This is a genomic window from Azospirillum melinis (assembly GCF_013340935.1).
GTDB lineage: Bacteria > Pseudomonadota > Alphaproteobacteria > Azospirillales > Azospirillaceae > Azospirillum > Azospirillum melinis.
The window spans coordinates 56,044-164,080 of the sequence record NZ_WHOS01000013.1; the positions used below are offsets into that span (position 1 = coordinate 56,044).

Consider the following 108,037-nt stretch of genomic DNA (forward strand, 5'->3'; position numbering starts at 1 on the left):
GGCCCGGTCATCGCCAGTCCTGTCATGGCCAATCCTCCCGCGTCCGGGTCAGCAGCCGCATGCCCTCGGCCAGCGGCGTGGAGCAGGCGCGGATGCGGGCACCCTGCTCTTGCCAGATCCAGCAATCCTGGCAGGCCCCCATCAGGCAGAAGCCGGCGCGCCGCTCCGGCCCGAACTCCGCCTGCCGCAGCGCCGGGGCGTTGGTGAGGATCGCCGTCAGCACCGTATCGCCGGCAAGCGCCACGCGCTCCATGCCATCCAGCAGGAAGCGGACCGGGGCGCGTCCCGTCTCGGCCAGCCTGACCAGCCTGCCCCCCGCCGTCCCGCTCATTCCGCCGCCTCGTGGACCAGGGACTTTGAGGGAGGCATTTCGGGGAAGCGGGCGTAGACCTCGGCCAGCGCGGCTTCAACCCCGGCGGCGCCATCACGGCCGGCCATGCGGCTGAAGATTTCCGTCTTGGCGAAGAAGCGCCAGTGGATCGGCAGGCCGGCGAGGGTGCGGGTCAGGAACTCGTAGGCGTCCGGCGTCCATTGCCGCTCGTAGCCCTCGCGCTCCGGTCCGAAATGGAAATGCCCGGTGGGGGCCGGCCGGTTCGCACGCAGCCGGTCGGTGGCTTGCGTGTCGAGCACGCCGTCGCGGATGACGACGCCATACTCCCGCTCCGCCGCCTCCACCGAGACATAGCCGCGCGCCACGTCCCGGGCCACCCGCCAGGATTCGCGCGTGAACGGGTCGCCCCGGCCGCCGCCGCCGGCCGAACGGATGTCCAGCACGTCGCCCGGTTGCAGCACCGCCGTGTCGATGTTGCCCAGCCGCCTTTCGCCCGGCGTGCCGGGATTGACCACCATGTCCGACAGCCCCGCCGCCCGGCCGCCCAGCACGCCCCAGGGGCGGAAGAATCCGCGGTCGCGGTTGCGCGCGGTGATTCGGGTGTCGGGGGAGAAGACGCGGAAGGCCATGTGGGTGGCCAGCCCGCCGCGCCAGCGCCCGGCCCCGCCGCTGTCGGTCGCCAGCCCGTAGCGGACGAACTCCACCGGGGTTTCCATCTCGGTGATCTCGATGGGCGTGTTCTTCAGATAGGCGGCGTCGGCCCCTGACCCGTTGGTGCCGTCGCGGTGCGGCATGCCGCCGCCGCCGCCGACCACCGGGTTCACCGCGGCGATGATGCGGCTGCCGGTCCGCTCGTCGGTGGTCATCACGTTGACGATGCAGTTGTTGCCGGCCGGGGCCGCCGGAAGCCGCTCCGGCACCGCCTGGGAGAAGGCGCCGAAGATCACCGAGCGCAGCCGCGCACAGGTCAGCGACCGCATTCCCACCGCCGCCGGGAAGGTCGGGTTCAGGACCGTCCCTTCCGGGGTGATGCAGGTGAAGGGCCGGGTCAGTCCGGTGTTCAGCAGGATTTTAGGATCGAGGGTGTAGAGAACGTAATAGACACCGACCAGCAGGATTGTGTGGCGGGGATCGCCGCCCGACGGCACGTTGAGCGAGGATGCCAGCTGCGGGTCAGAGCCGGTGAAGTCCAGCACCGCCTCGTCGCCCCTGATCGTCAGGGTCAGCTTCAGGCGGCAGGGGTTGGCGGTGACGGAATCCTCGTCGGCATAGTCGGCGAACTCCCACCGCCCGTCGGGCATCGCCCGCAGGATGTCGCGCGCCTGCGCCTCGGCATGGTCGAGCAGCGCATCGACGCCGTCGAGGAAGGCGGTCTTGCCGAACTTCTCCACCATGGCGAGGATCTTGCGCTCGCCCGTGTTGAGCGCGCCGACCAGCGCCTTGATGTCGCCGATGTTCAGGTCGGGCTTGCGGACGTTGGTGGTCATGATCCGCAGGATCTGCTCGTCGAACACCCCTTCGCGGACCAGCTTCATCGGCGGAAAGCGGATGCCCTCCTGATGGATTTCGGTCAGTGCCCGTGACAGCGAGGCCGGGACGGCGCCGCCCATGTCGGTGTTGTGGATGTGCCCGCCGGTCCAGGCGATGATCTCGCCGTCATGGAAGACCGGCTTCCACAAATGGGTGTCGGGGGCGTGGGTCGCCACGAAGCCGGAATAGGGATCGTTGGTGAAGGCGACATCGCCGGGCCGGTACTCCTCGATCATGTCCATGGCGCGGCCATAGGTCAGGCCGGGATACCAGGTCGCCCCCAGCTCCATCGGCACGCCGAAGGTCTCGCCCCGGCGGTTCAGCAGCATGACGGTGAAATCCTCCGTCTCCTTGACGAAGGCGGAGTGGGCGGTGCGCTGGAGCGTGTGGGCCATGTTCTCGGCCGCCGACCGCGCGTGGTTCGCCAGCACCTGAAGCTTCATACGGTCAAACACAGGCGTCACTCCGCAAAGGTCAGGTGGAGGTTGAGATGCGCATCGACGCGGGCCGCGGTTCCGGCCGGGATGGCGAAGGTGGTGTCCTCCTGGGCGACGATGGCCGGTCCCACGAACCGTGCCCCGGCCTGCAAGTCCGCACGGCGGTATAGCCCGACCGGGGTCACGGCGCCGCCGGTGAAGACCGGCACGCTGCGTTCCGCCGAGGCGGCATGCGGTTCCTCCGGCGCCGTCGGGAACTGTAGGGCCGGGCCGTTTCCGATGGCGGACAGGCGCAGGTTGACGATCTCGATCCGCCCGTCGGGGTCGTGGAAATCGTAAAGCCGGGCGTGGGCCGCGTGGAAGGCGTCGGCGATGGTGCCGGGATCGTTGCCGCTCAGCCATTCGGGATTCAGCGACGTCTCGATCTCGTAGCTCTGGCCGGCATAGCGCATGTCGGCGACGATCCTCAGCTCGGCGGCACCCGAATGGCCTTGCGCAGCCAGCCAGTCGCGCCCTTCCCCCCCCATCGCGGCGAAGGCTTCGCGCAGTGTTGGCATCAGGCCGGGGGTCAGCTCGGCGAACAGGGTGCGGACGAAATCGCCGCGCAGGTCGGCGACCAGACCGCCCAGCGCCGACACCACGCCCGGCCAGCGCGGAGCGACGACGCGCGGCATCCCCAGCTCGCGCGCCAGGAACACGCCCAGCATCGGACCGCCGCCGCCGAAGGGCATCAGCGCGAAGTCCCGCACATCGACGCCGGCCCGCGCGGCCATCTTCTCGACCTCCGCGAACATTTCCGACACCGCGACGTCGAGGATCGCCTGGGCGGTCGCCTCCACCGAGCGGTACAGCTCGTCGGCCAGCCGCTTGACGGCGGCACGGGCGAGGCCGGCATCCATCCGCAGCTGCCCGTAGGCCATCTGGCTGTGGCCGAGCCAGCCGCACACCACCATCGCGTCGGTCACCGTCGCCCGGTCGCCGCCGCGGCCATAGCAGGCCGGACCCGGCGTCGAGCCCGCGGAGTCCGGCCCGACGCGCAGCACGCCCTGCCCGTCGACGCTGGCGATCGATCCGCCGCCGATGCCGATGGAGCTGACCGAGACCGAGGGGATGTGCAGCGGAAACTCGCCGATCATCTCACCGACGCCGAACTGGGCCTGACCATCGACGATCAGGGCGAAATCGGCCGAAGTGCCGCCGATGTCGAGCGTCAGGATGCGCGGTTCCCCCGCCTGCCGGGCCAGCCACGCCGCCCCGTTCACCCCGGAGGCCGCACCGGACAGCAGCATGTGGACGCAGGCCCGCTTGCCCTCCGCCGCGTTCATCACGCCGCCGTTGGACTTGGTCAGCAGCGGACGGGCGGGCACCCCGCGCCCGGCCAGCCGTCCTTCCAGCGCCGAGAGGTAGCCGGAAATCCGGGGATGGACATAGGCGTTCAGGATCGCGGTCGTCGTCCGCTCATACTCGCGGATCACCGGCCAGACCTCGGCGGAGGTGAAGACGAACAGCTCCGGGGCCAGCCGGGCGACCTCCTCCTTCACCGCGGTTTCGTGGGCGTCGTCGCGCCAGGAATGGAGGAAGGAGACGACGACGCCCATCGCCCCCTTGGCCCTGACGGCGGCGACGGCATCGGCGACGGCCGCCATGTCGGGGGCATGCCGTTCCGTCCCGTCGGAGCGCAGCCGGGCGGGAATGCCGAAGACCATGTCGCGGGCGACCAGCTGGTCGGGGCGCGAGCAGAACAGCGAATAGGTGTCCGGCATGCGCAGCCGGGCGAGTTCGATGACATCCTCGAACCCGGCATTGGTCAGCAGCGCCAGCGGCGCGCCCTTGCGCTGGATCACCGTGTTCATGCCCACCGTCGTGCCATGCACGAAGCGGGTGACGGCGCGCGGGTCCAGCCCCTCGCGCTCGGCCAGCAGGGTCAGGCCGGTCATCAGCTCCGCGCCGGGGTCGTCCGGCGTCGTCAGCACCTTCAGCGACGCCACCCGCCCCGACCGCGTGTCCAGCGCGCAGAAATCGATGAATGTCCCGCCGATGTCGACGCCGACCTTCCAATCGGCCTCACCCAAGCCTCCGTCCATCTCCGCTCCTTCCGGCAAGTCAGTCTGTGTCCGATCCGGACGGAAAGCTGACATGGCGGGCCGGGGACGATCCAAGACCCATTGAACGCAAACACATAAGTCGGGCTTATGCACCGCGCCCCATGAGGCCGCGCTCCCATAGCCCGGCCTTATGGGATCCTGCCGAACCCGTCTTTGACCCGCCCCCGGATGCCCGGCAGCCTGACCGGTGGGGCGGAGCCATGTCCGCCCGCATGTGGGAGAGGTCGATGAGGGTTATCGTGCTGGGCGGCGGGTTGATCGGATCGGCCGCCGCCTTTTTCCTGGCCCGGCGCGGCCTGTCCGTCACGCTGCTGGAGCGCAACCGCGTCGGCACCGGCGCCACGGTGGCGTCCTTCGGCAACATCCGCCGCACCGGGCGCTATCTGCCGCAGCTGCCGCTCGCCCACCGCTCGCGGGCGCTGTGGGGGGAGGCGGAGCGGCTGCTGGGGCGGGATGTGGAGTTCCGCGCCACCGGCCATCTGCGGCTGGTGTTCGACGAGGACGGGTTGGCCGACATGCGCCGCTACATCGCCGACGCGCGGCCCTGGGGGCTGGATCTCGACGAACTGTCGCCGCCGGAGATCCGCCGCCGCTTCCCCGGCCTGGGGCCGGGCGCCATCGCTGCGTCCTTCTCGCCGCAGGACGGCAGCGGCAACCCGCGGCTGATCGCCCCCGCTTTCGCCGACGCCGCCCGCCGTCTGGGAGCGGAGATCGTCGAGGAGTGCGGGCCAGTGGAAGTCTCCGCCACCGCGTCGGGATTCGAAGCAACGACACATCGGGGCCGCTTCACCGCGGATTGCCTGCTGAACGCCGCCGGGGCCTGGGGAGCGACCATCGCCGCCCGCTTCGGCGAAAGCGTGCCGATGGCGGCCTACGGGCCGCAGATGGGCGTGACCGAACCCCTGCCGCACCGGATCCTGCCGGTGGTCGGCATGTGGTCGCGCGCCGGCGGGGACGGCTATCTTCGTCAGGTGGAACGCGGCAACATCGTCTTCGGCGGCGGGGCCGAGCGGGTGCCGGTGGCGCTCGATCCCGGCCATGCCAGGGCCGATCCGGCGCGGCTGCCCGGACAGTTGCGGGCCCTGGTCCGGCTGCTGCCGGCGCTGGCCGACGTCACGGTGATCCGCACCTGGTCGGGCTGCGAGGGCTATGTCGCCGACAAGCTGCCGGTCATGGGGGCGTCGACGACGACGCCCGGACTGTTCCACGCCTTCGGCTTCAGCGGCCACGGCTTCCAGATCGGCCCCGGCGTCGGCGACGTGATGGCGGAGATCATCGCCACCGGGCACAGCGAAACGCCGCTGCACGACTTCCGCATCGGCCGTTTCCAAGCCGCCGCGGCACACGCCACCCAAGCCTGACGGTGCCGGACCCGCCCGCTTCTCAGCGGGCGGGGTCGAGGGCAGCGGACCGGGCGTGGAACCGGCCAGCCAGGGGAATCACCAAGGCCGAGGCGGCGATGACGAAGGCGCCGGCAAGGCTGACCGGCGACGGCAGCACGCCGAAGATCGCCGCGTCGAGGATCAGCGCCCACAGCATGGCGGTGTAGTCGAAGGGCGCCTGGGTCGACACCGACGCGCGGGCCATCGCCTCGGTCATGGTGATGTGCGCCAGCCCGCCGGAGACGCCCGCCCCGATCAGGCAGGCCAGGGAGAACCCGCTGGGGGTGACCCAGCCGAACGGCCAGCTCGCCAGACCACCGAGCGCGCACAGGAGGGCGAAATAGAAGGCGATGGTTCCCGGTGCTTCGGTCGCGGTCAGCGTCTTGATCTGGACCCGCCCCGCCGCGGTGGCGAACGCCATCGCCAGCCCGGCCGCAACCCCGATGAGGGTGCCGTGGTCCGGCGTCGGACCTTCGAAGGCCGGCACCAGCATCAGCAGCACGCCGGCGAAGCCTATCAGCGCCGCGCCGATGGCCACCGCGCCCGGCCGTTCGCGCAGGAACAGCATGGCGGCCGGCACAGCGAGCAACGGAGCCAGGAAGCCCAGCGCGGTCGCCAGCGCCAGCGGCAGATAGGCCAGCGAGACGAAGGAGAGCACCATCGCCATGCCGCCATAGAAATTGCGCTTCAGGTGCCCGACCGGCTGCCGCGTCCGAAGGGCCGACGGAAACTGCCGGCGCCACATCAGGTAGGCGACGATGGGCGGAATCGCGAAGGCGCTGCGGAAGAAAACGATCTGCCCGACCGGCGCCTCGGCAGAGGCCAGCCGGACGAACAGCGACATCACGACGAACAGCCCGGCCGACACCAGCCGGAGCATGATCCCGGCGCTGTTGCCGGAGGAGGACGGAACGGGAGAAGGGTCGGGCACGGAGTCAGCGTGAGAGCCGGCGGAGGGGTCCGGCGTCTGTCCCGGCATGATCGGCGCATCCTTTTTTGGAAGCTGACGGCTTATAGAAGCCGGTGGCGGCTCAGCCCAGGGCCTGGGTGGCGAGCGCATAGGTGACGGGACGGTCCGGCGCCCGCGTCGACGGATCGGTCAGCGGCGCACCCAGCGACATGCTCAGCACCGTGTCATGAATCCTCAAACCCGACCGGGCGACGAACAGCGGGAAGGGCCCTTCGTCCAGATGGGTGTCCAGGCGCAGGAAACGTCCGTCATGCTCGTCCACATGGGGCTGGATCACGGCAATCGCATCCTCGTCCGTCCCGGCGACCGCCGGACCGACGACATGCCCGCGGCCGAAGGGACGGCAAAGCGCGAAGGCCACCAGAGCCCCGTCACGGTCCAGGCCATAGCCGACCGACTGTTCGAACAGCCGCGCCATCAGCCCGGCCCGCGAAATTCCGAAGGCACGTTCGTCCAGCGCCGTCACCGCCGCGAGATCCGCCGCCTCCAGCTGCCGCACCGCCGGCGCGGGCGCAGCGTGCCCGCTCCGGCGCGCCTCGCCCTGGCATTGGAACACGGTCCGGTGACCGATGAAGCCGAGCGAGCGGTACAGCGCCAGCGCCGCACGGGTGGCGTTGAGCCGGTAGGTTCGTCCCGCCGAAGCCGACAGCACCCGTTTCATCAGCCAGTCGCCAACACCCAGCGCCTGCAACCGGGGCGAGGTCATGACCATGCCGATGGTCGCGAAATCGTCGCCGTGGGGGAACCACATCGCCGATGCCAGGACGCGGTCAATCTCGTCCAGCGCGACGAAGCCGTGCCCGACCTCGCGCACGAACTGCCAGTCCTCCGCGCGATGCGGCCAGCCGACCGAGATCGACAGCGCATGCAGGCGCTCAAGGTCGATGTCGGCGATGTCGGCCACCCGCATGTCGAAGGCGTCGACGGTCAGGGAGCCCGGTAACGCACCGTCCCCCACCCCATCCCCAACTCCGTCTTCCATGCCGCTCTCGCTCAACGCTTTCTCCTCCCCGGATTTTCCATAACGTGAGGCAGTGCTCCTTTGGGTCAACCGGCACGCCTGTACCATCCAGCGCTCCCCGAGATTACCGGAGCAGCCGCCGCACAATTCACCGCAAAGCACCGGGTCGGCACAACAATCAACCAAATCGCCCATGCATTCGGCACGGAATCGAGCGGCAGCCGGATAAGATCGTGGCTGCCGCAGCCGTCAAGCCGGCGCCCCTCTCCTCGACACAGCAACGAATCCGCAACGACTCCCCGCGCCCCAAGGCGCGCAGCATGGGACAAGGTGAGGCCGTCATGACCGTGACCGACATCCTGAAGGATCTGATCGCCTTTCCCTCCGTCGTCGGAACCCCCAACGGCGCCATCGTCGACGGCATCCGCGGCATTCTGGAGGCCGCAGGCGTCCGCGTCCGGGTTCTGCCGGGACCGGAGGGCGACCGCTTCAACCTGTTCGCCACCATCGGCCCGGCGATGGTTCCGGGCTATGTCCTGTCCGGCCACATGGACGTGGTGCCCGCCACCGAACCCGAATGGACCGGCGACCCGTTCCGGCTGCGCACCGACGGAAACCGGCTTTACGGGCGCGGCACCTCGGACATGAAGGGCTTCATCGCGGCGGCGCTGGCGGCGCTGCCGGCCCTGACCGCCGCCCCGCTCACCCGGCCGATCCATCTGGCCTTCACCTACGACGAGGAGGCCGGCTGCCAGGGCGCGCCGCATCTTCTGCCGCACCTGCCCGACCTGTGCGCACCGCCGCTGGGCGTCATCGTCGGGGAACCGAGCGGCCTGCGCGCCGTCCGCGCCCACAAGGGCAAGGCGTCGGCGCGGCTGACCGTCCACGGGCGGTCCGGCCATTCCTCCCGCCCCGACCAGGGGCTGAACGCCATCCATGCCATGACCGACGCGCTGACCGCCGCCGTCGCCCAGGCCGGCCGCCTGAGCGAAGGCCCGCTGGATTCGGTCTTCGAGCCGCCCTATTCCTCGCTTCAGGCCGGCACCATCCAGGGCGGGCTGGCGGTGAACGTCATCCCCGACGCCTGCACCGCCGAATTCGAGGCCCGCGCCATCGCCGGGGTCGATCCCGCCTCCCTGCTGGAGCCGGTGCGCGAGGCGGCGCTGCGGCTGGAGGAGCGCGGCTTCGCCGTCGACTGGACGCAGACCAGCGCCTATCCCGCCCTGTTCCTCGCCGCCCGGTCGCCGCTGGCCCGCCTGCTGGAGGAGCTGACCGGCCGGGAACCGCAGGCCGCTGTCAGCTATGGCACGGAGGCCGGCCTATACCAGACCGCCGGGATCGACGCGATCATCTGCGGCCCCGGCGACATCGCGCGGGCCCACCGTCCCGACGAGCACATCCTCGTCGAGGAGCTGCACGCCTGCCAGTCGATGATCGAGGCGCTGGGCCAGCGCTGCCGCCTCTGACAATCGCCGGCATCGGCCACGCATCGCCCCCGCGCATCGTCAAAGAGAGTCCAATGACCTTTCTGTTCAATTCGGATGCCGTGCGCGGCGCGATCTTCGCGGATGCCTTCGCCCGCGCGCTGCCGGACCTGCCTTTTTCGATGGACCCGGCCAGCGTCGATCCCGATGCGGTGCGCTACCTGATCACCTGGACCATTCCGGCAAACCTCGCCCGCTACCGCAATCTGGAGATCGTCTTCTCCATCGGCGCCGGGGTCGACCAGTTCACCATGACCGCCCTGCCCGACCATGTGAAGGTCGTCCGCATGGTGGATGACGGCATCGTCCGCATGATGCAGGAATACGCCACGCTGGCCGTGCTGACCCTGCATCGCCAGATGCCGGCCTACCGCGCGCAGCAGAGGGACTGCCTCTGGCGCCCGCTGCCCCAGCCGCAGGCGGCACAGCGCCGGATCGGCGTGCTCGGGCTGGGCGTGCTGGCGCAGGCGGTGCTGGAGCGGTTGAAGCCCTTCGGGTTCCCGCTGTCGGGATGGAGCCGCTCGCCACGCCAGCTGGACGGGGTGACCTGCCGCCATGGCGCGGACGGCCTCGACGCGATGCTGGGCGAAACCGACATCCTGATCGTCCTGCTGCCGCTGACGCCCGACACCCGCGGCTTCCTCGACGCCCGCCTGCTGGCGAAGCTGCCCCGCGGTGCCGCGCTGATCCACACCGGGCGCGGGCCGCAGCTGGACCATGCCGCCCTGCTGGACGCGCTCGACACCGGCCGCCTGTCCGCCGCGATGGTCGATGTGACCGAGCCCGAGCCGCTGCCGGCCGACCATCCCTTCTGGACCCATCCGAACATCGTGCTCACCCCGCACATCGCCAGCATCACCCAGCCGGAAAGCGCCGCCCAGGCGGTCATCGCCAACCTGAACCGGCATTTCGCCGGGCAGGACCCGGTCGGTCTGGTCGACCGGCGGCGCGGCTACTGACGCGGCTGCCCGACACCCCTCCCGCGGCACGGCCGCTCATCGACCAAGGACTCTTCCATGTCGCTGCTGAAGACCATCGACACCGCCCCGGCCTTCGCCCCGCGTGAATCGACCCCGATGCCGGACCGGCTGATCGCCGGGTCGCCCGCCTTCAAGACCTGGGCGCAGGACGCCGACGCCGCCAAGGGCGACACCGTCCGGACCGGCGTCTGGGAAGCCACGCCGGGCGAAACCCGGTCGATCAAGGGCGAGACCTTCGAGTTCTGCCACATCCTGTCCGGGATCGTCGAAATCACCCCGGATGCCGGCGAGCCGGTGGTCTACCGGGCCGGCGACAGCTTCGTCATGAAGCCGGGCTTCACCGGCGTGTGGAAGACCATCGAGACGGTCCGCAAGATCTACGTCATCATCGACTGAGGGCGCATCATGAGCCTGTCCTTCGATCCGGACCGCCTGCCGCTGCCGAACGGTCACTTCATCGGTGACCGCCTGATCCCGGCGGAGGACGGGCAGCCCCGGCTGCCGATGCACCGCCCGTCGGACGGCCGGGCCTATGCCGACTGCCCGGTCGCCTCGGCCGACCTTGTCGATCAGGCGGTCGCGACCGCGCAGGCGGCGCTGAAATCCAGCAACTGGGGCGGCCTGCGCCCGCGGGACCGCACCGCCGTGCTCCAGCGCTGGGCCGCCCTGATCGAGGAGGAGGCGGAAACGCTGGCGAAGGTGGAGGCGCTGTCCTCCACCCGGCCGGTCGGCCAGCTGGTGGCCGGCGACGTGGCGGTCACCGCCGAGCAGATCCGCTTCTTCGCCGAATTTGCCGACAAGGAGGGCGGCGACCTCGTCCCCACCGACGATGGCAGCCTCGGCATGGTGATGACCGAGCCCTACGGCGTCGTCGGCGCCATCACGCCCTGGAACTTCCCGCTGTCGATGGCGGGGTGGAAGCTCGGCCCGGCGCTGGCCGCCGGCAACGCGGTGGTGCTGAAGCCGTCGGAGATGACGCCCTTCTCCACCGTCCTGCTGGCGCAGCTGGCGGTGAAGGCGGGGGTTCCCGCCGGGCTGATCAACATCGTCCAGGGTGATGGCCCGACCACGGGCGCCGCCATCACCCGCCATCCCGGCATCGCCAAGGTCAGCTTCACCGGATCGACGGCGGCGGGCTCGGCGATCATGGCCGACATCGCCCGCAGCGGCGTCAAACCGATGACGCTGGAGCTGGGCGGCAAGAGCCCGCAGATCGTCTTCGCCGACGCCGACCTCGACAAGGCGGCGGCGGCAATCGCCACCAGCGTCCTGTCCAACGCCGGACAGGCCTGCGTCGCCGGGTCTCGCCTGCTGGTCGAAGCCGGCGTGGCCGAACCGTTGGTCGAGCGGATCCTGGACCATATGCGCGCCGTCCGTCCCGGCCCGACCTGGGATGCGGGGACACGCTATTCCCCCATCATTTCCGAACGGCAGCGCGCCCGCATCCACGCCATCGTCTCGGCGTCGCTGACCGGGCCGGTGGAGTGCCTGACCGGCGGCGGCCCGATGGACGCCGAGGGGTATTTCTACGCGCCGACCCTGCTGGCCGGGGTCGATCAGGCCTCCCCCGCCGTGGTGGAGGAGATTTTCGGTCCGGTCCTGACCGTGCAGAGCTTCGACAGCGAGGAGGAGGCGATGGCCCTGGCCGACCATCCCACCTACGGGCTGGCCGCCGGCCTCTACACCCGCGACCTGTCGCGCGCCCTCCGCCTGACCCGGCGGCTCCAGGCCGGAACGGTGTGGGTCAACCGCTATGGCCGCTCCCGCGACCACATCCTGCCGACCGGCGGCTACAAGCGCTCCGGCATCGGCAAGGATCTGGGACGCGAGGCCTATCTCGCCAACCGCCGCAGCAAAAGCGTGCTGATCGGCCTGTAATCCAATCAAAAAGATAGGGAACGTTCGATGAAGACCCACACCATTGCGATCATCAAGGGCGACGGCATCGGGCATCCCGTGGTCGACGCGGCCTGGGAGGTGCTGCAGGCCGTGGCGACGCAGTCGGGCTTCGCGCTGACCGGCACCGAACTGCCCTGGTCCTGCGCCCATTACAAGGAAACCGGCGTGATGATGCCGGCCGACGGCATCGACAGCTTGCGCAAGTACGACGCCATCCTGCTGGGAGCCGTCGGCTGGCCGGCGGAGGTGCCGGACGCGGTGTCGCTGCATGGGCTGCTGCTGCCGATCCGCAAGGCGTTCGACCAGTATGCCAATGTCCGCCCGCACCGGCTGCTGCCGGGGGTGGAGGGTCCGCTGCGCCGCGGCGGCTTCGACATCCTGTGCATCCGCGAGAACACCGAAGGCGAATATGCCGGTGCCGGCGGGCGTATCCATCAGGGAACGCCGCAGGAGGTGGCGGTGGAGACCGGAATCTTCACCCGCATGGGGGTGGAGCGGATCCTGCGCTTCGCCTTCGCCCAGGCCCGCGCCCGGCGCGGCAAGCTGGCCTCCGTCACCAAGTCGAACGCGCAGAAATACTCGATGGTGTTCTGGGACGAGATCACCCGCCAGCTGGCCGCCGAACATCCGGACATCGAGGTGACGAGCTATCACGTCGACGCCATGGCGGCGCGCATGGTGACGGCGCCGGAGAGCCTGGACGTCGTCGTCGCCTCCAACCTGTTCGGCGACATCCTGACCGATCTGGGGGCGGCGATCCAGGGCGGGCTGGGCTTCGCCGCCTCGGCCAACCTGAACCCCGAGCGCAAGGCGCCGTCGATGTTCGAGCCGGTGCACGGCTCGGCCCCCGACATCGCCCATCTCGGCATCGCCAACCCCATCGCCGCCATCTGGTCGGGTGCCATGATGCTGGAGCATCTGGGGGAAAAGGCCGCCGCCGACCGCGTCATGGCCGCGCTGGGCGACACCACGGGCCGCGGCATCGGCACCGTTCCCGGCAAGGACAGGACGGACGCGATCACCGCCGCCGTGCTGTCGGCCCTGTCGTAACGCCGGCCCCCTCGCCACCCACACGCAGCGGAAAACACAAGACCATGATCCATCACCTGACGGACTCCTCCCTGTTCCGCGAACGGGGGCTGATCGGCGGCCGCTGGTGCGACGGAGTTGCCGGCCGGACCATCGGCGTCCAGAACCCGGCGACCGGCGGCACCCTCGGCAGCGTTCCCGACATGGACGGAACGGATGCCCGCGACGCCATCGCCGCCGCGGCCGAAGCCTACCCCGCCTGGAGGCGGCGCACCCACGCCGACCGTGCCGCGCTGCTGGAGCGCTGGCACGCGCTGATGATCGAGAATCTGGAGGATCTGGCCCGCATCCTGACGTTGGAGCAGGGCAAGCCGCTGGACGAGGCGCGGGGTGAAATCCGCTATGGCGCCTCCTTCGTCAAATGGTTCGCCGAGGAGGCGCGCCGGATCGGCGGGACCACCATCCCCTCCCCCACCCCCGACCGCCGCATCGTCGTGCTGAAGGAGCCGGTCGGCGTCTGCGGCATCATCACGCCGTGGAACTTCCCCAACGCCATGATCACCCGCAAGGTCGCGCCGGCGCTGGCCGCCGGCTGCACCGTGGTGATCAAGCCGTCGGACTTCACCCCCTATTCGGCGCTGGCGCTGGGCGTGCTTGCCGAGCGGGCGGGCATCCCGGCCGGCGTGGTCAACATCCTGACCGGCCGGCCGGAGGCCATCGGCGAGGAAATCCTGGCGAACGAGACCGTCCGCAAGATCTCCTTCACCGGCTCCACCCGCGTCGGCTCCCTGCTGATGCGCGGGGCCGCCGACGGCATCAAGCGGCTGAGCCTGGAGCTGGGCGGCAACGCGCCCTTCATCGTGTTCGACGATGCCGATCTGGATCAGGCGGTGGAGGGGGTCCTCCTCTCCAAGTTCCGCAACGGCGGGCAGACCTGCGTCTGCGCCAACCGCATCCTGGTGCAGTCGGGCGTCTATGAGGCGTTCCGCGACCGGCTGGTCGCCCGCGTCAACGCCATGCGGGTGGGATCGGGGCTGGAAGCGGGGGTCGCCATCGGCCCGATGATCAACGAAGCCGCCGTCGCCAAGATCGAGCGCCACGTCGCCGATGCGGTGTCCAAGGGGGCCGCCATCGCCTCTTCCGCGGTCGCGGCGGCGGGTGCGCAGTATGTCGCCCCGGTGGTGCTGACCGGCGCCACCACCGACATGCTGCTGGCGCATGAGGAGACCTTCGGCCCGGTGGCGCCGCTGTTCCGCTTCGAGACGGAGGAGGAGGCCATAGCCCTCGCCAACGCGACGCCGTTCGGGCTGGCGGCCTATTTCTACACGCAGAACCTCGCGCGGTCCTGGCGGGTCGGAGAGGCGCTGGAGGCCGGCATGATCGGGCTGAACACCGGCGCGATTTCCACCGAAGTCGCCCCGTTCGGCGGCGTCAAGCAGTCCGGCCTGGGTCGCGAAGGCGCACAGGTCGGCATCGAGGAATATCTGGAGCTGAAGACCTTCCACATCGGCGGGCTGGGGTGAGGGGTACGTAAGTTCTTATGAGTGCGGCTGAGACACGCTCGAAATTTAAGCCGCTTTGCATTGGCTCTCATTATGAGCGTCTCTCGGCCGTCATTCCCGCGAAGGCGGGAATCCAGCCGTCCCGAAGGCTTGGACGCGGATTTGCCTGGATCCCCGCCTTCGCGGGGATGACGGCCGACAAGAGCCTCTAAAAACCCACAGCCTCTAGCGCCCAAGCACAACAAACCGGCGAAAGCGCTTTAACGCTCCCGCCGGTTTTTTTGCCCCCAAACCCTCACTGGATGCGGTCGAGCGCCTTGTAATACAGCCCGACCAGCGGCAGGAACCAGGGCTTGCCGAAATGGCCGGGGACGGCGGGCCAGGACAGGCCCTTCAGCGGGTTCCGGTCCTCGCGCCCCAGGATCGCGTCGGCCATGGTCATGCCGAGATGGGTCGACAGCTGCGCCCCGTGGCCGGAATAGCCCATGGCGTACCACAGCCCGTCCTGGTAACCGGCGCGCGGATAGCGGTCGCTGGTCATGTCCACCAGACCGCCCCAGCAGTAATCGATGTCGATGCTGGCGATCTGCGGGAAAATCCTTGCGAGGCTCGCGCGCAGGATCGCCCCGCTCTTGGCGTCGGAGCGCTGGTCGGACGTTGCCGAGAAGCGGGCGCGGCCACCGAAGATCAGCCGCCGGTCGGGCGACAGGCGGAAGTAGTTGCCGATGTTCATCGACGTGACGTAGGTGCGGTTGCCCGGCACCACCGATGCGATCTCGCCGTCGCTGAGCGGGCGGGTGGCGATGATGAAGCTGCCGACCGAGATGATCCGGCGGCGGAAATGGCTGAAATTCGGCGTGGTGTAGGCCCCAGTGGCGACCAGCACCTCCCTGGCGGTGACCGTGCCGCGCGGCGTGGTCAGCGTGTGGCGGTCGCCCGTACGGGCGATGGTCCCGACCGGCGCGTGTTCGACCAGAACCGCGCCATGGCGCCTGGCGGCGTCGGCCAGCCCGACCACGAAGCGGCCCATATGCATCATGGCGCTCTTGCGCGACAGCATCGCACCAAAGAACGGCGAGCCGACCTCGTCCTTCAGTTCTTCGGCGGTCAGCAGGGCCGTGTCGGGATCGACCTCGTGGTGCACCACCTCGAAGTTGCGGGCGATGGCGTCGAAATGCGCCGGCTTGGAGGCCAGCTTCAGCTTGCCGGCGCGGCGGAAGCTGCAATCGATGCCCTCTTCGGCGATCAGCGCCTCCAGCGTGTCGATGGACTGGTCGAAGGCCCGGTAGAGTGCGATGGCGCGCTCCGTCCCCAGCGCGGTCTTGGCGGCGATGAAGCTGTGGGCCAGACCGTTGTTGAGGTGCCCGCCATTGCGCCCCGAAGCGCCGCCGCCGACGCGGTCCGCCTCCAGCACGATCACCCGCGCCCCGGCCTTGGCGAGCTGGCGGGCGGCACCCAGGCCGGTGAACCCTCCTCCGACGACGGCGACGTCGTAATGGCCCTCGACGGTTCCTTCGGCTCCGCCCGTGAAGGCCGGGGCGGTGTCGTGCCAGTAGGAGACGAATTTCATGACCTGGGTCCTTGTCGTTGCAGCCCGAACCTCGAAAGCTCCGCCCCTTACAGACCGACCACGCCGGGCAGGCCGGAAATGTCGGAAATCTCGACATAGCCGTAATAGGGGTTGGCCGGTTCGTGGCCGCGGTTGACCCACACCTTGTTGCGGATCCCCAGATCGTGCGCCGACATCAGGTCGTAGCGGAAGGAGGAGGAGCAGTGCAGGATGTCCTCCGGCCCGCAGCCGAGCATGTCGAACATGTATTCGAACGCCTGGAAGCGCGGCTTGTAGGCCTGGGCCTGTTCGGCGGTGTAGACGGCGTGGAAGGGCGCGCCCAGCTTCGCCACGTTCGACGGGATCTGGTCGTTCATCGCGTTCGACAGGATGACCAGCGGGATTTCCTTGGCGACCTTGGCCAGGCCGGCCGGCACGTCCGGGTGCGGCCCCCAGGTGGGAACCCGCTCGTAGACCATGCGCGCATCCTCGTCGCGGAAGACGACATTGTTGCGCTTGCAGCTGCGCTCCAGCGAATTGTGCACGACCTCGGCATAGGGCTTCCAGGCGCCCATGATCTCGTCGAGGCGGTAGGCGGCGAAGTTTTTGATGAACTCCGTCATCCGCGCTTCGTCGAGGATCGACCCGTACAGGTCGCGCGCCGCTTCGGCCATCTGAAAGTTGATCAGCGTGCCGTGGCAATCGAAGGTGACGTATTTCGGCCGGAACTGGCTCATGGCTGCTTCCTTGGGATGGAGCGACGTGGGAGGGGCGAATTGGGAATGGGGCAAGTTGCGAATGGGGCACTGCCGGCCCTGCCCCACGATCCTAGCGTCGCCGGGAAGCCGGGCCTGACCGAATTGCCGGGCGCGAAAGCACAAAGTTCCGTTTCCGTCTCGGCACTCAGCATTTGGTTGGGAGGGAAACGGCGCCGGGGCGCCTGGAACGGGGGGATGGAGGCCCCGCCCGCGGGTCCGCCCGCCATCGTCGCGGCATAAGATGCGGCAGGCTGCCGGAGCAAAGGTGAAAGATGTCGCGGCGGGTGTCGCCTTCAGACAAACGTCCGGGGCCGCTGCGCACACTCTTGGAGGCAGAGGGTGAAAGGACTGCCCATGAACAAGAATACGGTTCCCAAGAGAGCGATCGACTTTGCGGCCTTCGAGCCGAATCATCTGGACGATGCGCTCGCCCTGTCGCGGCAGGCACAATGGCCGCACCGGCTGGAAGACTGGTCGCTGCTCCTGTCGCTGAGCCGGGGGCTGGTCGCCGTCGATGCCGGATCGGGCCGGCTGGTCGGCACCGTTCTGACGACGCCCTATGGCGACGATGCCGCCACCATCAACATGGTCATCGTCGACGAGGGCTGGCGCGGGCAGGGCCTCGGCCGCCGCCTGATGGACGAGGCGATGGCGCTGGCGGAGGGCCGCCCCCTGCGCCTCGTCGCCACCAGCGAGGGGCTGCCGCTCTACGAAAAGCTGGGCTTCCGCGAGGTCGGCACCGTCCTGCAACACCAGGGAGAAGCCGGTGCGGTTCCGCCGGCGGCGGAGGAGGACGTCGCCCCGGCCGGCACCCAGGATCTTGCGGCCATCGCCGCGTTGGACCGTCAGGCCTTCGGCGCCGACCGCCGCCTGCTGCTGGAGCGCATCGCCGGGGTCGGGTCCTTCACGCTGCTGCGCCGGAACGGTGCTCCCGCCGGTTTCGCAGCGTTGCGCGACTTCGGCCGCGGGCAGGTCGTCGGCCCGGTGGTCGCCCCCGACGCGGAGGGCGCCAAGGCCCTGATCGGCCCGCTCGTCGCCGCGCATCCGGGAAAATTCCTGCGGGTGGACACCACCGCCGACACCGGCCTCGCCCCATGGCTGGCCGATTGCGGTCTGCGTCCTGTCGGCGGCGGCATCGCCATGCGCCGCCCCGCACCGGCGGCAGCAGCGACCTCACCCGCACCCGTATCGACTTTCGCGCTCGCCAGCCAGGCACTCGGCTGATCCGGAGAGGACCATGCTCAGCAATTCCCTGATCGAACTCGACCGTGCCCATCTGGTCCATCCCGTCGCGTCATATCGCGGCCATGAGAAGGCCGGGGTGCGGGTGATCGCCTCCGGCGCCGGGGCGACGGTCACCGACGCCGCCGGCCGCCGGCTGGTCGACGGCTTCGCCGGCCTGTGGTGCGTCAACGCCGGCTACGGGCAGCAGAGCCTCATCGACGCCGCCACCCGCCAGATGAAGGAACTGCCCTACGCCACCGGCTATTTCGGGCTGGGCAGCGAACCGGCGATCCGGCTGGCCGCGGCACTCGCCGAACGGGCGCCGGGCGACCTGAACCATGTCTATTTCACGCTCGGCGGGTCGGATGCGGTGGACAGCACCATCCGCTTCATCCGTTATTACTGGCTGGCCAAGGGGCAGCCGCAGCGCGACCAGTTCATCTCCATCGAGCAGGGCTATCACGGCTCCTCCACCGTCGGTTCCGGGCTGACCGCGCTGCCCGCCTTCCATGCCGGCTTCGGCGTGCCCTTCGACTGGCAGCACAAGATTCCGTCGCACTACGCCTACCGCAACCCGGTGGGCGGCGATGCCGACGCGATCATCGCCGCCTCGCTCGCCGCCCTCGACGCCAAGATCGCCGAGATCGGCGGACCGGAGCGGGTCGCCGCCTTCTATGCCGAGCCGATCCAGGGGTCGGGCGGCGTGCTGGTGCCGCCCGACGGCTGGATGAAGGCGATGTGCGACCGCTGCCGCAGCCTGGGCATCCTGTTCGTCGCCGACGAGGTCATCACCGGCTTCGGCCGCACCGGCCCGCTGTTCGCCTGCACCGACGACGGCGTCGTGCCGGACATGATGACCACGGCGAAGGGCCTGACCTCCGGCTATGTGCCGATGGGTGCCGTCTTCCTGTCGGACGCGGTGTACGATACCATCGCGGACGCCGCCGGCAGCAGCGCGGTCGGACATGGCTACACCTACTCCGCCCACCCCGTCAGTGCCGCCGTTGGGCTGGCGGCCTTGAGCCTGTACGAGGACAGCCTGCTCGCCAACGGCGCCAGGGCCGGTGCGCGGCTGATGGCCGGACTGCACGCTCTGCGCGACCACCCGCTGGTCGGCGACGTGCGCGGACGCGGCATGCTGGCCGCCATCGAACTGGTGGTCGACAAGGAACGCAAGACCCCCCTGCCCGCCGCCGCCGAACCGTCGCGGCGGATTTTCGACCGCGCCTGGAACAACGGTCTGGTGATCCGCGCCTTCGCCAACGGCGTGCTGGGCTATGCCCCGCCGCTCTGCTGCACCGACGACGACATCGACGCGATCCTGGAGCGGACGGCCCAAACGCTCGACCAGACCCTGGACGATCCCGACGTCCGCCGGGCGATGCGCTAGGCGAAAAAGGGGGTGTCCGCGGAAAAAACCGCGGATACCTCCGTATCCAGCATTTTCTGCTGTCCAGCACCGAAGATTCGGAGACCCCCACCCAACCCTTGGACCACACTGGAGGGGAAGAAGACCGAATCTCCAGGCCAGTTCAAGAGGGACCAGCTCCAAAGACATCCCGGCGGAGGTTGCCGCCGGACCTGAAACGCCCCGCAGAACCGGAACGGTTCCCCTGCGGTCCTTGATGAGGAGATGGTGCGTTGACCAAGAGTCTGCTGAGCTTCAAGTATCTGACCTTCGACGTCGTCGGCACCCTGATCGACTTCGAATCCGGCATCAAGGACTGCCTCGCCGCAATCGCGGCGGAGGCCGGCACCGATGTGGACGGCGAGGCGGCGCTGACCCTCTACCGCGAGGCGCGCTATGCCCCGGACGCCGACCTGTTCCCCGACGATCTGGCGCGCGTCTATTCGGTGATCGCGCCCAAGCTGGGGCTACCCGCCGGCACGCAGTACGGTGAACGCCTGCGTGATTCCGCGGCGGCCTGGGCCGGCTTCCCCGACAGCCGGGAGGCCATGGCGCGTCTGTCCAGGCACTACAAGCTGATCGCGATGACCAACGCGCGGCGCTGGGCCTTCACCCATTTCTCCCGCGAGCTGGGCGATCCGTTCTTTGCCGGCTTCACCGCCGACGACACCGGCGTCGAAAAGCCCAACCCCGCCTTCTTCCAGCAGGTGTTCGAGTTCGTCGAGCGCGACGGCGGCAGCAAGGACGACATCCTGCACGTCGCCCAGAGCCAGTATCACGACATCGGCGTTTCCCGCCGCCTCGGCATGACCAACTGCTGGATCCAGCGGCGGCATGCCCAGAAGGGCTATGGCGGCACCATCGAACCCGCCGAGTTCACCGAACCGGATTTCCATTTCCGCTCGATGGCGGAACTGGCAGACGCCGTCGAACAAGCGGCCGCAGAGCCGAAGACGGCGTCCGCGTAACCGGACCAAACCGGAACGCGCAAAAAAAGAAACGAACGAACAATCCTGAACAGAGTGAGGCAGACATGACCAAGACGCCTGAAACCCGGACTCCCAAAAACTGGACCGGGGCCGACGACAGCATGGTCGAAAGCGCCATCCGGCGCGGGGCCAGCCGCCGCGACCTGTTGAAGATGCTGCTGGCCGGCGGGGTGTCGCTGGCCGCTGCCGACCTCGTTCTGGGCCGCGCCGGCATGGCGCTGGCCGCGACGCCGGTGAAGGGCGGCGCGCTGAAGGCGGCCGGCTGGTCGTCCTCGACCGCCGACACGCTGGACCCGGCCAAGGCGTCGCTGTCCACCGATTATGTCCGCTGCTGCGCCTTCTACAACCGCCTGACCACCCTCGACCAGAACGGCATCCCGCAGATGGAGCTGGCCGAAAGCGTAGAATCGGGCGATGCAAAGACCTGGACGGTCAAGCTGCGCAAGGGCGTCACCTTCCACGACGGCAAGTCGCTGACCGCCGACGACGTGGTGTATTCGCTGAAGCGCCACCTCGATCCCGCCGTCGGTTCCAAGGTCGCGAAGATCGCCGCGCAGATGACGGAGTTCAAGGCGGTCGACAAGAACACCGTCGAGATCACGCTGGCCAGCCCCAACGCCGATCTGCCGACCATCCTGGCCACCCACCACTTCATGATCGTGGCCGACGGCACCACCGACTTCTCGAAGGGCAACGGCACCGGCGCCTTCACCTGCAAGAGCTTCGAGCCCGGCGTGCGCTCCATCGGCCTGCGCAACCAGAATTACTGGAAGGGCGGACCGAACGTCGACTCCTTCGAGTTCTTCGCGATCAGCGACGACAATGCCCGCGTCAACGCGCTGCTGTCCGGCGACATCCATCTCGCCGCGTCGATCAACCCGCGCTCCACCCGTCTGGTGGACGGACAGAAGGGCTTCGCCCTGTCGAAGACGACATCCGGCAACTACACCGACCTGAACATCCGCCTGGATATGGAGCCCGGCAGCCGCAAGGACTTCGTCGATGGGATGAAGTACATCGTCAACCGCGAGCAGATCGTCAAATCGGCCCTGCGCGGCTTCGGCGAGGTGGGCAACGACCAGCCGGTCTCGCCGGTCAACCCGTACCACAACGCCGCCCTGAAGCCGAAGGCCTACGACCCGGAAAAGGCGAAGGCGCTGTTCAAGAAGGCGGGCGTGCTGGGCCAGTCGATCCCGGTGATCACATCGGATGCCGCGTCGTCGGCCATCGACATGGCGATGGTGATCCAGGCTTCCGCCGCCGAGATCGGCATGAAGCTCGACGTCCAGCGCGTGCCGTCCGACGGCTATTGGAGCAACTACTGGCTGAAGTCGCCGATCCATTTCGGCAACATCAACCCGCGTCCGACGCCGGACATCCTGTTCTCCCTGCTCTACGCCTCCGAAGCCCCATGGAACGAGAGCAAGTACAAGTCCGAGAAGTTCGACAGGATGATGATCGAAGCGCGCGGCATGCTCGACCAGGCCAAGCGCAAGGAGATCTACAACGACATGCAGGTGATGATCGCCGAAGAAGCCGGCACCATCATCCCCGCCTACATCTCCAACGTCGACGCCATCAACGACAAGCTGAAGGGCCTCGCCCCCAGCCCGCTGGGCGGCATGATGGGCTACGCTTTCGCCGAGTATGTCTGGCTGGCTGCCTGATACAGTGGACGGGCGGAACGGGACGGCCGCAGGGCCGGCCGTTCCGGCCCGTCCTGGCCCATTCGGGCAACCCCTCCGGGGGCGCCTCACCTTGCGGAGGCCAAGCATGACATCACGCGTTCCGTCCCTCATTCTTGGTCGGCTGCTCATCGCACTGGTCACGCTGACGATCGTGTCCTTCGCCGTGTTCTTCGCCACCACCCTGCTGCCCGGCGACACGGCGACCATCCTGCTGGGGCAGGCGGCGACGCCGGAAGCCGTCGCCGGCCTGCGCACGGCCATGCATCTCGACGAGCCGGCCCTGCTGCGCTTCGTCTACTGGATCGGCGGCCTGTTCCAGGGCGATCTCGGCACCTCCTACGCCAACCATGTGCCGGTGGCCACGCTGGTCTCCGGCCGGCTTGCCAACACCCTGAAGCTGGCCGGGCTGACCACCCTGGTGTCGGTGCCGCTGGCGCTGACGCTGGGCATCACCGCCGCCATGTGGCGGCGCACGCTGTACGACCGCATCGTCACCATCGCCACCATCGGCGTCATCTCGGTGCCGGAATTCGTGCTGGCGACCCTGGCCGTGCTGGTGTTCGCCGTCTACCTGAAATGGCTGCCGGCCCTGTCCTTCACCTATAACATCGACAGTTTCTCCGGCCTGCTGCGGGCCTACGCCATGCCGGTCATCACCCTGACCTTCGGGGTGTCGGCGCAGATGATCCGCATGACCAGAGCCGCCGTGATCGAAACGCTGAACACGCCCTATGTCGAGATGGCGCTGCTGAAAGGGGCGTCACGGCCGCGGATGGTCCTGCGCCACGCCCTGCCCAACGCGCTGGGACCCATCTCCAACGCGGTGGCGCTGTCGCTCTCCTACCTGCTGGGCGGCGTGATCATCGTCGAGACGATCTTCAACTATCCGGGGATCGCCAAGCTGATGGTCGATGCGGTGTCCACCCGCGACCTGCCGCTGATCCAGTCCTGCGCGATGATCTTCTGCTTCGGGTATCTGATCCTGATCACCACCGCCGACATCGTCGCCATCCTGTCGAACCCGAGGCTCCGATGAAGACACATTCTTCCACTGAACCGAGGGCCTCCACCGGCTCGCTGACGGCATGGTCGGGCTACCGGATCAATCTGGTCGGCCTTGCCGCCTTTTCCGTCGTCCTGTTCTGGGCGCTGGTCGCCCTCTTCGCCCCCTACATCACGCCCCATTCGGTGGGCGAGATGATCGACCTCGACTATTTCGGCCCGATGCGGCCCGGCCTGTGGCTGGGGTCGGATTATCTCGGCCGCGACATGCTGTCCCGCATCATCTACGGCGCCCGCTACACCGTCGGCATCTCGCTGGCCGCGGTGTCCATCGCCTGCTTCACCGGCGTGGTGCTGGGCATGACCTCGGCGGTGCTGCGCGGGCCGGTGGACATGGTGGTCAGCCGCATCCTCGACGCCATGAACTCCATCCCCAGCAAGCTGTTCGGCCTGATGGTGGTCGCGGCGGTCGGCTCCTCCATCCCCGTGCTGATCCTGACCCTGTCGGTCATTTATGTCCCCGGCGCCTACCGCTTCAGCCGGGCGCTGGCGATCAACATCGACACGATGGATTTCATCATGGTCGCCCGCATCCGGGGCGAAAGGCTGCCCTATCTGATCGCATCGGAGATTCTGCCCAACATCATCGGCCCGGTTCTGGCCGACCTCGGCCTGCGCTTCGTCTTCATCGTCCTGCTGCTGTCGGGCCTGTCCTTCCTGGGGCTGGGCGTCCAGCCGCCCTACGCCGACTGGGGGGCGCTGGTGCGCGAGAACATCGGCGGCCTGCCCTTCGCGGCACCGGCGGTGATCGTGCCGTCGCTGGCCATCGCCACCCTGACCATCAGCGTCAATCTGCTGATCGACAATCTTCCGCAGAAGATCCGCGACCGGAGCGCCTCCTGATGACGAACCTTGTCGAAATCCGCGGCCTGACGGTCGAGGCCACCACCGATTCCGGCCGCTGGATCCAGATCCTGAAGGGCATCGACCTGGACATCGCCGCCGGCGAGACCGTCGCCTTCATCGGCGAAAGCGGCTCCGGCAAGACCACCGCCGCCATGACGCTGCTCGGCTACGCCCGTCCGGGCTGCCGGATTTCCGGCGGAACGGTGACGGTCGACGGCCATGACATGGTGACGCTGCCGGAAAAGGACCGGGCCGCCCTGCGCGGCACCACCGTGGCCTATGTGCCGCAGAGTGCCGCCGCCGCCTTCAACCCGGCCTCGACCATCATGGAGCAGGTCATCGAGGTGACGCGGATCCATCGCCTGATGCCGCCGGACGAGGCCCGCCGCCGGGCGGTCGCCCTGTTCCGCGCCCTGTCCCTGCCCAATCCCGACAGCATCGGCGACCGTTACCCGCATCAGGTGTCAGGCGGCCAGTTGCAACGGCTGGCGGCGGCGATGGCGCTGATCGGCGATCCCAAGGTGGTGATCTTCGACGAGCCGACAACGGCGCTGGACGTCACCACCCAGGTCGAGGTCCTGCGCGCCTTCAAGGCGGTGACCGCCCAGCACCGGATCGCCTGCGTCTATGTCTCCCACGATCTGGCCGTGGTCGCCCAGATCGCCGACCGCATCATGGTGCTGCGCAACGGCGCGGTGCAGGAAACCGGCAGCGTCCACGACATCCTGACGCGCCCGGCCCACCCCTACACCCAGGAATTGCTGCACGCCTTCCACCCCGACACCGGCGGGCGCGAAGCACTGCCCGCCGCCGACAGCGGCGCTCCGCTGCTGGAGATCAACACGCTGAGCGCCGGCTACGGCCCGCCGCAGTCGAACGGGCAGCCGCTGGTCCTCGCCGTCAAGGGCGTGAGCCTGCAGGTGAAGCGGGGCACCAACCTCGGCATCATCGGGGAGTCCGGCTGCGGGAAATCGACGCTGGCACGCGCCATCGCCGGAATCCTGCCGGCCTGCAAGGGCGACATCCAGTTCAATGGCAAGGAGCTGTGGCACAGTGCCCGCCAGCGCAGCCACGACCAGCTGCGCGACCTGCAGATCGTCTTCCAGCACGCCGATACCGCGCTCAACCCGGCCAAGTCCATCGAGGACATCCTCGGCCGTCCGCTGACCTTCTATCACGGCCTGCGCGGCAAGGCCCGCGATGCGCGGGTCGATGCGCTGCTGGACATGGTCCGCCTGCCCCGCGCCCTGCGCCACCGCCGCCCGGCCGAATTGTCGGGCGGCCAGAAGCAGCGGGTGAACTTCGCCCGTGCGCTCGCCGCCGAGCCGAAGCTGATCCTGTGCGACGAGATCACCTCGGCCCTCGACACCGTCGTTGCGGCGGCGGTCATCGACCTGCTGAAGGAACTGCAACGCGAACTTGGCCTGTCCTATGTCTTCATCAGCCACGACCTGTCGGTGATCGAGGCGATCTGCGACGAGATCGTCGTGATGTATCGAGGGCAGACGGTGGAGACCATCATCCCCGCCGACCGGCAGCCGCCGCAGCACCCCTATTCGAAACTGCTGTTCTCGTCGGTTCCGAAGCTGGATCCGACCTGGCTCGACACGCTGAACATCGACGCCGACCGGATGCGGGTGGCCTGATCCGCCGGTTGGCGATGATTCGCCGAGCCGACAAGCCGGGCTATTTGTGGGTAGGCAGCCACATACCGCCATATGTTCATGTCTCGTTAAGTGCGGCGGTCCACCCTGCGGCATGATGTCGAGGAGGGCGTCCAAATGACCTGTTCCCAGCAGAGTGTCGCGGTCGGTGGCTTCACGGCGACAATCACCGACCTCGGGGATCGCCGGGAAATCACCGTCGCACGTGCGGGGCTCGGTCCCTGGGTCTACCAGGAGACCACCCTGGCGAGCCTCTCGGCCTGCGTCGAGCGGTTCACCGGGCAGTCGGCCTCGCGTCAGCACGCCGATCAGCCCTGCTAGGACGGTACCGGCGCACTGACGGAACCCAATCGGAGTCCGGCGTTCAGAGTTCGGCCGCGACAGCCTTCACCGCCTTGGCCGTCGCCGCCACCACGATGTCGGCCTCCTCCCGCGTCAGGCAGAGCGGCGGTGCGAAGCCGAGGATGTCGCCCTGGGGCATGGCGCGGGCGATGACTCCCCGCTCCAGAAGGGCTGCGGACAGGCGCGGCCCGACCTTCGCCTCGGCGGGGAAGAAGCGGCGGTCGTCCCGGTCGGCGACGAACTCCACCGCCGCCAGCATGCCCTCGCCGCGCACCTCGCCGACCATCGGATGGCCGGCCAGCGCGTCGGTCAGCGCCGCGCGGAAATAGCCCCCGGTCTCACGCGCGTTGGTCACCAGATCGAGCGTGTCGATCAGCTCCAGATTCGCTACCCCGGCGGCGGCGCAGAGCGGATGGGCCGAATAGGTCCAGCCATGGCCGATGGGGCCGAGCTGGTCGGAGCCCTTCTCCAGCACCTTCCACACCCGGTCGCCGACGATCACCCCCGAGAGCGGCGCATAGGCGGAGGTCAGCCCCTTGGCGATGGTGATGAGGTCGGGCCTGATGCCGTAATGGTCGGAGCCGAACATGCTGCCGAGCCGGCCGAACCCGGTCACCACCTCGTCGGCGATCAGCAGGATGTCGTGCTTGTCCAGGACGGCCTGGATCTTCTCCCAGTAGCCGGCGGGCGGCGGAACGATGCCGCCGGTGCCCAGCACCGGTTCGCCGATGAAGGCGGCGATGGTCTCCGGCCCCTCCGCCTGGATCAGCGCCTCCAGCCGGTCGGCGCAGTGCTGGGAGAACTGCTCCTCGCTCATGCTGCGGTCGGCCCGGCGGAAATAATAGGGGGCTTCGGTGTGCAGCACCGGCGGGCGCGGCAGGTCGAAGGCCTTGTGGAACAGCTCCAGCCCGGTCAGGCTGCCGGTCATCACCCCCGACCCGTGATAGCCGCGCCAGCGCGAGATGATCTTCTTCTTCTCGGGCCGGCCGAGGATGTTGTTGTAATACCAGACCAGCTTAATGTTGGTCTCGTTCGCGTCCGACCCCGACAGGCCGAAATAGACGCGTGACATCCCGGCGGGCGCCCGGTCGACGATCATCCTGGCCAGCGTGATCGACGGTTCGCTGCCATGCCCGACATAGGCGTGATAATAGGCGAGCTTGCCGGCCTGCTCGGCGATGGCGTCGGCGATCTCGCGGCGGCCATAGCCGACATTGACGCAATAGAGGCCGGCGAAGGCGTCCAGGCTGCGCTTGCCGTCACGGTCGGTGATGTAGACGCCCTCGCCGCCGGTGACGACGCGGGTCGGCGTGTCGCCGCGGGCATGTGCCGCCATGTGGGTCGACGGGTGGAAGAAATGGTCGCGGTCCCAGGCGGTCAGCTCGTTGGTCAGGTCGGTCATGGCGTGGTTTCCCAAACAGGAATTTCGGGTCGAGCGGCTGGTTCAGGCGGCGTCGAGGCAGACGTATTTCAGCTCGGTGAAGGCCTCCATCCCATGGCGCGAGCCTTCGCGGCCGAGGCCGGATTGCTTGACCCCGCCGAAGGGGACCGGCGCGCCGGTGATCTTCACCCGGTTGACCGCCACCATGCCGTAGTGCAGCGCCCGCGACAGGCGGAGGATCCGGCCGGCGTCACGGGTCACCAGATAGGCGACGAGGCCGTAGTCGGTGTCGTTGGCGCGGGCCACCGCCTCCGCCTCGTCATCGAAGGGCAGGAGCGCGGCGACCGGGCCGAAGGTCTCCTCGCGCAGGATCAGCGAGTCCGGCGCCACGTCGGCCAGCACGGTCGGACGGTAGAACAGCGGGCCGGCGGGATGGACCTCGCCGCCGGTCAGGCAGCGGGCGCCGCGGTCGAGCGCGTCGCGGACATGGCGGGCGCATTTGTCGACCGCCCGCCCGTTCATCAGCGGGCCGATCTGCACCTCCGGCTCCAGCCCCGGCCCGACGCGCAGCGCGGCACTGCGGGCGGTGAAGGCGGCGCAGAAGCTGTCGTAGAGCGGGCGCTGCACGTAGATGCGGTTGGCGGCGAGGCAGTCCTGGCCGGAGGTGGCGAACTTCGCGTCGATGGCGATGTCCACCGCCCGTTGCAGATCGGCATCGGCGAAGACCAGCAGAGGTGCATGGCCGCCCAGCTCCATCACCAGCCGCTTCATGGTCGGGGCACAGCGCGCGGCGATGCGGCTGCCGATTTCGGTGGAACCGGTGAAGCTCATGGCCCGGACGCGGGCATCGTCGCACAGCGCGCCGACCAGCGGCTCCGGATCGCCGGTCAGGACGTTGAACACGCCGGCGGGGATGCCCGCCCGCTCCGCCAGTTCCGCCAGCGCCAGCGCCGACAGCGGCGTCTCGGACGACGCATGCGCCACCACGGTGCAACCGGCGGCCAGCGCCGCCGCCGCCTTGCGCGTCAGCATCGCCGACGGGAAGTTCCACGGCGTCGCCATGCCGGTCACGCCCAGCGCCTCCCGCCGCAGCAGCATTTCGGCACCGGGCAGATGGCTGGCGATGCCCTCGACGCCCACCCGCTTGGCTTCCTCCGCATACCATTCGACAAAGGAGGCGGCGTAGTCGATCTCCCCCCGCGCTTCGGCGAGCGGCTTGCCCTGCTCCAAGGTCATCAGCAGGGCCAGATCCTCCCTGGCGGCGGTGATGCGGTCGAACCAGTCGCGCAGGCGGGCGGCGCGGTCCTGGGGCAGCCGGGCGCTCCAGGCCGGGAACGCTGCGGCAGCGGCGGTGACGGCGGCGGTCGCCTGGGCGGCGTCCAGCGCCGCGACCTGGGCGAGAGTCCGTCCGCTGGCCGGGTCGGTCACTGCGAAGGTGGCGCCGTCCGGTGCCGCGGTCCAGCGTCCGCCGACATAGGCGAGTTCGCGCAGCAGCCGGCGGTCGCTCAGGCGGCCGACGGCGTCGTGACGGTCCGGGCGGGACAGCTGCGCGGTCATGGACACCTCCGGAATAAGGGGGCAGCGCCGAAGCGCCGGTGTTCCGGAGTCTAGAGGTGCGGCGATGGAGAGAGTGTCCGAACCTGCCCCTTGGGGCGGAGAGTGTCTCTTTCCCAAGGTGGGCAGGAAGAGAAAGTCTCTATCAGGTTGGGACGGACCCGCCCGGCTCCTCCATCAGCGCCTCCAGCGGCATCGCCGCATCGTCCTTCACCGTCCGCGTGACGATGTAGGTGAAATAACGGTCGATCCCGGCGTCGCCGTCCAGCAGCCGGTCGATGATCCGCTGATAGGCATCGACGTCGCGCGCCACCACCCGCAGGACATAATCGACCCCACCGCCGACCGACCAGCAGGAGACGATGCCGGGCTCGGCCCTGACCGCCCGTTCGAAGCGGTCGAAATCGACCTGCCGGTGGCTGCCCAGCGTCACCTCGACCAGCGCCATCGCGAAGGGCGTCACCTGCCGCAGGGCCAGCCGCGCGTGATAGCCGGTGACGATGCCGCCCTCCTCCAGCCGGCGCAGCCGCACCCAGCACGGCGTCGGCGACAGCCCCACCCTGTCGGCCAAAGCCAGCTTGGTGATGCGGCCGTCCCGCTGGATTTCCGAAAGGATGCGCAGGTCGATGAGATCGAGCTTCAGGTCGGGCATGGGGCGGGGAGCCTCTGGAAAATGACGACCCGACGATGTCCGCGCTTTCCGCCATTGTCAAATGTGGTGATTTCCAGCAGAAATGTTGCATGACAAAGTGGCACCCCGATGCATCGGCTTTGAGCAGGCCCGTCTATCTCTCGCTGGCCGATCAGGTGCAGCGGGCGATCATGCAAGGCCAACTGGCGGTCGGCGACCAGCTGCCCACCCACCGGCAGCTTGCCGACGAATTGGGCATTTCCGTCCAGACCGTCAGCCGCGCCTACGAGGAGCTGATCCGACGCGGTCTGATCAGCGGGGAGACCGGGCGCGGCACCTTCATCCGTGCCGTCCAGACCGAGGTCGATCCGCCCTACATCCCGCAACGCACCGACGAGGTGATCGACCTGTCGATCCTGAAGCCGGTGTGCGAGCCGCTGCATGTGGAGGCGATGCGGGGGGCGCTGGTGGAGCTTGCCGCCAGCCTGCCGCCGGCCGTGGTGCTGTCCTTCCGCCCCAACACCCTGTTCGCCCGCCACCGGGCGACGGCGGTGTCCTGGCTGCGCCACTGCGGGGTGGAGACGACGGCGGCCAACGTCACCCTGACCAACGGCGCCACCGCCGGCATGACCATCGCCCTGATGGCGGCCGCCCCGCCGGGATCGACCGTGGTGACGGAGGAGGTCGGGCACCATACCCTGCTGCCGCTCGCCTCCTATCTCGGCATCAAGCTGCGCGGCGTCGCGATAGACGAGGAGGGCATCCGGCCCGACGCCCTCGACGCCGCCTGCCGCGACGGCACGGCCAAGGCCCTGTTCGTCATGCCGAACCCGATCAACGCCACCGCGACCCACATGGGCGAAGAGCGGCGGAAGGAGATCGCGCGCATGGCCCAGCGGCACAATCTCTCCATCGTGGAGAACGACCCGCTGGGGCCCCTGCTGAGCGACCGGCGCCCGCCACTGGCGGCCCTGGCGCCGGAACGGACGCTCTACGTCACCAGCTTCACCAAGACGGTGATGCCGGGCCTGCGCACCGGCTATCTGGTGGTTCCGGACCGGCTGCTCGCCGCCGTCACCAACCGCCATCTGGTGACCAACTGGATCGCGACGCCCATCGTCGCCGAGATCGCCACCCGCTGGGTCGAGAACGGATTCGCGATGGAGATGGTGGAGTGGCAGCGCAAGGCCCTGCACCGCCGCCACGCGCTGGCGGCGGAGATCCTGAAAGGCATCCCCCATCGCAGCCATGCCGAGGGGCTGCATCTGTGGCTGCCGCTGGGGGAAGGACGGCCGGAGGCAACCTTCGTGTCGCATGCCCGCCATCAGGGGGTGGCGCTGGCGCCGGGATCGGCCTTCGCCATCGGCCCCGGAACGCGGCCCGACGCGCTGCGCGTCTCCATCGGCTCCACCACCGAGGCGGAGCTGCACGCCGGCCTGCGCGTGATCGTCAATCTGCTGAACAGCGACCCGGAGCCGGTGCTTCTCGCCATCTGAACAATTCCGAGGTGAGCTTCTCCGGAATTGTCATGATTTTATTTTCCGGATTGACATGATTTTTGCGGTCCCGCATCGTTTGCGCACATCCACGGTCGCCAACCATTGCAAGGGAAGACCGGTGTGACCGACGCAATCATCGACATCGACCGGGTCACGAAGCGCTACGGCTCGCACACCGTGCTGCAGGACCTGTGTTTTTCAGTCCGGCCGGGTGAGAAGCTGGCGCTGATCGGGCCGTCCGGCTCCGGCAAGACGACGATCCTGCGGACGCTGATGACGCTGGAGACCATCGAAAGCGGCACCATCCGCATCGATGGCGAGCCTCTGTTCCAGATGGAGCGCAACGGCAGCCTGGTCCCCGCCGACGAGGCGCATCTGCACCGGATGCGGACCAGGATCGGCATGGTGTTCCAGCTGTTCAACCTGTTCCCGCACAAATGCGTGCTGGACAACGTCACGCTGGCGCCGATGCTGACCAAGGGCGTCAGGAAGGCGGATGCCGAACGCCGGGCGATGGAACTGCTGGATCTCGTCGGCCTCGCCGACAAGGCCCACGCCATGCCGGCCCAGCTGTCCGGCGGCCAGAAGCAGCGGGTGGCCATCGCCCGCGCCCTGGCGCTGCAACCCAGGATCATGCTGTTCGACGAAGTGACCTCCGCCCTCGACCCCGAACTGGTGGAGGAGGTGCTGAACGTCATGCGGATGCTGGGGTCGACCACCGACATGACCATGTTGCTGGTGACCCACGAGATGAGCTTCGCCCACGATTTCGCCGACCGCGTGCTGTTCTTCGACCGCGGCCGCATCGTGGAGGAGGGACCGCCCGATGTCCTCTTCACCAATCCGACGCACGAGCGGACCCAGGCCTTTTTGAAAAAGATCATCGCCGCCGGACAGCGCATCTGACGATTCAGCGTATCTGAAGGCTCGGCGCATCCGACTGCGTCCGTTTTCCGCTTTTCCCCCGAACGCAGGAGGTCTCGGCTTCATGGCTGATTGGGCCGGCTATCTGGGCTTGATGCTGGACGGCGCGCTGGTGACGGCGAAACTGACCGTGCTCGGCTGCGCGCTGGCCCTGCCGGCCGCCTTCCTCGCCGGGCTGGGCCGGCTGTCGCGCCACGCCACGGTGCGCGCCCTGTCGGTCGCCTATATCGAGTTCTTTCGCGGCACCTCGATCTTCGTCCAGCTTTTCTGGGCCTATTTCGTCCTGCCGCTGATCGGGGTGACGCTGACGCCGTTGCAGGCCGGCGTGCTGGCGCTCGGGCTGAATGTCGGCGCCTATGGCGCGGAGGTGGTGCGGGCGGCGGTGCAGTCCATCGGGCGCGAACAGCACGAGGCCTGCGTCGCCCTGAACCTGACGCGCTGGCAGAGCCTGCGCCACGTGCTGCTGCCGCAGGCGGCGGTGGTGATGGTACCGACCTTCTGCAACAACGCCATCGAGCTGCTGAAGGCGACCTCGGTCGTCTCGCTGATCTCCCTCAGCGACCTCACCTTCCAGGCACAGGTCGTCCGCTCGCAGACCGGCAGCACCGCGCTGCCCTTCCTGACCGTGCTGGTCATCTACTTCGCCTATGCCAGCCTGATCTCGTTCGGCATGAAAGCCCTGGAGCGCCGCATGACCCGCGGCCTCGACGGGCTGCGCACTTAAGGAAACCGGCCATGGAATGGGATTGGGAGTTCGTCCGCGAGATCATGCCGATGCTGCTGGACGGCCTGCGCATCACGCTGCTGGCCACCCTGCTCGGCTCCATCCTGGCCGCCGTCGCCGGGCTGGGCTTCGCCCTGCTGCGCCGCTCGAAAAGCCGGCCGGTGGCGCGCATCACCGGCTTCGTGGTGGAGTTCATCCGCGGCACCCCGCTGCTGGTGCAGCTGTATTTCCTGTTCTACGTGCTGCCGGAGCTGGGCCTCTTGCTGTCGCCGCTGACCGCCGGGGTGGTGGGCTTGGGCCTTCATTACGCCACCTACGCCTCGGAGGTCTTCCGCGCCGGCATCGACAACACGCCGCGCGGCCAGTGGGAGGCAGCGAAGGCCTGCAACCTCACGCCCTACCAGACCTGGCGCCATGTCATCCTGCCGCAGGCGATCCCGCCGATGATCCCGGCACTGGCGAATTATTTCGTCGCGATGTTCAAGGAAACCCCGCTGCTCTCCGCCATCACGGTAATCGAGCTGATGAGCGAGGCCCGCGGCGTCGCCAACAGCAATTACCGCTATCTGGAGCCGATGACGATGGTCGGCGTCCTGTTCCTGTGCATCAGCCTGATCGCCGTGCCCGCCCTGCACCTGCTGGAGCGCCGTTTCCGGCCAACCCGCTGATTGCCAGCCTGCCGGCCCGCCGATGGCTGCAAGCCGATCCCGGAGTTTTCGAGCCATGTCCTCCCTTCCCATCCTGCTCTCGGCCACCGCGCTGGCCTTCGACGACCGCCCGGTTGAAAAGCGCGTCGGTCTGGTCGTGCTGGCGACCGACCACACGACCGAACCGGACTTCCGCCGCATGGTCGCCAGTGACCGCATCGGCGTCTACACCGCGCGCATCGCCTACGCCAACCCGACGACGCCGGAGAATCTGCGCCGCATGCAGCCGCGCCTCGCCGAAGGGGCGGCGCTGATCCTGCCCGACGAGCCGCTCGACGCCATCTGCTATTCCTGCACCTCGGCCAGCGTCGTGATGGGCGACGACGCCATCGAGCAGGCCATCGCCTCGGCCAAGCCGGGTGTTCCCGTCATCACCCCGCCCGCCGCCGCCCGCCACGGCCTGACGGCGTTCGGTGCCCGGCGCATCGCCGTGCTGACCCCCTACACCGAACAGACCAGCCGGCCGATGGCCGCCTATTTTGCGGAACACGGGTTCGACATCGCGCGCTTCACCTGCTTCGGGCTGGACGACGACCGCGAGATGGCGCGCATCGCACCGGCCAGTCTGGTGCGCGCCGCCATCGAGGCGATGCCGCCGGACGCCGAGGCGCTGTTCATCTCCTGCACCGCCCTGCGCTCGGCCGGCGTCGCCGCCGAGATCGAGGACGCCATCGGCCGCCCCGTCGTCACCAGCAACCAGGCCACCGCCTGGGCCGCGCTGCGCCTGTGCGGCGACGACCGGCCCCGTCCCGGGGCCGGGCGGCTGATGACACTGCCGCTGCCGGGGAAGGCTTGGTCATGAGCGGGCAGGACATCGGCCTGGAGAACGTCTTCCGCGCCCGCGCGCGGCTGGCCGGGCGGATCGTGGCGACGCCGACCGTCGCCTCGCCCAGCCTGACCGCCCGTTGCGGCGCTCCGGTCTTCCTGAAGCTGGAAACCCGCCAGACCACCGGCAGCTTCAAGCTGCGTGGCGCCACCAACGCGCTGTCGGCCCTGCCGCGCGAGGCATTGGCGATGGGGGTCGCGGCGGCCTCCACCGGCAATCATGGCCGGGCGCTCGCCCATGCCGCCGCACAGGCCGGCGTCCGCTGCGTCGTCTGCATGTCGGCGCTGGTCCCAGCCAACAAAATCGAGGGGATCCGCGCGCTGGGGGCGGAGATCCGCATCGTCGGCCGCTCCCAGGACGACGCGCAGGTCGAGGTCGACCGGCTGGTCCGCGAGGAGGGCTTCGCCACCGTCCCGCCCTTCGACCATGCCGACGTCATTGCCGGGCAGGGCACGCTGGGGCTGGAGATCATCGAGGCGGTTCCCGACGCCGAGCTGCTGCTGGTGCCGCTGTCGGGCGGCGGCCTGATCGGCGGCGTGGCGCTGGCGGCCAAGGCCCTGCGGCCAGGCCTGCGGGTGATCGGCGTGTCGATGGAACGCGGCGCCGCGATGCATGCCAGCCTGAAGGCCGGACGCCCGGTCCAGGTCGAGGAGTTGGAGACGCTGGCGGATTCGCTCGGCGGCGGCATCGGGCTCGACAACCGCCACACCCACCGGCTTGCCGCCAGCCTGCTCGACGACGTGGTCCTGCTGACCGAGGCGGAGATCGCCGCCGGCATCGAACACGCCTATTCCGCCGAGCAGGAAATCGTCGAAGGCGCCGGTGCCGTCGGCATCGCGGCACTGCTCGCTGGCAAGGTGACGCCGCGCGGCCCGGCAATCGCCCTGCTGTCCGGCCGCAACATCGCCATGGACCTGCACCGCCGCATCATCACCGGAGGCCTGCCATGCCCCGCATGACCATCCTGACCGAGGCGGAGCTGCGGCGGATCGTTCCGCTCGACCGCGATGCCGTCGCCTGTGTCGAGGGCGCTTTCCTGGCGCTGGCCACCCGCCCGGTGGCGATGCCGCCGATCCTGCGGCTCGACATCCCGGAATATCGCGGGGAAGTCGACGTCAAGACCGCCTATGTCCCCGGCCTCGACGGTTTCGCCATCAAGATCAGTCCCGGCTTCTTCGGCAACCCGGCGCTCGGCCTGCCCAGCGTCAACGGGCTGATGGTGCTGCTGAGCAGCCGGACCGGTCTGGTCGAGGCCCTGCTCCTCGACAACGGTTATCTGACCGACGTGCGGACCGCGGCGGCGGGAGCGGTGGCCGCCAAACACCTGTCGCGTCCCGACAGCGCCGTCGCCGCCATCTTCGGCGCCGGGGTGCAGGCGGCGTTGCAGCTGGAGGCGCTGACCCTGGTCCGCCCGATCCGCCAGGCCCGCCTCTGGGCGCGCCAGCCCGAGCGCGCCGCCGCCACCGCCGCCCGGCTGTCGGAGCGGCTGGGCCTCCCCGTACACGCCGCGACGGAGAGCAGGGCGGCGGTCGCCGGCGCCGACATCGTCGTCACCACCACCCCGGCCGACCGGCCGATCCTGATGGCGGACTGGCTCGAACCCGGCCAGCACGTCACCGCCATGGGGTCGGACGCCGAGCACAAGAACGAACTCGATCCCGCCATCCTGTCCCGTGCCGACCTCTATGTCGCCGACCGCCTGACGCAGACCCGCCGGCTGGGTGAGCTGCATCACGCGATTGCCGCCGGCACGGTCGCCGCCGACCGGGAGTTTCCCGAACTGGGCGCCGTCATCGCCGGGCAGGCCGCGGGCCGCCCGTCCACCGACGCCATCACCGTCTGCGACCTCACCGGAACCGGGGTGCAGGACACCGCCATCGCCACGCTGGCGCGCGGCCGGGCCCTGGCGGCCGGTGCCGGCACCGTCTTCGACGCCTGAACATCCCTCCTCTTACGAGAGAGACCCCGACATGCTGGAACCGACGCTGAACTTCAGCCGGGCCGAATATGCCGCCCGGCTCGACAAGACCCGTGCCGCCATGGACAAGGCCGGCATCGAGCTGCTGATCGTCACCGATCCGTCGAACATGGCCTGGCTGACCGGCTATGACGGCTGGTCCTTCTACGTCCACCAATGCGTGATCGTGCCGCCGCACGGCGAGCCGATCTGGTACGGACGCGGCCAGGACGCCAACGGCGCCAAGCGCACCGCCTATCTGGGCCATGACAGCATCATCGGCTATCCCGACCATTACGTGCAATCGACCGAGCGCCACCCGATGGACCTGCTGTCGACGATCCTGGCGGATCGCGGCTGGGGTGGGCTCACCATCGGCGTCGAGATGGACAATTACTGGTTCACCGCCGCCGCCTGTCAATCGCTGACCACCCACCTGCCCAACGCCCGCTTCCAGAACGCGACGGCGCTGGTCAACTGGCAGCGCGCGGTGAAGAGCCCGCAGGAACTCGACTATATGCGCAAGGCCGCCCGCATCGTCGAGGCGATGCACGCTCGCATCGTCGAGCGGGTCGAGCCGGGGATGCGCAAATGCGACCTCGTGGCCGAGATCTACGACGCCGGCATCCGCGGCATCGGGGGGGCGGACGGCTTCGGCGGCGACTATCCGGCCATCGTCCCGCTTCTGCCGTCGGGGGCCGACGCCTCGGCCCCGCACCTGACCTGGGACGACCGGCCGATGAAGCTGGGCGAGGGCACCTTCTTCGAGATCGCCGGCTGCTACAAACGCTATCACTGCCCGCTGTCGCGCACCGTCTTCCTCGGCACGCCGACCCAGGCCTTCCTCGACGCCGAGAAGGCGACGCTGGAGGGAATGGAGGCCGGGCTTGCCGCCGCCAGGCCGGGCAACAGCTGTGAGGACATCGCCAACGCCTTCTTCGCCGTGCTGAAGCGCTACGGCATCACCAAGGACAACCGCACCGGCTACCCCATCGGCCTCAGCTATCCGCCGGACTGGGGCGAGCGCACCATGAGCCTGCGCCCCGGCGACCGCACCGAACTCCAGCCCGGCATGACCTTCCACTTCATGACCGGCCTTTGGCTGGAGGATATGGGGCTGGAGATCACCGAGAGCATCGCCATCACCGACACCGGCGTCGAATGCCTGGCCAATGTGCCGCGCAAGCTGTTCGTGAAGTCCTGACCATGGCGCCCGTCACGCTTGCCCCCTCCCCGATAACCCCGACGGTCGATTTCGACCGCGACGGCGTGCAGCACGGATTTCTGCGCCTGCCCTACAGCCGGGACGATTCGGCCTGGGGTTCGGTGATGATCCCGCTCACCGTGGTGCGCAACGGCAGCGGGCCGACCGCGCTCTTGACCGGCGCCAACCATGGCGACGAGTATGAGGGTGCCGTCGCCCTGTTCGACCTCGCCCAGACCCTCACGGCCGACCGGGTCGCCGGCCGCGTCATCATCGTTCCGGCGATGAACTACCCGGCCTTCCAGGCGGGAACCCGAACCTCGCCCATCGACAAGGGCAACCTGAACCGCAGCTTTCCCGGCCGCCCCGACGGCACGGTGACGCAGAAGATCGCCGACTACTTCGCCCGCGAACTCCTGCCGCTGGCCGATCTGGTGATGGACATCCATTCCGGCGGCAGGACGCTGGACTTCGTTCCCTTCGCCGCCGCCCACGTCCTGCCCGACAAGGACCAGGAGGCGCGCTGCTTCGCTGCCGTGGCCGCCTTCGCCGCACCCTTTTCCATGCGCATGCTGGAGATCGACGCGGTCGGCATGTACGACACGGCGGCGGAGGAGCTGGGCAAGACCTTCGTCACCACCGAACTCGGCGGCGGCGGCACCGGGCGGGCGGAGACCATCGCCATCGCCAAGCGCGGCGTCCGCAACGTCCTGCGCCACGCAGGGATCCTGACGGGCGGCCAAGCGGCGGAGGGGCAGTCGGCCGGCAGCCAACCGGTGGAAGCCAGCCGCTGGCTCGACATGCCGTCGGGCGACTGTTTCCGCTTCGCCGAGGACAGCGGCCTGATCGAGGCCTGCGTCGATCTGGGCCAGCCGGTGCGGGCGGGCGATCTGCTTGCCCGCATCCACCCCATCGGCCGCACGGGGCTGGCGCCGGCCGAATACCGGGCGGCGCTGGACGGCATCCTGGCGGCCCGGCATTTCCCCGGCCTGGTCAAGGCCGGCGACTGCATCGCGGTGGTCGGAACGGTCGAGAGCTGACCGCCGCCTGTTGAAACCCGCCTCGGCAGAAGGCGGGAATTTTGAAGAACGGTATCCACACCGACCGAACAGGGGCCGGCGTCCAGACGGGACCGCCGGCCGGGCACTCACCAAGTCACGAAAGAGGGACGGCCGACATGAAACACCTGAAGATCGCCAAAGGCTTCGGCATCGCCGCGGCACTCCTCACGCTCGCCGCGCCGGCCTTTGCCGCCGACACGCTGGAGACGCTGCGCGAACAGGGATTCGCCCGCATCGGGATCGCCAACGAACCTCCCTACACCGCCGTCAAGCCGGACGGCACCGTGTCGGGCGCCGCCCCCGACGTTGCCCGCGCGGTGATGAAGAAGCTGGGTGTCAACGATGTCGTCGCCTCGATCTCCGAATATGGCGCGATGATTCCAGGCCTCCAGGCCCGCCGCTTCGACGCCGTCACCGCCGGCCTGTTCATGAAGCCGGAGCGCTGCAAGGCCGTCGCCTATTCCGAGCCGATCCTCTGCGATGCCGAATCCTTCGCTTTGAAGAAGGGCAACCCGCTGAAGCTGGCCTCCTACGAGGACATCGCCAAGAACCCGAACGCCAAAATCGGCGCTCCCGGCGGCGGCACCGAGGAGAAGCTGGCGTTGCAGGCCGGCGTGCCGCGCGACCGCGTGATCGTGGTGCCCGACCCGCAGAGCGGCCTGAAGATGCTGCAGGACGGCCGCATCGACGTCTATTCGCTGCCGGTCCTGTCGATCCACGATCTGGTCGGCAAGGCCAACGACCCGAACATCGAGGTGGTCGCCCCGGTCAAGGGCGCCCCGGTCTATTGCGACGGCGCCGCCTTCCGCAAGCAGGACACAGCGCTGCGCGATGCCTTCGACAAGGTGCTGGCGGAGATGAAGGCCTCCGGCGAGTTCGCCAGGATCATCGAGCCCTACGGCTTCTCCGCCGAGGCTGCGAAGCAGACCTCCCGCGAGAAGCTCTGCGCCGCATCCAACTGATCGGGCCGCCGGCTGCGCGTGGATTGAAGTCCGACGTTGGCCTGAGCAGGGGCGGGGCAGGAAATCCTCCCCGCCCCTGCTGCATTTCCATCTGCCCATAGCCCCTGTCCGCCAGCGACGGCGCTGCCGCGGCAGGGCCCATTCCTTGGAATCGATGGGACAAAATGTCGCACATTCCTCTGTAGAGGAGGAAGATGGCGGTCTCCGCCCAGGGTAGCCTCGTCTTCGTAATGGAAGGGAGGCAGACGTGACATTCTCTTCGAATGAACCACCGCCCATCAATCAAAGAGACCTTCGAAACGCCTTCGGCATGTTCCCGACCGGGGTTACGGTCGTCACCGTGCTCGACGAAGAGGGAAATCCCCGTGGGATAACGGCCAATTCCTTCACATCCGTTTCGCTCGATCCGCCGCTGGTCCTTGTCTGCATCGGAAACCGATCGTTCAGCTTTCCGAGCTTCTGCAATACGCCGTCCTTCGCCGTCAATCTGCTGCACGAGGGACAGGCCGATGTCTCCAGCCTTTTCGCCTCCCGTTCACCCGAAAAATTCCAGTCGACCGGGTTCGGCCCGAAACACACCGGCGCGCCGGTCCTGACCGATTGCCTCACCTGGTTCGATTGCACGGTGCATGACCGCGTGATGGCCGGCGATCATCTGGTTCTCATCGGCCGCGTGCAGGCCTTCGGCCCCAGCGGGAGCCCAGGCGGTACTGCTGGCGGAACGGCAGGCCGGGCAGCCCCGCTCGGCTTCTGCCGGGGTCGGTACGCGACGGTGCACGAGGCACCGGACGCCGGTGCAGAGGCGCCGCACGGCATGCAGGTCGGCTACCTCGTGGAAGCGGACGACGGCATCCTGCTGCAATCCGACGGAGCGGGCGGCTGGCGCCTGCCGGGCGGCCGCAGCCGCAAGGCCGAACGGGCACTGCCCCTGGCGGACGGCAGCACGCTACAGCTGCGGCCGGACGACAGCTTCCTTTATTCGGTCTTCGACGTCGCCGGGCAGGACGCCGGCTGCCTGGTCTATCGCACCCGCCTCGCGGCCGATGCGGCCACCACGGCCCTGCCGCCGGGCCTCCGCTTCTTCGCGCTCGACGCCCTGCCCTTCGAGGCCATGGCGACGCGCGAGACCCGGGCGATGCTGCGCCGCTATGTCCGGGAACGGCAGGCGGACCGCTTCGGCATCTACATCGACTCAAGCGACGGCGGGCGGCTGGCGATGGTCGACGGCCGCCCCTCCCCCTGGCCCGGTGCCTTCGCCGAACACGGCTGATCCCCCGCCGCCCCTCCACAAAATACGAGACCGCGATGCTCACCACCTGCAGGTCGCTCGAAGGCACCCGCCGCGCCCTCTATATCGGCGGACGGTTCGTCGAACCGAAAAGCGGCCGCTACATCCCGAGCTACGACCCCACCACCGCCGAGCCCTGGTACGAACTGGCCGACGCCGGTGCCGAGGATGTCGATGCCGCCGTCGCCGCGGCGCGGGCCGCCTTCATTGATCCGGCCTGGCGACGGATGACCCAGAGCGACCGCGGCAAGCTGGTGCGCCGCCTGGCCGAGCTGATCCTCGCCAACGCCGAGGAACTGGCGCTGATGGAGACCCGCGACAACGGCAAGCTGATCAAGGAGATGCGCGCCCAGATGCGCGCCATCCCCGACAGCTACGTCTATTTCGCCGGGATGGCCGACAAGCTGCAGGGCGACACCATCCCGGTGAACAAGCTGGACATGCTGAACTTCAACCTGCGCGAACCGCTGGGCGTCGTCGGCATGATCACGCCGTGGAACTCGCCGCTGATGCTGCTGACCGGCACGCTGGCGCCCTGCCTCGCCATCGGCAACACGGTGGTGATCAAGCCGTCGGAACACGCCACTGCCTCCACCCTGGCGCTGGCCGAGCTGGTCACTGAGGCCGGTTTCCCGGACGGCGTCGTCAATGTGGTGACCGGCGGCGGCGCCACCGCCGGGGAGGCGCTGACCCGCCACCCCGGCATCGCCAAGATCGTCTTCACCGGCAGCACCCAGACCGGCAGCCGCATCGCCGCCACCGCCGCCGCCAACCTCGTGCCCTGCCAGATGGAACTGGGCGGCAAGTCGCCCCACGTGGTGTTCGGCGACGTCGATATCGAGCGGGCGGTGAACGGCGTGGTCGCCGGGGTCTTCGCCGCAGCCGGGCAGACCTGCGTCGCCGGGTCGCGCTGCTTCGTCGAGGCCGCCATCTACGACCGCTTCGTCGAGGCGCTGGTCGCCCGCACCGGACGCATCACCGTCAACCACCCGATGGAGGAGAGCACCGACATCGGCCCGCTCGCCCTGTCGGCGCAGCTCGCCAAGGTCGAGGACTATGTCGCCTCGGGCCAGCGCGACGGCGCCCGGCTGGCCGCCGGCGGACGGCGGCCCCAGGCGGCGGGGCTGGAGAAGGGCTGGTACTTCGAGCCGACGGTGCTGGCCGATGCGCGCAACGACATGGGCTTCATGCAGGACGAGATCTTCGGTCCGGTCGTCGGCGTGGTGCCCTTCGCCTCGGAGGACGAGATGATCGCCATGGCGAACGACACCCGCTATGGCCTCGCGTCGGGCATCTGGACCAGCGACATCGACCGCGCCATGCGCTTCGCCACCCGGATCGACGCCGGCACCGTCTGGATCAACACCTACCGCGCCGCCGCCTACATGTCGTCGAACGGCGGCTTCAAGCAGAGCGGCTACGGCCGGCGCGGCGGCTTCGACGTGATGCGCGAGTTCTCGCGGTCGAAGAACGTCGTCATCGATTACTCCGGCGCCATGCAGGACCCCTTCGTCATCCGGCTGCGCTGATCCGCCCCGACCGGGCTTCTCCTCCCCCGAAAAAAGGACAAGGACATGAAGTTCGCCGTCGCGCTTTCCATGGAGCGCTTCTCACCGGACACGCCGATGAGCGACGTGACCAGCACCATGCTGGAACTGGTGAAGATGGCCGACCAGGGCGGTTTCGAGACCCTGTGGACCGCCGAGCACCACACCATCGAGTGCACGATCTCCCCCAACCCCTTCACCATCCTGACCTGGCTCGGCCAGCACACCGAGCGCATCCGGCTCGGCACCGCCACCATCGTCGCCCCCTACTGGAGCCCGATCCGGCTGGCCGGCGAAGCGGCGCTGTGCGACCACCTGACCGGCGGCCGGCTGGAGTTCGGCATCGCCCGCGGCGCCTACCAGTACGAGTTCGACCGCATGGCCGGCGGCATGCCCCAGCAGGAGGGCGTCGCCTACATGAAGGAGCTGGTGCCGGCGGTGCAGAAGCTGTGGGCCGGCGATTACGCCCATGACGGCCATTACTGGAAGTTCCCGCTGGCGACCTCGGTGCCCAAGCCGTTGCAGGCGCCGCACCCGCGCATCTGGGTGGCGGCCCGCGACCCCGGCACCTTCGACTGGGCCGTCGGCATCGGCGCCAGCATCCTGTCGACGCCGCTGGCCGCCCCGGCGGCCGAGATCGCCGTGCTGGGCGAGAAGTTCCGCAAGGCGGTGGCCGACCATCCGGAGGTGCCGCGCCCGCGCTTCATGATGCAGCGCCGCACCTGCTGCTATGAGCGGCCGGAGGAGGCCGAGCTGGCGGTGCGGCACAGCATCGACTACGGCCGCAGCTTCGAGAATCTGTTCCAGAACATCGGGACGGTGACCAACGGCTTCCCGACCGCGGTGTCCTACGAAAGCGTCGCCGGCCGCGACAACTACAAGCCGGAGAACGTCCTGAAGAACCTGATGTTCGGCACGCCGGACGAGGTGATCGAAAAGCTGCTGGACTATGAGGCGGCCGGCGTCGACCAGTTCTCGCTCGGCCTGTCCTTCAACCTGCCGGTGGAACTCCAGCGCAAGACGCTCGACCTGTTCACCCGTGAGGTGCTGCCGGTCTTCGCCGCGCGCGAGCGCGACCGCCGGTTCGAGGAAGAGCGCCGCCTTGCTGCCGTGCCGCCTCGCATGGCCGCGGCGGGGCGCTGACCATGGCCGACTCCCGTCATTTCACGGTCGGGCCGGTGACGCTGAACTACCGGCTCGACGGCCGGGGGCCGGAGCCGCTGGTCTGCATCCATGGCGTCGGCTCCTACCTGGAGGCCTGGAGCGGTGTGGTTGAGCGGCTCGCCGACCGCTTCACCATCCTGACCTTCGACCTGCGCGGCCATGGCGGCTCCACAAGGATCAAGGGCCGCTACGAGATCGACGATTTCGTCGGCGAGACGCTGGCGCTGGCCGACCATGCCGGCTTCGGCCGCTTCAACCTGGCGGGATTCTCGCTGGGCGGGCTGATCGCCCAGCGCCTGACCCTGACCCATCCGGAGCGCGTCAAGCGGCTGGTGCTGCTGTCCACCGTCGCCGGCCGCAATCCGGAGGAGCGCCGGCGGGTGCTCGACCGTCTGGCGGCCCTGCAGGCCGGACAGCCGGGCTCGCATTACGACGCCTCGCTGTCGCGCTGGCTGACCGAGGAGTTCCAGGAGCGGAACCCGGAGCTGATCCGGGGCCTGCGCGAACGCAACGCCGGGAACGACCCCGACTGCTACGCCGCCGCCTACCGCGTCCTGGCGGAAACCGATTTCGGCGGTTTCCTCGACCAGATCCGCTGCCCGACCCTGATCGCGACCGGGGAGGAGGACATCGGCTCCAACCCGCGCATGGCGCGCACCATGCACGACAGCATCCCCGGTTCGGCTCTGCACATCCTGCCGGGCCTGCGCCATTCGATCCTGATCGAGGCGCCGGACGCTGTGGCGGGGCTGATGGGGCGCTTCCTGACATCCGCCGAGCAGCCGAAGGAGGGCGCAAGCCATGGATGAACCCCTGCAACGGGCGGGCGAGCGCGTCCGGCGCGACGTGCTCGGCGACGCCTATGTCGACCGCGCGATGGCGGCGGCCGACGACTTCTCCCGGCCCTTCCAGCAGATGGTCAACGAATATTGCTGGGGGCAGTGCTGGGCCGACGACGCGCTCGACCGCCGCCAGCGCAGCCTGCTCAACCTCGGCATGATCGCGGCGCTGGGCCGCATGCACGAGTTCGAGCTGCACCTGCGCGGCGCCATCCGCAACGGCCTCTCCGATGCCGAGTTGCAGGCGGCGCTGATCCAGATCGCGGTCTATTGCGGCATTCCCGCCGGCGTCGAATGCTTCCGCATCGCCCGCAAAATCCGCCAGGAGATCGCCGGGGACGGCACGGGAGGCACGCCATGATCGTCGAGGAACGCATCTACCGCATCCGCTCCGGCAAGCTGCGCGAGTATCTGGCGCTGGTGCAGAGCGAAGGGCTGGCGATCCAGCAGCCGATCCTCGGCAATCTGATCGGTTACTTCGTCAGCGAGATCGGCCCGCTCAACCATGTCGTCCACATGTGGGGTTATGCCGATTTCGAGGACCGCACCGCCCGCCGCCAGCAGCTCTCCGAGGATCCGCGCTGGCAGGCCTTCATCCCGAAGCTGGCGGCGCTGATCGAGACGGCGGAAAACCGCATCCTGCTGCCGACCGCCTTCTCGCCCCTGAAGTGACGAGCCGGCGGCGTCATGCTCCGATTCGCAGGAACGATAGGGCCACTTTTCCTTTGTTTCGCAGGAAGACAGGAAGACGCGCAAGTCTTCCTAATGGGCACAAGTAAAAATCTTAAAGACAGGGAAAGCCCACCGAACACAACGATGGGAGACGGTTGTGACAGAACGACTGAGGGTAGAGAATCTCTATAAAGTTTTCTCCAAATCTCCCGATCCGGCTCTGCGGATGTTGGCCGCAGGTGCAAAAAAAGCCGATGTTCTGGCAAAAACCGGAATGGTTGTAGGGTTGAACGACGTTTCTCTGTCAGTTCCGAGCGGTGCCATCTATATGGTGATGGGCCTGTCGGGATCGGGAAAGTCCACCCTGGCCCGCTGCATCAACCGGCTGAACGAGCCGAGCGCCGGCCGCATCCTGCTGGATGGCCGCGACATCGTCGCCGCCGGCGAGGCGGAACTGCGCGACATCCGCCGCAAGCGCATCTCCATGGTGTTCCAGCATTTCGCCCTGCTGCCCAACCGCACCGTCGCCGAGAACACCGAATTCGGCCTGAAGCTCCAGGGGGTCTCCCCCCAGGCCCGGCGGCGCCGGGCGGAGGAGGTTCTGTCGATCGTCGGGCTGGCGCGCTGGGGCAACCACTACCCCCACGAGCTGAGCGGCGGCATGCGCCAGCGGGTCGGGCTCGCCCGCGCGCTCGCCACCGATGCCGACGTGCTGATCATGGACGAGGCGTTCAGCGCGCTCGACCCGCTGATCCGCACCGAGATGCAGGACGAACTGCTGCGCCTCCAACGCACGCTGAAGAAGACCATCCTGTTCATCACCCACGATTTCCAGGAGGCGCTGAAGCTCGGCACGCGGATCGCCATCATGGCCGACGGCGAGCTGGTCCGCGAGGGCACGCCCCAGCAGATCGTGCTGGAGCCGGGCAGCGACTATGTCGCCGCCTTCACCCGCGAGGTCGACCGCTCGCGCCTGTTCGACGCCCGTTGGGCGATGACCCCGGTGCAACCCGTCCCGCTGGCCGCCGGCTTGTGCCTCGCCGAGACGGGCGACGGCGGCGGGCTGGTGCTCGACGACGGCGGCCATGTCGTCGGCGCGCTCGACGCCGACACGCTGCGGGGCCTGCGTGATACCACGGGCCTCGGGAATAGCGGCCTTGGGACCGGCGGTTTGAGCGCCCTGCGCAAGGACTTCGTCACGGTGCGCGAGTGCGACAGCCTTCTCGACGCCGCCCGCGCCCACCGGGCCGGACGGCCGATGGCGGTGGTCGACGAGGACGGCCGGCTGACCGGCACGCTCGCCGCCGACCGCATCCTGGCGGGCATCGCCTCCGCCCCCTCTCACCCGGCGGGAGGCCTGCATGCTTGACGCGAACGACCTCAACGTCTTCCCGGTCGACGCCTGGATCCAGGACGGCGTCGCGTGGATCGCGCTGAACCTGCGCCCGCTCTTCCTCGCCATCAAATGGCCGGTCGAGTATGTGCTGAACCTCAACATCTTCCTGCTCCAGGAAATCCCCTTCCTCGCCATCGTGGCGGTGTCGGTGCTGCTGGCCTGGCGGCTGGCCAGCCTGGGGGTCGCCTGCTTCAGCGCCGTCGCCCTGATCGCCATCGCGGCGCTGGGCGTCTGGTCGGAGGCGATGACCACCCTGTCGCTGATCACCACCGCCATCGTCATCTGCGCCGCCGTCGGCATTCCGATCGGCATCGGCTGCGCCCGCAGCGACCGGATGTGGGGCGTGGTCCGCCCGATCCTCGACATCATGCAGACCACCCCGACCTTCGTGTATCTGGTGCCGGTGGTGATGCTGTTCGGCGTCGGCACGGTGCCGGGCGAGGTGGCGGTGGTGACGGCGGCGGCCCCGCCGCTGATCCGCTTCACCAACCTCGGCATCCGCATGGTCGAGACCGAGATGGTCGAGGCCGGCCTCGCCTTCGGCGCCACCAGGCGCCAGCTGCTGTGGGAGGTTCAGCTTCCGCTGGCCGTGCCGACCATCCTCGGCGGCCTGAACCAGACGGTGCTGACCGCAATGGTGATGTCGGTGGTCGTCGCCATGATCGGGGCGGAAGGTCTCGGGCTGGTGGTGCTCCAGGGCCTCGGGCGGCTCGACGTCGGCCGCGCCGCGGTGGGCGGCATCGCCATCGTGCTGCTGGCGATGATGCTCGACCGCATCACCCAGAAGCTGGCCCAGCCCGGCGGTCCCGGCGGTCGTCCGTTGCTCCGCAGCCTGCGCGCCCTCGTCCGCTCCAGCCGTCCGGCCACCTCCAAGCCGGCGATCTCCAGTCCGGACCAGTGATCCCCCCCCAGATTGCAAGCCCCAAACCGCAAGGCCCGGACCGCAAGCCCCGCTCCCCCCGCATCCCGTTCCGACCCCGATTGAGGAAACCGCCATGCCCTTCTTCACAAAGTCGGTCGCAAAGTCCCTCTCCGTCGCCGCCTTCCTCGCCGCGGCCTGCGTGCAGCCGTCCCTGGCCGCCGACCAGCCCGGCAAGGGCAAGACCATCCGCTACGCCCAGTCGGACAGCCTCGGCGCCAACTACGTCACCGCCCAGATCGTCACCGCCGCCTTCAAGGAACTCGGCTATTCGGTCAAGCTCAGCACGCTGAGCACCACCCTGTTCTTCCAGGCGGCGGCGCAGGGCGATCTCGACATCGCCACCGACATCAACTTCCCGCAGCGCGAGCCCGCCTTCCGCAAGGTGGAGCAGCAGGCGACCATCGTCGGCGGCGGCCTGATCAAGGAGGGCGGGGTCAACGGCTACCTGATCGACAAGAAGACGGCCGACGCCCACCACATCACCTCGCTGGAGCAGATGAAGGATCCGAAGATCGCCGCGCTGTTCGGCAAGGGCGGCAAGGCGGATCTGGTCAACTGCGACCCCGGCTGGAGCTGCGGCGACGTGGTCGACTTCCAGCTCGACAAGTTCGGCCTGAAGGACACGGTGACCTCGGTGCGCGGCAAGTACGAACCGCTGATGGTGGAGGCGGTCGCCCGCGTCCGCCGCGGCGAGCCCGCCTTCTTCTACGCCTGGAGCCCGTCCTGGGTCACCAACACGCTGGTCCCCGGCAAGGATGTGGTCTGGCTGCCCACCCCGTTCGACGCCCTGCCCCCGTCGGTGCCCAACAAGGGCACGGCCCTGGTCAGCGGCGTGTCGGGCTGCGCCGGCGGCGCCGATCCCTGCCGGATGGCCATGGCCTCCTGGAACTGGAACACCGTCGCCAACCGGGACTTCATCGCCGCCAACCCGGCGGTGAAGGCGCTGGTCGAGAACATCGGCTTCCCGCTGCAGATGTGGGCCGCCTGGGAGCGCAGCATCAGCGAGAAGGGCGCCAGCGAAAGCCACATCCGCGCGCTCGCCCAGGAGTGGCTCGCCGCCAACAAGCCGACCTTCGAGCAATGGGTCGCCAGCGCCAGGGCGGCGAGCTGACCCGACATCCAACGCTCCCCAGTTTCCACCCCCGAAGCCGCCGGCCCCCCGGTCCGGCCGGCTCCGGGACCGGACATCAGAGAATCGGACAGGACATGATGGACATCGGACTGCGCAAGATCTCCACCTTCATCGAGGAGACCATCGTCGAGGGCGGCAAGCCGGCCGAACGGCCGATCACCTCGGTCGTCGTCGCCGCCGTGCTGCGCAACCCCTGGGCCGGCCAGGGTTTCGTCGAGAATCTGCGGCCGGAGATCCTGCGGGTGGCCCCGGCGCTGGGGGCCGAGATGACGCGTCGCCTGGTCGCCCTGATGCCGGCCGCGCGCATCGAGGCCTATGGCAAGGCCGCCTCGGTCGGCGTCAACGGCGAGATCGAGCACGCCTCCGCCCTGATCCACACGCTGCGCTTCGGCAACATGTTCCGCGAAGCGGCACAGGGCACCACCTTCCTCAGCTTCACCAACACCCGCAACGCTCCCGGAGCCCTGCTCGCCCTGCCGATGATCCACAAGACGGAGACCGGCAAACGGGCGCATTTCCTGACCGCCAATTTCCAGGTTCCCGACTCCCCCGGCCCCGACGAGCTGCTGGTCGCCATCGGCGCGTCGGACGGCAGCCGCGCCCATCCGCGCATCGGCGACCGCTTCCTCGACATGGAGGAGATGGAAGCGGAAAAGGCCGGCGCCCGTTGAGGCTCCAGCGCACCCGCTCCCGCCCACGCCCGGCTTTTCGAACGGATCGAGGCTATACCGACATGCCGCTGCAACGCAGCCCGATGACGCTGCTGTTCTGTTCGGGCATCGACAATGCCGGCCTGTGGCGGGAGGCCCTGCACCGCCGCCTTCCCGACGTGACGCTGCGGGTCTGGCCGGAAATCGGCGACCCGGACGACATCGACATGGCGCTGGTGTGGCAACCGCCGCCCGGCATCTTCGCCGGACTGGTCAACCTGCGGCTGGTAATGTCGCTCGGCGCCGGTGTCGAGACGCTGCTGGCCGACCCGTCGCTTCCCGACGTGCCGCTCGTCCGCATGGTGGCGGACAGCCTGAGCGACGACATGGCCGGCTTCGTCGCCCTCCAGGTGCTGCGCTGGCATCGCCATTCCGGCGAATTCGACGCCGCGCAGGCGGCTGGGGTCTGGCGGTGGCTGCCCTACCGGCCGGCCCGCGAGGTCACGATCGGGCGGCTCGGGCTCGGGGAGCTGGGACGTGCCGCCGCCGTCGTGCTGGAGGCGCTGGGATACCGCGTCGTCGGCTGGAGCCGGTCGCCGAAGCGGCTGGACGGCGTGGAGTGCTTCGCCGGCCCCGACGGGCTGGAGGCGATGCTGCCGCGGTGCGACCAGCTGGTCTGCCTGCTGCCGCTGACCGCCGACACCCGCGGCATCCTGAACCGGCGCCTGTTCGCCCGCCTGCCGGCCGGGGCCGTGCTGGTCAATGCCGGGCGCGGCGACCATCTGGTCGAGGCGGACCTGCTCGACGCCCTCGATTGCGGCCGGCTGGGCGGCGCCAGCCTGGACGTGTTCAGCGAGGAGCCGCTGCCGGCCGGCCATCCCTTCTGGCGGCATCCGCGCATCCGCGTCTCCCCCCACAGCGCCGCCGCCACCCACCCGGCGCAGGCGGTGGAACAGGTGGTGGCGACCCTGGCGGCCTTCCGCAACGGGCGGCCGCTGGCCAACCGGGTCGACCGGGGGCGCGGCTATTGATGATGCCGCCGCTGCTGCCGGTGATGGCGGCCGCCGTCCTGATGCAGGCCGGCAACGGGCTGCTCCAGGCCCTGCTGCCGCTGCGCATGCAGGCGCAGGGCCTGTCGGCGGCCGACATCGGCATGGTGGCGTCCGCCTACGGCGTCGGCTTCGCCGCCGGCTGTCTGGCGGCTCCGAGAGTCGTCCGCCGGCTCGGCTTCGTCCGCGCCTATGCCGGGCTGGCGGCGCTGATGGCAATCCTCGCGCTCGCCCTGCCGCTGGCCGGCGGCAGCGCCGGCTGGGTCCTGCTGCGCGCGCTGACCGGCGTCGGCTTTGCCGGGCTGTTCACGGTGATCGAGGGGTGGATCGGCGCCGGAGCGCAGGACGGCAACCGCGGGCGGATCCTGGCGGTCTACATGGTCACCACCAAGCTGGCGCTGATGGCCGGTCCCCTCCTGCTCGACCCCGGCGGCGACCAGCCCTTCCGGCTGCTGATCCTGCTGATCCTGCTGTCGGTGCTGCCGGTCGCTGTCACCCGTCCGGTCCGTCCGGCCCTGCCGACCGCCGTCTCGCTCGACCTTAGCGGGCTGTTCAGGCTGGCGCCGTCGGCCCTGGTCGGCTGTTTCGCGGTCGGCGTGGTGACCGGCTCGATGATCGCGTTCGCCCCGCTGTATGGCTTGCGCATCGGCCTGTCGGAACCGGCTGCCGCCGCCCTGCTCGTCGCCCTCCAGGGCGGCAGCCTTCTCGCCCAATGGCCGCTCGGCGCGCTGTCGGACCGGCGGGACCGCCGCGTCGTGATCGCCGCAGTGGCCGCGACCGGCGCCGTCCTGTCCGCCGGGCTAGCGCTGCTGCCGGCCGGCAGCCCGGCCTGGCTGGTGTGGGCGGGGTTCGCGCTGTGGGGCAGCCAGGTCCTGTGCATCTACGCCCTGTGCGTCGCCCACGCCTGCGACGTGGTGCCGCCGGGCCGCATCGTCCCCACGGTCAGCGGCCTGCTGGTGGTCTGGGCCGCCGGGGCGATGGTCGGTCCGGTGCCGGGCGCCCTGCTGATGGACAGGCTCGGCCCGTCGGGACTGTTCGTCTACGCCGCCGCCGGCTGCACCGCGCTGGCCGCCTTCGTCCTGATCCGCCGCGCCGTGCGGGAGCGGGAGCGGGCGCCCGGCCCGCCGGCCTTCCGCCCGCTGCCGCCCGACAGCCTGACGGGAGCGGCGATCTCCGGCCCCCGGACGACCCTTGAGTCCTCCGGCATCGAGCCCTCTGGCACCCCGCCTGCCGGCATCGGGCCGCCGGAAGGGCGCTGACGTTCCGCTTTTTCCGAGTGCCGTCATCGGGTTAGAGTCGGTCGAAACCGGGCCTTTAGCCCATCCGTTCGCCGGAGGAACAGTGGTCGAGACGTCGCGCATCCAGTCGCTGCGCGTGGTGGCGAGCCTGATCAATTCGGGCGGGGATCTGGCGACGGTGCTCCAGCGCCTGGTCCTGGCCGCCTGCCGCCATGCCAACTGGTCGATGGGGTCGATCATGGCGGTCGATGTCGAGCATGGCTACGCCCTGGTCGTCGTCCGCCACGACCCGACGCTGATCCAGCGCCCGCTTCCCGACCGCTGGGAGCTGGCGACCAGCCCGTCCCTGGTCGCCCTGCGGCGGAACGAGCCGATCTTCATCCCCGACGCCCGGGTATCGGAGGAGTTCCCCGGCTATCGCCGGGAGGCCTTCGAGCGCGACTATCACAGCGTGCTGGTCATGCCGATGAACTGCACCGACGACAGCGGCCGGCCTCTGGTGCTGAGCGTCGTGTCCCGCGGCATCATCGAGGTGAGCGAGGAGGATCTGGCCTTCATCGGCATGATCGTCCAGCTCGGCGAGATCGCGGTGGAGCGCCAGCACCGGCTGCGTGCCGAGACCCTGGCCGCCGAACGCCTGCAACGGGCGCTGGAAGTGAACACCTCGCTGCTGCGCCAGGCGCTGGAGGACGGGGCGATGGCCACCCTTCTGCCCCGCATCCGCGACCTGCTGCCCTACTCCATCGTCATCGTCGACTTCACCGCCAACCTCGTCACCGCCGACCGGGCGCCCAGCGGCAGCGACATCGGCGACGCCGACTGGCAGGCGGCGGTCGCGGCCGACCTCGGTCCTTCGATCATGAAGGCGGCGCGCGATGCCATCGACCATCCCGTTGCCACCGGGGTCGCCGCCACCGGGGCGACCCTGTTCTGGGAGGTCAACGGCAAACGCATCCGCACGGCGCCGCGCATCGACCCGCTGACCGCCGACGGCGAGGTGGTCGGGGTGCTGATGATCTTTCCGGGACCGCAGCCCTACGGCCAGGCCGATCAGCTCCTGCTCGACGGCATCAAGCACGCCCTCGGCATCCAGATGCTGCGCAACGTCATCCGCTTCCGCTACGAGAACCGGACATTGACCGAGCTTTTCCTGGAACTGGTGGAGCGGCGATGGCGGGATCCCCTCGACATCGGACAGCGCGCGCTGCGGCTCGGCCTCAACCTCGATCTGCCGGCCCAGATGATCCTGGTCGGATTGCCCGGCCGCAGTCCGCGGGCAGTGAGCGCCGCGGCCGACCTCCGGCTTCCGGTCCAGCGGCTGCTGTCGCTGCACGGGATCGCCGGCACGCTCGTCACCGTTCCGGCCGGACTGGTCTGCCTCATTCCCGCCGTCGACGAGCGGAGCCATGGGCCGGTCAAGCGGCTGATGGCGCAGATCGCGCGGTCCGTCGCCGACATCCTGCATGCCGAGCCGTTCGTCGTGCTGACGAGCCGCTGCATGGCCCCGCCGGACTATGCGGAGGCGTGGGACCGGTCCTGGCGGATGATCCGGATCGCCGAGGAGTTCGGCCGCCCCGGCGTCCTCGATGCCCGGCAGTTCGGCCCGCTGCCCATGCTGCTGGCCGCCGCCAACACCCACGAGGTGCGCGGCTATGTCGCCGACAGCATCGGCGCCCTCATCGAGTACGACCGTCAGCACGGGACGCCCTATCTGGAGACGCTGTCCGCCTATCTGAAGACGGGGTGCCGCACCAAGGCCTGCTCCGACCAGCTTGGCGTGCACGTCACCACCCTGCGCTATCGGCTGACACGCATCGAAGAGCTGTTCGGCATCGATGTCGAAAGCCCGGATCGCCGCTTCTCGGTTGAACTCGCCATTCACCTGAGCGGGGTCATCGACCGGTCCCCCTGATCTCGAGAGGGCTCCGCCGGCTCCCGCACCGGTCCTGCGGCGCTATGGCGGCGTCACCTCGATCCGGATGGAGCTGAAATAGGAGGCGAGATCGTCGATGTCCGCCTCGCTCAGCGACGGCGCGACCACCGACATCATCTCGTTCCTGCGGGCCCCCGTCTTGTAATCGGTGAGCGCTTTGCGGAGGTAGATTTCCGGCTGCCCGGCCAGATTGGGCGCTTCCGGAATCCTGGAGAGCCCGTCCAGCCCGTGGCAGGTCTGGCACTGGATGGCCTTCTTTCTTCCCGCCCCTGGATCTCCCGCATGGGCGCCGGCCGCATAGACGGCCAGTCCGAGCAGGATCGGCACGCTCCACCGGTATCGCATCCTCATCCTCCCGGCCAGCCGCCCCGCTCTTCATTGCCCATAGGAGATCCGGTAGACGGCTCCTGCGAAATCGTCCGACACCAGCAGCGAGCCGTCGGCCAGCACCGCCACATCGACCGGCCGCCCCAGATATTCGCCGTCCGAAGTGAGCCAGCCTTCGGCGAAGACCTCGGTCTTGTCCGCGGTGCCGTCCGGCTTGAGGGAGGTGAACATGATCCGCGCCCCGATGGGCTTGGTGCGGTTCCACGACCCGTGCTCGGCGACGAAGATGCCGCCGCGGTACTTCGCCGGGAACTGGCTGCCGCCGTAGAAGGTCATGCCGAGATCGGCCGCATGCGCATCGTATTCGACCTGCGGCGACACCGCGTCTCCCGGTGCCTGCTGATCCTTGTATTCGACGGTGCGGATCTTGCCGCCCCCATAATAAGGGAAGCCGAAGTTCAGGCCCGGCTTTTCCGCCCGGTTCAACTCGCCCGGCGGGACATCGTCGCCCATGCCGTCCACCTGGTTGTCCGTGAACCAGAGCGCCTTGTCCTTGGGGTTGAAGTCGATGCCGACGGAATTGCGCACCCCCCAGGCATAGACTTCGCGGTTCTTTCCGTCGCGGTCCATGCGGATGATGCCGCCGATCCCCCATTTCCTGTAGAGATCGAGCTTGTCGGATGCCGGCACGTTGAAGGGTTGCCCGAGCGCGATGTAGAGCTTGTCGTCCGGGCCCACCCGGCACACGCGGGCGGTGTGGTTGTAGCTTTCCTCCTCCTTCGGAATGAGTTCGCCGCCCTTGGCCACCTGGAAGGCGGCGACGTCGGCGCCCTCATAGAAGAACTCGGCCGCGGGAAAGGTGAGCACACGGTTCTGCTCCACGACGAACAGGAATCCGTCCTTCGAGAAGCAGACCCCGTTCGGCACCGAGAAATTGATCGTCGGCGCGAAGACCTTCACTTCGTCGGCGACGCGGTCCTTGTCCCGATCGGTGACCGCATAGACCTTGGTCTTGCGCGTCCCGACAAAGACAGCCACGCCCTGCGGCCCGACGGCCATGTGACGGGCGTCGGGCACGATGGCATAGAGCGCGATCTTGAAGCCCTGCGGCAGCTTGATCCGCGACAGGGTCTTGCCGATCGCCGCTGCCTTCGGACCGGATTGCGGAACGACCGGGATTTCGGCCACGTCGCCGGTGGTCTTGAATTGCTGCAACTTCTCGAGGTTGCCGGGCGGCTGCGGGTAGTCCTGGGCTCCGGCGGGCATCGTCAGGCATGCAACCGCCAGAAAAAGCGCGGTGTTCAGACCGGTCTTCATGATTCCTCCCATTGCATCGCTCTTTTGGTCGTCGCACGGGTTCTGGGCCCGTGTTCTAGGGCGTCGACTGGAACAAGGCGCCATCGGCCGGATGGACAAGGAACAGGTTCGGGTCCGGGGCAAACCAGCCGCAGGCGGGCGCCGGCATCGGTGCTTCTCCAGCGTAGTTGCGGGCGTGCCAGACAAACCACACCCTCGTGGAGGTAGGCCCGAGAAATTCGGGGTATCGCGAAACTCGCGCCGCCTGTGGGAACCTTGCGCCCTTGCCTCAATCGATCTTGCCCGGCTCGCCGTGGGTGAGGTGGAGCGTGAACCCGGCAGCGCCCGGAGCCTCGATGCCCGGGCGGAGCTGCATGGACGGGATCAGATAATCGCCGCCGTTCTGACGCCGGAAGGGGAGTGGCGGCGTCGTCGCGAGCGTCCGCATGCGCCTGCGCAGCCGCTCCGCGACCAGCTCGAAGCCAGCCTCGTCCAGGCGGTCGGCACGGTAGACCACGAACGGCGGAAGCACCTCGTAGCCCGGATAGTGGAGGATGCCGTGGTTGATCGGGAACAGCAGATCGTCCATCGGCCCGTTGATCCCACGCGGCGAATAATGGTCCTCCCAACCGCCTGCGGTTACGATCAGCATGGCGCGCTTACCGGCCAGGGCTCCTTCGCCATAGCGGTCGCCCCAGCGCCGGTCGCTGTGCTCACCGACACCATAGGCGAAGCCGTTGGCATAGACCCGGTCGACCCAGCCCTTGAGGATCGCCGGCATCGAGAACCACCAGAGCGGAAACTGAAGGATCAGCGTGTCCGCCCAGAGCAGCTTGTCGATCTCGGCCCTGACATCCGCGGTCAGCGCTGCGGCATCGAAGGCGCCGCGGGACGAGCCGGGCACCTTCAGCCGGTCCCCGGGCGGAAGCGTCGGGAAGTCGTCCCGGTCGATCTCCGATTTCCAACCCATGTCGTACAGGTTGGACACCCGCACCTCATGGCCCTGTGCTTCCAGGTCCTGGATGGCGACGTCGCGCAGCGACGCACTGAGCGAACGCGGTTCAGGGTGGGCGAAGACAATGAGGATTTTCATGGCCGGCTCCGGCTGGGTGATGCAACCAGCGAGCAGGTATCATGGGGAGCAGCGATCCGGTATATGGTGGGAATGGATAGGATTATGCCGGAAAGCGGATAAATTGGACATCACGCTCGAGCGTATGCGCACCTTCGTCCGCGTGGCCGAACGGGGAAGCCTGTCGGCGGTCGCCCGCGAACTGGGCGTCGGCCAGTCGACGGTGACGCGCCATCTGCGGGAACTCGAGACGGCCGTGGGCGTGCCGCTGCTGAGCCGGACGACGCGGCGGGTGACGGTGACGGACGAAGGCAGCCGGTTCCACGCACAGTGCGTGCAGATCCTGCGGCTGGTGGAGCTCGCGAGCGAGGAGGCGCGCAGCACCCGCGGCGCGCCGGCCGGGACGATCCGCATCTCCTGTACGGCGGCACTCGGTGTCCTGCATGTCAGCCGTCTGATCTTCGCCTTCCAGGATCTGTACCCGCACATCGCAATCGACCTCAGCCTCAGCGACGAGCGCATCGACCTCGTCCGCGACGGCGTCGACATTGCGCTTCGTCTCGGGCCGCTCACCGACAGCTCATTGAAGCTCAGGCCGTTGGGCCAATCGAGGCGCCTGCTCGTGGCGGCACCGCAGTATCTCGCGGGAAGCGGGGTCCCGGCGCATCCGCGGGATCTGGCGCGGGATCTGGGCACGCACGAAGGCATCCGGATGTCGAACATCGCCGGGAGCGACCTTCTCGTTCTCGAAGGGCGGGGGGAGCGCCACGCACTGCCTTTCGGCGGACGGCTGCAGACGGATCATGGGCTCGCCGTGCGCGAGGCGCTCGCGGCCGGACGCGGCATCGCTCCCACCCATCTCTGGCTGGTCGAGGATCTTCTCGCGGAAGGACGGCTTACGCGGGTGCTGCCGGATTATGCGCCGCCCCCCGTGCCGCTCAACATGCTGATCGTGCCGGAACGTGCGGGCATCGCGCGCGTCCGGCTGCTGGTCGATTTTCTTGCCGAGCGGATCACGCAGATCGCCGGAATCGAAACGGGCACCGCCCGCGGTGGGAACCGCCTGGAATCGCATTAGAGCGCCTCGCTCCGTCCAAGGCCCCAGGCGGAAATGGCGCCACAGCATGGGCCAGCCGCGCAAGGCACAGCGGATGATGTTCCATGGCATCCGGCAGATGGGCATCACACGGTCAGACCGCGGGGTTTGTACTTGCAACCGGACTCATGGCGTCGGACGGCACCCATGCAGCGCGCCAAGTCACGCACATCGCGCTTGACTGTTTAACATGTTAATGTTTAACTCGTTAACAGCATCATACACCATCAATGAACAACGCGCCGACAAAAGGACGGGCGGACCCTTCGGGCCGCCCAGTCCCCCGCGCATCGGTGGAGGAAACCCCATGCTGAAAACGATCCGGCCGGCGGCGCTCGCCCTGGCCACGCTGCTGCCGCTTGCCGTCTCCAACCCCGCCGCCGCCGCGGACGGCGTCTCGCTGAAGATCACGCATTTCCTGCCGCCGGGCGCGCCGGCGCAGAAGCAGGTGATGGAGCCCTGGTGCAAGGCCCTGGGCGAGCAGTCGGGCGGACGCATCACCTGCCAGTTCTATCCGGCGATGCAGCTCGGCGGCACGCCGGCGCAGCTGGTCGATCTGGCGAAGAACGGCGTCGCCGACATCGTCTGGACCGCCCCCGGCTATTCGGCCGGCCGCTTCCCGATCGTCGAGACGATGGAACTGCCCTTCGTCGTGCGCGACGGCCTGTCGGGCAGCCGGGCGGCCTGGGACTTCTACCAGCGCCACGCGGTGGAGGAGTTCGCCGCCTACAAGGTGCTGGCGGTCCATGTCGACGGCGGCGTCGCCTTCCACACCGCCGGCAAGCCCATCGCCGCGGTGGACAGCCTGAAGGGGCAGAAGCTGCGCGCCTCCACCCGCATGGTCTCCAAGCTGTTGACCGCGCTGGGCGCCACCCCCGTCAACATGCCGCCCGCCCAGGTGACCGAAGCGATCTCCAAGGGGATCGTCGACGGCGCCATGGGTGCCTGGGAGGTGGTGACGCCGACCAAGCTGCAGGAAGTGACCAGGTTCCACACCCAGCCGCCGGCCGGCCAGCCCTATTACTCGACCACGGTCCTGGCGCTGCTGATGAACAGGGAGCGCTACCAGTCTCTGCCGGCCGACCTGAAGGCGGTGATCGACCGCAACAGCGGCCCGGCGCTGGTCGAAAGCTTCGGCCAGGTCTGGGACCGTGTGACCGCCGACACCCGCGCCCTGGTCGCCAGGGACGGCGGCACCATCCAGAACCAGGATCCCGCGGATTACGAGGCGATGCGCGCCGCCGCGGCGCCGGTCGAAGCCGAATGGCGCCAGGACATCGCCAAGCGCGGCATCGACGGCGCCGCCCTGGCGGCCGACGCCCGCGCGCTCGCCGCCCGCTGATCCTCTTCGCGGAGACCCTTCATCATGCATGAACCCATCGGAGGCCCGGATTTCCGGCCAAGGAGCGCGGGCGAGCGCGCCCTGCTGCTTGCGGCGAAAGGCTTCGCCCTGGCCGGCGGCGGCACCTTCATGACGCTGATCGGCATGTCGCTGCTGTCCATCTTCGGGCGCAAGCTGGCCAACCTGCCGGTCACCGGCGACGTGGAGCTGATGCAGGTCGGCACCGCCGTGGCCGCCTGCGCCTTCCTGCCGCTCTGCACCATCCTGGGCGAGAATCTGCGCGTCGATTTCTTCACCGAAACCGCCCCGGCCTGGATGCGCCGGCTGCTCGACGCGGTGGCCGACCTGCTGCTCGGCGCGCTGGCCCTGCTGCTGGTCTGGCGCACCGGCCTCCAGGTGATCGACATCCGCGAGGCGGGAGAGGTGACGCCGCTCCTGGGCCTGCCGGTCTGGATGCCGATGCTCGCCATGCTGCCCAGCCTCGTCCTGACGGCGCTGTGCGCGCTGAACCGCGGCTGGCGCGACCTGACATCCAACGAACGACAGACGGCCGGCACGGCGGAGGTGGCACGATGAGCGGGACCGCGATCGGGCTTGCCGGCTTCGCCGGGCTGATGGGCATGCTGGCGCTGCGCGTCCATATCGGCGTGGCGATGTTCATCGCCGGCGGCGCCATCTATCTGACCATCAACGACGGCCAGACCGCCGCCCTGCTGTTCACCCTCAACACCCTCGCCTTCGCCCGGCTGTCGAACTACGACCTGTCGGTCATCCCGCTGTTCCTGCTGATGGGCCAGTTCGCCACCCATGGCGGGCTGTCGAAGGCGCTGTTCCGCGCCGCCGGCGCCCTGATCGGCCATTGGCGCGGCGGTCTGGCGATGGCCTCCACCGCCGCCTGCGCCGCCTTCGGCGCCATCTGCGGATCGTCGCTGGCGACCGCGGCCACCATGGGCCAGGTGGCGCTGCCGGAATTGCAGGCGCGCGGCTATTCCGGGCGGCTGGCGACCGGAACGCTGGCGGCCAGCGGGACGCTGGGCATCCTGATCCCGCCCTCGGTGCCGCTGGTCGTCTATGCGGTGCTGACACAGGAATCCATCGGCAAGCTGTTCGTCGCCGCGGTGGTTCCCGGTGTCATCGCCGCGCTCGGCTATCTCGCGGTGATCGCGCTGATCGTGCGGCGCAACCCGGCCGCCGGCCCGGCCAGCGCCCCGCTGCCCTGGTCGGAGCGCCTGCGCGCTCAGCTCGGCGTGCTGCCGGTGCTGCTGGTCTTCCTGGTGGTGATCGTCGGCATCTATGACGGCTGGGCAAACCCGACGGAGGCCGCCTCCATCGGCGCCGCCGCCTGCGGCCTGATCGCGGTCGCCTCGGGCGGCATGCGCTGGCCGCAGCTGGTCGCCAGCATCTACGGCACCGCCCAGGCGACCGCCATGATCTTCGTCGTGCTGATCGGCGCCGACCTGCTGAACTCGGCGCTGGCGGTGTCGCAGATGCCGGTGGAGCTGGCCGCCTGGGTGCGCGACAGCGGCATGCCGCCGCTGCTGGTCCTGTTCAGCATCATCGGCATCTACATCCTGCTGGGATGCGTGATGGACTCGCTGGCGATGATCCTGCTGACCATCCCGATCTTCTACCCGGTGGTGATGGGCCTCGACTTCTTCGGCATGGACGCCACCGACAAGTCGGTCTGGTTCGGCATCCTGGCCCTGATGGTGGTGGAGATCGGCCTCGTCCATCCGCCGGTCGGCATGAACCTCTACGTCATCAACCGGCTGGCGCGCGGCGTGCCGATGCGCGAAACCGCCTGGGGCGTCATGCCCTTCCTGGCATCCGACCTGCTGCGCATCCTGCTGATCGTCTTCGTGCCGGGCATCTGCCTGTGGCTCGTCCATGCCTTCGGAGGCTGACACCATGCAAACCGTTTTGCCCGGTCTTGGGCAGGGAATGGCCCGGGGAATGGTCTACGGCGTGATCCTGAACGACCGTCCCACCCTGGACCGCCTCGGCCCGGCCCTGTCGCAGCCGCCCTACGGTGCACCGCCGAAGGCACCGGTCCTCTACATCAAGCCTTATAACACCCATGCCGGCAACGGCGCCGCGGTACGGCTGCCGCGCGGGGCGGAGCGGGTGGAGGTGGCGGCGACGCTGGGCCTCGTCATCGGCTGCGACGCCACCGCCCTGGACGAGGCCACGGCGATGGACGCGGTCGCCGGGCTGCGCCCGATCCTGGACGTCAGCCTGCCCAACCCGTCGGTCTACCGGCCGCCGGTGCGCGAACGCTGCTTCGACGGCTCCTGCCCGATGGGCGAGACGCTGCCCTATGCGGCGGTGGCGGGGCTGGAGGCGCTGACCCTGCGCACGCTCATCAACGGCACAATGGTGGCGGAACGCAGCCTGTCCGATCTGGTCCGCCCGCCGGCCCGGCTGCTGGCCGAGGTGACCGGCTTCATGACCCTGCGGGCCGGCGATATCCTGCATCTCGGCATCGCACTGAACGGGCCGCAGGCCGGGGCCGGCGACCGCGTCCGGCTGGAGATCGACGGCTTCGACCCGCTGGAGATCGCCATCGAAGACGCCGCGGCGGAAGGAGAAACGCCATGAAGCGCGCACGCATCCTGCTGGACGGCATGGTCCATGCGGCCGTCGGGGAACAGGGACGGCTGCGGCTGTCCGACGGCCGGCTGGTGGACCCCGAGGCGGTCACTTGGCTGCCGCCGGTGGAGCCGCGCACCATCTTCGCGCTCGGTCTCAACTATGCCGACCACGCGAAGGAACTGGCCTTCAAGGCGCCGGAAACGCCGCTGGTCTTCCTGAAGGGGCCGAACACCATCACCGGCCATCGCGCCAGCACCCGGCGCCCGGCCGGCGCCACCTTCATGCATTACGAATGCGAACTGGCGGTGGTGATCGGCCGCACCGCCCGCGACGTGCCGCGCGACCGCGCCTATGAGGTGGTGGCCGGCTACAGCGTCGCCAACGACTACGCCATCCGCGACTATTTGGAAAACTACTACCGCCCGAACCTGCGGGTGAAGAACCGTGACGGCTGCACGCCGCTCGGCCCCTGGCTGGTGGACGCGGCGGACGTGCCCGATCCGATGAATCTCACCCTGCGCACGTTGGTCAACGGCCGGGTGATGCAGGAAGGCAGCACGCGCGACATGATCTTCGACGTGCCGCACCTGATCGCGTACCTGTCGTCGATCATGACCCTGTCGCCGGGCGATGTCATCCTGACCGGAACCCCGGAAGGGCTGGCGAATGTCGGGCCGGGCGACATCGTCACGACCGAGATCGAAGGCGTCGGCAGTCTCGTCAACCACATCGTGGCCGACATCTGACAACCTGTCGGGCGGCCATCGCCAAGCCGGGCCGAACCGGCAGCATACCGGAGGAAAGCATGGGCAAACTCGCACTCGCCGCCAAGATCACCCACGTCCCGTCCATGTACCTGTCGGAGCTGGACGGCCCGCACAAGGGGTGCCGCGACGCCGCCATCGCCGGCCACCGGGAGATCGGCCGGCGTTGCCGCGACCTCGGCGTCGACACCATCGTGGTGTTCGACACCCACTGGCTGGTCAATTCCGGCTACCACATCAATTGCGCGGTCCGTTTCGAAGGCGTCTACACCAGCAACGAGCTGCCGCACTTCATCAGGAACCTGCCCTACGCCTATGACGGCAACCCGGCGCTCGGCCAGCTGCTGGCCCGCAGCGCGACGGCGGCCGGGGTCAACACCCGGGCGCATTCGGAAACCTCGCTGACGCTGGAATACGGCACGCTGGTGCCGATGCGCTACATGAACGAGGACCGCCGCTTCAAGGTGGTGTCGGTCTCCTCGCTCTGCACCGTCCACGACCTGAAGGACAGCGCCACACTGGGCCATGCCGTCCGCCGTGCCATCGAGGAGGAGTATGACGGCACCGTCGCCATCCTCGCCAGCGGCTCGCTGTCCCACCGCTTCGCCCAGAACGGCGTGTCGGAGCAATACCTGCACAAGATGTGGGACCCTTTCCTGGAGCAGGTCGACCTGCGCGTGGTCGATCTGTGGCAGCGCGGCGAGTGGGCGACATTCACCGCCATGCTGCCGATGTATGCCGAGAAATGCTGGGGCGAGGGCTACATGCACGACACTGCCATGCTGTTCGGCGCGCTGGGCTGGGACCGCTACGAGGGCAGCGTCGACATCGTCACGCCCTATTTCGCCTCCTCCGGCACCGGCCAGATCAATGCCGTCTTCTCGGTCTGAGGCGGGAGGGCCGACCATGCCGCATCTGACCGTCGAATACACCGGCAACCTCGGCGCCCAGGCCGACATCCCGGCGCTGCTGCGCAAGGCGAACGCCGTGCTGATCGCCCAGGGCGGCGTCTTTCCCACCGGCGGCATCCGCTCCCGCGCCATCCGGCTGGACGATTTCTGCGTGGCGGACGGGACGGCCGACGACGCCTTCGTCCACCTGACGCTGAAGATCGGCGCCGGCCGCAGTGCCGAGCAGAAGACGAAGACCGGCGACGCACTGTTCGCCATGGTCAAGGACCATTTCGCCGCGCTCTTCGCCAGCCGCTTCCTCGCCCTGTCGCTGGAAATCCAGGAATTCGGCGAGGCCGGCACCTGGAAGCACAACAACATCCACGGCCGCTACAAGGCCGCTTGAGACGAGGCTTTCCCATGCTCAGTCGTGACGCCGTCCGGGCCGCCGCCGCGCGCCTGCACGAGGCGGAGAAGACCCGCGTCCAGACCCGCCAGATCTCCCTCGACCACCCCGAGATCACCATCGAGGACGCCTATACCATCCAGCGCTGCTGGGTGGAGGCGAAGATCGCCGGGGGGCGCAAGGTCATCGGCCACAAGATCGGCCTGACCAGCCGGGCGATGCAGCAATCCTCGCAGATCGACGAGCCGGATTACGGCACCCTGCTGGACGACATGCTGTTCCCCGACGGCGGCGACATCGCCATCGACCGCTTCATCGCCCCGATGGTGGAGGTCGAGCTGGCCTTCATCCTGAAATCGCGGCTGGAAGGGCCGAACGTCACCCTGTTCGACGTGCTGTCGGCCACCGACTATGTCGTGCCGGCACTGGAGATCATCGACGCCCGCTGCCACCGCATCGACCCCGACAGCAAACGCCCGCGCAAGGTGATGGACACCATCTCCGACAATGCGGCGAATGCCGGCATCGTCATGGGCGGCCGGCCGATGCGGCCGCTGGACACCGACCTGCGCTGGGCCGCCGCCCTGCTCTACCGCAACGGCGTGATCGAGGAGACCGGCGTGGCCGCCGGCGTGCTGAACCACCCGGCCAACGGCATCTGCTGGCTCGCCCGCCGCTTCGCGCCGCATGGCGTTGCGCTGGAGCCGGGACAGGTCGTGCTCGCCGGGTCCTTCACCCGCCCGGTGCCGGTCAAGTCCGGCGACACGGTCCATGCCGATTACGGCCCCTTCGGCTCCATCGCGCTGCGCTTCGTGTAAAGATTCCAAGGAGGACATCGATGAAGACCCCGGAAAACACCTTCAAGCGGGCGCTGGCGGCGGGCCGGCCGCAGTTCGGGCTGTGGCTCGGGCTGGCCGACGCCTACTGCGCGGAGATCGCGGCCGGGGCCGGTTTCGACTGGCTGCTGATCGACGGCGAGCATGCCCCGAACGACCTGCGCGGCATCCTGGCCCAACTCCAGGCCATCGCCGCCTATCCCAGCCATCCCATCGTCCGCCCGGTGGCCGGCGACGCGGCGATCATCAAGCAGGTGCTGGACCTCGGCGCCCAGACCCTGCTGGTGCCGATGGTGGAGACGGCGGAGCAGGCGGCGGCGCTGGTCGCCGCCACCCGCTATCCGCCCGGCGGCATCCGCGGGGTGGGCAGCGCGCTCGCCCGCGCCTCGCGCTGGAACCGCATCGACGGCTATCTGGACGAGGCCGACGGCGAGATCTGCCTGCTGGTGCAGGTGGAATCCGCCCGCGGCCTGGACAATCTCGACGCCATCGCCGCGGTGGAGGGAGTGGACGGCGTCTTCTTCGGCCCGGCCGACCTGTCGGCGTCGCTGGGCCTGCGCGGCCAGCCCGGACATCCGACCGTGCGCGCGGCCATCGAGGACGGCATCGGACGGACCCGCAAGGCGGGCAAGGCCGCCGGCGTGCTGGCGACCGACGAGACGCTGGCCCGCGCCTATCTGGCGGCCGGCGCCCTGTTCGTCGGGGTCGGGGTGGACACCACCCTGTTCGCCCGCGCCGCCGCCGACCTGGCCGCCCGCTTCCGCCAGCCGTCTCCCGGTCCGACGATTGCTCCGGCGACAACTTCTACGACGACGGCCGCTCCGGCGCCCGGCGGCTACTGACCGCCCCCTACTCTTCGTCGCCGTCGCCGCCGTCCGGGCCGCCCAGGCAATCGGCGAGTTCGTCGAGCAGCCCGTACAGCGTCGCCAGCCGGTCGGCGCCGAAGGCCGCGGTGATCTCGGCATAGCGCCGTTCGCTGTGGGGGGCGATCAGCGCGATCATGTCGCGGCCGGACGGCGTGATCGAGATCTGGGCCGCCCGCAAATCCTTGTCCTCGATCCCGCGCTGGATCAGCCCGCGCTTTTCCAACGTGCGCAGGATGCGCGACAGGCTGGGCATGCTGATGCTGCTGACCCGCGCCAGTTCACCGGCGCGGAACTCGTCCGCCGTGGTCAGGGCGCGCAGGACGCGCCACTGCTGTTCGGTCAGGTCATGTTCGTGCAGCAGAGGACGGAAGCGCGCCATCACCGCCTCGCGCGCCTTCAGCAGCGCCATCGGCAGGGACCGGCGGAAGGCCCGGATCTCGCCAGCGGACTGCCCGGTTACCTCTGTGGGTTTCGCCGCCGGTTCGATTGCCGCCGCTGCTTTTCTGGAAGGTCTGCCCAAGGCTCCGGCCTCATCTGGAAAGAGTCGACGCATGTCAGGAGGTTTCCCGCACCATAGCGCGGCGGCCCTGCGCAGGGAAAGCGCTTGACAGCACCGCAGCCCGATTTATATAACATGTTAAATATTAACCAATCAAGTTTTACTCCCGGCGTGCCGCCCGCTGCGCCCCCGGCCCGCCATATCCCGGCCAACCACAGCTCCGCCCAACAAGCGCCAACCAAAACCTGGAGTGAAACGCCATGGCATCCGTTTTCGAAACGAATCTCGCAACCGCGGAACGGCTCCTGACCCGGTTCCGGGATCGTCCGCTCGGCCATTTCATCGACGGGCGGGAGGTGCCCGGCCAGTCGGAGCGGCTGTTCGACAATCTGTCCCCCATCGACGGCGGAATCATCAACCGGGTCCATGCCGGCAACGCCGCCGACGTCGATGCCGCCGCGACCGCGGCGCAGCGCGCCTTCCCAGCCTGGGCCGCCCTGCCGGGCACCGAGCGCAAACGCATCCTGCACCGGGTCGCCGACGGCATCCTGGCACGGGCGGAGGAGATCGCCGTGCTGGAAAGCCTGGACAGCGGCCAGCCGATCCGTTTCATGAGCAAGGCCGCCGAACGCGCCGCGGAGAATTTCCGCTTCTTCGCCGACCGGGCGCCGGATGCCGCCAACGGCCTGTCGCTGCCGGCCAGGGACCATCTGAACTTCACCGTCCGGCAGGCGCTGGGACCGGTGGCGGTCATCACGCCCTGGAACACGCCCTTCATGCTGTCGACCTGGAAGATCGCCCCGGCGCTCGCCGCCGGCTGCACGGTGGTCCACAAGCCGGCGGAGTGGAGCCCGCTGACCGCCATGCTGCTGGCCGAGATCATGGCCGAAGCCGGCGTGCCGGCCGGCGTGGCCAATCTGGTCAACGGTCTGGGCGAGGAGGCCGGCAAGCTGCTGACCGAGCATCCAGCAATCAAGGCGGTGGCCTTCGTCGGTGAATCGACCACCGGCAGCCACATCATGGCCCAGGGCGCCCCGACGCTGAAGCGCGTGCATTTCGAGCTGGGCGGCAAGAACCCGGTTATCGTGTTCGACGACGCCGATCTGGACCGGGCGCTGGACGCCGTGGTGTTCATGATCTACAGCCTGAACGGCCAGCGCTGCACCTCGTCCTCGCGCCTGCTGGTGCAGAGCGGCATCCATGACGCCTTCGTCGAGCGGCTGGCGGAGCGCGTCGCCCGCATCCGCGTCGGCCACCCGCTGGATCCCGCCACCGAGGTCGGCCCGCTGGTGCACGAGCGCCATCTGAACAAGGTTCTGAGCTATTGCGCCATCGCGCAGGATGACGGCGCGACGGTCAAGGTCGGCGGCGTCCGCGCCGGAGAGCCCGGCACCGGCGGCAACTATGTCCGTCCGACGCTGTTCACCGGCGCGCACAACCGCATGCGCATCGCCCAGGAGGAAATCTTCGGGCCTGTCCTGACCGCCATTCCCTTCAACGACGAGGCGGAAGCGGTCGCGGTGGCCAACGACGTCGCCTATGGGCTGGCCGGCTATGTCTGGACCCGCGACGTCAGCCGGGCCAACCGCGTGGCGCTGAAGCTCGATGCCGGCATGGTGTGGATCAATTCGGAGAACAACCGCCACCTCCCCACCCCCTTCGGCGGCATGAAGGCCAGCGGCATCGGCCGTGACGGCGGCGACTACAGCTTCGATTTCTACATGGAGACGAAGAACATCTGCGTGGCGCTCGACACACACACGGTGCCGAAGCTCGGGGCCTGAGTCACCGCAGTTGTGAGATGGAGACCGGGCGATGCAGCGGACGATCCCTCCGCTGCATCGCCCTTGCGCGGTTCGGCGACGCAGGGGGTCAAGGCGCGGGAGTCACAACTGAAACAGCGTCGTCAGCGGCATGTGGGCGCGCACGATCGGCGACTTCAGCACGACATAGCTGAAATATTTGTCGATACCGATGTCCATGTCGGTCAGCTTTTCCATGATCTCCTGATATTCGCCGATGCCGGAGGTGACGAATTTCAGCATGTAGTCGTAGCCGCCGGAGACCAGATGGCATTCCAGAACCTGTTCGATTTTCTTGACGGCGGCCAGGAAGCGGGCGAAATCGACCTGCCGGTGGTTCTTCAGCGTCACCTCGGTGAAGACGGTCAGGGTCTGGCCCAGTTTGCTGACATTGATCTGCGCCGTGTAGCCTTCGATGTAGCCTTCCGCCTGGAGCTTCTTGACCCGCATCAGGCAGGGGCTGGGCGACAGATTCACCAGTTCGGCCAACTCGACGTTGGTGATCCGGCCGTTCTTCTGGAGCTGATGCAGAATCTTGATGTCGATGCGGTCCAGCTTCATGGGGAACCCATCCGGTTCGAGGGCGGGAGAGCCGATGTAACGGCAGCAGATAATTCTGCCGGGCATGCCGGGGAAGCTTAACACGCGCAGCCCGCCTGTCGACGGCCGAGTGGCTTTCTTTCGGCAGAACAAAGCATCGGGCTTCCCTTCATCGGCAGAAGATAATGCCGTTCAGTCGCCCAAAGCAGCGCCCGCCGATCCGCGCGCCATGGCTAGATGGTGTCACGCCGAAATCGGAGACCCGCGCCATGCCCGCCCCATTGCAAACCATCCCGTCCTCCCCGAGCCTGCCCGAACAGGCGGATGCCGTCGTGATCGGCGGCGGCATCGTCGGTGTCTGGGCGGCCTATTTCCTGGCCCGGCGCGGGCTGTCGGTGGCGCTGGTGGAAAAGGGACAGGTCGGGGCGGAGCAGTCCAGCCGCAACTGGGGCTGGTGCCGGCAGCAGAACCGCGACGCGCGCGAACTGCCGATGGCGACCAAAAGCCTGGATTTGTGGGAGCGTTTCGCCGCGGAGAGCGGCGAGGACACCGGTTTCTCCCGCTGCGGCCTGCTCTATCTCAGCAACGACGACGGGGAACTGGCGGGCTGGGCGCGCTGGCGCGATTTCGCCCGGACGGTCGGCGTCACCACCCACATGCTGTCCGCCGCCGAAGCCGCCGAGCGCGGCCGGGCGACCGGAAAGCCCTGGAAGGGCGGCGTCTTTTCACCGTCGGACGGCATCGCCGATCCGGCCCGCGCGGCCCCCGCGGTGGCAAAGGCGATCATGACGCTGGGCGGCACGGTGCATCAGGGCTGCGCCGCGCGCGGGTTGGAAACCGCCGGCGGACGGGTCTGCGGCGTCGTGACCGAGAAGGGAACGATCCGCACGACGCTGGCGGTTCTGGCGGGCGGAGCCTGGGCGTCCTCCTTCTGCCATCAGATGGGCGTGCGGTTCCCGCTGGCCTCGATCCGCTCGTCGATCCTGTCGGTCGGTCCCAGCCCGTCCGGCCTGCCGGACGCCCTGCACACCGCCGCCGTGTCGATCACCCGGCGCGGCGACGGCGGGCATACGCTGGCCATCAGCGGACGCGGACGCGTCGACCCGACGCTCCAGCAGATCCGCTTCGCGCCGCAATTCATGCCGATGTTCGCCCGGCGCTGGCGCAGCCTGATGCCCGGCGGGACGGAGGGGATGCGCTCCGGCCACGAGACTCTGCGGCGCTGGCGGCTCGACCGCCCGACGCCGATGGAGCGGGTGCGGGTTCTGGACCCCAGCCCGGACCGCAGCACCATCCGCCTCACCCACGAGCGGGCAACGGCGCTGCTGCCCGGCCTGAAGGGCGCGCCGATCACCGCCGCCTGGGCCGGCTACATCGACAGCACGCCCGACGGCGTTCCGGCCATCGGCGAGGTCGGCAGCCTGCCCGGCCTGATCCTGGCCGCCGGCTTCAGCGGCCATGGCTTCGGCATCGGCCCCGGCGCCGGGCACCTGATCGCCGACCTCATCACCGATCAGCCGCCGATTGTCGATCCCAAGCCCTATCACCCCGACCGCTTCGCCGGTTTTTCCGCCGGGAAAGTGGCCGATTTCTGACCGGCAGCGGAGCTGTCAGGAACGGCCCGGCTCAAGGGCGCGGGCGGCCTTGCGAATGCAGTCGCGCATCAGGGCGTGGCTGCCGGACAGCGGGCGCTCCTTGCTGGTCAGGATGGCGATGGGCATGCGGATCCCCGGCCTGAACGGCCGCTGGACGAGACCGGAAAACTGGGTCCAGGGCAGCAGCCCGTCCACCACCGCCACCCCGATCCCTTCGCGCACGAATGGCAGTGCGGTGATCGACAGGTCGATTTCCACCGCCGGGGCATAGACGCCGCCCTCGGCCTCCAGCGCCCCGGCCAGCAGCCGGCCGGGCAGCGTGTCGACGCGGTAGGAGATCAGCGTCTCCTCCGCCAGATCGGCGAAGCCCAGTTCGGCCCGTCCGGCCAGCCGGTGCCCCTCCGGCAACAGGCAGACCAGTTCGGCATGCCCAACGGTTTCGACATCGATGTCGTGATGGGGCATGTCATCCATCGCCACCCCCAGCAGAACGTCGCCGCTGCGCAGCATGTCGCGGATGTTGGCGATCGGCGCGACCAGGGACCGCACGACGATGTCGGGGTGCGCCTCACGGAATGCCGTCAACGCCTTGGGAACGATGGACATGGAGGGCGGAGCGGAGGCGGCGAGACGGACCAGACCGGTGCGGCCGTGACGCATGTCGACCGTTCGCCGGCGCAACGCCCCCAGTTCCGAGAAGATCCGCTCGGCCTCCGGATAAAGCTCGTTGGCCTCCTGGGTCGGCACCAGCCGCCCGCGCACCCGGTCGAACAGCTTGAACCCCAGCTGATCCTCGGCATGCAGCAGGATCTGGCTCAAGGCCGGCTGGGAAATGTTCAGCATCCCCGCCGCCCCGGTCACCGTTCCACAGCGCATCAGCATGCAGAAGACTTCCAACTGGCGGGCTTGCATTCACGATCCTGGGCTCTGTTCGCCGGCCGACTATAGCGATCAACGAGCCCGAGGGTCGAGCGGTAAGGGTGACGTGCCATCGAGGGCGGCGAGCGTGCCGCGGATTGCGGCGATGCGATCCTTCACGGTGGTTTGCGGCGGCCGCACCGCGACCTTGACGCCGTCATAGAGCAGGCCGCTGCCGGCGGCGGCGGCGAGCGTCGCCGCCACCTTGAGCCGGTCCATGACGGAATCGGGCATCTGCTCGCGGAGCGGCGGATGCACGTCGCTCCAGGCCATGCCGTAAGCGCCATCGCGATCCGTCGCACCGGAAAACATCACGCCGCGCAGCAAGCCGGCGGAGCGCAGGCGGTGCACATGCCGTTCGGGCGCCGCTCCGTCCCGCTCCTCGATTGCCGAGCGGCCCCAGTTCACCGCCATTCCCGTGGGCGTCGGCGACCTTGCCGCAGCAGCGGCTACGGCCTGGATCTCGATGTCGAGGGGAAGCAGGCCCTTCTGCCAGGGCAAGGTCGCGGTGCGGGCATCGCAATGTTCGAGAACGACGGCGACGCTGCCCCAGTCCCAGGACAGAATCTCGCACAGCGACCGCTCCAGTGCCTCTCCACCCAGCCCGGCATCGGCCTGCGCCAGCGTCGGAAACGACTGAAGCTCGACGGCGACGATGCGCTGCCCGCGCGTCAGATAATCCAGGGCGGCCTCGCGGGCCGACGCGACCAGTTGGATCGCCCGCTCACGTCCATCTGGGTCGGGAGAGGCCAAACCGACTGACGGAGCCTTGGCAGCCATCGTCGCCGCAGCCCCGATCAGGGTCAGCACATGCCCTCCCCGACCTCCCCGATTGTTGGGCCTATCGGACCCAAGCGCATCGGCCAGAAGCGGGGCATCCTGCTCCCAGCCGGGCGCGCCCCAGGAAATTTCCAGGCCGTCGACACCGGGAAGAGAGAGAACCTCTTCCAGAAACGCCCTGCGCTCATGAGCCTCATCCGGCTGGGCGGCATAGGCGCCGACGACGCGGAGGGGCTTGTCACGATGTTCGGTGGTCATGGCTGTCGCCCCTTCTCTCTCGCGGGCAGTTTTTTCGCGGGTGCGGGGGGCGCAACCCCGGATCGCGCCCCCCGCACCGGCCGTCGCAGGGTTCAGGCGCGGCTGGCGGTCAGGCACGGCCGGTGGAAGACCGGGCTTCGCCCCATTCGGCATCCGTCGGCGTGTTCAGGTCGCGATCGAGGGTTTCGGGGAGCGAGTAGGTGGCCAGGAACGACACCAGCATGGTGACGGCCATGTAGATCGCGACCGGAACCCAGGAATTGCCGTACCAGGCCAGCAGGGAGGCGCACAGCAGCGGGGCGATGCCGCCGCCGATGATCGACGAAAACTCCCGCCCCAGGGTCACGCCGGCATAGCGGTAGCGGCTGCCGAAGATCTCGGGGAAGAAGCTCATGTGCACGCCGGTCACGCCCTGGGCGGCGACCATGTAACCGAACACGATGATGGCGGTGATCAGGACCGGTGAGCCGGTGTTGAGGCCGGGGAAGACCAGGAACGGCGTGACGACGAGGATCCCGGTCAGCACCAGCGTCATCCGACGGCGTCCGAAACGGTCGGACAGGCTGCCCGTCAGGAAGGCGGCGAAGGACGCGGCGATGGCGGCGGCAAGCTGGACCGGCGGAACGAAGTGCGTGTCGACCCCCACCACATTGATCAGGTAGGAGATCATGAAGACCTGATAGGTGTAGGACTGGGTCGACACGCCCCAGTTCATCAGGATGACCTTGATGACGTTCTTCTTGCCATGCTTCGCGACGACGCGGAGCGGAGCCTGGTTGCGGACATCCACCTTCTTCTTCAGCTCGGTGAAGACGGGGCTTTCGGCGAGCTTCAGCCGGATGACGAAGGCGGCGATGGTGACGAGGATGCTGCTCCAGAAGATCGCGCGCCAGCCCCAGCTCATCAGCGCTTCGTTGGGAAGCTGCTGCACGCCGATCCAGGCGATGGCGCCCAGCGCGGTGCCAAAGGCCGCACCCACCATGATCAGCGACGACAGCCGTCCGCGCTGGCCCAGCGGGGCCGTTTCGGTCAGCAGCGTGGCGCCGCCCGACTGCTCGGCGCCCGCCCCGAAGCCCTGGAAGAAGCGGCAGAGGACCAGCAGCAGCGGCGCCCAGACGCCCGCCGTCTCATAGGTCGGCAGGCAGCCGATGGCGAAGGTCGCCCCGCCCATCAGGAACAGGGTGGTGACCAGCACCCATTTGCGGCCGAACTTCTCGCCGTAATGCGAGAAGAAGAGGCCGCCGAGCGGCCGTGCGAGGAAACCGATGGCATAGGCGCCGAAGGCGGCGATGATGCCGGCCGCCGGGGAGATCGTCGGGAAGAACAGCTTGCTGAAGATCAGGGCGGAGGCGGTGCCGTAGATCACGAAATCGTAGTTTTCGAGCATGGTGCCGATGAGGCCCGCCAGCGCGGCACGGCGCACATTTTTGGCGTCGGCAGGCACATCGGCGGGAGCGTCTGCCCGGGCGATCCGTTCGGTTTCCGCAATGGAGCTGGATATCTGAGACATGTCCTGCTTCCTTCATCAACCACCGCAGCGGTGGAGCAATGAGCGTGCGCGGCCTGAGCCGCGCGATGAGGGGCCGCGCGATGAGGGGCGCGATGGTGAGAGTGCCGGCGATGGACAAGCCGGCCGGTGCGGTGCCAGCGGTCGGGCCGGCGGCTGGCCCAACGTTGGAAGCGTCCGGGCTTGCCGCCGGGCAAGCCCGCGACGGTGTCAGCCGGCGTTCAGCGGGGGCTGACCAGATTGCGCAGCGGCTCTCCTGCCGCCAGCCGGGCAATGTTCGCGGCGACATCGCGCACGCGGCCCTGGAAGGTCTGGGTGGTGACGCCTGAGATGTGCGGCGTCATCAGAATGTTGTCGAGCGTGTCGAAGGGGAGCGCCGCCGGCTGGGCATGGGCGCCGCCGGTCGGGTACTGGTACCACACGTCGATGACGGCACCGCCGATGCGGCGTTCCTTCAATGCGTCGTAAAGCGCCTCGGGATCGACCAGCGGGCCGCGGCTGACATTGACCAGCAAGGCATCGGGCTTCATCGCCGCAAGCTGCGCCTTGCCGATGAGGTGGCGCGTCTCCGGCAGCAGCGGCAGGCACAGCACGACGATGTCGCTCTCGGCGAGCAGGCGGTCGAGACCGTCGGTGCCGGCGACCCAGTTCAACCCCTCCCCTTCGGCCCTGGCGGGCCGTGAGGTGACGGCGACGCCGGAGGCGCCGAACGCCCGCATCAGCCGCCAGACCTGCGATCCGATGTGGCCGTACCCGACGATGCCGACAGTGGCACCGGCCAGCGACCCCAATTGAGAGCGCTGCGATTCGTAGACGGAGGAATCCCAGTGCCCCCGGCGCAGTTCGCGGTCCTGCTGCAAAAGCTGGCGGCGCATGACGACGCTGGTCGCCGCCACATATTCGGCAATCGAGGATTCGTGGCAGAAGGTGTTGGCGCACAGCACGCCGTCGGGCAGCGCCTTGCCGTCGATACCGTCATAGCCGGCACCGCCGACATGGACCAGCCGCAGGCTGTCGGCGGCGGCCCCCATCGCGGCGGTGAAGCGCGGACCGACGAAGACATCGGCGCCCGGCAGGTCGGCGGCGACCGCCGCCTCATCGAAAGCGGGATGCCAGGACACGACGGTGCCCGCGGGAAGCTGCGCCTCCATCAAGGCGCGGTGGGGCAGGAAGTTGGCGTCGGCAATGACCACGCGGAGGGGGGACATGGGCGGAGCGGCGCCCCCGCCGGCCTGCGATTTCCCCTTGGGCATAGCACTCATGGTTTTCCCCCTCGATGGTGTTCCCGCCGGATTCCGCAGCGACGGGGCGCTGCGGCCAGCGGAATGGATTGATTGCCCGACCGGATCCGATGCCCTGTTCCGGTCCGCTCACGCTCCGGCCGGATGCTTCGTGCTTCTTATCGCGGGCGGCGGCGCAAGGCGCCCCATGCCGTCCCGAATCCCGAAGGCACCTGCCGGACCGGTCGCCGATAATTGGGCAATTGGTACACTGGTCTTCTATTCCAGTGGATAGTGCACCGGGCGAGGGCCTGTCAACTGCATAACGCTGGATGCACAAAATGTTTTGTCAACGTGCGACCGACGGTCGCAGGGCAGCGCCTTGACTTCCCGGGCCTTCATGGACCGGGCACCACGGCCCGACGGGGTTTTCCGCTTGGACGCCCACGCCCATCCCGTTGATAGGACGTCATATTTTTCCTGACACCCCCGGCATGCCGGCAATCGCCGCTGCCCTATGCCGACGACGCCTGCCGCAAGTCCGAACACGCCCGTGTTGACAAGTCTGCGCGACCGGCATAATCATCGAACCAGAAGACCAATTCGCATATTGGTCCATTTTACCGGATACGCGCCACCGCCACTGCCGGGCACCTTGGCAAAGCACGAGGCGTCCGCGGGCCGGACAATCGGACCGCATCCCCCACGGACACGAGGCGCGACGGCGCGCCGTTACCTTTCAGGAGAGACCAGATGCGCGGCTGTGTTCTGCATGGACAAAAGGACCTTCGCCTTGAAACGCTCGACGAACCGACCCTGAAGCCGGGAGAGGTCCGCGTCAGGATCGCCGCCGGCGGCATCTGCGGCTCGGATCTCCATTATTTCTTCGAAGGCCGTGTCGGCGATTTCAACGTCCGGGAGCCGATGGTCCTGGGCCACGAGATCAGCGGCGATGTCGTCGAGGTCGGCCCCGACGTCACCCGGACCAAAATCGGCGACCGCGTCGCCGTCAACCCCGGCAAGCCGTGCCGGACCTGCCCGCACTGCCTGGCCGGCCGGGAAAATCTCTGCGCCAACATGATCTTCTTCGGCAGCGCCTCGCGCTTCCCCCATGTCCAGGGCGCCTTCCGCGAAACGCTGGTGGTGCGCGACTTCCAGTGCTTCCCGGTGCCGGCCGACACGAAGCACACGAATCTGGTCTTCGCCGAGCCCTTCGCCGTCGCCCTCCATGCGGTGGCACAGGCCGGCAGCCTGCTTGGCCGGCGCGTGCTGATCACCGGCGCCGGGCCGATCGGCTGCCTGATCGCCGTCGCCGCGCGCCGGGCGGGGGCCGAACACATCACCATCACCGACCTGTCGGACAAGCCGCTGGAGATCGCCGCCCAAATCGGCGCCGATGAAACCGTCAACGTCCTTGCCGACAGCGAGACCCCCAACCGCTGGCAGGCCGACCGCGGCTGCTTCGACGTCTGCTTCGAAGCGTCGGGCAGCGCCAGGGCGGTGGAGACCTGCGTGCTGAGCACCCGCCCCGGCGGCGCCGTCGTCCAGGTCGGCATGCTGGCGCCCGGCCTCACCCCGATCCCGCTGAACCGGCTGCTCGCCAAGGAAGTGACGTTCAAAACCTCGTTCCGCTTCCACGAGGAATTCGCCTGGGCGGTGTCCGCCCTCACCACCGGCGGCGTCGACCTGTCGCCGCTGGCCACGGCGCAGTTCCCGTTCGAGGCGGCGGCCGACGCGTTCGCCGCGGCGCATGACCGCAACAGCAACATGAAGGTTCAGATCGTCTTCTGATCCGGCGGCGCCGTGCCGCGGCACGGCGCATCCCCGCCTTCGGCAGACCGCCTCCAGTGGGCCCCCCCGTCGGGCAGCCCACCCATCCCTTGCGAGCGCTCCATGAAAATCACGCAGCTGGAAACATTGAGGACGGACGAGTTCTCCAACGTCGTCTGGGTCCGCGTCCACACCGATGCCGGCATCGTCGGCCTCGGCGAGACCTTCTACGGCGCCGGCTCGGTCGAGGCGCACATCCATGACGTCCTGGCCGCCCGCCTGCTCGGCAAGGACCCGCTGCGCATCGAGGCCCATGCCCGCGAGCTGGTGAACCTGCCGATGGCGCAGTCCTCGACCGGCGCCGAATACCGCGCCGCATCGGCCATCGACCTCGCATTGTGGGACATTCTCGGCAAGGTCTGCGGCCAGCCGGTGCACCAGATGCTGGGCGGCCTCTGCCACGACCGGGTGCCGGTCTACAACACCTGCGCCGGCTACGGCTATGTGCGCTCCAACAAGATCAAGCCGGTCGACACCTGGAACCTGGGCTCCAGCGAGGGGCCGTACGAGGATCTGAACGGCTTCATGACCGATGCCGGCCGGCTGGCGGAAAGCCTGCTGGAACAGGGCATCACCGGCATGAAGATCTGGCCGTTCGATCCGGCCGCCATCGCCAACGACGGCCGTTTCATCACCGCCGAGCAGATGAAGCGCGCGGTCGAACCGTTCGAGAAGATCCGCAAGGTGGTCGGCGACCGCATGCAGATCATGGTCGAATTCCACTGCCTGTGGAACCTGCCGACCGTCAAGAAGATCGCCCGCGTCCTGGAGGACTACGATCCCACCTGGTACGAGGATCCGATCCGCATGAACTCGGTCAATGCGCTGACCGAGCTGGCCGCCTCGACCAGCGTGCCGATCTGCGCCTCGGAAACGCTGGGATCGCGCTTCCCCTACAAGGACATGCTGGAATCCGGCGCCATCGGCGTGGTGATGACCGATCTGGTGTGGACCGGCGGGCTGACCGAAGGCCGCAAGATCGCCGCGCTCGCCGACACCTACCATCGCCCCTACGCCCCGCACGACTGCACCGGCCCGGTCGCCTATGTCGCCGCGGTCCACTCCTCGCTGTCGAACCCGAACACGCTGATCCAGGAGTCGGTGCGGGCCTTCTACACCGGCTGGTACACCGAACTCGTCACCGAGGTGCCACGCATCGTCGACGGCCATGTCCTGCCGATGGAAGGGCCGGGGCTCGGCACCGAACTGCTGCCGGCCGTCTTCGAGCGTCCCGATCTGCGCGTTCGCCGCACAAGCCTCTAACCGGAAGACTCAACCATCATGACCACCATGTTCGATCTGAGCGGGAAGACCGCCCTTGTCACCGGATCGGCCCGCGGGCTGGGCAACGCCATCGCCGAAGGGCTGGCCGAGGCCGGTGCCGCGATCATCCTCAGCGACATCAACCCCAATTCCCTTGCCGATGCTGCCGCCAGGGCGCGCGACAAGGGTTATATCGTCCATGAGTCCGCCTTCGACGTGACGGACGAGGACGCCGTGGCGCAGGCCTTCGCCCAATTCGACAAGCAGGGCATTTCCGTCGATATCCTGGTCAACAACGCCGGCATCCAGATCCGCAGCCCGCTGGTCGATTTCCCGGTGGCGGACTTCCGCAAGGTCATCGACACCAACCTGACCAGCGCCTTCCTCGTCGGGCGCGAGGCCGGCCGCCGCATGGTCGCGCGGCGCGCAGGCAAGATCATCAACATCGGCTCGCTGACCAGCGAGCAGGCCCGCGTCACCGTGGCGCCCTATGCCGCCGCCAAGGGCGGCATCCGCCTGCTCACCAAATCGATGACCGCGGAATGGGCGGAGTTCAACGTCCAGATCAACGCCATCGGCCCGGGCTACATCGTCACCGAGATGAACAAGCCGCTGATCGAGAACGAGGAGTTCGATGGCTGGGTGAAGAAGCGCACGCCCGCCCGCCGCTGGGGCAACCCGGCGGATCTGGTCGGCACCGCGGTGTTCCTCGCCTCGCCGGCATCCGATTTCGTCAATGGACAGCTGATCTTCGTCGATGGCGGCATCATGGCCGTCTACTGATCCTCCGATCCTCCCCCGCCGGGTGGCGACGCCCGGCGGGGGCCTGCGATTGACTCGGCCGTCAAGGATGCCTAAACAACTGGAGTGATCATAAACCAGCGAACCAGTTCGGTGATCGGAGAGCGGCATGGATGATCCTGATTTCGACGTCTCCCGCCACTTTCAGAAGATCAAGATCCGGCGTCCGCCCGACATCATCATCGAGCAGATCAGCGACCTGATCGCCCGCCGGATCATCAAGGCCGGCCAGAAGCTGCCGGCCGAACGGGTGCTGGCGGAGCGCTTCGACGTCAGCCGCGGCACGGTCCGGGAGGCGTTGCGCCGCCTGGAGTTCTTCGGGATCGTCCGCACATCGCCGCAGAGCGGGACGGTGGTGGAAAATCTCAGCGAGCATGTGCTGATCGGCCTGATCAGCAACATCCTGAATGCCGGCGACACCAGCCCGGAGATGCTGATCGAGGTGCGCGGCGCGCTGGAGGCATTGTCCGCCCGGCTGGCGACCGAACGCGCCCATGGCGCCCAGATCGCCGAAATCCGCAAGGCACAGCAGCGCATGCGCGAACAGGCCGAGGCCAACGCCTACACGCTGGAAGAGGATCTCCTGTTCCATCTCAAGGTTGCCGAAGCGACCAACAACAACCTGCTCCGGTCACTGATCGCCCTGATGGGACCGGACGTGCTCCGCTTCTCGCACCAGCACGCCACCTACAAGGACGGCCGCATGCATGCCGCGGCCAACGAGCATGATGCGATCATCGCGGCCATCGAGAGCGGCAAGCCCGACGAAGCCGAAAAGCTGATGAAGCAGCATATCGACAAGTCCTATGAGCATTACCGCCGCGACGGCGACACCGACGCCACGCTGGCCGACGGCGACGCGGAGCCCGGGAAGCCGGTCCGCAAGCGGCGCCCCAAGGCCGCGGCCGTGTGAAGGCAGGCTTGTAAAGACAGGCTTGTGAAGGCAGGCGGCCGTACCTTCCGCGCGCAGCGTCGACGCCGTCAGAACAGCGGAAGCTGGACGCGGCCGCCGTCGTCCGCATGGGCTTTCGCGGCACGCAGTGCGGCATCCTGGGCGCCAGCCATGGTGCGCGCAGTTCCGGAGCGGACCTGCTCGCCGGCGACGGTGACGACCCACGCCCACATCTCCGGCCCCCGCCAGATCACTGCCAGCTCGCACCCGTGAACCCGCGTCACCGCGTGCCGAATCGTCCAGTCCGTCATCGTTGGCATGCTGCCGGCGTCCCCATCAGTTTCGGCATGATGTAGCACAGGGTCGGGGAAGCCAGCCAGCACCGGTCCGCACCCTATCGGTGTAGATCGGTATCGACGCCGATTTTCCGTCACTCCTCCACGATGCGTTCGATCCGCCGGTCCGGCACCAGCCACAGCAGGATCACCAGGATGTAGAGGGCGATGGACAGCCATTGCAGGACGAAGGCCAGCGGGATGGCCAGGGCATACAGCCCCAGGCTGATCTTGCCCTTCAGGTCGGTTCCGACCGCCCGTGCCACCACCGACTCGCGCCCGCCGCAGGCGATGATCGCGCGTTCGGTCAGGCTGTAGCCGATGGCCGCCATGCCGAGCACGACGCCGTAGGATGCGGTCGCCACCGGCGAGAAGTCGCTGGCATCGAGCCAGCGGATGACGAAGGGGACCAGCGACAGCCAGAACAGCAGGAACAGGTTGGCCCACAGCACCCGCCCGTCGATGCGCGTGGTGGCTTGCAGCAGATGGTGATGGTTGTTCCAGTAGAGCCCGACATTGATGAAGGACAGCACATAGGCCAGCAGGATGGGGACGCGCTCCGCCAGGGCGGCGAGGCTGCCATCCTCCGGCACCTTCAACTCCAGCACCATGATGGTGATGGCGATTGCCACGACCCCATCGGTGAACGCTTCCAGCCGGCCGGCCTTCATGGTCCGAACTCCCGTCTTTGCAGATGACGCCGTGCCGGGACGGCAAAGCCCCGGCACGGGATCGGTCTCGTCAGGCGGCATCCACCATGACGATTTCGCTGTCCTCCAGCGCCGTCACCGTCAGGGTGTCCAGATCGGCGATGGCCGCACCGTCTCGGGCATTCACCCGCACCCCGTCGATCTCGACGGCACCGCTGGCCGGGACCAGATACGCGCGGCGGTCCTTGCCGAGCGGATAGGTCGCCGTCTCGCCGGCCTTCAGCGTCGCCCCCAGCACGCGGGCGTCGGTGCGGATCGGCAGGGCGTCGCCGTCATCGGAGTAGCCCGACGCCAGGGTGACGAAGTGGCCGCTGCGGTCGCCCTTGGGGAAGGGCTTGCTGCCCCAGCCCGGCTTCTCGCCGCTGCGCGTCGGCATGATCCAGATCTGGAAGATGCGGGTGGTGACGTCCTCCAGATTGTATTCGGAATGCGCGATGCCGGTGCCGGCGGACATCACCTGGACGTCGCCCGCCTCGGTACGGCCCTTGTTGCCCAGATTGTCCTGGTGGGTGATGGCGCCCTCGCGGACATAGGTGATGATTTCCATGTCGCGGTGCGGGTGCGTCGGGAAACCGGTGCGGGGGGCGATGGTGTCGTCGTTCCAGACGCGCAGGTTGCCCCAGTTCATCCGCTTGCGGTCATGGTAGTTGGCGAAGGAGAAGTGGTGCTTGGCATCCAGCCAGCCATGGTTCTCGCCGCCCAGGCTCTCGAAGGGACGCAGTTCGATCATGGTCCGTCTCCTGATTGTGCGACCGATGGGTCCTTGCCGCATCGGCCGCCGTGTTTCGCTTGAGAGGACAATAGCCCTGGTCTCCTTTCAGGTTTACCCCTATAAATCGCCGCAAGATGTTCAAGAAAGTTGAACGATGAGCAGCGTCGGCACCCCCAGCTTCGACCAACTCAGCATCTTCCTCGCCGTGGTGGATGCCGGCAGCTTCGCCGGGGCGGGACGGCGGCTGAACCGGGCGGTCTCCGTCGTCAGCTACGGCATCGCCAACCTCGAAGCCCAGCTCGGCCTGCCGCTGTTCGACCGCGAAGGGTCGCGCAAGCCGGCGCTGACCGCCGCCGGGCGGGCGCTGCTCGCCGAAGCCCGGACGATTGCACAGGCGATGGACGGCTTGCGCGCAAAGGTGCGGGGCCTGCACGAGGGGCTGGAGGCGGAGGTCGATCTCGCCGTCGACGTGATGCTGCCGGCCGACCGTCTGGGCCGGGTGCTGCGGGACTTCGCGCGCAGCCATCCGACGGTTTCGCTGCGCCTGCATGTCGAAACCCTGGGCGCGGTCGCCGCCCTGGTGCTCGACCGCCAAGCGGTGCTCGGGATTTCCGGCCCGGTGGCGGCCGGTATGGACGGGCTGGACCGGACGACCGCCGGATCGGTGCCGATGGTGCCGGTCGCCGCACCCGACCATCCGCTGGGCCGCATGGCGCAGATCGCCTCCGGCGCCGGACGCGACCATGTGCAGCTGGTCCTCACCGACCGGTCGCGTGCCACCGAGGGGCAGGATTTCTCGGTGATGAGTCCGCGCACATGGCGGCTCGCCGACCTGGGCGCCAAGCACGCGCTGCTGCGCGAGGGAATCGGCTGGGGCAACATGCCGCTGCCGATGGTCGAGCCCGATCTGGTCGCCGGCACCCTGGTGCGGCTCGCCATGCCCGACCATCCGGGCGGCACCTATCGCTTCTCCGGCGTCTGGCGGCGCGACACGCCGCCCGGCCCAGCCGCCTCCTGGCTGCTCGCCCAGTTCGTGCAGCTGGGAGCCGGCGACCGAGAGGAGGACGGCTTCACCGACCTCTGATGGACGGTTCCCGGTATCGCCGCACCGGCGTCAGGCCGCAACCGGTGCGGTCGAGGCCGGGTGAAGGGCGCAGAACGCGGTGCCTGCCAGCACCAGCGCGCCGACGACGACCAGGGGCAGCACCAGACCGCTCTGCATGACCATGACGGCGCCGAGCGCGGCACCGAGGAAGATCGCCGCCACGCTGGCCATCCGGCGTCGCGCATTGGTGTTCGCCCCGCCGGCAAGGCCGGAATCGGCGGCCAGTCCGGTCAGGGTCAGGGTGAGGACCGTCGTCGTCAGATCGGGAACCTTCATCTGCCGGACCGTGGCGTTGCGGAACCCCATGGCGAAACCGGTCAGGGCGATGATCGCGTAGAGGGCGACCGCCGGAGCCTGCGTTCCGACATCGAAGCCCGCGGCGACGGCAGCGGCGATCCAGAACAGGGCCGTTTCGAACAGGGCGGCGGTCAGCAGCCAATGCCGCATCGGCCGGCCGGCGAATGTCCTGCCGAGCCGGCCGGCGATCAGGGCGCCGGTCAGGAAGGACAGCAGCGCCGCCACCGCCGGCAGAACCCGGAAGCCTGGCGTACCGACGACGGCGAAGCCGAGAAAGACGATGTTGCCGGTCATGTTGGCAGTGAAGACCTTGCCCAGGCCAAGCACGCTGACGGCATCGACGAGCCCCGTCGTCACCGACAGCAGCAGCAGGAGGATGGGCAGTGGGGAGGTGCCGGATGCGGCCGGTGCGGACATGGCTGTCGTTTCCTGCGGTTTCTTCGGGCGAAGGGGGCAGTATCGGCGGCGGCGGCCGGCATGGTCTTGTCGCATCGGCACGACCTTGGACCATTCTGGACCTTCCGGCAGGTCTGGCCGCATGGCGAACAGCCTCGACAGGATGGACGGATGGGTTAGGCTGCCGGACTTCCCGGTCGTCACCAGCCCTCATCCCGATGAACAGCAGCACCATCCGCTTTTCGGACACACAACTGGAAGAGCGCCGCCCGGTCTGGGAAGCGTTGTCGACGATGTATCTGGACACGGACGTTGCGCTGTCCCGCGCATGGCGGGTGCAGGTTCTTTCGGCCTCGCCCTACAGCCTGGAGGAGATGGACGCCATCCTTCGGGAGGAGATCCACCCCGTCTGCTTTTCGAACCTGCTCCAGCCTGCCGGTGAATGGGCCGGCTTCGATCCCGCCATGCTTGAGCAGGCGATCCGAGGTCGCCGGACGCGCTGGCGCTCCAGGCTGCTGGCGAGGCTCAGCCTGGCCCTGCCGGGGTGCTTCCCGAGGGAGGAATGGACGGTCACGCGCCGGGAGATCGCCTGTCGGCGCAAGCCGGCGCGGGGCATCGCAAACGTGAGGGGCACCATGCAGCGGCCCCCCAGCTGAGGCCGGGCACCCACGTCATAGCGTCGTTCCGATATCGGACAATGTATCGCAAACGCTACACAACCCGAAATAACGTACTATCTATGAGACGCAAACCGGCTCGACCCGAGACGTCGTTCCGATCTGCATCACGTCACGCACATGAGACCCAATTCCCCGATCGCGTATCAGGTGTAAGACGATGAAAGCCCAAGACGGAACCCACAGGACCAAAGGGTCGCCGGTCTATCCGGCGGTGGCTCGGGCAATCGGGAAGCTCGGCCAGGACATCTCTCTCGCACGCCGGTCGCGCCGCATTCCGGCCGAGGATTTCGCGCGGGCGATGGGCGTGTCCCGAGCAACCCTGCATCGGCTGGAGAAGGGCGATGCCGGCGTCTCGCTCAACACGCTCGCGATGGCGCTCAACGCTCTCGGCCGGTTGGATCTGCTCACGAACCTCCTCGACCAGACGAAAGACGACGTTGCCTTGATGATGCTCCGCCAGGACGTGCCGACCCGCGTCTCGAAGCCTCGGGCGAAGAAAAACGGGTCTAAGCCCGATGACGCCACGACCGGCCCCATCGTCTCCAACGACGAGGTGGAGGGTTGGTGAGATGACGACACGGAGGATCGACGTCCGGCTCGGAACGAATGCCGTTCCCGTGGGAGAGTTCATCCACGAGAGCACGGGCACCCGCGAAACGTCCGCATTCACCTATCATGCCTCGTGGCTGGACAACCCGCGGGCCTTCGCCATCGCGCCCGACCTGCCGCTCCAGGTGGCTCCGTTCTACCACGCGCGCACGGGCAACGCCTCCGCGCTTCCCGGCCCGATTGCCGATGGTTCCCCGGATTCGTGGGGCCGTGCCATCATCAGGATGGCGCTGGGCGGCCGCGTGGACTCGGAACTCGACTACCTGTTGGAGGCCGACGACGAACTCCGCTCCGGAGCGCTTCGCTACTTCGACAAGCCGGGCACTGCCGGGAAGCCGCTCGCACCTCCCAGGGAGGCGGGCGAGATCTCCATTCCGCGCCTTTTCGACCTCGAGCAGATCGTGGCCGAGTCCCGTGCGTTCGAGGCGGACCCCATCCACTACCGGGAGAGCCGGGCGAAGATGCTTCACGGCGGTCTGCTCAAGACCGCCATCGGATCGCTCCGACCGGCCAGCGCTTTCCCGTCGTGATCATCCGGCGTTTCGACCGCATTGCCGGCCGCGCGGCCGGTCAGCCGCATGCCCGTGTCCCCTTCATCTCGGCGCAGACCTTCATGGGGCTGCGCGGTGCCGAGCCGGGCAACTACGTCGATCTGGCCCAGCGGATGCTCACGCACTGCGCAGCCCCACGGACCGACATCCGCGAACTCTTCCGGCGGGTGATGTTCGGCATCCTGATCCGGAACACCGACGACCATCTGCGGAACCACGGTTTCCTCGCCGCGCCCGGAGGCAAATGGACCCTCTCTCCGGCGTTCGACGTGAACCCGGTTCCGGAGGAGGGCACCCTGAAAATCGCCATCTCCGAAATCCACGGCAACGACCTCAGCGTGGCCCGGCTGATCGAGGCCGCTCCGTATTTCCAGACGAGCGAGGACGAGGCCCGCAAGATCGCCATCGGCATGGCCAATGCGATTTCCGCCGGGTGGCGGCAAATCGGAACGAGGCTCGGCATGACCGGGCAGGACATGCGGGCCATCGCCCCGGCGATGGAGAACCGCCAGATCGAGGAAGCGCTTGCGCTCGGGCGAACGACGGCTCCCGGCGCCACCATCCCGTGAGGCGGGGCATGCCGCACCCGTCACTCCGGCACGGAGCCTTTCACCACGACGCGCATCAGCACGCGGCGGTGCTTGCCCATCTCGTAATTGGCGGTGGCGCGGTGCAGCAGGCAGCGGTTGTCCCAGAAGACGAGGTCGCCGTGCCGCCAGCGGTGGGTGTGGACGAAGCGGTCCTGCGTCGCATGCTCCAGCAGCTCCTCCAGCAGGGCGCGCCCCTCCTCCTCCGGCATGCCTTCGATGTGGGAGCTGTACATGCCGATGTAGAGGCTCTTGCGCCCGGTCTCGGGATGGGTGCGGACCAGCGGATGGGCGATGGGCGGGGCGGCGGCGATGTCGTCCTCGGTCGGCGGGGCGCTGCCGGTGTAGCGGCGCATGAACTCCAGGCTCTGCACCGACTTCAGCCCGTCGATCCGCCGGCGCGTGGCCTCCGGCAGGGCGTCGTAGGCGGCGGTCATGTCGGCGAACTGGGTGTCGCCGCCGTTCGGCGGCAGTTCCACCGCCTGCAGCATCGTCAGCAGCGACGGCTCCCGCAGGAAGGACTTGTCGGTGTGCCAGAAATAGTTGGAGCTGATGAAGGGCTTGGCCACCGGGTTGCCGGCGGCGTCCAGATTGGTGATGGTGTGGACCGCATCCCACTTCGACCCGTCGGCCAGCCGGATCATGTGACCCTCGATTGGGCCGAACAGCTCGGCGAAGCGGTACATGCGCTCCTTGTCCAGCGACTGGTTGCGGATCACCAGCAGATGATGGTCGCGGAAGGCCGTCCGCACCGCATCGACCGTCGCGTCGTCGAGCGGCCGGGACAGGTCCAGCCTGTCGGTTTCCGCCCCGATGATGCCGTCGAGCGGCGTGAACAGGGGAATGGTCGCGGAAGAGGCGGCGGATGCGGCGGCGGAAGAGGCGGCTGGCGCATGGAGGCTGGTCATCGGGACGGTTCCTCGTGCAGGTCGGTTGGTTTTCAAAGCGGTCGGCGGCAGGCCCAGAGGGCGGCACGCGTCAGGATCTGGCGGTGGACCGGGTGTTCCAGGGACGCGCGGTCATGGCCCAGCGTGTCGGCCACCACCCGCCCCAGCCCGGCGTCGCGCGCCCACAGGGCGGGCCAGGCGCGTCCCCCGTCCGGTGCCACCAGCGCCAGCGGCCGGACGTCGCCGGCCAGATCGAAATCGCCGTAAGCCTCGTCGGTGACGGTGAAGGGCGGCAGGCCGGCGGTCAGGGGATGGGGACGGTCGGTGGGGACCAGGGTGACCGGACCGCGCGGCGGATGGGCGGAGCGGCCCCACACCCAGGCGCCGCCCAGCAGATCCTTCCAGTCCGGCCAGTCGTCGAAGCAGATCAGCGCGGTGTGCAGGCCCAGCAGCCCGCCCCCGCCGGTGACGAAGTTCCACAGCCTCCCCCGCCCATCGGGCGACAGCGAGAAGGCCCAGCGCTCGCGGTGGGGGGCGTATTTCTCGCTGCCCAGCATCCGCCAGCGCAGCGCATAGACGGTGAGCAGGTCGAAGCCGCCCTGGTCCAACGCCGCCAGCCCGCCTTCGATGTCGTCGGTGACGGTCGAGACGACACCCGCGCCGGCCAGGATTTCCTCCAGCGCCGGAGCGGCGTCGGCGAAGGGGTGGCCGATGCCGCCGGTCAGGATCAGGTTGCGGACCGCCCCGCTCATCGGTCGCCCGCCAGGGGCTTCACCGCCGGGGCGCGGCGGGGCAGGTGCATCTTCAGGCTGAAGGACACGCCGCCATCGACCATCAGATGCTGTCCGTGGATGTAGCGCGCGCGGTCCGAGGCCAGGAACAGCACCGCGTCGGCGACATCGTCGGCGGTGCCGAGCGACCGGGCGGGGACGGCGGCGCCGCGCACCGCGCGCACCTCCGCATCCGCATAGATCGGCGCCGACATGCCGGCGTCGATGAAGCCGGGGGCGACGGCGTTGACCCGCACCCCGCGCGGCGCCAGCGCCAGCGCCAGATGTTCGGTCAGCAGCGCGACCGCCGCCTTGGTCGCCGGATAGGCCCCGGCGTCGGGGCTGGGGGCGACGGCGTTCAGCGAGGTGATGTTGACGATGGCCCCCGACCCGCGTTCCGCCATCCGCCGCGCGACGGCGCGGGTGACGATGAAGGTGCCGGTCAGGTTGACGTCCACCACGCGGCGGAAATCGGCGACGCTGTGCTCCAGCAGGTCGCCGAAACGGACGATGCCGGCATTGTTGACCAGCAGGTCGGGGCCGTCGCCGAACGCCTCGGCCATCGCGGCGACCACCGCGTCGATCTGCGCCTCGTCGGTCACGTCGGCGGTGAAGGCCAGGGCGCCGGGAATGCGCGCGGCCTCGACCTCCAGCCCGGCGGCATCGAGGTCGAGCAGCGCCACGCGGTATCCGTCGCCGGCCAGACGGCGCGCGATGGCCGCGCCCAGTCCGCCGCCGGCTCCGGTCACCAGAGCGGTCTTGGTCATGCGATCCTCCCGGAAAAGCGGGTTTCGAAGGTTGACGGGATCCCCGTCGCGGCGTGCTCTGCACCCATCGCTGTGGTCTTCCTTGTTCCGGATGCGGGCAGCGCGTCAGCCGCGCGGGCGCCTGCTGACGACGGTTCCGGCCTCGGGCTGGAAATAGCTGCGCTCGGGCTTGTAGGTTCCGCTCGCCACGGTGATGCCCCAGCTTCCCGGCTCCAGCGCCATGAAGCCGTGGATGTCGGCGGGCGGGGCGATCACCACGCTGTCGCCCGGTTCCAGCACGCGGTCCTCGACCATGGTCAGGTCGGCCTTGCCGGGAACCGAGCCGTCGTCGCGCCGCTCGTAGACGGTGTGCTTCACCCGCCCCCGGTAGATCGCCATGCTCTCCCAGTTGCCGTGGTCGTGGACGGCGATGGGCTGGCCGTCGGGCAGCTCGAACAGCAGGATCGACAGGTCGCCGTCATAGTAGAGGTACTGGGAATTGGCGACGTGGTTGCCGATGCGCGGCACGCCGGCCGTGCACAGGTCGGGCCGGGCGGCGAGTGCTGCCAGCGGTTCGCGCAGCGCCTCCGTCAGGCGGGCGGTGTCGTGTCCGTGCGTCTCGATCGCCCGGATGACCGCCTGGGCGCAGGCGCGGATGGCGGTGCCGGTCTCGGGGCTGGCGGCCATGATGGTTCCTCCTGGGTGGGCGGTGGTCAGAGCGCCGCCAGCAGGCGGCGGGTGGCGGCGACGGCGCGCGCCACGCGGGCCGGCGCATCCATCGTCCGCGCCAGGGCGGTGGTGGGGATTTCGAGGGCGAGCGGCAGGCCGGGCGGAAGCGCGCGCAGCAGCCCGGTCAGGTCGATGCCGCCGTCGCCGGGAAACAGCCGCTCCTTCACCGCGGTGTGCAGCAGGGCATCGCGGTCGGTCCGATAATCGCGCGGGGCGTCGCAGAGATGCATGTAGGCGAACAGGCCGGATGGGATCGCCGCCACCTCGGCCGGCGTGCCGCCGGAGCGGTCGTAATGCAGCGCGTCGAGCGCGATGCCGATGTTCGGGCGCTCCACCCGGCCGATCAGCCGGGCGGCGGCGGCGGCGCTCGGCACGCTCATCCAGGGCACGAACTCGAACTGCACGGTCAGGCCGAAGCCGGCGGCATCGTCGCACAGCCGTCCCAGCCTTGCCGCCAGCCTCCCCTCGTCGGGGTCGTCGCCGGTCGCCAGAACATGGCGGGCACCCAGCTCGGCCGCCGCCTCCAGGAAGGGGCGGAAGGCGTCGAGGTCGGTGTGGGGCAGGACGCGGGCGGTGTTGGCGTCGAGCGCCGTGACGCCGCGGTCGGCCATGCGCCGCTTCATCTCGCGCCGCAGGGCGGGGTCGGCCAGCAGAGGCATCGGATCGCCGTCGGGCTGGCCGCCCAGCAGGCGCAGCCCGACATGGTCGCAGCCCTGGTCCGCCGCCACCGTCACCATGTCGGGCGGCGACAGCTCCGGCACCGTGTAGTAGGAGAGCGACAGCGGGTTCACGCGGCACCTCCCGCCTGGAGGGGGGCGGGAGCCGGACGGACGCCGCCATACTGTGCCCAGCTGCCGGCGACGTGCCATCCGGCATCCACCACCAGATTGACGCCGGTGATCGCCGACGCCCGGTCGGAGGCCAGGAACTCAATGCTCTCCGCCACCTCGCGCGGCTGCACGATCCGGCCGAGCGCGGTGAACTCGGCCGGATCGGCGGCATAGCGGCCCGACCGGATCCGTTCGACCACCCGCGGCACCAGGGTAGAGCCGGGCGAGACGCAGTTGACCCGCACCCCGGCGCGTCCCCATTCCCCGGCAAGGTTCAGCGTCAGGCTGACCACCCCCGCCTTGCTCGACGCATAGGCATGGACCGGCACCGAGCCGATGGCGGCAATCGACGCGATGTTGACGATGCTGCCCCGCCCCTGCCGCGCCATGCGGGTGCCGAAGGCCCGGTTGGCGTAATAGGTGCCGGTCAGGTTGACGTGGATCGTGCGCTCCCACACCTCCAGCGGCAGCTCGGCCGGCGGCAGCACCGGCTGGAAGACGGCGGCGGCGACCACCAGCGCACCGACCGGACCATGCGCCGCCTCGATGGCCGCCGCCGCCCGCTCCACCGCGCCGGCGTCGGCGATGTCGAGCGCCAGCGCGGCGCCGCCGAGGTCGCCGGCCACCCGCTCCGCGGCATCCGGGTCGAGGTCGGCGACCGCCAGCCGCCAGCCGCGCGCCGCCATCAGCCGGGCGGTCTCCTCGCCGATGCCGTTGCCGCCGCCGATGACGACGGCCAGCGCGCCGCCCGCGGTCGAGGTCTGCTGCGTCATGGCCGGGTCCATGGCCGGGTCCTCCGTCACTTGCGCAGGTCGGCGGCGAGGAAGGAGCTGTCCAGCACCTTCGACCAGTCGACCGGGCCGGACCATTCGCCCATGCGTTCCATGCCCTTGACCCAGATGTTCAGGGCGTCCATGTCGAAATCGCCCTGGCTCCAGTACTTGATCGCCGCCATGCGCTTCATCGAGGCGGTGGCGACATCGACCGGCAGCGTGTCGCCATAGCGCTTGGCGACCATCTTCGCGGCCTCCTCCGGGTTCTCGTAGATGAAGTTCACCGCGGAGCGCCAGGCGGCGAGCAGCCCGCGCAGCTGGTCCGGGCTCTTGCGCATGAAGTCGCCGGTGGCGACGCCGACGGTCGGCGTCATCGACGGCAGGTTCTCCAGCGAGAAGGCGACCTTGTAGCGGTCCTTGCGGGCGCTGTAGAGCGGCTCCAGGATCAGCGCCGCGTCCACCCCGCCCTGCTCCAGCGCCGACAGGCCCGAGCCGACCGATCCCAGCGCCACCATGTCGGCCTTGCCGGGATAGCCGGCCGCCTCGAAGGCCATGGTGACCATCAGCTCGCTCGACGATTTCGGCGCGGTGATGCCGACCTTGCGGCCGACCAGATCCTTGACCGAGGACACGCCGCTGTCCGGCCGCGTCACCCACAGCAGGTCGTCCACCCGGCGGATCGCGGTGTGGACGATGCGGATGTCCATGCCCTGCCTGATGCCGGCCAGCGCGGTGGAGGTGCTGACGATGCCGTAGCCGAGCCCGCCGCCCACCATGTTGCGGATGCCGGTGCCGCCGCCGACCGAACTCATCACGTCGGTGACGTCGACGCCGTTCTTCTTGTAGTCGCCGCGCTCCAGCGCCACCGCGATGGGGGCGGTGTTCAGCAGGGCGCCATAGTGGGACGCCATGATCTCCAGCGCATGGGCCTGCGGCGCCGAGGCCAGCAGGCCACCGATCAGCGGCACCGCCGCCAGCGCGCGGGTCAGGAAACGGGTGATGGTCATGGCGTCCCTCCGTTGTAGGTTTTGTCTTTTCTCAGCAGGCGGCGGGCGTTGCCGGCCAGCGCCGGCGACACGGCGCCGTGATGCCCATCCTCCGGCTGGTCCCAGCCGGCGAAATTGGTGCCGAAGACCAGCCGGTCCGGCCCCACCACCTGGGTCAGCAACGCCAGCGCCCGGTCGTCGTTCAGGTGCGTGTCGAACCACAGGCGCGACAGCATCTCCTCGAAGGCGCCGTCCTTCTTCATCGACTGGCTGGCCCACGGGCGCTTCATGCCGGCCTGCGCCAGCCGCCCGGCGGTGAAGGCGGCGGCACCGCCGCCATGGCTGATCCAGACATCCAGCCGGGGATGGCGTTCCAGCACGCCGCCGAAGATCAGGGTGGCGACGGCGATGGTCTCCTGCGCGGCAAAACCGATGATGACGTCGAGGTCGAAACGCTTCAGCGCCGGGTCGCCGGGCGGCCCGTCGATGCCGGCCGGGGCCGGATGCAGGAACAGCGGCACGTCCAGCCGGACGAACGCCTCGTAGAGCCTGTCGAACTCCGAGCTGTGCAGCGGCTCGCCCGCGAACTCGGTGCCGGTCGCCGCCCCCCACAGTCCCAGCTCGCCGACGGAGCGCTCCAGCTCCTCCGTCGCCGCGCGCGGGTCCTGCATCGGCAGGGCGGCCAGCCCGCCCAGCCGGTCCGGATAGCGCGCGACCAGCTCCGCCAGCGCGTCGTTGTGCCGGCGGCAGAAGGAGACGGCGGACGGCACGTCGATGTGGTGGAAATAGTTCAGCGGACTGGCCGACAGCACCTGGAAATCGATGCCGGCCTGATCCATGCGGCGCAGCCGCAGCTCCGGGTCGGTGAAGGGGCTGTTCAGGTGGCGGACGCCGCTCAGTCGGTAATTGCCGACGCGGTACCAGGGCTGGCCGTTCCCGTCGACGCCATGCTCCGGCCCGTGGATGCCGGCGGCGCCGTTGGTCGCCTCCAGGCGGACATGGGCATGAACGTCGATCAGCGTCGCGGTTTCGATGGGCATGGGAAGGTCCTTTCCGCCGGGCGGGCCGGCGGCCGGGAAGGAAGGGGCTGGCGAAGAGGGCGTTCGAATGCGGGCGCCGCTCAGGCGACCCGGTGCATCCGGTTGTCGAGCGCGAGCAGCACGCTGTTGACCGCCAGGGCGAACAGGCCGATCAGCACGGTGACGCTCATCATCGTCGCGGTGTCGTTGACGCTGATGCCGTTCATGATCATGAAGCCCAGCCCGCGCTTGGACGCGAACATCTCGCCGACCATCACGCCCAGCAGGGTGATGGAAAAGCTGATGCGCAGGCCGGTCACGATCTCCGGCACCGTCGCCGGCACCAGGACCGCGGTCAGCGTCTGCATCCGCGTCAGCCGTATGGCGCGGGCCGAGCGCCGCAGCACCGGGTTCATGGCGCGGATGGCGCCCATGGTGACCAGCATCATCGGGATGAAGCCGTGGAGCGTGCCGAACGCTACCTTCGCCGGCATGCCCAGCCCGAACAGCAGCAGGATCACCGGATAGAGCGTGACCTTGGGAATGGCGTAGAGGGTGACGAACAGCGGTTCCAGCACGTCCGACAGCGACCGGTTGGCACCGATCAGCACGCCAGCCAGCCCGCCGCCGATGCAGGAGATCAGCAGCGACAGCCCCAGCGCCTTGGCGGTCTCCGCCACATTTTCCCAGAAGGACGGGTTGCCGAACAGGACGGTCATCCGGTTCAGGGTCACGGCAGGCGAAGCCAGCGCCTCGTCCCCTGCGAGCCCGTGGAACAGCTGCCAGCCGCCCAGGATCAGCAGGGCGATGACGACGGCGGCGGCCAGCTTCTCCCCCGCCCCGGCGGTGTCGCGGGCGGCGCCGACGCGGCCGGCACCGGAGCGGTGGCGCACCCGCTGTTCCGCCCAGTGCAGCAGCACGGTCAGGCTGGAGACGAAGACCACGACGAACAGCAGCAGCGCGTACATCGTCCGGTCCTGGAGATTGTTGTACGCGAAGGCGATGGAGTAGCCGAGCCCGCTGCCGGCCAGGATGAACTCCGCCCCGATGACTCCGGTCACCGAATAGCTCAGCGCCAGCTTCACCCCGGTGAAGATGTGCGGCCCGGCGGCCGGAAGCTGGATCAGCAGCGCGTCCTGGACACGGTCGAGGCGGTAGGTGCGGCCGACCTTGCGCAGCACCGGCGGGATGCGGTCCAGCCCGGACAGCGTCGCCGTCACCATCGCCATCACCGCATAGAGGAAGCCCATGGCGATGATCGGCAGCGCGTTCATGCCGAGAAGCACGATGAACAGCGGATACAGCACGAAGAACGGCAGGGCGTAATAGCTGGCGATCAGCGGTTCGACCGCCCGGCGGACCCGCGGCAGGGCGTGGAGCGCGACGCCGCCGGCGAAGCCCGCCACCATCGCGGCGACGGCGGCGGCCAGGATGTTGCGCAGGGTGAAGCCGATCTGCGACCAGAAGCCGTCGGTTCCCATCAGACGGACCAGCTCGGCAAGCATCTCCGACGGCGGGATCATGGTGGCGCGCCCGACATAGCCCAGCCGGCAGGACGCCTCCAGCGCCAGGACGGCCGCGGCGGTGATCAGCAGGCGCTGGATGCCGGCCCGCGTCATCCCGCGACCCTCCGCTGGCTGGCCATCGCCTTCAGCGATTCCTCGCGCAGCGTGTTCCACAGGCGGGTGGTGACCTCGCCGAAGGCGGGTTCGGCGGCGATGGCGCTGGTGCGGTCGCGCGGCCAGCCGGTTTCGACGATCTCAATGAAGCGGCCGGGGCGCGACGACATCACGCCGATGCGGTCGGACAGCATCGCCGCCTCGTCCAGCGCATGGGTGATCAGCAGGACGGTCGCCCCGCTGGCCCGCCACAGCCGCAGCAGCTCGTCGCCCATCAGCAGGCGGGTCTGCTGGTCGAGCGCGCCGAACGGCTCGTCGAGCAGCACCAGGCGCGGGCGCATCACCAGCGTGCGGGCAATGCAGACGCGCTGGCGCATGCCGCCGGACAGCTGGTTGGGATAGGCGCCGGCGAAATCGTTCAGCCCCATGAAATCGATGGCATGGCGGACGCGCTCTTCCGCCTCCGCACCGCGGAAGCCGGCGCGGCGCAGGCCGAAGGCGATGTTGTCGCGCACGGACAGCCAGGGGAACGACGCATCCTCCTGGAAGACCACGCCGACCCCGTCGGGAACCGTGCCGCGCACGCGCTTGCCTTCGAAGGTGATGGTGCCGTCGGTTGGGCTGCTCAGACCGGCCAGCACGTCGAGCAGGGTGGATTTGCCGCAGCCGGACGGCCCGACGATGGAGAAGAACTCTCCCCGGCGCAGCTCAAGATCGACCGGACCCAGCGCATGGACCGCCGATCCGAAGATGCGGGTGACGCCGGTCATCACCGCGTGGGCGCCGGCCGCGAGGCCGTTGGAGCCCTGGGCACCGTTCGGACCCTGGGCGCGGCCGAAGGGAATGGGCTGCGCCGGATGGGACGCGCCTGCCGCATCCTGGGGGACCGGCGCTCTTTCTGACGATAGGCCACGCATGGGCTGCATCTCCCTCCCGGTGTCGGGCGTTCGGCGTTGCGCCTGAATTCTGTTTGTTTTGTAAGCATACAAATGCAGCCCGCCGGCCCTGTCTAGGACAGCTTTGGACCACCCCCATATAAAAATTGTTTGCCCTCCCCCGCCGCCGATGCGAGGCTTTCGTCCCTGCCCGTGGCGTACCGCAGGGCTGCCACGCTGGGCCGCCCAATTGAGCCGCCCCACCGGGCCGCACCGATGGATCCCGACCGATGCGCAGCCGCCAGTTGGAAAGCTTCATCCTCGTCTGCGAACTGGGCAGCATCAGCAAGGCGGCGCTGGCGCTGAACATCGCGCAGCCGGCGCTGGGGGTGCAGATCAAGGCGCTGGAGCGGGAGTTCGGCGTGCCGCTGCTGGTCCGCACCGTCACCGGAACCCATCCCACCCCCGCCGGCCTCCTCTTTCTGGAAGAGGCGCGGCTGATGGTGCGGCGCCTGCAGGATTTGAAACGCTCGCTGCGCGAGGTCGCCGGGCAGGTCCCGAGAACGCTGGCGGTGGGACTGACCCCCAGCCTGTCCGGGCTGCTGGCCGGCAGGCTGATGGAACGGCTGCACGGCGCCCTGCCGGGGGTGGAGTTGAAGCTGTTCGAAGAGCTGAGCCATGCCCTCATCGGCCATGTCTCATCGGGCAAGCTGGATCTGGCGCTGGCCTACACGGTGCCGCGCAGCCGCATGCTGCACCGGGAACCGCGGCTGAACGAGGCGCTGTGCCTGATCACCCATCCGGGTTCGCGGTTCGACGGGACCGGCCCGCTGTCACTGGCGGCCATCGCCGACGCCGAACTGGCGATGCCCAACGAGGGCGATCTGGTCAGGCGCCTGGTCACCGAGGCGATGACGGCGCGCGGGCTGGTGCCGAACATCGCCTTCTCGCTCGAATCGATGCAGGCGATCAAGGACATGGTCCGGCGCGGACTGGCCTGCGCGATCCTGCCGCACAGCGCCGTCGCGGAAGACATCCAGGCCGGCGCCCTGGTGATCCGGCCGATCTGCGACCCGGCGCTGATGCGCACGCTGTTCCTCATCCATCCCGCCGGAACCGAGGTGAATGCCGCCACGGCACAGGCGCTACGCATCATCGACGGCCTGCTGGACGAGCTGAGGCAGAGGGACCGGAACTTCACCGTCGCGACGGAAGAGGAGTGATGGTTTCCGTGATACTGCTTCGGCCCGGAGGGCCGGCGGTCACTTGACCGGCTCGGCCGCCCTTCGATGCTGCAACGCCCCGAGCACGCCACGCTCCGATTGCAGCAGATACGCGTCGAGCGTCGTCATCGATGCCAGCCGGTCGCCCGTCTCAAGCGCACGAAGGAGCGTGTGGTTGAGGTCGATGTATGGCTCGTGAAGATGGGCCATGTCCTTGAGCTGCCCGAAGGCAAGCCGGAGTTCGGCGAGCACGAGGTCGAAACTGGCGCTGAGCCGGGGGCTGTCGCACAGGCCGACCATGGCGCGGTGGAACTCCATGTTGTTCGTCCCGACCTTTTGCCAATCCCGCCTGGCGCCAAGCTCCCTGCCCTCTTCGACCAGGACCCGCATGCGGGCAAAGGCAGGATGGCCCCGGCTCGCCGCCTCGACGGCGCCACGCTGGATCACCGCGCGGACACGGTAGATGTCGATGATCGCGGCCTCGTCCGGCACCACGACGAAGACGCCGCGGTTGGGAATGTAGGAGAGCAGCCGCTGGCTGGTCAGAAAGCGGAACGCTTCGCGCAGCGTGTTCCGGGACACCGCGAAATCCGCCGCCACCCGGTGTTCCGAAAGCTTCTGGCCGGGCTCGAACTCACCGGCGATCAGCATTTCACGGATGCGGATCGCCACCGCGCCGGCAAGGGAAGCCTCGTCGGCTTCCATCGTCGTCCTGATCGTCATCGGCACCTCCCAAGATCCCGGCGCTGCCGGATCGAATCAAGATTGTTCAACAATATATTTTATGGTATTCAACAATCGCTACTCACTCGTTGAGCAGGTTACCGCATGGCCGTTATCGATCTCAATGATGATCGCGGCGGCGATCCCGGCGGTGATGCCAGCGGCGATCCTGATGAACCGAACGGAAAAGCCAATGAAGCCCACCCCCATCACGGTGCCCCCCGCAGATGCCGCTGCACGCAAGGCGATCGGGCCGGTCATCTGCTATCCGACGCAGAGCTTGCCGCGTGCCGATCTGGCGGCATACCGCGCGGTGCGGGACGGGATGGAGCTGGTCGGGACGGTGGTGGTCCCGCCGCGCGATGCGGCCACCTGGACCGTGCCTGCCGGTCACTTCTGCCGCATCGTCTCGACGGAAGGCGCACAGGTTGGCGACCTCAACCTCTTCAACGCGAACGACTTGAAGGAGCGGCTCTACACCGGCAAGACCCGCGCGCTGAACGGCACCCATGTGGGGCTTGGCGATCAGCTGTTTTCCAACTTCCCCTATCTCCGCCCCATCGCCACCATCACGCACGACACGCTCGACTGGTACGGTTTCGACGAATTCGGCGGGTCGGTGCATGACGTCATCGGCACCCGCTGCGACCCCTACACGCACAACCTGCTCAACGGCGGGGACCACTACCACCACTGCTGCCATTCGAATCTCACCCGCGCGCTGGCGAAAGCCACCGGCATGACCCTGCCCGAGGCCGAACCCCACATCCACGATGTGCTGAATGTTTTCATGTGTACGGGCTTCACCCGGGACACCGGGCAGTATTTCATGAAGGCAAGCCCCGTGCGGCCGGGCGATTACCTCGAGTTTTTCGCCGAACTCGACCTGCTCGGCTGCATGTCCGCCTGCCCCGGCGGCGATTGCTCGTCGGAGCATTCCTCGGACGCGGCCAGTTGCCATCCGCTCCTCGTCGAGATCCACAAGCCCGCCCGACTGCCGGAGGGATGGCGCACACCGGCCATCAATGGCTACGACCGAAGCCACGGCTGCTGAACGGCTCCGGACATCGCAGATCGCACTTGCACCGCGGCCGATCCCGATGACTCATGGAGCGGGCATCGAGCGGAGTGACGGACACATCATGCGTGAAATCTTGAAGATGGGCGATCCCCGCCTGCAGCGGGTGGCGAGGCCGGTCGAGGATATCCACGACCCGGCGGTTAAGTCGCTGATCGCCGAGATGTTCGAAACCATGCACGCCACCAACGGCGCGGGGCTGGCTGCACCGCAGATCGGCGTCGACCTGCGGGTGATCGTCTTCGGCTTCGACTCCAATCCGCGCTACCCGGACGTGCCGCCCGTCCCCGTCACCACGCTGATCAATCCCTGGTTCGAAAAACTTACCGAAGAGGTGGAGGAATCCTGGGAGGGCTGCCTGTCGGTTCCGGGACTGCGCGGGATGGTTCCGCGCTGCACGCACATCCGCTATGGCGGCACCCTGGAGGACGGCACGACGCTCGTCCGCGAAGCGAAAGGCTTCCACGCCCGGGTTTTCCAGCACGAGTTCGACCATCTCGACGGCTTCCTCTTTCCCCAGCGGATCGTGGACATGTCCAAGTTCGGCTTCATCGATGTCCTGTTTCCGGAGTCCGGACTGGCCGATCTGGAAGCGCACTGACACGATCCAGGCGGGAGATGTCCTCGGCCGAAAACCCCCAATCTTGGTGCCGACGGGTTCACGCCGGTTCACGCCGCCAGCAAAGCCCCAAGGCGGCGTAACCCTGGTTCGATCCGGTGGGCGGCAATGGAGGTGAAGCCCAGCCGGAAATACCGGCGGCCCTCGGCGGGGTCCAGAAAGAAGATATCGCCGGCTTCTATCAGGACGCCCTGATCGCGCGCCCTGCGAACCAGATCACGACTGTCCAGGTCGGGCGGACCTTCGATCCAGAAACTCTTCGCGCCGAAGTCGCGGCGGGACCGGCAGCCGGGCAGAAGCTTCGGCAGCAGCCCGGCGATCAGCTCGGCCCGCTCCTCCAGCACGGCGGCGGTCCGGCGCAGATGCTGGCGGTAATGGCCGAGCTGGATGAAGGTGGCGAGGCTGCGCTGGTTGTTGGTCGGCGGGTGGCGCAACATCAGCCGCCGCAGGACACGCAACTCATCGATCACCGGCTTCGGCGCCACGACGTAGCCGATGCGCAGGCCCGGTGCCAGGATCTTGGAGAAGCTGCCGGTGTAGATCACCCGGTCCGCCCGGTCGAGGCTCTTCAGGCAGGGCAGATCGGCATCCCCTTCCACCGACAGGTCGGATTCGTAATCGTCCTCGATCAGGACGACGTCGTGGCGGGCGGCGGCGTCCAGCAGGGCGCGCCGCCGTCCCATCGGCATCACTGCGGTGGTCGGACACTGGTGCCCCACCGTCACGAAGGCGACCCGGCGGCTGGCGAACACCGCATCGGCCACGATGCCGAAGCCGTCGCAGGTCAGCGGCCTTATGTCCGCCGTCGCCATGCCGACCATATGGCGCACGTCGGGATAGCCCGGATTCTCGATCCCGACCGGCGTTTCGCGTCCGACCAGCAGCTGGACCAGCATCGACAGCGCATGCTGCGAACCGATGGTGACGATGATCTCGCCCGGACCGGCGAAGATGCCGCGGCGGGGCAGCACCTTGTGGCGCAGCTGGTCCAGCAGGTCGGGGTCGTCGTCGTCGATCATGTCGCGGGCCCAGCGGGTGATCTCCTGCACGCTCGACGCCGCCTTCACGCTCTCCCGCCACGGGTTGGTCGGAAACAGGCTGGGATCGAACTGCCCGAACAGAAAGGGATAGGGATAGTCCATCCAGTTGCGCGGCTTGGTTATCTGCGGCAGACGCGATGGCCGGATGGCGAAGCGCGCCGCCCAGCCGCCGGCCTTGTCGGCCGCGGCGCCGGTGCGCATGGGCTCCGACGCCGGCCGGTCGTCGGACGAGGCGACGAAGCATCCGCTGCGCTCCCGCGCGACCAGCAGGCCATCGTCGATCAGATGCTGATAGGCGGCGTTGACGGTGTTGCGCGAGATGCCCAGCGCCTCGGCAAGGCTGCGGCTGGAGGGAACCCGCATGTCGGGCGCCAGCAGGCCAGCCTCGATGGCGTCCGCGATGATGCCGCGGACGCGCGCGCTCAACCCCTGCGGGTCGCGCTCCATCCCGCCGAAAAGAAGCCGCCAGGCGGTGTCGATCTGCATGGTGCAACCGTCCTTCTTTCCCCGAAACCATCGCGCTGGCAATCACGTCGGGCTGCCTGCCCCGGTATGCGGAAAAGCAAGAAGGGTGCCGGCCGGTGACGGGCGGAACGGCGCCGATTGTGGCGGCCGGGATGGTTACCGGACAGGCGTCTGCCCAAAGGGGCGCCACATGGCGCGGGATGGGGCAGCGGATCGGGCACCGGACCAGTCACTGCCGCAAAGCGGGAGGATCTGGACCTTTCGGCGGGGGCGGCGGCTGGGTCCTAATGGCCGCATCGGCCTAATGGTCGCATCGGCCCAATGGTCGCATCGGATTGACCGGCCTCGACGGAGACCCCGCCATGACCTTCAGCAAGACCCTGCTCGCCACCGCCTTCGTCGCAATCGGCGCGCTGTTCGGGGCCTCCGCCCCGGCCGTGGCCGCGGAGAAGACCGTCACCTTCGCCTATCAGGACATGATGACGCCGATCCGCGTCCTGATGGAAAGCGGCGATCTGGAGAAGAAGACCGGCTATGCCGTGAAATGGGTGAAGTTCGGCGGCGGCGGCGACGTGATCCGTGCCATGGCGTCGGGCAATGTCGACATCGGCGAAGCCGGTTCCTCCCCCATCGCCGCGGCGGCTTCCCAGGGTCTTCCCATCACGCTGTTCTGGATCCTGGACGACATCGCCAACGCCGAACAGCTGGTTGCCCGCAACGGCAGCGGCATCAAGTCCATCGCCGACCTGAAGGGCAAGACGGTGGCCGTGCCCTTCGTGTCGACCTCCCACTACCAGCTGATGTACGCGCTGCAGGAGGCCGGGCTGTCGGGCAAGGACGTAAAGCTGCTGAACATGCGTCCGCCGGAAATCGCCGCGGCGTGGGAGCGCGGCGACATCGACGCCACCTTCATCTGGGCGCCGGTCCTGACCGCCGCGAAGAAGAACGGCACCGTCATCGCCAGCGCCGGCGATTTCGCGAAGAAGGGCAAGGCAACCTTCGACGGCATCGTCGCCACCAAGGCCTTCATGGCCGCCAACCCCGACTTCATGACGACCTTCGTCAAGCTGCTGGCCGCCGCCGACGCCGATTACGCGAAGACCGGCGATAGCTGGACCGCGACCTCGCCGCAGGCCGCCGCCATCGCCAAATGGACGGGCGCCGCCCCAGCCGACGTGCCGGACGGGCTCGCCGCCTACCGCTTCCCGACCCTGGAGGAGCAGGCATCCAAGGAGTGGCTGGGCGGCGGTGCCGCAGAAGCGCTGAAATCGACCGCCGAGTTCCTGAAGAGCCAGGGCCGCGTCACCGAACTGGCCCCCGACTACACCCCCTTCGTGACCGCCGACGTGGTCAAGGCGGCGGCCAAGTAACGGTCCGGTCCGCAGTTCTATTCCTTCGCCTCAGGAGGCCCAGCATGCTCGAAGTCCGCAACGTCAGCGTCCAGTATGGCGGCGGGGAAAGCGCCACCGTCGCCTTGTCCTGGGTCGATCTGACCATCGAGCCGGGGGAATTCGTGGTGGCGCTCGGTGCGTCGGGCTGCGGCAAGACGACCCTGCTGTCCTGCATCGCCGGCTTCCTGCCGCCGACGGACGGGGAAATCCTGCTGGACGGCAAACCGGTCACCGGGCCGGGGGCCGACCGCGGCGTGGTGTTCCAGCGCCACGCCCTGATGCCCTGGCTGAGCGTGGCCGACAATGTCGCCTTCGGGCTGAAGATGCAGGGCATGGGCAGGGCGGAACGCGGCCGGCGCGCCCGCAGCATGCTGGAGCTGGTCGGGCTGGCGTCCTTCGCCGACAAGCGGATCTACGAGCTGTCCGGCGGCATGCAGCAGCGCGTCGGCATCGCCCGGGCGCTGGCCGCCGACCCGCGCATGCTGCTGATGGACGAGCCGCTGGGCGCGCTCGACGCCTTCACCCGCGAACAGATCCAGGAACTGATCCTGCGGGTGTGGGCGGAGACGCGGAAAATGGCCTTCTTCATCACCCACGAGGTGGAGGAGGCGATCTTCCTGGCGACCAAGCTGATCATCATGACCCCGCGCCCCGGCCGGATCGCCGAAACGATCCCGCTGGAGTTCAGCCGGCGCTTCCTGGCCGGGCAGGATGCCCGGTCGGTCAAATCCTCCCCCGACTTCATCGCGATGCGCGAGCGGGTGCTGGGCTTCATTCACGAGCGCAGCGACCACCGCAACGACGCCGCCACAGGAGAGGCCGCATGAAACCCACCGCCACGGAGCAGGTGCGATCCGCCAAAAGCCCAGGCGCCGGGCTGACCGGCATCCCGGCCGGGATGGTGCCGTTGAACCGGCTGCGCCGCCGGATGCAGGGATTCCGGTCGCAGCCGGCGCTGATCAGCATGGCGGCCATCCTGGCGGCGCTGGCGCTGTGGGCGGCGCTGACCGGCCAGGGCGTCGTCAAGCCGCTGTTCCTGCCGAAGATCGGGACGGTCTTCCAGGCCTTCCTGGATGCGGTGGACGGACGGATCGACGGCGCGCCGCTGACCGAACACATCGCCATGAGCCTGGTGCGTGTGGTCAGCGCCTTTGTGCTGGCAGCATTGATCGGCATCCCGGTGGGGCTGGCGACGGGCCTCAGCCCGGCCCTGCGCGCGGCACTCGACCCCTTCATCGAATTCTACCGGCCGCTGCCGCCGCTGGCCTATCTGCCGCTGGTCATCATCTGGTTCGGCATCGGCGAGACCTCGAAGATCCTGCTGATCTTCTTCGCCTGCTTCGCCCCGGTGGCGCTGGCCGCCCGCGCCGGCGTGTCGGCGGCGGCGGCCGATCAGGTCAACGCCGCCCGCGCGCTGGGCGCCAGCCGCTGGCAGGTGGTGGTGCATGTGGTGCTGCCGGCGGCCCTGCCCGACATCCTGGTCGGGCTGCGGATCGGCATGGGGGTGGGGTGGACGACACTGGTCGCGGCGGAGATGGTCGCCGCCTCCACCGGGATCGGGCAGATGGTGCTGAACGCCTCCAACTTCCTGCGCACCGACATCGTGCTGATGGGGATCTTCGTCATCGGCGCCTTCGCCGCCCTGTTCGAATTCGGCATGCGCTGGCTGGAACGCCGTCTGGTGCCCTGGAAGGGCAAGGTTTGAGTCACACTGAGGGAAGGTCGCGAAACCGATGTCCATGCTCCTCTTCGGGGGCGTGACCTTCCTCGCCGCCGCGTTTCGCGGGGTGACGGGGTTCGGATACGCCCTGATCGCGGCGCTGGGGCTGCTGTTCCTGCCTTCGCCCGCCGCCGGCATCCCCTTCATCCTGGTCAGCGACCTGCTGTTGACCTGTTTCCTGCTGCTGGACCGCGAACAGGGGGCGGTGGATTGGGCGGTGGCTCGGCCGATGCTGGCGATGGGGTTCGCCGGCGCGCTGTGCGGCAGCCTGATCGCCGCCAGCCTCGACGACGGCACTTCGCGGCTGCTGGTCGCGGTGACGGTCTTCGCGGCGGCCTGCGTCGCCCTGGTGCGGGAGCCGCCGCACTGGCTGCGGCACCGGACGGTCGGGGCCGGCATCGCCTTCATCGTCGGCGTGCTGCTGGCGGCCTTCGCCGTCGGCGGGCCGCTGATCGCGGCATGGCTGCTGGCCGGCGGGCGGGACCGGCGGACCATCAAGGGAACGCTGGCGGTGTTCTTCGGCGCGGTCGATGCGCTCAGCCTTGCCGGGCGCGCCATGGTCGGGGCCATCGACCCCGGCGTGGTCGGTCTGCTGGCGACCTTCATCGGCCCCACGCTTGCCGGGTTCGCCGCCGGCCGGTTGCTGTCCGCCCGCCTCAGCCTCGACGGCTGGCGGCGGCTGGCCTCCGGGGGCCTGTTCGCCGTGGCGGTGGCCGGCCTGATCCAGACCGCCGTCACCCTGGGCCTGAATTTCACTACTCCGTCATGAGGAAAAACCACAGGATGTCGAACATTGCCCCGAAAACGGCAATCGTCACCGGCGCCACTTCCGGCTTCGGCGACGCCATCGCCCGGCGGCTGGTCGCGGAGGGCTGGCGGATCGTCGCCACTGGCCGGCGCCGGGACCGGCTGGACGCATTGGTCGAAGCGCTGGGCGGGCCGGATGTCGTCCATCCGCTGTGCTTCGACATCCGCGACGAGGAGGCGACCAGCACCGCGCTGGCCACCCTGCCCGACGCCTTCGCCGACATCTCGGTCCTGGTCAACAATGCCGGGCTGGCGCTCGGCACCGGGGCGGCGCAGGACAGCGACCTGGAGCAGTGGCGCACGATGATCGACACCAACGTCACCGGGCTGGTGACCATCACCCGGCTGCTGCTGGACCGGCTGATCGCCCAGCGCGGGCTGATCGTCAACCTCGCCTCCATCGCCTCCAACTGGCCTTATCCCGGCGGCAATGTCTATGGCGGCACCAAGGCCTTCGTGAAGCAGTTCTCGCTCGGCCTGCGCTGCGACCTGTCGGCGCAGGGCGTGCGCGTGACCTCCATCGAGCCGGGCCTGTCGGAAAGCGAGTTTACCCTGGTGCGCACCGGCGGCGACAAGGCGGCCTATGACGCGCTCTATGGCGGGGCCAACCCGCTGCAGCCCGAGGACATTGCCGAGACGGTGCGCTGGGTGGTCTCGCTGCCCTCCCACGTCAACATCAACAGCGTGGAGATCATGCCGGTGAGCCAGTCCTGGGCGCCGTTCAAGATCCACCGCGACACGCTTTCCTGATCCCGCCGTAACCGGCACCGCATCCGACCCCTAGGAGATGACCGATGGATGACGTCCTTCGGAACGACGCGTCACGCGTCAACGACATCCGGCATGTGATCGAGGCCGACCGCGCCCATGTCTGGCACCATCTGACCCAGCACAAGGGGTTCGAGACGACCGACCCGCGCATCTTCGTCGAAGGCAAGGGGATGCGGGTGTGGGACGCCGCCGGGCGCGAATATCTCGACGCGGTGTCGGGCGGCGTCTGGACGGTCAATGTCGGCTATGGCCGGGCCAGCATCGCCGACGCGGTGCGCGACCAGCTGGTCAAGCTGAACTATTTCGCCAATTCGGCCGGGTCGATTGCCGGCGCCCGCTTCGCCGAGAATCTGATCGGCAAGATGCCGGGGATGAGCCGGGTCTATTATTCGAACTCCGGTTCGGAAGCGAACGAGAAGGTGTTCAAGATGGTGCGCCAGATCGCGCACCGGCATCATGGCGGCCGCAAATCCAAGATCCTCTACCGCGAGCGCGACTATCACGGCACCACGCTCGGCACGCTGGCGGCGGCGGGGCAGGCGCAGCGCCGCGCCCAGTTCGGCCCCTTCCCCGAGGGTTTCGTCGAGGTGCCGCATTGCCTGGAATACCGCAGCCAGTACGGCGCCGTTGAGAATTACGGCGAGCTGGCCGCCGACGCCATCGAGGCGGTGATCCTGCGCGAGGGGCCCGACACGGTCGGCGCGCTGTGCCTGGAGCCGATCACCGCCGGCGGCGGCGTCATCACCCCGCCGAAGGGTTATTGGGAGAAGGTGCAGGACATCTGCCGCCGCCACGAGGTGCTTCTGCACATTGACGAGGTGGTGTGCGGTCTCGGGCGCACCGGCACATGGTTCGGCTACCAGCATTACGGCGTGCAGCCGGATTTCGTCACCATGGCGAAGGGCGTGGCGTCCGGCTATGCCGCCATCTCCTGCACCGTGACGACCGAGCGGATCTTCGAGCTGTTCAAGGACGACCCCGCCGACCCGATGTCCTTCTTCCGCGACATCTCGACCTTCGGCGGCTGCGTCGCCGGGCCGGCGGCGGCGCTGGAGAACATGCGCATCATCGAGGACGAGAACCTCCTCGCCAACACCCAGGCGATGGGGGAGCGGCTGATGGCCGGCCTGTGGGAGCTGTCGGAGCGCCACCGCGCCGTCGGCGATGTGCGCGGCAAGGGACTGTTCTGCGGCGTCGAGCTGGTCCAGGACCGGGCGACGAAGGAACCGGCGGAGGAGAGGCTGGTGCAGGCGGTGGTCGCCGACTGCATGGCGAACGGTGTCATCATCGGCGCGACGAACCGCTCGCTTCCCGGCCTGAACAACACGCTGTGCCTCAGTCCGGCGTTGATCGCCACCGCCGATGACATCGACCGCATCGTCGCGGCCATCGACGGCGCCTTGTCGCGCGTCTTCGGCTGAAGAACGGCACTTTCCCAAGCCGAGTTGCCTGTGCGCCGCCGGATGCGGGGCACAGGCTCGGTGGAAGGCGGCGTTGCAGGTCCACGATGCCGCCGCGCGTTCCGACAGGCTTGTACGGGTCGGCTACGAGCAATTTCTCAAAAGCAATGTCTCAAAGAAGGAACTCGTCGATCCCGCCGCCCTGCTCCTGGCCGGATTGCTCCCCACCATGTTGCTTTTGGCCGATTTGCTCCCGTCCGCCTTGCAGGCCGCCGAAAAGGTCGGAATGGATGCTTCTCTCCCGTTCCGCGGTGTACAGCGACGCGAAGAGCCGGTTCAGGTCGTCGGAAATTCCCGGGGCATGGATGTCTCCCCGTCCGGCATAGGGTTGCATCCGGTCGACGAAGCGTTGGGTGAATCCTCCGAGCCGAAGCTCCATACCCAATCGGCCGACCGTGCCGGTCAGCACCTTGGAGGCCTCCGCACAATCGCCGGTCATGGTCGACAGCGAGCGCATCTGATCGGCGTGCAGCCGCTTCAGGCAGTCCATGGAGCCGGTCATGGCATCCACCAGCTCCATCGCCACCCGATGGTTGGTGCCCGACCGCCGGTCCAGGCCGTTCGCCCGGTCAGTGGCTGCATGGATCGCCTCGGTGATCGCCTTCGACATGTCCTCGGTCCTGCGGCTGCACGCGCGCAGCTCCTGCGCAACCACGCCCAACGCCCGCCCCGCATCGCCAAGCCGCGCGCATTTCAGCGTCGTGTTCAGCCCCATCAGCCGCATGTCGGTGTCGATGGAGCGGATGGCGAGAACGTCCCGTCCCATGGCGACGAACCCGCCCGAGACTTCGCCCACCTGCCTGCGGATGATGTCGTCGGAGCGGCGATAGTGATGCAGCAGCTCCAGCGCCCGGTCGACGTCGCCCGCGACATCGTGCAGAACGGACCGCCCTGCCGGTTTGCCGGCGGTCGGGATGTCACCGCCCGCCCCGAACAGCTCCCGGGCTTCCTGCGCGATGCTGTCCGCATCGCGGGCAAGCGCTTCCAGATTGTCCTTCAGCGACGCCACCTGACTGGCGAAATCGGCGCACGCCTCGACGCACTGGCGGATTTCGAGGGTGCAGATCGCCGCCGACAGATCCTGCCGGTGCCCCAGGTCCAGCCCGGCGAGCCATCGCAGGTCCCGTGCCAGGGCAGACGCCGGGGGTGGGTCCGCCAGCAGGGCCAGCACATCCATGGCCACGCCGATATGGGCCAACCGCTGGCAGGTGAAGTCGCCGACCTGAAGATCGCTGATGCAGCGGGCGATGCGCCGGCCGATCTCCTCGACACGGCCGGCGAAGCGCTTTGATGCAGCCTGCGCGGTGTGGCGGTATGCCGTCAAGCGGTCCAGGCTTGCCTGCAGACGGCTGCCGACATCGTCCAGGCGGGTGCGGTTGTCGCGCTCGAACGCACCGGCGCCGTCCTTTGCCGCGGACATGGTCGTGCGCAGATCGGCGAGACGTCCGATCGCCTGCGTCGTCGCCGCCTCCGCCAGACGGTGGAGCCGGTCGATTTCGCGGTTGAACACGCTGAAATCGTCGCTGCCGGAGCGGATCTGGACCGACTGGACCTTCGCGTTGATCGCCAGGGCGGTGATCTCGCCGATGATCTTCGCCAGGGTGGCGAGCAGGGCGGCCATATCGGCCCCCGTCCCATCGAGATCAGTCAGATCGGTCAGCGTCTGCCTGAGATTGCCCGCCAGGCCGTCGGTCACGCTGCGGACGGTGCCCAGCCGCCTGCAAGCCTCGGCGCCATCCTCGCTGTCGATCAGCATGGACAGGGCGCTGAAGCGGCCACCGATGGCCGTCATCCGCTCCAGCGTTTGCGACAGCGTTTCGCCGACCGTCAGGAAGGTCGTCTCGATGGGCGCCGATGCGGCGCGCAGTTCGGCGCTCAGCGAGCGGATCAGTCCGGCGTCGGGGCCGGGCTGGGCCGAACCGGACTGGGTTGGGCCGGGCTGGGGAGCCCCCGGGAGGGCGCCGCCCGGACCGCCGATGGCCGCTGCGTCAACGGTGCTGTACATGCCGGAAGCCTTTTCCAAACGGATGCGTCAGGGGAAGCGGATGGGGTCACGAGCGGTCATGGCGCAGGATCTCGCGCGGGATCGACGAAAGTCCCACCACCTTGTCCACCCCGCCCCGCGCGATGGCCTCCTTCGGCATGCCGAAGACGACGCAGCTCTCCTCGTCCTGGGCGACGGTGAAGGCGCCTGCCTGCTTCATCTCGCGCATCCCGGTGGCGCCGTCGTCCCCCATCCCCGTCATGATGACACCGACGGCATTGCCGCCGGCGCAATGGGCGGCCGACCGGAACAGCACGTCGACCGACGGCCGGTGCCGCGACACCAGCGGCCCCTCCTTCACCGCCACCAGATAGCGGGCGCCGCTGCGTTGCAGCAGCATATGGCGGTTGCCGGGCGCGATCAGCACCTGCCCGCGCAGCACCGTGTCGCCGTCGCGCGCCTCGCGCACCGTCATCTCGCACAGGCTGTCGAGCCGGCGGGCGAAGGCGGCGGTGAAGCTTTCCGGCATATGCTGGACGATGACGATGCCGGGACTGTCGGCCGGCAGCGCCTCCAGCACCTCGCGCAGGGCCTCGGTGCCGCCGGTGGACGCGCCGATGCAGATGACGCGCTCGGTGGTGCGCGCCATCGCCCCGCCGCTGGGGGCCGGCATCATCACGTCGGCGCTCAGCTTCGGTTCCGGGGCGCGGGTGCGGCCCAGGGGAGTAACGAGGGGAGTAACTGGGGG

General features: G+C 68.7%; 106 protein-coding genes (1 of these 106 cut by a window edge). 68 read left to right on the forward strand and 38 right to left on the reverse strand.

Features of this window, described 5'->3' with window-relative positions; genetic code table 11:
- The 4 genes in view from GBZ48_RS12195 to GBZ48_RS12210 are tightly spaced (at most 5 nt apart) and all read right to left on the reverse strand, a layout consistent with a single transcriptional unit that may run on beyond the window.
- Positions 1–26 carry the beginning of an FAD/NAD(P)-dependent oxidoreductase gene (locus GBZ48_RS12195; protein WP_246307152.1) on the reverse strand. The gene continues 1,375 nt to the left of window position 1, outside the view, so only the first 26 of its 1,401 coding nucleotides appear in the window; the start codon lies at positions 24–26; the stop codon falls past the left edge of the window.
- On the reverse strand, positions 23–331 hold the full coding sequence (locus GBZ48_RS12200; RefSeq protein ID WP_174471295.1) for a (2Fe-2S)-binding protein: 309 nt from the start codon (positions 329–331) through the stop codon (positions 23–25). Before GBZ48_RS12200 ends, GBZ48_RS12195 begins: the two co-directional genes overlap by 4 nt.
- Positions 328–2,316 (reverse strand): hydantoinase B/oxoprolinase family protein, encoded by a 1,989-nt coding sequence (locus tag GBZ48_RS12205; RefSeq protein ID WP_174471296.1) that lies wholly within the window; start codon positions 2,314–2,316, stop codon positions 328–330. The genes GBZ48_RS12200 and GBZ48_RS12205 overlap by 4 nt, the downstream gene beginning before the upstream one ends.
- Before the next feature lie 5 nt (positions 2,317–2,321).
- Positions 2,322–4,382, reverse strand: a complete 2,061-nt coding sequence (locus GBZ48_RS12210) for a hydantoinase/oxoprolinase family protein (RefSeq protein WP_174471297.1) — start codon at positions 4,380–4,382, stop codon at positions 2,322–2,324.
- 248 nt (positions 4,383–4,630) lie between these two features.
- Between GBZ48_RS12210 and GBZ48_RS12215 the strand changes: the two genes are divergently transcribed.
- Entirely contained in the window at positions 4,631–5,764 is a 1,134-nt protein-coding gene (locus GBZ48_RS12215; RefSeq protein ID WP_174471298.1) for an NAD(P)/FAD-dependent oxidoreductase, read from the forward strand.
- A 22-nt stretch (positions 5,765–5,786) separates the two neighbouring features.
- Here the strand turns inward: GBZ48_RS12215 and GBZ48_RS12220 are convergent, their stop codons facing one another.
- Together GBZ48_RS12220 and GBZ48_RS12225 are read right to left on the reverse strand one after the other, a co-directional pair.
- Positions 5,787–6,764: a DMT family transporter gene (locus tag GBZ48_RS12220; protein ID WP_174471299.1), complete on the reverse strand. Its 978-nt coding sequence runs from the start codon at positions 6,762–6,764 to the stop codon at positions 5,787–5,789.
- A gap of 52 nt (positions 6,765–6,816) precedes the next feature.
- Complete coding sequence (locus GBZ48_RS12225) at positions 6,817–7,737, reverse strand: GNAT family N-acetyltransferase (protein ID WP_174471300.1); 921 nt, start codon at positions 7,735–7,737, stop codon at positions 6,817–6,819.
- 320 nt (positions 7,738–8,057) lie between these two features.
- Here GBZ48_RS12225 and argE point away from each other — a divergent pair, with 320 nt between their 5' ends.
- The 6 genes from argE to GBZ48_RS12255 are packed head-to-tail and all read left to right on the forward strand — an operon-like array spanning position 8,058 to position 14,631.
- Positions 8,058–9,182: an acetylornithine deacetylase gene (gene argE, locus GBZ48_RS12230; protein ID WP_174471301.1), complete on the forward strand. Its 1,125-nt coding sequence runs from the start codon at positions 8,058–8,060 to the stop codon at positions 9,180–9,182.
- Between the two features lie 53 nt (positions 9,183–9,235).
- Positions 9,236–10,159, forward strand: a complete 924-nt coding sequence (locus tag GBZ48_RS12235; RefSeq protein WP_174471302.1) for a 2-hydroxyacid dehydrogenase — start codon at positions 9,236–9,238, stop codon at positions 10,157–10,159.
- Positions 10,160–10,216: 57 nt separating this feature from the next.
- Positions 10,217–10,576 carry a cupin domain-containing protein gene (locus GBZ48_RS12240; RefSeq protein WP_174471303.1) on the forward strand — a complete coding sequence of 120 codons (360 nt, stop codon included), beginning with the start codon at positions 10,217–10,219 and terminating at the stop codon, positions 10,574–10,576.
- Between the two features lie 9 nt (positions 10,577–10,585).
- Entirely contained in the window at positions 10,586–12,058 is a 1,473-nt protein-coding gene (locus GBZ48_RS12245; protein WP_174471304.1) for an aldehyde dehydrogenase family protein, read from the forward strand.
- A 27-nt stretch (positions 12,059–12,085) separates the two neighbouring features.
- Positions 12,086–13,129 (forward strand): tartrate dehydrogenase, encoded by a 1,044-nt coding sequence (locus tag GBZ48_RS12250; RefSeq protein ID WP_174471305.1) that lies wholly within the window; start codon positions 12,086–12,088, stop codon positions 13,127–13,129.
- 44 nt (positions 13,130–13,173) lie between these two features.
- The gene (locus GBZ48_RS12255) at positions 13,174–14,631 is read left to right on the forward strand and encodes an NAD-dependent succinate-semialdehyde dehydrogenase (protein ID WP_174471306.1); all 1,458 of its coding nucleotides are present in this window, start codon (positions 13,174–13,176) and stop codon (positions 14,629–14,631) included.
- Between the two features lie 274 nt (positions 14,632–14,905).
- Here the strand turns inward: GBZ48_RS12255 and GBZ48_RS12260 are convergent, their stop codons facing one another.
- A complete protein-coding gene (locus tag GBZ48_RS12260) occupies positions 14,906–16,180 on the reverse strand; it encodes an NAD(P)/FAD-dependent oxidoreductase (RefSeq protein ID WP_174471307.1) in 1,275 nt (424 codons plus the stop codon).
- A gap of 47 nt (positions 16,181–16,227) precedes the next feature.
- Positions 16,228–16,896, reverse strand: coding sequence for a haloacid dehalogenase type II (locus tag GBZ48_RS12265; protein WP_109050236.1), 669 nt, complete (start codon positions 16,894–16,896; stop codon positions 16,228–16,230).
- 375 nt (positions 16,897–17,271) lie between these two features.
- On the opposite strand from GBZ48_RS12265, the gene GBZ48_RS12270 reads away from it, so the two are divergent.
- From GBZ48_RS12270 to GBZ48_RS12305, 8 genes are all read left to right on the forward strand, one after another.
- Positions 17,272–18,141 carry a GNAT family N-acetyltransferase gene (locus tag GBZ48_RS12270; protein ID WP_174471308.1) on the forward strand — a complete coding sequence of 290 codons (870 nt, stop codon included), beginning with the start codon at positions 17,272–17,274 and terminating at the stop codon, positions 18,139–18,141.
- 13 nt (positions 18,142–18,154) lie between these two features.
- A complete protein-coding gene (locus GBZ48_RS12275) occupies positions 18,155–19,531 on the forward strand; it encodes an aspartate aminotransferase family protein (protein ID WP_174471309.1) in 1,377 nt (458 codons plus the stop codon).
- Positions 19,532–19,782: 251 nt separating this feature from the next.
- On the forward strand, positions 19,783–20,517 hold the full coding sequence (locus GBZ48_RS12280; RefSeq protein WP_174471310.1) for an HAD-IA family hydrolase: 735 nt from the start codon (positions 19,783–19,785) through the stop codon (positions 20,515–20,517).
- A gap of 65 nt (positions 20,518–20,582) precedes the next feature.
- Entirely contained in the window at positions 20,583–22,205 is a 1,623-nt protein-coding gene (locus GBZ48_RS12285; RefSeq protein WP_174471311.1) for an ABC transporter substrate-binding protein, read from the forward strand.
- Positions 22,206–22,311: 106 nt separating this feature from the next.
- Positions 22,312–23,262, forward strand: a complete 951-nt coding sequence (locus GBZ48_RS12290; protein WP_174471312.1) for an ABC transporter permease — start codon at positions 22,312–22,314, stop codon at positions 23,260–23,262.
- Positions 23,259–24,131 (forward strand): ABC transporter permease, encoded by an 873-nt coding sequence (locus GBZ48_RS12295; protein ID WP_174471313.1) that lies wholly within the window; start codon positions 23,259–23,261, stop codon positions 24,129–24,131. Before GBZ48_RS12290 ends, GBZ48_RS12295 begins: the two co-directional genes overlap by 4 nt.
- Positions 24,131–25,780, forward strand: a complete 1,650-nt coding sequence (locus tag GBZ48_RS12300) for an ABC transporter ATP-binding protein (protein ID WP_174471314.1) — start codon at positions 24,131–24,133, stop codon at positions 25,778–25,780. Before GBZ48_RS12295 ends, GBZ48_RS12300 begins: the two co-directional genes overlap by 1 nt.
- Positions 25,781–25,915: 135 nt before the next feature.
- Positions 25,916–26,119, forward strand: a complete 204-nt coding sequence (locus tag GBZ48_RS12305; protein ID WP_174471315.1) for a hypothetical protein — start codon at positions 25,916–25,918, stop codon at positions 26,117–26,119.
- Between the two features lie 43 nt (positions 26,120–26,162).
- Here GBZ48_RS12305 and GBZ48_RS12310 read toward each other — a convergent pair whose 3' ends face one another.
- The 3 genes from GBZ48_RS12310 to GBZ48_RS12320 form a co-directional block, all read right to left on the reverse strand.
- Positions 26,163–27,542, reverse strand: a complete 1,380-nt coding sequence (locus GBZ48_RS12310) for an aspartate aminotransferase family protein (RefSeq protein ID WP_174471316.1) — start codon at positions 27,540–27,542, stop codon at positions 26,163–26,165.
- Positions 27,543–27,584: 42 nt separating this feature from the next.
- Complete coding sequence (locus tag GBZ48_RS12315; protein WP_174471317.1) at positions 27,585–29,078, reverse strand: NAD-dependent succinate-semialdehyde dehydrogenase; 1,494 nt, start codon at positions 29,076–29,078, stop codon at positions 27,585–27,587.
- A 142-nt stretch (positions 29,079–29,220) separates the two neighbouring features.
- Entirely contained in the window at positions 29,221–29,727 is a 507-nt protein-coding gene (locus tag GBZ48_RS12320; protein ID WP_174471318.1) for an Lrp/AsnC family transcriptional regulator, read from the reverse strand.
- Positions 29,728–29,816: 89 nt separating this feature from the next.
- On the opposite strand from GBZ48_RS12320, the gene ehuR reads away from it, so the two are divergent.
- The 23 genes from ehuR (at position 29,817) to GBZ48_RS36925 (ending at position 53,379) form a co-directional block, all read left to right on the forward strand.
- A complete protein-coding gene (gene ehuR / locus GBZ48_RS12325; protein ID WP_174471319.1) occupies positions 29,817–31,202 on the forward strand; it encodes a MocR-like ectoine utilization transcription factor EhuR in 1,386 nt (461 codons plus the stop codon).
- A gap of 123 nt (positions 31,203–31,325) precedes the next feature.
- Positions 31,326–32,111, forward strand: a complete 786-nt coding sequence (gene ehuA / locus GBZ48_RS12330) for an ectoine/hydroxyectoine ABC transporter ATP-binding protein EhuA (protein WP_343049529.1) — start codon at positions 31,326–31,328, stop codon at positions 32,109–32,111.
- A gap of 82 nt (positions 32,112–32,193) precedes the next feature.
- Positions 32,194–32,853 carry an ectoine/hydroxyectoine ABC transporter permease subunit EhuC gene (gene ehuC / locus GBZ48_RS12335; RefSeq protein WP_174471320.1) on the forward strand — a complete coding sequence of 220 codons (660 nt, stop codon included), beginning with the start codon at positions 32,194–32,196 and terminating at the stop codon, positions 32,851–32,853.
- A gap of 11 nt (positions 32,854–32,864) precedes the next feature.
- The gene (gene ehuD, locus GBZ48_RS12340; RefSeq protein ID WP_174471321.1) at positions 32,865–33,521 is read left to right on the forward strand and encodes an ectoine/hydroxyectoine ABC transporter permease subunit EhuD; all 657 of its coding nucleotides are present in this window, start codon (positions 32,865–32,867) and stop codon (positions 33,519–33,521) included.
- Between the two features lie 55 nt (positions 33,522–33,576).
- Positions 33,577–34,362: an ectoine utilization protein EutA gene (gene eutA / locus GBZ48_RS12345; RefSeq protein ID WP_174471322.1), complete on the forward strand. Its 786-nt coding sequence runs from the start codon at positions 33,577–33,579 to the stop codon at positions 34,360–34,362.
- Positions 34,359–35,345, forward strand: coding sequence for a hydroxyectoine utilization dehydratase EutB (gene eutB, locus GBZ48_RS12350; RefSeq protein WP_174471323.1), 987 nt, complete (start codon positions 34,359–34,361; stop codon positions 35,343–35,345). The genes eutA and eutB overlap by 4 nt, the downstream gene beginning before the upstream one ends.
- Positions 35,333–36,325, forward strand: coding sequence for an ectoine utilization protein EutC (gene eutC / locus GBZ48_RS12355; protein WP_174471324.1), 993 nt, complete (start codon positions 35,333–35,335; stop codon positions 36,323–36,325). The genes eutB and eutC overlap by 13 nt, the downstream gene beginning before the upstream one ends.
- 31 nt (positions 36,326–36,356) lie before the next feature.
- Positions 36,357–37,547 carry an ectoine hydrolase DoeA gene (gene doeA, locus GBZ48_RS12360; RefSeq protein ID WP_209798336.1) on the forward strand — a complete coding sequence of 397 codons (1,191 nt, stop codon included), beginning with the start codon at positions 36,357–36,359 and terminating at the stop codon, positions 37,545–37,547.
- A gap of 2 nt (positions 37,548–37,549) precedes the next feature.
- Complete coding sequence (gene doeB, locus GBZ48_RS12365) at positions 37,550–38,587, forward strand: N(2)-acetyl-L-2,4-diaminobutanoate deacetylase DoeB (protein WP_209798337.1); 1,038 nt, start codon at positions 37,550–37,552, stop codon at positions 38,585–38,587.
- 137 nt (positions 38,588–38,724) lie between these two features.
- Positions 38,725–39,570, forward strand: coding sequence for an ectoine/hydroxyectoine ABC transporter substrate-binding protein EhuB (ehuB, locus tag GBZ48_RS12370; protein WP_174471326.1), 846 nt, complete (start codon positions 38,725–38,727; stop codon positions 39,568–39,570).
- Between the two features lie 310 nt (positions 39,571–39,880).
- Complete coding sequence (locus GBZ48_RS12375; protein ID WP_174471327.1) at positions 39,881–40,840, forward strand: flavin reductase family protein; 960 nt, start codon at positions 39,881–39,883, stop codon at positions 40,838–40,840.
- 35 nt (positions 40,841–40,875) lie between these two features.
- On the forward strand, positions 40,876–42,387 hold the full coding sequence (locus tag GBZ48_RS12380) for an aldehyde dehydrogenase (protein ID WP_174471328.1): 1,512 nt from the start codon (positions 40,876–40,878) through the stop codon (positions 42,385–42,387).
- A 45-nt stretch (positions 42,388–42,432) separates the two neighbouring features.
- The gene (locus tag GBZ48_RS12385; RefSeq protein ID WP_174471329.1) at positions 42,433–43,548 is read left to right on the forward strand and encodes an LLM class flavin-dependent oxidoreductase; all 1,116 of its coding nucleotides are present in this window, start codon (positions 42,433–42,435) and stop codon (positions 43,546–43,548) included.
- 2 nt (positions 43,549–43,550) lie between these two features.
- The gene (locus tag GBZ48_RS12390) at positions 43,551–44,378 is read left to right on the forward strand and encodes an alpha/beta fold hydrolase (RefSeq protein ID WP_174471330.1); all 828 of its coding nucleotides are present in this window, start codon (positions 43,551–43,553) and stop codon (positions 44,376–44,378) included.
- Positions 44,371–44,769 (forward strand): carboxymuconolactone decarboxylase family protein, encoded by a 399-nt coding sequence (locus GBZ48_RS12395; RefSeq protein WP_174471331.1) that lies wholly within the window; start codon positions 44,371–44,373, stop codon positions 44,767–44,769. The genes GBZ48_RS12390 and GBZ48_RS12395 overlap by 8 nt, the downstream gene beginning before the upstream one ends.
- Positions 44,766–45,080, forward strand: a complete 315-nt coding sequence (locus GBZ48_RS12400; RefSeq protein ID WP_085091605.1) for an NIPSNAP family protein — start codon at positions 44,766–44,768, stop codon at positions 45,078–45,080. The genes GBZ48_RS12395 and GBZ48_RS12400 overlap by 4 nt, the downstream gene beginning before the upstream one ends.
- A gap of 157 nt (positions 45,081–45,237) precedes the next feature.
- Entirely contained in the window at positions 45,238–46,449 is a 1,212-nt protein-coding gene (locus tag GBZ48_RS12405) for a quaternary amine ABC transporter ATP-binding protein (protein WP_174471332.1), read from the forward strand.
- Positions 46,442–47,377, forward strand: coding sequence for an ABC transporter permease (locus GBZ48_RS12410; RefSeq protein WP_174471333.1), 936 nt, complete (start codon positions 46,442–46,444; stop codon positions 47,375–47,377). Before GBZ48_RS12405 ends, GBZ48_RS12410 begins: the two co-directional genes overlap by 8 nt.
- Positions 47,378–47,471: 94 nt before the next feature.
- Positions 47,472–48,509, forward strand: a complete 1,038-nt coding sequence (gene proX / locus GBZ48_RS12415; protein ID WP_174471334.1) for a glycine betaine/L-proline ABC transporter substrate-binding protein ProX — start codon at positions 47,472–47,474, stop codon at positions 48,507–48,509.
- Between the two features lie 95 nt (positions 48,510–48,604).
- Positions 48,605–49,201 carry an amino acid synthesis family protein gene (locus tag GBZ48_RS12420; RefSeq protein WP_246307153.1) on the forward strand — a complete coding sequence of 199 codons (597 nt, stop codon included), beginning with the start codon at positions 48,605–48,607 and terminating at the stop codon, positions 49,199–49,201.
- 62 nt (positions 49,202–49,263) lie between these two features.
- Positions 49,264–50,211 (forward strand): 2-hydroxyacid dehydrogenase, encoded by a 948-nt coding sequence (locus tag GBZ48_RS12425; protein WP_246307154.1) that lies wholly within the window; start codon positions 49,264–49,266, stop codon positions 50,209–50,211.
- Positions 50,211–51,488, forward strand: coding sequence for an MFS transporter (locus GBZ48_RS12430; protein WP_174471335.1), 1,278 nt, complete (start codon positions 50,211–50,213; stop codon positions 51,486–51,488). The genes GBZ48_RS12425 and GBZ48_RS12430 overlap by 1 nt, the downstream gene beginning before the upstream one ends.
- A gap of 82 nt (positions 51,489–51,570) precedes the next feature.
- Positions 51,571–53,379, forward strand: coding sequence for a helix-turn-helix domain-containing protein (locus GBZ48_RS36925; RefSeq protein ID WP_174471336.1), 1,809 nt, complete (start codon positions 51,571–51,573; stop codon positions 53,377–53,379).
- A 42-nt stretch (positions 53,380–53,421) separates the two neighbouring features.
- Here the strand turns inward: GBZ48_RS36925 and GBZ48_RS12440 are convergent, their stop codons facing one another.
- The 3 genes from GBZ48_RS12440 to GBZ48_RS12450 form a co-directional block, all read right to left on the reverse strand.
- A complete protein-coding gene (locus GBZ48_RS12440; RefSeq protein WP_109050206.1) occupies positions 53,422–53,745 on the reverse strand; it encodes a c-type cytochrome in 324 nt (107 codons plus the stop codon).
- A gap of 30 nt (positions 53,746–53,775) precedes the next feature.
- The gene (locus GBZ48_RS12445) at positions 53,776–55,143 is read right to left on the reverse strand and encodes a PQQ-dependent sugar dehydrogenase (RefSeq protein ID WP_246307155.1); all 1,368 of its coding nucleotides are present in this window, start codon (positions 55,141–55,143) and stop codon (positions 53,776–53,778) included.
- A gap of 169 nt (positions 55,144–55,312) precedes the next feature.
- Positions 55,313–56,116, reverse strand: coding sequence for an NAD(P)H-dependent oxidoreductase (locus tag GBZ48_RS12450; protein ID WP_174471337.1), 804 nt, complete (start codon positions 56,114–56,116; stop codon positions 55,313–55,315).
- 103 nt (positions 56,117–56,219) lie between these two features.
- Between GBZ48_RS12450 and GBZ48_RS12455 the strand changes: the two genes are divergently transcribed.
- The 10 genes from GBZ48_RS12455 to hpaI all read left to right on the forward strand — a co-directional run bounded on the left by GBZ48_RS12455 (position 56,220) and on the right by hpaI (position 64,863).
- Positions 56,220–57,173 carry a LysR family transcriptional regulator gene (locus tag GBZ48_RS12455; RefSeq protein WP_425485991.1) on the forward strand — a complete coding sequence of 318 codons (954 nt, stop codon included), beginning with the start codon at positions 56,220–56,222 and terminating at the stop codon, positions 57,171–57,173.
- A gap of 325 nt (positions 57,174–57,498) precedes the next feature.
- The gene (locus tag GBZ48_RS12460; RefSeq protein WP_174471338.1) at positions 57,499–58,533 is read left to right on the forward strand and encodes a TRAP transporter substrate-binding protein; all 1,035 of its coding nucleotides are present in this window, start codon (positions 57,499–57,501) and stop codon (positions 58,531–58,533) included.
- Between the two features lie 24 nt (positions 58,534–58,557).
- Positions 58,558–59,109 carry a TRAP transporter small permease gene (locus tag GBZ48_RS12465; protein WP_174471339.1) on the forward strand — a complete coding sequence of 184 codons (552 nt, stop codon included), beginning with the start codon at positions 58,558–58,560 and terminating at the stop codon, positions 59,107–59,109.
- A complete protein-coding gene (locus GBZ48_RS12470; RefSeq protein WP_174471340.1) occupies positions 59,106–60,437 on the forward strand; it encodes a TRAP transporter large permease in 1,332 nt (443 codons plus the stop codon). The genes GBZ48_RS12465 and GBZ48_RS12470 overlap by 4 nt, the downstream gene beginning before the upstream one ends.
- A gap of 4 nt (positions 60,438–60,441) precedes the next feature.
- Positions 60,442–61,131 carry a fumarylacetoacetate hydrolase family protein gene (locus GBZ48_RS12475; RefSeq protein ID WP_174471341.1) on the forward strand — a complete coding sequence of 230 codons (690 nt, stop codon included), beginning with the start codon at positions 60,442–60,444 and terminating at the stop codon, positions 61,129–61,131.
- Complete coding sequence (locus GBZ48_RS12480; protein WP_174471342.1) at positions 61,128–61,871, forward strand: fumarylacetoacetate hydrolase family protein; 744 nt, start codon at positions 61,128–61,130, stop codon at positions 61,869–61,871. Before GBZ48_RS12475 ends, GBZ48_RS12480 begins: the two co-directional genes overlap by 4 nt.
- 59 nt (positions 61,872–61,930) lie before the next feature.
- Positions 61,931–62,779, forward strand: a complete 849-nt coding sequence (gene hpaD, locus GBZ48_RS12485; RefSeq protein WP_174471343.1) for a 3,4-dihydroxyphenylacetate 2,3-dioxygenase — start codon at positions 61,931–61,933, stop codon at positions 62,777–62,779.
- Between the two features lie 16 nt (positions 62,780–62,795).
- Positions 62,796–63,185 carry a 5-carboxymethyl-2-hydroxymuconate Delta-isomerase gene (locus tag GBZ48_RS12490; protein WP_174471344.1) on the forward strand — a complete coding sequence of 130 codons (390 nt, stop codon included), beginning with the start codon at positions 62,796–62,798 and terminating at the stop codon, positions 63,183–63,185.
- A gap of 14 nt (positions 63,186–63,199) precedes the next feature.
- On the forward strand, positions 63,200–64,003 hold the full coding sequence (gene hpaH / locus GBZ48_RS12495) for a 2-oxo-hept-4-ene-1,7-dioate hydratase (protein WP_174471345.1): 804 nt from the start codon (positions 63,200–63,202) through the stop codon (positions 64,001–64,003).
- A gap of 20 nt (positions 64,004–64,023) precedes the next feature.
- A complete protein-coding gene (hpaI, locus tag GBZ48_RS12500) occupies positions 64,024–64,863 on the forward strand; it encodes a 4-hydroxy-2-oxoheptanedioate aldolase (protein WP_174471346.1) in 840 nt (279 codons plus the stop codon).
- A gap of 7 nt (positions 64,864–64,870) precedes the next feature.
- On the opposite strand, the gene hpaR is transcribed toward hpaI, so the two are convergent.
- Positions 64,871–65,296 (reverse strand): homoprotocatechuate degradation operon regulator HpaR, encoded by a 426-nt coding sequence (gene hpaR / locus GBZ48_RS12505; RefSeq protein WP_246307156.1) that lies wholly within the window; start codon positions 65,294–65,296, stop codon positions 64,871–64,873.
- Positions 65,297–65,646: 350 nt separating this feature from the next.
- Between hpaR and hpaE the strand changes: the two genes are divergently transcribed.
- Positions 65,647–67,170, forward strand: coding sequence for a 5-carboxymethyl-2-hydroxymuconate semialdehyde dehydrogenase (hpaE, locus tag GBZ48_RS12510; RefSeq protein WP_174471348.1), 1,524 nt, complete (start codon positions 65,647–65,649; stop codon positions 67,168–67,170).
- 102 nt (positions 67,171–67,272) lie between these two features.
- Here hpaE and GBZ48_RS12515 read toward each other — a convergent pair whose 3' ends face one another.
- Positions 67,273–67,749 (reverse strand): Lrp/AsnC family transcriptional regulator, encoded by a 477-nt coding sequence (locus GBZ48_RS12515; protein ID WP_174471349.1) that lies wholly within the window; start codon positions 67,747–67,749, stop codon positions 67,273–67,275.
- Positions 67,750–67,997: 248 nt separating this feature from the next.
- On the opposite strand from GBZ48_RS12515, the gene GBZ48_RS12520 reads away from it, so the two are divergent.
- Positions 67,998–69,323 carry an NAD(P)/FAD-dependent oxidoreductase gene (locus tag GBZ48_RS12520; protein ID WP_174471350.1) on the forward strand — a complete coding sequence of 442 codons (1,326 nt, stop codon included), beginning with the start codon at positions 67,998–68,000 and terminating at the stop codon, positions 69,321–69,323.
- A 15-nt stretch (positions 69,324–69,338) separates the two neighbouring features.
- Here the strand turns inward: GBZ48_RS12520 and GBZ48_RS12525 are convergent, their stop codons facing one another.
- The 4 genes from GBZ48_RS12525 to GBZ48_RS12540 form a co-directional block, all read right to left on the reverse strand.
- A complete protein-coding gene (locus tag GBZ48_RS12525; RefSeq protein WP_174471351.1) occupies positions 69,339–70,235 on the reverse strand; it encodes a LysR family transcriptional regulator in 897 nt (298 codons plus the stop codon).
- Between the two features lie 39 nt (positions 70,236–70,274).
- Positions 70,275–71,279, reverse strand: a complete 1,005-nt coding sequence (locus tag GBZ48_RS12530) for a DUF4862 family protein (RefSeq protein ID WP_174471352.1) — start codon at positions 71,277–71,279, stop codon at positions 70,275–70,277.
- A gap of 109 nt (positions 71,280–71,388) precedes the next feature.
- Positions 71,389–72,789: an MFS transporter gene (locus GBZ48_RS12535; protein WP_174471353.1), complete on the reverse strand. Its 1,401-nt coding sequence runs from the start codon at positions 72,787–72,789 to the stop codon at positions 71,389–71,391.
- 218 nt (positions 72,790–73,007) lie between these two features.
- A complete protein-coding gene (locus tag GBZ48_RS12540; RefSeq protein WP_209798339.1) occupies positions 73,008–73,994 on the reverse strand; it encodes a 2-hydroxyacid dehydrogenase in 987 nt (328 codons plus the stop codon).
- 765 nt (positions 73,995–74,759) lie between these two features.
- Here GBZ48_RS12540 and GBZ48_RS12545 point away from each other — a divergent pair.
- The 4 genes from GBZ48_RS12545 to GBZ48_RS12560 all read left to right on the forward strand — a co-directional run bounded on the left by GBZ48_RS12545 (position 74,760) and on the right by GBZ48_RS12560 (position 78,813).
- Positions 74,760–75,797: an L-idonate 5-dehydrogenase gene (locus GBZ48_RS12545; protein ID WP_174471354.1), complete on the forward strand. Its 1,038-nt coding sequence runs from the start codon at positions 74,760–74,762 to the stop codon at positions 75,795–75,797.
- 102 nt (positions 75,798–75,899) lie between these two features.
- A complete protein-coding gene (locus tag GBZ48_RS12550; protein WP_174471355.1) occupies positions 75,900–77,099 on the forward strand; it encodes a mandelate racemase/muconate lactonizing enzyme family protein in 1,200 nt (399 codons plus the stop codon).
- 18 nt (positions 77,100–77,117) lie between these two features.
- Positions 77,118–77,882 carry an SDR family oxidoreductase gene (locus GBZ48_RS12555; protein ID WP_174471356.1) on the forward strand — a complete coding sequence of 255 codons (765 nt, stop codon included), beginning with the start codon at positions 77,118–77,120 and terminating at the stop codon, positions 77,880–77,882.
- 127 nt (positions 77,883–78,009) lie between these two features.
- Positions 78,010–78,813 (forward strand): FadR/GntR family transcriptional regulator, encoded by an 804-nt coding sequence (locus tag GBZ48_RS12560; protein ID WP_174471357.1) that lies wholly within the window; start codon positions 78,010–78,012, stop codon positions 78,811–78,813.
- A gap of 68 nt (positions 78,814–78,881) precedes the next feature.
- Here GBZ48_RS12560 and GBZ48_RS12565 read toward each other — a convergent pair whose 3' ends face one another.
- From GBZ48_RS12565 to GBZ48_RS12575, 3 genes are all read right to left on the reverse strand, one after another.
- Positions 78,882–79,112: a hypothetical protein gene (locus GBZ48_RS12565; RefSeq protein WP_174471358.1), complete on the reverse strand. Its 231-nt coding sequence runs from the start codon at positions 79,110–79,112 to the stop codon at positions 78,882–78,884.
- 110 nt (positions 79,113–79,222) lie between these two features.
- Positions 79,223–79,798: a TMEM175 family protein gene (locus GBZ48_RS12570; protein WP_174471359.1), complete on the reverse strand. Its 576-nt coding sequence runs from the start codon at positions 79,796–79,798 to the stop codon at positions 79,223–79,225.
- A 70-nt stretch (positions 79,799–79,868) separates the two neighbouring features.
- Entirely contained in the window at positions 79,869–80,567 is a 699-nt protein-coding gene (locus tag GBZ48_RS12575; RefSeq protein ID WP_174471360.1) for a pirin family protein, read from the reverse strand.
- Between the two features lie 136 nt (positions 80,568–80,703).
- Here GBZ48_RS12575 and GBZ48_RS12580 point away from each other — a divergent pair, with 136 nt between their 5' ends.
- Positions 80,704–81,633: a LysR family transcriptional regulator gene (locus tag GBZ48_RS12580; RefSeq protein WP_174471361.1), complete on the forward strand. Its 930-nt coding sequence runs from the start codon at positions 80,704–80,706 to the stop codon at positions 81,631–81,633.
- Positions 81,634–81,663: 30 nt separating this feature from the next.
- Here GBZ48_RS12580 and GBZ48_RS12585 read toward each other — a convergent pair whose 3' ends face one another.
- On the reverse strand, positions 81,664–82,368 hold the full coding sequence (locus GBZ48_RS12585; RefSeq protein ID WP_174471362.1) for a YoaK family protein: 705 nt from the start codon (positions 82,366–82,368) through the stop codon (positions 81,664–81,666).
- Between the two features lie 197 nt (positions 82,369–82,565).
- Here GBZ48_RS12585 and GBZ48_RS12590 point away from each other — a divergent pair, with 197 nt between their 5' ends.
- The 4 genes from GBZ48_RS12590 (at position 82,566) to GBZ48_RS36205 (ending at position 84,756) form a co-directional block, all read left to right on the forward strand.
- Complete coding sequence (locus GBZ48_RS12590; RefSeq protein ID WP_174471363.1) at positions 82,566–83,003, forward strand: DUF7079 family protein; 438 nt, start codon at positions 82,566–82,568, stop codon at positions 83,001–83,003.
- Positions 83,004–83,184: 181 nt separating this feature from the next.
- Entirely contained in the window at positions 83,185–83,595 is a 411-nt protein-coding gene (locus GBZ48_RS12595) for a helix-turn-helix domain-containing protein (RefSeq protein ID WP_174471364.1), read from the forward strand.
- 1 nt (position 83,596) lies between these two features.
- Entirely contained in the window at positions 83,597–84,166 is a 570-nt protein-coding gene (locus GBZ48_RS36200; protein WP_174471365.1) for a HipA N-terminal domain-containing protein, read from the forward strand.
- A complete protein-coding gene (locus GBZ48_RS36205) occupies positions 84,163–84,756 on the forward strand; it encodes a HipA domain-containing protein (protein ID WP_174471366.1) in 594 nt (197 codons plus the stop codon). Before GBZ48_RS36200 ends, GBZ48_RS36205 begins: the two co-directional genes overlap by 4 nt.
- Positions 84,757–84,776: 20 nt before the next feature.
- Here the strand turns inward: GBZ48_RS36205 and GBZ48_RS12610 are convergent, their stop codons facing one another.
- From GBZ48_RS12610 to GBZ48_RS12660, 10 genes are all read right to left on the reverse strand, one after another.
- Positions 84,777–85,682, reverse strand: coding sequence for a TauD/TfdA dioxygenase family protein (locus GBZ48_RS12610; protein WP_174471367.1), 906 nt, complete (start codon positions 85,680–85,682; stop codon positions 84,777–84,779).
- A gap of 32 nt (positions 85,683–85,714) precedes the next feature.
- A complete protein-coding gene (locus tag GBZ48_RS12615) occupies positions 85,715–86,413 on the reverse strand; it encodes a ThuA domain-containing protein (RefSeq protein WP_174471368.1) in 699 nt (232 codons plus the stop codon).
- The gene (locus GBZ48_RS12620; RefSeq protein WP_174471369.1) at positions 86,410–87,198 is read right to left on the reverse strand and encodes an SDR family NAD(P)-dependent oxidoreductase; all 789 of its coding nucleotides are present in this window, start codon (positions 87,196–87,198) and stop codon (positions 86,410–86,412) included. The genes GBZ48_RS12615 and GBZ48_RS12620 overlap by 4 nt, the downstream gene beginning before the upstream one ends.
- Before the next feature lie 105 nt (positions 87,199–87,303).
- Positions 87,304–87,864 (reverse strand): cupin domain-containing protein, encoded by a 561-nt coding sequence (locus tag GBZ48_RS12625; protein ID WP_174471370.1) that lies wholly within the window; start codon positions 87,862–87,864, stop codon positions 87,304–87,306.
- A gap of 26 nt (positions 87,865–87,890) precedes the next feature.
- Positions 87,891–88,697, reverse strand: coding sequence for a TIM barrel protein (locus tag GBZ48_RS12630; RefSeq protein WP_174471371.1), 807 nt, complete (start codon positions 88,695–88,697; stop codon positions 87,891–87,893).
- Complete coding sequence (locus GBZ48_RS12635) at positions 88,694–89,521, reverse strand: SDR family NAD(P)-dependent oxidoreductase (protein WP_246307157.1); 828 nt, start codon at positions 89,519–89,521, stop codon at positions 88,694–88,696. Before GBZ48_RS12635 ends, GBZ48_RS12630 begins: the two co-directional genes overlap by 4 nt.
- 14 nt (positions 89,522–89,535) lie before the next feature.
- The gene (locus GBZ48_RS12640; protein WP_174471372.1) at positions 89,536–90,516 is read right to left on the reverse strand and encodes an ABC transporter substrate-binding protein; all 981 of its coding nucleotides are present in this window, start codon (positions 90,514–90,516) and stop codon (positions 89,536–89,538) included.
- A complete protein-coding gene (locus tag GBZ48_RS12645; protein ID WP_174471373.1) occupies positions 90,513–91,535 on the reverse strand; it encodes an amidohydrolase family protein in 1,023 nt (340 codons plus the stop codon). Before GBZ48_RS12645 ends, GBZ48_RS12640 begins: the two co-directional genes overlap by 4 nt.
- Before the next feature lie 80 nt (positions 91,536–91,615).
- Positions 91,616–93,133: an ABC transporter permease gene (locus GBZ48_RS36210; protein WP_246307158.1), complete on the reverse strand. Its 1,518-nt coding sequence runs from the start codon at positions 93,131–93,133 to the stop codon at positions 91,616–91,618.
- Positions 93,130–94,050 carry an ABC transporter ATP-binding protein gene (locus GBZ48_RS12660; protein WP_209798340.1) on the reverse strand — a complete coding sequence of 307 codons (921 nt, stop codon included), beginning with the start codon at positions 94,048–94,050 and terminating at the stop codon, positions 93,130–93,132. Before GBZ48_RS12660 ends, GBZ48_RS36210 begins: the two co-directional genes overlap by 4 nt.
- Before the next feature lie 248 nt (positions 94,051–94,298).
- Here GBZ48_RS12660 and GBZ48_RS12665 point away from each other — a divergent pair, with 248 nt between their 5' ends.
- Entirely contained in the window at positions 94,299–95,231 is a 933-nt protein-coding gene (locus tag GBZ48_RS12665; RefSeq protein WP_174471374.1) for a LysR family transcriptional regulator, read from the forward strand.
- Between the two features lie 39 nt (positions 95,232–95,270).
- Here the strand turns inward: GBZ48_RS12665 and GBZ48_RS12670 are convergent, their stop codons facing one another.
- Positions 95,271–95,936 carry a GntR family transcriptional regulator gene (locus tag GBZ48_RS12670; protein WP_209798341.1) on the reverse strand — a complete coding sequence of 222 codons (666 nt, stop codon included), beginning with the start codon at positions 95,934–95,936 and terminating at the stop codon, positions 95,271–95,273.
- On the opposite strand from GBZ48_RS12670, the gene GBZ48_RS12675 reads away from it, so the two are divergent.
- Both GBZ48_RS12675 and def read left to right on the forward strand, forming a co-directional pair.
- Positions 95,890–97,008 (forward strand): urea carboxylase-associated family protein, encoded by a 1,119-nt coding sequence (locus tag GBZ48_RS12675; RefSeq protein ID WP_246307159.1) that lies wholly within the window; start codon positions 95,890–95,892, stop codon positions 97,006–97,008. The two genes, GBZ48_RS12670 and GBZ48_RS12675, sit on opposite strands and share 47 nt — an antisense overlap.
- A gap of 88 nt (positions 97,009–97,096) precedes the next feature.
- Positions 97,097–97,633 carry a peptide deformylase gene (gene def, locus GBZ48_RS12680; RefSeq protein WP_209798342.1) on the forward strand — a complete coding sequence of 179 codons (537 nt, stop codon included), beginning with the start codon at positions 97,097–97,099 and terminating at the stop codon, positions 97,631–97,633.
- A 68-nt stretch (positions 97,634–97,701) separates the two neighbouring features.
- On the opposite strand, the gene GBZ48_RS12685 is transcribed toward def, so the two are convergent.
- Positions 97,702–99,177 (reverse strand): aminotransferase-like domain-containing protein, encoded by a 1,476-nt coding sequence (locus GBZ48_RS12685; RefSeq protein ID WP_174471376.1) that lies wholly within the window; start codon positions 99,175–99,177, stop codon positions 97,702–97,704.
- Between the two features lie 341 nt (positions 99,178–99,518).
- On the opposite strand from GBZ48_RS12685, the gene tauA reads away from it, so the two are divergent.
- The 6 genes from tauA to GBZ48_RS12715 are packed head-to-tail and all read left to right on the forward strand — an operon-like array spanning position 99,519 to position 105,266.
- On the forward strand, positions 99,519–100,526 hold the full coding sequence (tauA, locus tag GBZ48_RS12690; RefSeq protein WP_174471377.1) for a taurine ABC transporter substrate-binding protein: 1,008 nt from the start codon (positions 99,519–99,521) through the stop codon (positions 100,524–100,526).
- 44 nt (positions 100,527–100,570) lie between these two features.
- Positions 100,571–101,374 carry a taurine ABC transporter ATP-binding subunit gene (gene tauB, locus GBZ48_RS12695; protein ID WP_174471378.1) on the forward strand — a complete coding sequence of 268 codons (804 nt, stop codon included), beginning with the start codon at positions 100,571–100,573 and terminating at the stop codon, positions 101,372–101,374.
- Positions 101,371–102,252: an ABC transporter permease subunit gene (locus GBZ48_RS12700; RefSeq protein ID WP_174471379.1), complete on the forward strand. Its 882-nt coding sequence runs from the start codon at positions 101,371–101,373 to the stop codon at positions 102,250–102,252. The genes tauB and GBZ48_RS12700 overlap by 4 nt, the downstream gene beginning before the upstream one ends.
- Positions 102,253–102,286: 34 nt before the next feature.
- Positions 102,287–103,036, forward strand: coding sequence for a sulfite exporter TauE/SafE family protein (locus GBZ48_RS12705; protein WP_174471380.1), 750 nt, complete (start codon positions 102,287–102,289; stop codon positions 103,034–103,036).
- 14 nt (positions 103,037–103,050) lie between these two features.
- Positions 103,051–103,824 carry an SDR family NAD(P)-dependent oxidoreductase gene (locus tag GBZ48_RS12710; RefSeq protein WP_174471381.1) on the forward strand — a complete coding sequence of 258 codons (774 nt, stop codon included), beginning with the start codon at positions 103,051–103,053 and terminating at the stop codon, positions 103,822–103,824.
- A gap of 44 nt (positions 103,825–103,868) precedes the next feature.
- Positions 103,869–105,266, forward strand: a complete 1,398-nt coding sequence (locus GBZ48_RS12715; RefSeq protein ID WP_174471382.1) for an aminotransferase family protein — start codon at positions 103,869–103,871, stop codon at positions 105,264–105,266.
- A 151-nt stretch (positions 105,267–105,417) separates the two neighbouring features.
- Here GBZ48_RS12715 and GBZ48_RS12720 read toward each other — a convergent pair whose 3' ends face one another.
- Together GBZ48_RS12720 and GBZ48_RS12725 are read right to left on the reverse strand one after the other, a co-directional pair.
- The gene (locus tag GBZ48_RS12720) at positions 105,418–107,310 is read right to left on the reverse strand and encodes a methyl-accepting chemotaxis protein (RefSeq protein WP_174471383.1); all 1,893 of its coding nucleotides are present in this window, start codon (positions 107,308–107,310) and stop codon (positions 105,418–105,420) included.
- Between the two features lie 46 nt (positions 107,311–107,356).
- On the reverse strand, positions 107,357–108,037 hold a 681-nt coding region (locus tag GBZ48_RS12725; protein ID WP_281362406.1), incomplete at its 5' end, for a chemotaxis protein CheB.

What these genes read in the sequence shown, in the direction of transcription:
- GBZ48_RS12200 (WP_174471295.1), bottom strand. Translation starts at nt 331, where the DNA reads ATGAGCGGGACGGCGGGGGGCAGGCTGGTCAGGCTGGCCGAGACGGGA.
- GBZ48_RS12210 (WP_174471297.1), bottom strand. Translation starts at nt 4,382, where the DNA reads ATGGACGGAGGCTTGGGTGAGGCCGATTGGAAGGTCGGCGTCGACATC.
- GBZ48_RS12215 (WP_174471298.1), top strand. Translation starts at nt 4,631, where the DNA reads ATGAGGGTTATCGTGCTGGGCGGCGGGTTGATCGGATCGGCCGCCGCC.
- GBZ48_RS12220 (WP_174471299.1), bottom strand. Translation starts at nt 6,764, where the DNA reads ATGCCGGGACAGACGCCGGACCCCTCCGCCGGCTCTCACGCTGACTCC.
- GBZ48_RS12225 (WP_174471300.1), bottom strand. Translation starts at nt 7,737, where the DNA reads ATGGAAGACGGAGTTGGGGATGGGGTGGGGGACGGTGCGTTACCGGGC.
- argE (WP_174471301.1), top strand. Translation starts at nt 8,058, where the DNA reads ATGACCGTGACCGACATCCTGAAGGATCTGATCGCCTTTCCCTCCGTC.
- GBZ48_RS12235 (WP_174471302.1), top strand. Translation starts at nt 9,236, where the DNA reads ATGACCTTTCTGTTCAATTCGGATGCCGTGCGCGGCGCGATCTTCGCG.
- GBZ48_RS12240 (WP_174471303.1), top strand. Translation starts at nt 10,217, where the DNA reads ATGTCGCTGCTGAAGACCATCGACACCGCCCCGGCCTTCGCCCCGCGT.
- GBZ48_RS12245 (WP_174471304.1), top strand. Translation starts at nt 10,586, where the DNA reads ATGAGCCTGTCCTTCGATCCGGACCGCCTGCCGCTGCCGAACGGTCAC.
- GBZ48_RS12250 (WP_174471305.1), top strand. Translation starts at nt 12,086, where the DNA reads ATGAAGACCCACACCATTGCGATCATCAAGGGCGACGGCATCGGGCAT.
- GBZ48_RS12255 (WP_174471306.1), top strand. Translation starts at nt 13,174, where the DNA reads ATGATCCATCACCTGACGGACTCCTCCCTGTTCCGCGAACGGGGGCTG.
- GBZ48_RS12260 (WP_174471307.1), bottom strand. Translation starts at nt 16,180, where the DNA reads ATGAAATTCGTCTCCTACTGGCACGACACCGCCCCGGCCTTCACGGGC.
- GBZ48_RS12265 (WP_109050236.1), bottom strand. Translation starts at nt 16,896, where the DNA reads ATGAGCCAGTTCCGGCCGAAATACGTCACCTTCGATTGCCACGGCACG.
- GBZ48_RS12270 (WP_174471308.1), top strand. Translation starts at nt 17,272, where the DNA reads ATGAACAAGAATACGGTTCCCAAGAGAGCGATCGACTTTGCGGCCTTC.
- GBZ48_RS12275 (WP_174471309.1), top strand. Translation starts at nt 18,155, where the DNA reads ATGCTCAGCAATTCCCTGATCGAACTCGACCGTGCCCATCTGGTCCAT.
- GBZ48_RS12285 (WP_174471311.1), top strand. Translation starts at nt 20,583, where the DNA reads ATGACCAAGACGCCTGAAACCCGGACTCCCAAAAACTGGACCGGGGCC.
- GBZ48_RS12290 (WP_174471312.1), top strand. Translation starts at nt 22,312, where the DNA reads ATGACATCACGCGTTCCGTCCCTCATTCTTGGTCGGCTGCTCATCGCA.
- GBZ48_RS12295 (WP_174471313.1), top strand. Translation starts at nt 23,259, where the DNA reads ATGAAGACACATTCTTCCACTGAACCGAGGGCCTCCACCGGCTCGCTG.
- GBZ48_RS12300 (WP_174471314.1), top strand. Translation starts at nt 24,131, where the DNA reads ATGACGAACCTTGTCGAAATCCGCGGCCTGACGGTCGAGGCCACCACC.
- GBZ48_RS12305 (WP_174471315.1), top strand. Translation starts at nt 25,916, where the DNA reads ATGACCTGTTCCCAGCAGAGTGTCGCGGTCGGTGGCTTCACGGCGACA.
- GBZ48_RS12310 (WP_174471316.1), bottom strand. Translation starts at nt 27,542, where the DNA reads ATGACCGACCTGACCAACGAGCTGACCGCCTGGGACCGCGACCATTTC.
- GBZ48_RS12315 (WP_174471317.1), bottom strand. Translation starts at nt 29,078, where the DNA reads ATGACCGCGCAGCTGTCCCGCCCGGACCGTCACGACGCCGTCGGCCGC.
- GBZ48_RS12320 (WP_174471318.1), bottom strand. Translation starts at nt 29,727, where the DNA reads ATGCCCGACCTGAAGCTCGATCTCATCGACCTGCGCATCCTTTCGGAA.
- ehuR (WP_174471319.1), top strand. Translation starts at nt 29,817, where the DNA reads ATGACAAAGTGGCACCCCGATGCATCGGCTTTGAGCAGGCCCGTCTAT.
- ehuC (WP_174471320.1), top strand. Translation starts at nt 32,194, where the DNA reads ATGGCTGATTGGGCCGGCTATCTGGGCTTGATGCTGGACGGCGCGCTG.
- ehuD (WP_174471321.1), top strand. Translation starts at nt 32,865, where the DNA reads ATGGAATGGGATTGGGAGTTCGTCCGCGAGATCATGCCGATGCTGCTG.
- eutA (WP_174471322.1), top strand. Translation starts at nt 33,577, where the DNA reads ATGTCCTCCCTTCCCATCCTGCTCTCGGCCACCGCGCTGGCCTTCGAC.
- eutB (WP_174471323.1), top strand. Translation starts at nt 34,359, where the DNA reads ATGAGCGGGCAGGACATCGGCCTGGAGAACGTCTTCCGCGCCCGCGCG.
- eutC (WP_174471324.1), top strand. Translation starts at nt 35,333, where the DNA reads ATGCCCCGCATGACCATCCTGACCGAGGCGGAGCTGCGGCGGATCGTT.
- doeA (WP_209798336.1), top strand. Translation starts at nt 36,357, where the DNA reads ATGCTGGAACCGACGCTGAACTTCAGCCGGGCCGAATATGCCGCCCGG.
- doeB (WP_209798337.1), top strand. Translation starts at nt 37,550, where the DNA reads ATGGCGCCCGTCACGCTTGCCCCCTCCCCGATAACCCCGACGGTCGAT.
- ehuB (WP_174471326.1), top strand. Translation starts at nt 38,725, where the DNA reads ATGAAACACCTGAAGATCGCCAAAGGCTTCGGCATCGCCGCGGCACTC.
- GBZ48_RS12375 (WP_174471327.1), top strand. Translation starts at nt 39,881, where the DNA reads ATGTTCCCGACCGGGGTTACGGTCGTCACCGTGCTCGACGAAGAGGGA.
- GBZ48_RS12380 (WP_174471328.1), top strand. Translation starts at nt 40,876, where the DNA reads ATGCTCACCACCTGCAGGTCGCTCGAAGGCACCCGCCGCGCCCTCTAT.
- GBZ48_RS12385 (WP_174471329.1), top strand. Translation starts at nt 42,433, where the DNA reads ATGAAGTTCGCCGTCGCGCTTTCCATGGAGCGCTTCTCACCGGACACG.
- GBZ48_RS12390 (WP_174471330.1), top strand. Translation starts at nt 43,551, where the DNA reads ATGGCCGACTCCCGTCATTTCACGGTCGGGCCGGTGACGCTGAACTAC.
- GBZ48_RS12395 (WP_174471331.1), top strand. Translation starts at nt 44,371, where the DNA reads ATGGATGAACCCCTGCAACGGGCGGGCGAGCGCGTCCGGCGCGACGTG.
- GBZ48_RS12400 (WP_085091605.1), top strand. Translation starts at nt 44,766, where the DNA reads ATGATCGTCGAGGAACGCATCTACCGCATCCGCTCCGGCAAGCTGCGC.
- GBZ48_RS12410 (WP_174471333.1), top strand. Translation starts at nt 46,442, where the DNA reads ATGCTTGACGCGAACGACCTCAACGTCTTCCCGGTCGACGCCTGGATC.
- proX (WP_174471334.1), top strand. Translation starts at nt 47,472, where the DNA reads ATGCCCTTCTTCACAAAGTCGGTCGCAAAGTCCCTCTCCGTCGCCGCC.
- GBZ48_RS12420 (WP_246307153.1), top strand. Translation starts at nt 48,605, where the DNA reads ATGATGGACATCGGACTGCGCAAGATCTCCACCTTCATCGAGGAGACC.
- GBZ48_RS12425 (WP_246307154.1), top strand. Translation starts at nt 49,264, where the DNA reads ATGCCGCTGCAACGCAGCCCGATGACGCTGCTGTTCTGTTCGGGCATC.
- GBZ48_RS12430 (WP_174471335.1), top strand. Translation starts at nt 50,211, where the DNA reads ATGATGCCGCCGCTGCTGCCGGTGATGGCGGCCGCCGTCCTGATGCAG.
- GBZ48_RS12440 (WP_109050206.1), bottom strand. Translation starts at nt 53,745, where the DNA reads ATGCGATACCGGTGGAGCGTGCCGATCCTGCTCGGACTGGCCGTCTAT.
- GBZ48_RS12450 (WP_174471337.1), bottom strand. Translation starts at nt 56,116, where the DNA reads ATGAAAATCCTCATTGTCTTCGCCCACCCTGAACCGCGTTCGCTCAGT.
- GBZ48_RS12460 (WP_174471338.1), top strand. Translation starts at nt 57,499, where the DNA reads ATGCTGAAAACGATCCGGCCGGCGGCGCTCGCCCTGGCCACGCTGCTG.
- GBZ48_RS12465 (WP_174471339.1), top strand. Translation starts at nt 58,558, where the DNA reads ATGCATGAACCCATCGGAGGCCCGGATTTCCGGCCAAGGAGCGCGGGC.
- GBZ48_RS12470 (WP_174471340.1), top strand. Translation starts at nt 59,106, where the DNA reads ATGAGCGGGACCGCGATCGGGCTTGCCGGCTTCGCCGGGCTGATGGGC.
- GBZ48_RS12475 (WP_174471341.1), top strand. Translation starts at nt 60,442, where the DNA reads ATGCAAACCGTTTTGCCCGGTCTTGGGCAGGGAATGGCCCGGGGAATG.
- GBZ48_RS12480 (WP_174471342.1), top strand. Translation starts at nt 61,128, where the DNA reads ATGAAGCGCGCACGCATCCTGCTGGACGGCATGGTCCATGCGGCCGTC.
- hpaD (WP_174471343.1), top strand. Translation starts at nt 61,931, where the DNA reads ATGGGCAAACTCGCACTCGCCGCCAAGATCACCCACGTCCCGTCCATG.
- GBZ48_RS12490 (WP_174471344.1), top strand. Translation starts at nt 62,796, where the DNA reads ATGCCGCATCTGACCGTCGAATACACCGGCAACCTCGGCGCCCAGGCC.
- hpaH (WP_174471345.1), top strand. Translation starts at nt 63,200, where the DNA reads ATGCTCAGTCGTGACGCCGTCCGGGCCGCCGCCGCGCGCCTGCACGAG.
- hpaI (WP_174471346.1), top strand. Translation starts at nt 64,024, where the DNA reads ATGAAGACCCCGGAAAACACCTTCAAGCGGGCGCTGGCGGCGGGCCGG.
- hpaR (WP_246307156.1), bottom strand. Translation starts at nt 65,296, where the DNA reads ATGGCGCTGCTGAAGGCGCGCGAGGCGGTGATGGCGCGCTTCCGTCCT.
- hpaE (WP_174471348.1), top strand. Translation starts at nt 65,647, where the DNA reads ATGGCATCCGTTTTCGAAACGAATCTCGCAACCGCGGAACGGCTCCTG.
- GBZ48_RS12515 (WP_174471349.1), bottom strand. Translation starts at nt 67,749, where the DNA reads ATGAAGCTGGACCGCATCGACATCAAGATTCTGCATCAGCTCCAGAAG.
- GBZ48_RS12520 (WP_174471350.1), top strand. Translation starts at nt 67,998, where the DNA reads ATGCCCGCCCCATTGCAAACCATCCCGTCCTCCCCGAGCCTGCCCGAA.
- GBZ48_RS12525 (WP_174471351.1), bottom strand. Translation starts at nt 70,235, where the DNA reads ATGCAAGCCCGCCAGTTGGAAGTCTTCTGCATGCTGATGCGCTGTGGA.
- GBZ48_RS12530 (WP_174471352.1), bottom strand. Translation starts at nt 71,279, where the DNA reads ATGACCACCGAACATCGTGACAAGCCCCTCCGCGTCGTCGGCGCCTAT.
- GBZ48_RS12535 (WP_174471353.1), bottom strand. Translation starts at nt 72,789, where the DNA reads ATGTCTCAGATATCCAGCTCCATTGCGGAAACCGAACGGATCGCCCGG.
- GBZ48_RS12540 (WP_209798339.1), bottom strand. Translation starts at nt 73,994, where the DNA reads ATGTCCCCCCTCCGCGTGGTCATTGCCGACGCCAACTTCCTGCCCCAC.
- GBZ48_RS12545 (WP_174471354.1), top strand. Translation starts at nt 74,760, where the DNA reads ATGCGCGGCTGTGTTCTGCATGGACAAAAGGACCTTCGCCTTGAAACG.
- GBZ48_RS12550 (WP_174471355.1), top strand. Translation starts at nt 75,900, where the DNA reads ATGAAAATCACGCAGCTGGAAACATTGAGGACGGACGAGTTCTCCAAC.
- GBZ48_RS12555 (WP_174471356.1), top strand. Translation starts at nt 77,118, where the DNA reads ATGACCACCATGTTCGATCTGAGCGGGAAGACCGCCCTTGTCACCGGA.
- GBZ48_RS12560 (WP_174471357.1), top strand. Translation starts at nt 78,010, where the DNA reads ATGGATGATCCTGATTTCGACGTCTCCCGCCACTTTCAGAAGATCAAG.
- GBZ48_RS12565 (WP_174471358.1), bottom strand. Translation starts at nt 79,112, where the DNA reads ATGCCAACGATGACGGACTGGACGATTCGGCACGCGGTGACGCGGGTT.
- GBZ48_RS12570 (WP_174471359.1), bottom strand. Translation starts at nt 79,798, where the DNA reads ATGAAGGCCGGCCGGCTGGAAGCGTTCACCGATGGGGTCGTGGCAATC.
- GBZ48_RS12575 (WP_174471360.1), bottom strand. Translation starts at nt 80,567, where the DNA reads ATGATCGAACTGCGTCCCTTCGAGAGCCTGGGCGGCGAGAACCATGGC.
- GBZ48_RS12580 (WP_174471361.1), top strand. Translation starts at nt 80,704, where the DNA reads ATGAGCAGCGTCGGCACCCCCAGCTTCGACCAACTCAGCATCTTCCTC.
- GBZ48_RS12585 (WP_174471362.1), bottom strand. Translation starts at nt 82,368, where the DNA reads ATGTCCGCACCGGCCGCATCCGGCACCTCCCCACTGCCCATCCTCCTG.
- GBZ48_RS12590 (WP_174471363.1), top strand. Translation starts at nt 82,566, where the DNA reads ATGAACAGCAGCACCATCCGCTTTTCGGACACACAACTGGAAGAGCGC.
- GBZ48_RS12595 (WP_174471364.1), top strand. Translation starts at nt 83,185, where the DNA reads ATGAAAGCCCAAGACGGAACCCACAGGACCAAAGGGTCGCCGGTCTAT.
- GBZ48_RS36200 (WP_174471365.1), top strand. Translation starts at nt 83,597, where the DNA reads ATGACGACACGGAGGATCGACGTCCGGCTCGGAACGAATGCCGTTCCC.
- GBZ48_RS12610 (WP_174471367.1), bottom strand. Translation starts at nt 85,682, where the DNA reads ATGACCAGCCTCCATGCGCCAGCCGCCTCTTCCGCCGCCGCATCCGCC.
- GBZ48_RS12615 (WP_174471368.1), bottom strand. Translation starts at nt 86,413, where the DNA reads ATGAGCGGGGCGGTCCGCAACCTGATCCTGACCGGCGGCATCGGCCAC.
- GBZ48_RS12620 (WP_174471369.1), bottom strand. Translation starts at nt 87,198, where the DNA reads ATGACCAAGACCGCTCTGGTGACCGGAGCCGGCGGCGGACTGGGCGCG.
- GBZ48_RS12625 (WP_174471370.1), bottom strand. Translation starts at nt 87,864, where the DNA reads ATGGCCGCCAGCCCCGAGACCGGCACCGCCATCCGCGCCTGCGCCCAG.
- GBZ48_RS12635 (WP_246307157.1), bottom strand. Translation starts at nt 89,521, where the DNA reads ATGGACCCGGCCATGACGCAGCAGACCTCGACCGCGGGCGGCGCGCTG.
- GBZ48_RS12640 (WP_174471372.1), bottom strand. Translation starts at nt 90,516, where the DNA reads ATGACCATCACCCGTTTCCTGACCCGCGCGCTGGCGGCGGTGCCGCTG.
- GBZ48_RS12645 (WP_174471373.1), bottom strand. Translation starts at nt 91,535, where the DNA reads ATGCCCATCGAAACCGCGACGCTGATCGACGTTCATGCCCATGTCCGC.
- GBZ48_RS36210 (WP_246307158.1), bottom strand. Translation starts at nt 93,133, where the DNA reads ATGACGCGGGCCGGCATCCAGCGCCTGCTGATCACCGCCGCGGCCGTC.
- GBZ48_RS12660 (WP_209798340.1), bottom strand. Translation starts at nt 94,050, where the DNA reads ATGCGTGGCCTATCGTCAGAAAGAGCGCCGGTCCCCCAGGATGCGGCA.
- GBZ48_RS12665 (WP_174471374.1), top strand. Translation starts at nt 94,299, where the DNA reads ATGCGCAGCCGCCAGTTGGAAAGCTTCATCCTCGTCTGCGAACTGGGC.
- GBZ48_RS12675 (WP_246307159.1), top strand. Translation starts at nt 95,890, where the DNA reads ATGCGGATCGCCACCGCGCCGGCAAGGGAAGCCTCGTCGGCTTCCATC.
- GBZ48_RS12670 (WP_209798341.1), bottom strand. Translation starts at nt 95,936, where the DNA reads ATGGAAGCCGACGAGGCTTCCCTTGCCGGCGCGGTGGCGATCCGCATC.
- def (WP_209798342.1), top strand. Translation starts at nt 97,097, where the DNA reads ATGCGTGAAATCTTGAAGATGGGCGATCCCCGCCTGCAGCGGGTGGCG.
- GBZ48_RS12685 (WP_174471376.1), bottom strand. Translation starts at nt 99,177, where the DNA reads ATGCAGATCGACACCGCCTGGCGGCTTCTTTTCGGCGGGATGGAGCGC.
- tauA (WP_174471377.1), top strand. Translation starts at nt 99,519, where the DNA reads ATGACCTTCAGCAAGACCCTGCTCGCCACCGCCTTCGTCGCAATCGGC.
- tauB (WP_174471378.1), top strand. Translation starts at nt 100,571, where the DNA reads ATGCTCGAAGTCCGCAACGTCAGCGTCCAGTATGGCGGCGGGGAAAGC.
- GBZ48_RS12700 (WP_174471379.1), top strand. Translation starts at nt 101,371, where the DNA reads ATGAAACCCACCGCCACGGAGCAGGTGCGATCCGCCAAAAGCCCAGGC.
- GBZ48_RS12705 (WP_174471380.1), top strand. Translation starts at nt 102,287, where the DNA reads ATGCTCCTCTTCGGGGGCGTGACCTTCCTCGCCGCCGCGTTTCGCGGG.
- GBZ48_RS12710 (WP_174471381.1), top strand. Translation starts at nt 103,051, where the DNA reads ATGTCGAACATTGCCCCGAAAACGGCAATCGTCACCGGCGCCACTTCC.
- GBZ48_RS12715 (WP_174471382.1), top strand. Translation starts at nt 103,869, where the DNA reads ATGGATGACGTCCTTCGGAACGACGCGTCACGCGTCAACGACATCCGG.
- GBZ48_RS12720 (WP_174471383.1), bottom strand. Translation starts at nt 107,310, where the DNA reads ATGTACAGCACCGTTGACGCAGCGGCCATCGGCGGTCCGGGCGGCGCC.